At 44.0% G+C, this 115,343-nt stretch carries 103 protein-coding genes (1 of these 103 running past the window's edge); 65 read left to right on the top strand and 38 right to left on the bottom strand.

The window, feature by feature from the left end; genetic code table 11:
• The 3 genes in view from DDT91_RS11310 to DDT91_RS11300 are tightly spaced (at most 12 nt apart) and all read left to right on the top strand, a layout consistent with a single transcriptional unit that may run on beyond the window.
• Window positions 1-1,107: the final stretch of a BamA/TamA family outer membrane protein gene (locus DDT91_RS11310; RefSeq protein WP_255502088.1), read on the top strand. Its footprint begins 1,263 nt before the window's first position; only the last 1,107 of its 2,370 coding nucleotides appear in the window; the start codon falls outside the window, past its left edge; it ends in the stop codon at window positions 1,105-1,107.
• Between the two features lie 12 nt (window positions 1,108-1,119).
• Entirely contained in the window at window positions 1,120-2,031 is a 912-nt protein-coding gene (hemF, locus tag DDT91_RS11305; protein ID WP_187176292.1) for an oxygen-dependent coproporphyrinogen oxidase, read from the top strand.
• Window positions 2,028-2,603: a phosphatase PAP2 family protein gene (locus DDT91_RS11300; RefSeq protein WP_187176291.1), complete on the top strand. Its 576-nt coding sequence runs from the start codon at window positions 2,028-2,030 to the stop codon at window positions 2,601-2,603. The genes hemF and DDT91_RS11300 overlap by 4 nt, the downstream gene beginning before the upstream one ends.
• A 135-nt stretch (window positions 2,604-2,738) precedes the next feature.
• On the opposite strand, the gene DDT91_RS11295 is transcribed toward DDT91_RS11300, so the two are convergent.
• Window positions 2,739-4,142: a sugar porter family MFS transporter gene (locus DDT91_RS11295; protein ID WP_187176290.1), complete on the bottom strand. Its 1,404-nt coding sequence runs from the start codon at window positions 4,140-4,142 to the stop codon at window positions 2,739-2,741.
• 338 nt (window positions 4,143-4,480) lie between these two features.
• Between DDT91_RS11295 and DDT91_RS11290 the strand changes: the two genes are divergently transcribed.
• Together DDT91_RS11290 and DDT91_RS11285 are read left to right on the top strand one after the other, a co-directional pair.
• Window positions 4,481-6,040 carry an arylsulfatase gene (locus DDT91_RS11290; RefSeq protein WP_255502086.1) on the top strand — a complete coding sequence of 520 codons (1,560 nt, stop codon included), beginning with the start codon at window positions 4,481-4,483 and terminating at the stop codon, window positions 6,038-6,040.
• Window positions 6,041-6,214: 174 nt separating this feature from the next.
• Window positions 6,215-7,342 (top strand): AraC family transcriptional regulator, encoded by a 1,128-nt coding sequence (locus tag DDT91_RS11285; RefSeq protein ID WP_187176289.1) that lies wholly within the window; start codon window positions 6,215-6,217, stop codon window positions 7,340-7,342.
• 300 nt (window positions 7,343-7,642) lie between these two features.
• Here DDT91_RS11285 and DDT91_RS11280 read toward each other — a convergent pair whose 3' ends face one another.
• Window positions 7,643-9,355, bottom strand: a complete 1,713-nt coding sequence (locus DDT91_RS11280; protein ID WP_187176288.1) for an arylsulfatase — start codon at window positions 9,353-9,355, stop codon at window positions 7,643-7,645.
• Window positions 9,356-9,729: 374 nt separating this feature from the next.
• Between DDT91_RS11280 and DDT91_RS11275 the strand changes: the two genes are divergently transcribed.
• The 8 genes from DDT91_RS11275 to DDT91_RS11240 all read left to right on the top strand — a co-directional run bounded on the left by DDT91_RS11275 (window position 9,730) and on the right by DDT91_RS11240 (window position 16,032).
• Window positions 9,730-10,308 (top strand): TetR/AcrR family transcriptional regulator, encoded by a 579-nt coding sequence (locus DDT91_RS11275; protein ID WP_187176287.1) that lies wholly within the window; start codon window positions 9,730-9,732, stop codon window positions 10,306-10,308.
• Window positions 10,309-10,430: 122 nt separating this feature from the next.
• Window positions 10,431-11,267, top strand: coding sequence for a VOC family protein (locus DDT91_RS20815; RefSeq protein ID WP_187176286.1), 837 nt, complete (start codon window positions 10,431-10,433; stop codon window positions 11,265-11,267).
• A gap of 209 nt (window positions 11,268-11,476) precedes the next feature.
• Complete coding sequence (locus DDT91_RS11265; RefSeq protein ID WP_187176285.1) at window positions 11,477-12,133, top strand: acyloxyacyl hydrolase; 657 nt, start codon at window positions 11,477-11,479, stop codon at window positions 12,131-12,133.
• Window positions 12,134-12,287: 154 nt separating this feature from the next.
• Window positions 12,288-13,517, top strand: coding sequence for a BamA/TamA family outer membrane protein (locus DDT91_RS11260; protein WP_187176284.1), 1,230 nt, complete (start codon window positions 12,288-12,290; stop codon window positions 13,515-13,517).
• Window positions 13,518-13,654: 137 nt separating this feature from the next.
• A complete protein-coding gene (locus DDT91_RS11255) occupies window positions 13,655-14,125 on the top strand; it encodes a hypothetical protein (RefSeq protein WP_187176283.1) in 471 nt (156 codons plus the stop codon).
• Window positions 14,126-14,447: 322 nt separating this feature from the next.
• Window positions 14,448-14,648, top strand: coding sequence for a hypothetical protein (locus tag DDT91_RS11250; protein WP_187176282.1), 201 nt, complete (start codon window positions 14,448-14,450; stop codon window positions 14,646-14,648).
• A 72-nt stretch (window positions 14,649-14,720) separates the two neighbouring features.
• Window positions 14,721-15,272 carry a DUF4136 domain-containing protein gene (locus DDT91_RS11245; RefSeq protein ID WP_187176281.1) on the top strand — a complete coding sequence of 184 codons (552 nt, stop codon included), beginning with the start codon at window positions 14,721-14,723 and terminating at the stop codon, window positions 15,270-15,272.
• Window positions 15,273-15,381: 109 nt separating this feature from the next.
• Entirely contained in the window at window positions 15,382-16,032 is a 651-nt protein-coding gene (locus DDT91_RS11240) for a hypothetical protein (RefSeq protein ID WP_187176280.1), read from the top strand.
• Between the two features lie 53 nt (window positions 16,033-16,085).
• Here DDT91_RS11240 and DDT91_RS11235 read toward each other — a convergent pair whose 3' ends face one another.
• Complete coding sequence (locus DDT91_RS11235) at window positions 16,086-18,620, bottom strand: phosphoenolpyruvate carboxylase (RefSeq protein WP_187176279.1); 2,535 nt, start codon at window positions 18,618-18,620, stop codon at window positions 16,086-16,088.
• A 284-nt stretch (window positions 18,621-18,904) separates the two neighbouring features.
• Between DDT91_RS11235 and DDT91_RS11230 the strand changes: the two genes are divergently transcribed.
• On the top strand, window positions 18,905-20,053 hold the full coding sequence (locus tag DDT91_RS11230; protein WP_187176278.1) for a lactonase family protein: 1,149 nt from the start codon (window positions 18,905-18,907) through the stop codon (window positions 20,051-20,053).
• On the opposite strand, the gene DDT91_RS11225 is transcribed toward DDT91_RS11230, so the two are convergent.
• On the bottom strand, window positions 20,050-21,132 hold the full coding sequence (locus DDT91_RS11225; RefSeq protein WP_187176277.1) for an o-succinylbenzoate synthase: 1,083 nt from the start codon (window positions 21,130-21,132) through the stop codon (window positions 20,050-20,052). The genes DDT91_RS11230 and DDT91_RS11225 overlap by 4 nt on opposite strands.
• 63 nt (window positions 21,133-21,195) lie before the next feature.
• Here DDT91_RS11225 and DDT91_RS11220 point away from each other — a divergent pair, with 63 nt between their 5' ends.
• On the top strand, window positions 21,196-22,404 hold the full coding sequence (locus DDT91_RS11220; RefSeq protein ID WP_187176276.1) for an S-adenosylmethionine:tRNA ribosyltransferase-isomerase: 1,209 nt from the start codon (window positions 21,196-21,198) through the stop codon (window positions 22,402-22,404).
• Here DDT91_RS11220 and DDT91_RS11215 read toward each other — a convergent pair.
• Window positions 22,401-22,814, bottom strand: coding sequence for a LytTR family DNA-binding domain-containing protein (locus tag DDT91_RS11215; RefSeq protein WP_187176275.1), 414 nt, complete (start codon window positions 22,812-22,814; stop codon window positions 22,401-22,403). The two genes, DDT91_RS11220 and DDT91_RS11215, sit on opposite strands and share 4 nt — an antisense overlap.
• Before the next feature lie 134 nt (window positions 22,815-22,948).
• Here DDT91_RS11215 and DDT91_RS11210 point away from each other — a divergent pair, with 134 nt between their 5' ends.
• Entirely contained in the window at window positions 22,949-24,493 is a 1,545-nt protein-coding gene (locus DDT91_RS11210) for a hypothetical protein (RefSeq protein WP_187176274.1), read from the top strand.
• Here DDT91_RS11210 and pgi read toward each other — a convergent pair whose 3' ends face one another.
• The gene (gene pgi / locus DDT91_RS11205) at window positions 24,494-26,143 is read right to left on the bottom strand and encodes a glucose-6-phosphate isomerase (RefSeq protein ID WP_187176273.1); all 1,650 of its coding nucleotides are present in this window, start codon (window positions 26,141-26,143) and stop codon (window positions 24,494-24,496) included.
• Between the two features lie 377 nt (window positions 26,144-26,520).
• Between pgi and DDT91_RS11200 the strand changes: the two genes are divergently transcribed.
• Genes DDT91_RS11200 through DDT91_RS11190 form a run of 3 tightly spaced genes read left to right on the top strand, consistent with a single transcriptional unit; the run spans window position 26,521 to window position 28,632 of the window.
• Window positions 26,521-27,102: a hypothetical protein gene (locus tag DDT91_RS11200; RefSeq protein ID WP_187176272.1), complete on the top strand. Its 582-nt coding sequence runs from the start codon at window positions 26,521-26,523 to the stop codon at window positions 27,100-27,102.
• 27 nt (window positions 27,103-27,129) lie between these two features.
• Window positions 27,130-27,876, top strand: coding sequence for a hypothetical protein (locus tag DDT91_RS11195; RefSeq protein ID WP_187176271.1), 747 nt, complete (start codon window positions 27,130-27,132; stop codon window positions 27,874-27,876).
• A 21-nt stretch (window positions 27,877-27,897) separates the two neighbouring features.
• A complete protein-coding gene (locus DDT91_RS11190; RefSeq protein WP_187176270.1) occupies window positions 27,898-28,632 on the top strand; it encodes an energy transducer TonB in 735 nt (244 codons plus the stop codon).
• Window positions 28,633-28,703: 71 nt separating this feature from the next.
• Here DDT91_RS11190 and DDT91_RS11185 read toward each other — a convergent pair whose 3' ends face one another.
• The 4 genes from DDT91_RS11185 to DDT91_RS11170 are packed head-to-tail and all read right to left on the bottom strand — an operon-like array spanning window position 28,704 to window position 31,670.
• Window positions 28,704-29,684, bottom strand: coding sequence for an MlaD family protein (locus DDT91_RS11185; protein ID WP_187176269.1), 981 nt, complete (start codon window positions 29,682-29,684; stop codon window positions 28,704-28,706).
• On the bottom strand, window positions 29,681-30,439 hold the full coding sequence (locus DDT91_RS11180; protein WP_187176268.1) for an ABC transporter ATP-binding protein: 759 nt from the start codon (window positions 30,437-30,439) through the stop codon (window positions 29,681-29,683). Before DDT91_RS11180 ends, DDT91_RS11185 begins: the two co-directional genes overlap by 4 nt.
• 3 nt (window positions 30,440-30,442) lie before the next feature.
• Window positions 30,443-31,240, bottom strand: a complete 798-nt coding sequence (locus tag DDT91_RS11175) for an ABC transporter permease (RefSeq protein WP_187176267.1) — start codon at window positions 31,238-31,240, stop codon at window positions 30,443-30,445.
• A gap of 58 nt (window positions 31,241-31,298) precedes the next feature.
• The gene (locus DDT91_RS11170) at window positions 31,299-31,670 is read right to left on the bottom strand and encodes a response regulator (RefSeq protein ID WP_187176266.1); all 372 of its coding nucleotides are present in this window, start codon (window positions 31,668-31,670) and stop codon (window positions 31,299-31,301) included.
• Window positions 31,671-32,345: 675 nt separating this feature from the next.
• Between DDT91_RS11170 and DDT91_RS11165 the strand changes: the two genes are divergently transcribed.
• Complete coding sequence (locus DDT91_RS11165) at window positions 32,346-32,801, top strand: YciI family protein (RefSeq protein ID WP_187176265.1); 456 nt, start codon at window positions 32,346-32,348, stop codon at window positions 32,799-32,801.
• Window positions 32,802-32,856: 55 nt separating this feature from the next.
• Here the strand turns inward: DDT91_RS11165 and DDT91_RS11160 are convergent, their stop codons facing one another.
• Entirely contained in the window at window positions 32,857-35,691 is a 2,835-nt protein-coding gene (locus tag DDT91_RS11160) for a PD-(D/E)XK nuclease family protein (protein ID WP_187176264.1), read from the bottom strand.
• The gene (locus DDT91_RS11155) at window positions 35,688-38,927 is read right to left on the bottom strand and encodes an exodeoxyribonuclease V subunit beta (RefSeq protein ID WP_187176263.1); all 3,240 of its coding nucleotides are present in this window, start codon (window positions 38,925-38,927) and stop codon (window positions 35,688-35,690) included. The genes DDT91_RS11160 and DDT91_RS11155 overlap by 4 nt, the downstream gene beginning before the upstream one ends.
• A 156-nt stretch (window positions 38,928-39,083) precedes the next feature.
• Here DDT91_RS11155 and DDT91_RS11150 point away from each other — a divergent pair, with 156 nt between their 5' ends.
• From DDT91_RS11150 to DDT91_RS11140, 3 genes are all read left to right on the top strand, one after another.
• Entirely contained in the window at window positions 39,084-41,243 is a 2,160-nt protein-coding gene (locus DDT91_RS11150) for an alpha-glucuronidase family glycosyl hydrolase (RefSeq protein WP_187176262.1), read from the top strand.
• A 160-nt stretch (window positions 41,244-41,403) separates the two neighbouring features.
• A complete protein-coding gene (locus tag DDT91_RS11145) occupies window positions 41,404-41,676 on the top strand; it encodes a DUF6364 family protein (protein ID WP_111394311.1) in 273 nt (90 codons plus the stop codon).
• Window positions 41,660-42,073, top strand: coding sequence for a PIN domain-containing protein (locus tag DDT91_RS11140; protein WP_111394310.1), 414 nt, complete (start codon window positions 41,660-41,662; stop codon window positions 42,071-42,073). Before DDT91_RS11145 ends, DDT91_RS11140 begins: the two co-directional genes overlap by 17 nt.
• A gap of 136 nt (window positions 42,074-42,209) precedes the next feature.
• On the opposite strand, the gene DDT91_RS11135 is transcribed toward DDT91_RS11140, so the two are convergent.
• Window positions 42,210-45,155 (bottom strand): FAD-binding and (Fe-S)-binding domain-containing protein, encoded by a 2,946-nt coding sequence (locus DDT91_RS11135; protein WP_187176261.1) that lies wholly within the window; start codon window positions 45,153-45,155, stop codon window positions 42,210-42,212.
• Between the two features lie 322 nt (window positions 45,156-45,477).
• Here DDT91_RS11135 and DDT91_RS11130 point away from each other — a divergent pair, with 322 nt between their 5' ends.
• Window positions 45,478-46,248 carry a YdcF family protein gene (locus DDT91_RS11130; protein WP_187176260.1) on the top strand — a complete coding sequence of 257 codons (771 nt, stop codon included), beginning with the start codon at window positions 45,478-45,480 and terminating at the stop codon, window positions 46,246-46,248.
• Window positions 46,249-46,341: 93 nt separating this feature from the next.
• On the opposite strand, the gene DDT91_RS11125 is transcribed toward DDT91_RS11130, so the two are convergent.
• The 4 genes from DDT91_RS11125 to DDT91_RS11110 form a co-directional block, all read right to left on the bottom strand.
• Entirely contained in the window at window positions 46,342-47,643 is a 1,302-nt protein-coding gene (locus tag DDT91_RS11125; protein ID WP_187176259.1) for a type II toxin-antitoxin system HipA family toxin, read from the bottom strand.
• The gene (locus DDT91_RS11120; protein WP_187176258.1) at window positions 47,637-47,975 is read right to left on the bottom strand and encodes a helix-turn-helix domain-containing protein; all 339 of its coding nucleotides are present in this window, start codon (window positions 47,973-47,975) and stop codon (window positions 47,637-47,639) included. The genes DDT91_RS11125 and DDT91_RS11120 overlap by 7 nt, the downstream gene beginning before the upstream one ends.
• Before the next feature lie 307 nt (window positions 47,976-48,282).
• Window positions 48,283-52,143: an AAA domain-containing protein gene (locus DDT91_RS11115; RefSeq protein WP_187176257.1), complete on the bottom strand. Its 3,861-nt coding sequence runs from the start codon at window positions 52,141-52,143 to the stop codon at window positions 48,283-48,285.
• The gene (locus DDT91_RS11110) at window positions 52,144-52,956 is read right to left on the bottom strand and encodes an SDR family oxidoreductase (protein ID WP_187176256.1); all 813 of its coding nucleotides are present in this window, start codon (window positions 52,954-52,956) and stop codon (window positions 52,144-52,146) included.
• A 121-nt stretch (window positions 52,957-53,077) separates the two neighbouring features.
• Here DDT91_RS11110 and rlmD point away from each other — a divergent pair, with 121 nt between their 5' ends.
• Complete coding sequence (rlmD, locus tag DDT91_RS11105) at window positions 53,078-54,484, top strand: 23S rRNA (uracil(1939)-C(5))-methyltransferase RlmD (RefSeq protein WP_187176255.1); 1,407 nt, start codon at window positions 53,078-53,080, stop codon at window positions 54,482-54,484.
• Window positions 54,481-54,858: a hypothetical protein gene (locus DDT91_RS11100; protein WP_187176254.1), complete on the top strand. Its 378-nt coding sequence runs from the start codon at window positions 54,481-54,483 to the stop codon at window positions 54,856-54,858. Before rlmD ends, DDT91_RS11100 begins: the two co-directional genes overlap by 4 nt.
• Before the next feature lie 105 nt (window positions 54,859-54,963).
• Here DDT91_RS11100 and DDT91_RS11095 read toward each other — a convergent pair whose 3' ends face one another.
• A complete protein-coding gene (locus DDT91_RS11095; protein WP_187176253.1) occupies window positions 54,964-55,722 on the bottom strand; it encodes a DUF3575 domain-containing protein in 759 nt (252 codons plus the stop codon).
• A gap of 381 nt (window positions 55,723-56,103) precedes the next feature.
• On the opposite strand from DDT91_RS11095, the gene DDT91_RS11090 reads away from it, so the two are divergent.
• The gene (locus tag DDT91_RS11090; protein WP_187176252.1) at window positions 56,104-57,579 is read left to right on the top strand and encodes an ATP-binding cassette domain-containing protein; all 1,476 of its coding nucleotides are present in this window, start codon (window positions 56,104-56,106) and stop codon (window positions 57,577-57,579) included.
• Between the two features lie 79 nt (window positions 57,580-57,658).
• On the top strand, window positions 57,659-58,927 hold the full coding sequence (locus DDT91_RS11085) for an aminotransferase class V-fold PLP-dependent enzyme (protein WP_187176251.1): 1,269 nt from the start codon (window positions 57,659-57,661) through the stop codon (window positions 58,925-58,927).
• Here the strand turns inward: DDT91_RS11085 and DDT91_RS11080 are convergent.
• On the bottom strand, window positions 58,924-59,301 hold the full coding sequence (locus tag DDT91_RS11080) for an iron chaperone (protein ID WP_255502085.1): 378 nt from the start codon (window positions 59,299-59,301) through the stop codon (window positions 58,924-58,926). The two genes, DDT91_RS11085 and DDT91_RS11080, sit on opposite strands and share 4 nt — an antisense overlap.
• A gap of 264 nt (window positions 59,302-59,565) precedes the next feature.
• Between DDT91_RS11080 and DDT91_RS11075 the strand changes: the two genes are divergently transcribed.
• The 4 genes from DDT91_RS11075 (at window position 59,566) to DDT91_RS11060 (ending at window position 61,934) form a co-directional block, all read left to right on the top strand.
• The gene (locus DDT91_RS11075; protein WP_187176250.1) at window positions 59,566-60,186 is read left to right on the top strand and encodes a DUF4136 domain-containing protein; all 621 of its coding nucleotides are present in this window, start codon (window positions 59,566-59,568) and stop codon (window positions 60,184-60,186) included.
• A gap of 12 nt (window positions 60,187-60,198) precedes the next feature.
• Window positions 60,199-60,795 carry an OmpW family outer membrane protein gene (locus DDT91_RS11070; protein WP_187176249.1) on the top strand — a complete coding sequence of 199 codons (597 nt, stop codon included), beginning with the start codon at window positions 60,199-60,201 and terminating at the stop codon, window positions 60,793-60,795.
• A gap of 71 nt (window positions 60,796-60,866) precedes the next feature.
• Window positions 60,867-61,436: a DUF4136 domain-containing protein gene (locus DDT91_RS11065; RefSeq protein ID WP_187176248.1), complete on the top strand. Its 570-nt coding sequence runs from the start codon at window positions 60,867-60,869 to the stop codon at window positions 61,434-61,436.
• A gap of 159 nt (window positions 61,437-61,595) precedes the next feature.
• Window positions 61,596-61,934 carry a nucleotide pyrophosphohydrolase gene (locus DDT91_RS11060; RefSeq protein ID WP_187176247.1) on the top strand — a complete coding sequence of 113 codons (339 nt, stop codon included), beginning with the start codon at window positions 61,596-61,598 and terminating at the stop codon, window positions 61,932-61,934.
• A gap of 248 nt (window positions 61,935-62,182) precedes the next feature.
• Here the strand turns inward: DDT91_RS11060 and DDT91_RS11055 are convergent, their stop codons facing one another.
• From DDT91_RS11055 to DDT91_RS11040, 4 genes are all read right to left on the bottom strand, one after another.
• Entirely contained in the window at window positions 62,183-63,739 is a 1,557-nt protein-coding gene (locus DDT91_RS11055; RefSeq protein ID WP_187176246.1) for a M81 family metallopeptidase, read from the bottom strand.
• A gap of 109 nt (window positions 63,740-63,848) precedes the next feature.
• Window positions 63,849-64,556: a 2-phosphosulfolactate phosphatase gene (locus DDT91_RS11050; protein WP_187176245.1), complete on the bottom strand. Its 708-nt coding sequence runs from the start codon at window positions 64,554-64,556 to the stop codon at window positions 63,849-63,851.
• A complete protein-coding gene (gene gcvT, locus DDT91_RS11045) occupies window positions 64,556-65,650 on the bottom strand; it encodes a glycine cleavage system aminomethyltransferase GcvT (RefSeq protein ID WP_187176244.1) in 1,095 nt (364 codons plus the stop codon). The genes DDT91_RS11050 and gcvT overlap by 1 nt, the downstream gene beginning before the upstream one ends.
• Window positions 65,651-65,794: 144 nt before the next feature.
• The gene (locus DDT91_RS11040; RefSeq protein ID WP_187176243.1) at window positions 65,795-66,121 is read right to left on the bottom strand and encodes an iron-sulfur cluster assembly accessory protein; all 327 of its coding nucleotides are present in this window, start codon (window positions 66,119-66,121) and stop codon (window positions 65,795-65,797) included.
• Window positions 66,122-66,216: 95 nt separating this feature from the next.
• Between DDT91_RS11040 and mce the strand changes: the two genes are divergently transcribed.
• The 3 genes from mce to DDT91_RS11025 all read left to right on the top strand — a co-directional run bounded on the left by mce (window position 66,217) and on the right by DDT91_RS11025 (window position 69,257).
• Entirely contained in the window at window positions 66,217-66,618 is a 402-nt protein-coding gene (gene mce / locus DDT91_RS11035; RefSeq protein WP_187176242.1) for a methylmalonyl-CoA epimerase, read from the top strand.
• A 212-nt stretch (window positions 66,619-66,830) separates the two neighbouring features.
• On the top strand, window positions 66,831-67,859 hold the full coding sequence (thiL, locus tag DDT91_RS11030; protein WP_187176241.1) for a thiamine-phosphate kinase: 1,029 nt from the start codon (window positions 66,831-66,833) through the stop codon (window positions 67,857-67,859).
• Between the two features lie 507 nt (window positions 67,860-68,366).
• Window positions 68,367-69,257: a leishmanolysin-related zinc metalloendopeptidase gene (locus DDT91_RS11025; RefSeq protein WP_187176240.1), complete on the top strand. Its 891-nt coding sequence runs from the start codon at window positions 68,367-68,369 to the stop codon at window positions 69,255-69,257.
• A gap of 84 nt (window positions 69,258-69,341) precedes the next feature.
• Here the strand turns inward: DDT91_RS11025 and dtd are convergent, their stop codons facing one another.
• The 5 genes from dtd to DDT91_RS11000 all read right to left on the bottom strand — a co-directional run bounded on the left by dtd (window position 69,342) and on the right by DDT91_RS11000 (window position 72,217).
• Window positions 69,342-69,794, bottom strand: coding sequence for a D-aminoacyl-tRNA deacylase (dtd, locus tag DDT91_RS11020; protein WP_187176239.1), 453 nt, complete (start codon window positions 69,792-69,794; stop codon window positions 69,342-69,344).
• Window positions 69,791-70,510, bottom strand: a complete 720-nt coding sequence (locus tag DDT91_RS11015; protein ID WP_187176238.1) for an oxidoreductase — start codon at window positions 70,508-70,510, stop codon at window positions 69,791-69,793. Before DDT91_RS11015 ends, dtd begins: the two co-directional genes overlap by 4 nt.
• 101 nt (window positions 70,511-70,611) lie before the next feature.
• Window positions 70,612-71,235 (bottom strand): thioredoxin family protein, encoded by a 624-nt coding sequence (locus DDT91_RS11010; protein WP_187176237.1) that lies wholly within the window; start codon window positions 71,233-71,235, stop codon window positions 70,612-70,614.
• A 41-nt stretch (window positions 71,236-71,276) separates the two neighbouring features.
• Window positions 71,277-71,690, bottom strand: coding sequence for a YkvA family protein (locus DDT91_RS11005; protein WP_187176236.1), 414 nt, complete (start codon window positions 71,688-71,690; stop codon window positions 71,277-71,279).
• Between the two features lie 5 nt (window positions 71,691-71,695).
• On the bottom strand, window positions 71,696-72,217 hold the full coding sequence (locus DDT91_RS11000) for a hypothetical protein (protein WP_187176235.1): 522 nt from the start codon (window positions 72,215-72,217) through the stop codon (window positions 71,696-71,698).
• A 113-nt stretch (window positions 72,218-72,330) separates the two neighbouring features.
• Here DDT91_RS11000 and DDT91_RS10995 point away from each other — a divergent pair, with 113 nt between their 5' ends.
• From DDT91_RS10995 to DDT91_RS10985, 3 genes are all read left to right on the top strand, one after another.
• Window positions 72,331-72,645 (top strand): iron-sulfur cluster assembly accessory protein, encoded by a 315-nt coding sequence (locus DDT91_RS10995; RefSeq protein WP_187176234.1) that lies wholly within the window; start codon window positions 72,331-72,333, stop codon window positions 72,643-72,645.
• Between the two features lie 34 nt (window positions 72,646-72,679).
• Window positions 72,680-73,174: a DUF6265 family protein gene (locus tag DDT91_RS10990; RefSeq protein WP_187176233.1), complete on the top strand. Its 495-nt coding sequence runs from the start codon at window positions 72,680-72,682 to the stop codon at window positions 73,172-73,174.
• Between the two features lie 81 nt (window positions 73,175-73,255).
• Window positions 73,256-73,798, top strand: a complete 543-nt coding sequence (locus tag DDT91_RS10985; RefSeq protein WP_187176232.1) for a DUF4136 domain-containing protein — start codon at window positions 73,256-73,258, stop codon at window positions 73,796-73,798.
• A gap of 161 nt (window positions 73,799-73,959) precedes the next feature.
• Here the strand turns inward: DDT91_RS10985 and DDT91_RS10980 are convergent, their stop codons facing one another.
• Genes DDT91_RS10980 through DDT91_RS10965 form a run of 4 tightly spaced genes read right to left on the bottom strand, consistent with a single transcriptional unit; the run spans window position 73,960 to window position 76,680 of the window.
• A complete protein-coding gene (locus tag DDT91_RS10980; protein WP_187176231.1) occupies window positions 73,960-74,415 on the bottom strand; it encodes a DUF4268 domain-containing protein in 456 nt (151 codons plus the stop codon).
• A gap of 5 nt (window positions 74,416-74,420) precedes the next feature.
• Window positions 74,421-74,786, bottom strand: a complete 366-nt coding sequence (folB, locus tag DDT91_RS10975; RefSeq protein ID WP_187176230.1) for a dihydroneopterin aldolase — start codon at window positions 74,784-74,786, stop codon at window positions 74,421-74,423.
• A complete protein-coding gene (locus tag DDT91_RS10970) occupies window positions 74,786-75,763 on the bottom strand; it encodes a DivIVA domain-containing protein (RefSeq protein ID WP_187176229.1) in 978 nt (325 codons plus the stop codon). The genes folB and DDT91_RS10970 overlap by 1 nt, the downstream gene beginning before the upstream one ends.
• Entirely contained in the window at window positions 75,760-76,680 is a 921-nt protein-coding gene (locus DDT91_RS10965) for a WD40 repeat domain-containing protein (protein ID WP_187176228.1), read from the bottom strand. The genes DDT91_RS10970 and DDT91_RS10965 overlap by 4 nt, the downstream gene beginning before the upstream one ends.
• 36 nt (window positions 76,681-76,716) lie before the next feature.
• Between DDT91_RS10965 and DDT91_RS10960 the strand changes: the two genes are divergently transcribed.
• Both DDT91_RS10960 and DDT91_RS10955 read left to right on the top strand, forming a co-directional pair.
• Window positions 76,717-77,346 (top strand): 4'-phosphopantetheinyl transferase superfamily protein, encoded by a 630-nt coding sequence (locus DDT91_RS10960; RefSeq protein WP_187176227.1) that lies wholly within the window; start codon window positions 76,717-76,719, stop codon window positions 77,344-77,346.
• A gap of 12 nt (window positions 77,347-77,358) precedes the next feature.
• Window positions 77,359-77,937 (top strand): redoxin domain-containing protein, encoded by a 579-nt coding sequence (locus DDT91_RS10955; protein WP_187176226.1) that lies wholly within the window; start codon window positions 77,359-77,361, stop codon window positions 77,935-77,937.
• Here DDT91_RS10955 and DDT91_RS10950 read toward each other — a convergent pair.
• From DDT91_RS10950 to DDT91_RS10940, 3 genes are all read right to left on the bottom strand, one after another.
• Entirely contained in the window at window positions 77,931-78,776 is an 846-nt protein-coding gene (locus DDT91_RS10950) for a transglutaminase-like domain-containing protein (protein ID WP_187176225.1), read from the bottom strand. The genes DDT91_RS10955 and DDT91_RS10950 overlap by 7 nt on opposite strands.
• Before the next feature lie 34 nt (window positions 78,777-78,810).
• Window positions 78,811-80,427, bottom strand: a complete 1,617-nt coding sequence (locus DDT91_RS10945; RefSeq protein WP_187176224.1) for an acyl-CoA carboxylase subunit beta — start codon at window positions 80,425-80,427, stop codon at window positions 78,811-78,813.
• Window positions 80,428-80,564: 137 nt separating this feature from the next.
• Complete coding sequence (locus DDT91_RS10940) at window positions 80,565-81,260, bottom strand: N-acetylmuramoyl-L-alanine amidase (protein ID WP_370539315.1); 696 nt, start codon at window positions 81,258-81,260, stop codon at window positions 80,565-80,567.
• 103 nt (window positions 81,261-81,363) lie between these two features.
• On the opposite strand from DDT91_RS10940, the gene DDT91_RS10935 reads away from it, so the two are divergent.
• Window positions 81,364-84,156: a putative LPS assembly protein LptD gene (locus DDT91_RS10935; protein ID WP_187176222.1), complete on the top strand. Its 2,793-nt coding sequence runs from the start codon at window positions 81,364-81,366 to the stop codon at window positions 84,154-84,156.
• Here the strand turns inward: DDT91_RS10935 and DDT91_RS10930 are convergent.
• Complete coding sequence (locus DDT91_RS10930; protein ID WP_187176221.1) at window positions 84,153-85,367, bottom strand: arginine deiminase family protein; 1,215 nt, start codon at window positions 85,365-85,367, stop codon at window positions 84,153-84,155. The genes DDT91_RS10935 and DDT91_RS10930 overlap by 4 nt on opposite strands.
• A gap of 211 nt (window positions 85,368-85,578) precedes the next feature.
• Here DDT91_RS10930 and DDT91_RS10925 point away from each other — a divergent pair, with 211 nt between their 5' ends.
• Entirely contained in the window at window positions 85,579-86,328 is a 750-nt protein-coding gene (locus tag DDT91_RS10925) for a DUF4197 domain-containing protein (RefSeq protein ID WP_187176220.1), read from the top strand.
• Between the two features lie 283 nt (window positions 86,329-86,611).
• Here DDT91_RS10925 and lysS read toward each other — a convergent pair whose 3' ends face one another.
• Entirely contained in the window at window positions 86,612-88,318 is a 1,707-nt protein-coding gene (gene lysS, locus DDT91_RS10920; RefSeq protein ID WP_187176219.1) for a lysine--tRNA ligase, read from the bottom strand.
• Between the two features lie 165 nt (window positions 88,319-88,483).
• On the bottom strand, window positions 88,484-89,662 hold the full coding sequence (locus DDT91_RS10915) for a proline dehydrogenase family protein (RefSeq protein WP_187176218.1): 1,179 nt from the start codon (window positions 89,660-89,662) through the stop codon (window positions 88,484-88,486).
• 153 nt (window positions 89,663-89,815) lie between these two features.
• Here DDT91_RS10915 and DDT91_RS10910 point away from each other — a divergent pair, with 153 nt between their 5' ends.
• From DDT91_RS10910 to DDT91_RS10800, 23 genes are all read left to right on the top strand, one after another.
• Window positions 89,816-90,889: a bifunctional 3-deoxy-7-phosphoheptulonate synthase/chorismate mutase type II gene (locus DDT91_RS10910; protein ID WP_187176217.1), complete on the top strand. Its 1,074-nt coding sequence runs from the start codon at window positions 89,816-89,818 to the stop codon at window positions 90,887-90,889.
• 502 nt (window positions 90,890-91,391) lie between these two features.
• Window positions 91,392-92,489: a chorismate mutase gene (locus tag DDT91_RS10905; RefSeq protein WP_187176216.1), complete on the top strand. Its 1,098-nt coding sequence runs from the start codon at window positions 91,392-91,394 to the stop codon at window positions 92,487-92,489.
• Window positions 92,490-92,568: 79 nt separating this feature from the next.
• Entirely contained in the window at window positions 92,569-93,618 is a 1,050-nt protein-coding gene (gene aroB, locus DDT91_RS10900) for a 3-dehydroquinate synthase (protein WP_187176215.1), read from the top strand.
• A 12-nt stretch (window positions 93,619-93,630) separates the two neighbouring features.
• The gene (locus DDT91_RS10895; RefSeq protein ID WP_187176214.1) at window positions 93,631-94,863 is read left to right on the top strand and encodes a 3-phosphoshikimate 1-carboxyvinyltransferase; all 1,233 of its coding nucleotides are present in this window, start codon (window positions 93,631-93,633) and stop codon (window positions 94,861-94,863) included.
• The gene (locus tag DDT91_RS10890) at window positions 94,860-95,684 is read left to right on the top strand and encodes a prephenate dehydratase (protein WP_187176213.1); all 825 of its coding nucleotides are present in this window, start codon (window positions 94,860-94,862) and stop codon (window positions 95,682-95,684) included. Before DDT91_RS10895 ends, DDT91_RS10890 begins: the two co-directional genes overlap by 4 nt.
• On the top strand, window positions 95,681-96,829 hold the full coding sequence (locus DDT91_RS10885) for a pyridoxal phosphate-dependent aminotransferase (protein WP_187176212.1): 1,149 nt from the start codon (window positions 95,681-95,683) through the stop codon (window positions 96,827-96,829). The genes DDT91_RS10890 and DDT91_RS10885 overlap by 4 nt, the downstream gene beginning before the upstream one ends.
• Window positions 96,830-96,836: 7 nt before the next feature.
• Window positions 96,837-97,685 (top strand): prephenate dehydrogenase, encoded by an 849-nt coding sequence (locus DDT91_RS10880; RefSeq protein WP_187176211.1) that lies wholly within the window; start codon window positions 96,837-96,839, stop codon window positions 97,683-97,685.
• A gap of 320 nt (window positions 97,686-98,005) precedes the next feature.
• The gene (locus DDT91_RS10875; protein ID WP_187176210.1) at window positions 98,006-98,974 is read left to right on the top strand and encodes a kelch motif-containing protein; all 969 of its coding nucleotides are present in this window, start codon (window positions 98,006-98,008) and stop codon (window positions 98,972-98,974) included.
• A 72-nt stretch (window positions 98,975-99,046) separates the two neighbouring features.
• On the top strand, window positions 99,047-99,289 hold the full coding sequence (locus tag DDT91_RS10870; RefSeq protein WP_187176209.1) for a hypothetical protein: 243 nt from the start codon (window positions 99,047-99,049) through the stop codon (window positions 99,287-99,289).
• A complete protein-coding gene (locus DDT91_RS10865) occupies window positions 99,286-99,546 on the top strand; it encodes a PIN domain-containing protein (RefSeq protein ID WP_255502082.1) in 261 nt (86 codons plus the stop codon). The genes DDT91_RS10870 and DDT91_RS10865 overlap by 4 nt, the downstream gene beginning before the upstream one ends.
• A 217-nt stretch (window positions 99,547-99,763) precedes the next feature.
• Window positions 99,764-101,077, top strand: a complete 1,314-nt coding sequence (locus DDT91_RS10860; RefSeq protein ID WP_370539314.1) for an APC family permease — start codon at window positions 99,764-99,766, stop codon at window positions 101,075-101,077.
• Between the two features lie 301 nt (window positions 101,078-101,378).
• A complete protein-coding gene (locus DDT91_RS10855; protein ID WP_187176208.1) occupies window positions 101,379-102,245 on the top strand; it encodes a cation diffusion facilitator family transporter in 867 nt (288 codons plus the stop codon).
• Window positions 102,246-102,578: 333 nt separating this feature from the next.
• The gene (locus DDT91_RS10850) at window positions 102,579-103,718 is read left to right on the top strand and encodes an efflux RND transporter periplasmic adaptor subunit (protein ID WP_187176207.1); all 1,140 of its coding nucleotides are present in this window, start codon (window positions 102,579-102,581) and stop codon (window positions 103,716-103,718) included.
• A 34-nt stretch (window positions 103,719-103,752) separates the two neighbouring features.
• Entirely contained in the window at window positions 103,753-106,914 is a 3,162-nt protein-coding gene (locus tag DDT91_RS10845) for an efflux RND transporter permease subunit (RefSeq protein ID WP_187176206.1), read from the top strand.
• A 1-nt stretch (window position 106,915) separates the two neighbouring features.
• Window positions 106,916-108,301: an efflux transporter outer membrane subunit gene (locus tag DDT91_RS10840; protein ID WP_187176205.1), complete on the top strand. Its 1,386-nt coding sequence runs from the start codon at window positions 106,916-106,918 to the stop codon at window positions 108,299-108,301.
• A gap of 533 nt (window positions 108,302-108,834) precedes the next feature.
• The gene (locus DDT91_RS10835) at window positions 108,835-109,356 is read left to right on the top strand and encodes a hypothetical protein (protein ID WP_187176204.1); all 522 of its coding nucleotides are present in this window, start codon (window positions 108,835-108,837) and stop codon (window positions 109,354-109,356) included.
• A 160-nt stretch (window positions 109,357-109,516) separates the two neighbouring features.
• The gene (locus DDT91_RS10830; RefSeq protein WP_187176203.1) at window positions 109,517-110,257 is read left to right on the top strand and encodes a hypothetical protein; all 741 of its coding nucleotides are present in this window, start codon (window positions 109,517-109,519) and stop codon (window positions 110,255-110,257) included.
• Window positions 110,258-110,426: 169 nt separating this feature from the next.
• Window positions 110,427-111,026, top strand: coding sequence for a hypothetical protein (locus tag DDT91_RS10825; protein WP_187176202.1), 600 nt, complete (start codon window positions 110,427-110,429; stop codon window positions 111,024-111,026).
• Window positions 111,027-111,188: 162 nt separating this feature from the next.
• Window positions 111,189-111,485, top strand: a complete 297-nt coding sequence (locus DDT91_RS10820) for a hypothetical protein (RefSeq protein ID WP_187176201.1) — start codon at window positions 111,189-111,191, stop codon at window positions 111,483-111,485.
• A gap of 1 nt (window position 111,486) precedes the next feature.
• On the top strand, window positions 111,487-111,912 hold the full coding sequence (locus DDT91_RS10815; RefSeq protein WP_187176391.1) for a hypothetical protein: 426 nt from the start codon (window positions 111,487-111,489) through the stop codon (window positions 111,910-111,912).
• Between the two features lie 303 nt (window positions 111,913-112,215).
• The gene (locus DDT91_RS10810) at window positions 112,216-112,638 is read left to right on the top strand and encodes a hypothetical protein (protein ID WP_187176200.1); all 423 of its coding nucleotides are present in this window, start codon (window positions 112,216-112,218) and stop codon (window positions 112,636-112,638) included.
• A 241-nt stretch (window positions 112,639-112,879) separates the two neighbouring features.
• Entirely contained in the window at window positions 112,880-113,458 is a 579-nt protein-coding gene (locus DDT91_RS10805; protein WP_187176199.1) for a YdeI family protein, read from the top strand.
• Window positions 113,459-113,920: 462 nt separating this feature from the next.
• Window positions 113,921-114,346 (top strand): hypothetical protein, encoded by a 426-nt coding sequence (locus DDT91_RS10800; RefSeq protein WP_187176198.1) that lies wholly within the window; start codon window positions 113,921-113,923, stop codon window positions 114,344-114,346.
• Window positions 114,347-115,343 lie beyond the last annotated feature (997 nt).

Here is a 115,343-nt window from a genome sequence, read left to right as displayed (position 1 = left end):
TATCAAAGCAGTGAGGTAAATACTTCAGTATCTGTGATTTTCCCCAGATTCTTGCTTCCTTTTTCTCCTGGTTCTCTCCAGAGATATGGGAAATACAATCCTAACACCCGTGTCCAGTTTGGTTATCTTTTTACCAATCGCCCTGAATATAAAAGAAATGCTGTCAATGGTTTACTGGCATATACTTGGTCCACCCAAAACAACCGACAAACTTTTACCATCAATGCTGCTGACATCAGCTATATCCGTACCCCCTTTATTCAGGATGAATTTCTGACAATTCTGCAAGACCTTCAATCTGAGGGAAACAATCTGATCTGGTCTTTTTTGCCATCTTTCGTCAGTAGTTTTTCGGGACAAACCATCATTAATTTTAATAGGTATGGGGATTTCAATACCCGAAAAGCATCTTTATTGCGGCTTTTTGGAGAAAGTGGAGGGACAACCCTAAACTTTTTCGATGTCAGGAGTAATGACGAACCGGGGATAGAATATGCAAATTTTCAATGGCTCAAAGCACAAGCCGACTTTAGGAGATATTACCCCTTGAATGATAAACAGACTTTTGCCTATCGCCTGAATTTTGGCATTGCCCAACCTTATGGGGTCAGTGCTGGCATTTTGCCCTATGAAAAATACTTTTTTGCAGGGGGAGGCACCAGTATTCGTGCCTGGCAGGCAAGACGACTCGGACCGGGAAGCTCCATTCCTATCAGTGGAGAGGGTGGACAATACGATTACACCACCGAACAGCCGGCAGAAATGATCTTGGAGAGTATGCTGGAATACCGTCGGAAACTATTTGGTTACTTCGATATGGCATTGTTTATCGATGCCGGTAACTCTTGGATGATCGGGAGAGATGATGCCCGCCCCGGAGCGGATTTCAGATATGATCGGTTTTATAAGGAAATCGCCGTAGGCGCAGGTTGGGGGTTGCGAATGGACTTTGACTTCTTGGTGATTAGATTGGACCTTGCCACAAAGGCTATTGATCCTGCTATGCCAGAGGGAAGCAGGTGGGTACTTGACAATATCAGCTTTCAGCAGCCTTTTGGCAAAAAGGGACAAACCGTGTTTAACTTTGGGATTGGTTATCCCTTCTGAGGAATTAGCATAATGAGCAGAAAAACAAAAGAAGAAATAGCCTTGATCTACCAGGATATGCAGGATTATATCTGTAGGGGCTTGGAACAAGGTGATGGTCAGGGAAAATTCATGGAAGACGCTTGGGAAAGAGCTGGAGGCGGAGGTGGACGAACTCGTATTTTCCAAAATGGAGCCATTATTGAAAAGGGAGGTGTTGCGTTTTCGGCGGTACACGGACCCACACCGGAAAAAATTTTGGCCAAGTTAGGCCTAGAACAGGCTGACTTTTTTGCCACAGGGGTTTCGATTGTACTTCACCCTTTCAGTCCGATGGTCCCCATTATTCATATGAACATCCGGTATTTTGAAATGGAAAATGGTGTGCATTGGTTTGGAGGAGGAATTGATCTTACTCCACATTACATCGTGCCTGAGGATGCGACTTATTTTCACCAAAGGCTAAAAAAAACCTGCGATACCTTTGATTTGGATTATTATCCAAAATTTAAAATCTGGGCGGATGATTACTTCTATCTTAAACACCGAGATGAAACCCGGGGAATTGGAGGAATTTTTTACGATAGGCTAAGTGCCAAATCTGACACTCATTTTCAGGAAATCTTGGATTTCAGCCTTGCTTTGGGAAGACTTTTCCCGGAAATCTATACCCATTTCATGCAGAAAAACTCCAAGCTCCCCTTTGGACCAGAGCAAAAAGCTTGGCAAAACCTACGAAGAGGAAGATATGTGGAATTCAACCTGGTGTGGGATGCGGGAACCAAATTTGGGTTAGACACCAATGGAAGAACCGAAAGTATCCTTATGAGTATGCCACCCCATGCAGAATGGGAGTATATGCATCATCCTCAGCCTGGAAGTCCGGAGGAATTTACTCTGCAGCATCTTAAAAAAGGAATAGATTGGATATCTTACCAAGGATGATCGAAACCGTCAAAAAAATAGATGAGGAGCTGTTCCTTTGGTTAAACTCCTTTCATTCAGATTTTCTGGATCCGATAATTTTCCAAATGACCGAAACGGTCACTTGGATTCCTCTTTATCTCTTTTTGATCTACAAAATCTACCGCTACGACCCCAAAAACAGCTGGTGGGTTTTTGGAGGCGTAATGCTCACCATTCTGATTGCAGACCAAGTGACTTCCGGATTGATGAAACCCTTTTTCGAGAGATTAAGACCTTGCCACGATCCCCGATGGGAAGAAGTTATTCACAATTACGGTCGATGCGGCGGGCTTTATGGGTTTGTTTCCTCCCATGCAGCCAACACATTTGGACTGGCTGTATTTTTAAATCTTAAAATGAAAGGAAAGCTAAAAGGCCTTCCTTGGCTTTTTCTGTATGCTTTGGTAGTTAGCTACACGCGGATTTATCTCGGGGTTCATTATCCTTGGGATATTTTCCTGGGAGCGATCATGGGGACCCTTGCCGCTTGGGTTTCTTTGGTTTTCATTTCATTTGTCCAAAGAGAATTCGTCAAACAAATTTCAAAATAAGAAGGGTGAAAAGCCCCTTATCAAAATCTTTTTGGATTCTTTAAATGCCGATGATCGGTAATCCCATCTCAATTATTCATTCAATTGAAAAAACCAAGGGGCTATTTTTCACTAAATGGCGTCTTAAATCCCAGTTTACACCCCAAGTTCTTTTTCCAGTTCCTCCAGAGATTTTCCTTTGGTTTCCGGTAATACTTTCCAGATAACCAGAAATCCAAATGCACAAATAGCTCCATACAGCCAGAAATTATTGGCCCAACCCAGATTTTCCTTGATGGCGGGAAAAAAATAAGTCAGGGTGAAATTACCCACCCAATGCGCCAATGCACCCACCGAAATAGCGGCTCCTCTGACTCTCGTAGGGAAAATTTCGGCCAGGATCACCCAAAGCAGAGGGGCCAATGAAATGGAATAAAACATCACATTGGCCAAAACCAAGATCACGACCAAGGTACCTCCCTGATCAGCAAAAAAAGAATACCCAATCCCAGCATAAAGTAAGGTCATTGCTGCCAAGCAGAGAAGCAAGAGACTTTTTCTCCCATACCGATCTACAGTAGCCAAGGTGACAAATACCGATAGAACCATTACCCCTCCTACTACCACGATATTGAGCATCATTTGCTTGAGATTGTATCCCGCAGCCTGAAAAATATCTGCCGCATAGTAGATTACCACATTGATGCCAGACCATTGCTGGAGAAAGGCGAGAAAAATCCCGATACCCAAAAGTTTGAGTACATTTTTCTGAAATAAGTCTTTCAAATTGACTTGGCCCAAGTCCCCCTCTGACAGGGTGGAATGGGTCGCCTGAATACTGTCAAGAGCATATTTCTGGCCTCCTATTTTGGTCAAAATCCTTTTTGCCTCTTCGGTCTGATTGTTCTTGATCAACCAGCGGGTACTTTCGGGAACGAAAAACATTAAGGCAAAAAACAATCCTGCGGGTATCAATTCAGCTCCAAACATCCACCTCCAGCCCATTTGGCCATTCCAGCTTTGAGCGATCTCCTCAAATCCTGCCTGATCAGATAGTTGCGTATCCAACAAGGAAATCTGCCAATTGGCCACCTGAGCCAGCAATACCCCAAACATGATCAACAATTGGTTGATTGTTACCAACCTCCCTCTTTTCTCTGCGGGCGCCAATTCTGATATGTAGAGAGGAGATAGGTTCAATGCGATCCCCATGGCTACTCCTCCTACGATTCGGTAAAAATTGAACGCCCAAAAAGTCATCGCCAAGGCAGTTCCGATAGCAGAAACGGAAAACAAAAAGCCGGAAAAAATCAACAACCTTTTTCTCCCCAGTCGATCACTGATCAGAATACAAAGAGCAGCACCAATCATACAACCCACCAAAGCCGAACTGGTGCCCCAACCTTGGTCCTTCACGGAAGTCACCCCAAAGAAAGGTTCATAAAAAGGCTTTGCCCCTCCTATCACTACCCAATCATACCCAAATAAAAACCCGCCCAACGCAGCGGTAAGGCTAATCAGCCAGATATAAGTTTGGTTGTACGTATAGGGTTGAGCCATAGGTTATTTGGATTAAGGATGATTGAAGTCTAAAAAATACCGGAAAATATGAAAGTTCCTATCCTGTTGAATCTTTAAACCAGTTGCGAAGATTTATTATTAGGGTTTCTTATTATCAAAGCCTATTCAAAAGAACTCTCATTAAGCATAAAATTCCACTCATTAGAGTGCTCTGCCAATCAAGTTTGCAAAGTTTGGTTCTTATTTGGCAAATATGACTTAGCTAGCTTATCACCATCCTGAAGTACATTGCTTGTTTTTTTTACCTTTCCAACTTAGGCTGAAATTGTTTAGGCATTCAACATCAGCTCTTTGTCTCAAATTATCAATCCACATTTATGAAAAAAATCCTGCTATCTGCTGGACTAGTTCTGGCAATGGTTGCTTCAGGCTTTAGCCAACAAAAGAAACCAAACATTCTAGTCATCTGGGGAGATGACATCGGCACTTGGAATATCAGCCACAATAACCGGGGTATGATGGGTTATCGAACCCCCAATATTGACAGAATTGCAAGAGAAGGTATTGCTTTCACAGATTACTATGCCCAGCAATCCTGTACCGCAGGGCGTGCTGCCTTTATCAGCGGTTCGGTACCTGTAAGGTCCGGAATGACAAAGGTGGGACTTCCGGGAGCTAAAGAAGGATGGCAAAAAACCGATGTAACCATGGCTTCCATACTCAAAGCTCAGGGGTATGCTACCGGTCAGTTTGGCAAAAACCATCAGGGAGACCGGGACGAGCATTTACCTACCATGCATGGCTTTGACGAATTCATGGGAAGCTTGTATCACCTCAATGCAGAAGAGGAACCCGAAAACAGAGATTATCCAAAAGATCTTGTTTTGGCAGACGGAAGAACCTTTTATGAGACATTCAAACCGAGAGGAATACTACATACCAAATCAGACGGCAAAGGCGGGCAAACCATCGAAGAGCTTGGCCCCTTAACCAAAAAACGAATGGAAACTATCGATGACGAGACGGTGGAAGCCGCCAAAGAATTCATCAGACGTCACGTGAAAGAAGGTAAGCCTTTTTTTACCTGGTGGAACGGGACTCGAATGCACTTCCGTACTCATGTCAAAGAAGAACTTACAGGAATCTCTGGGCAGGATGAATACAGTGACGGAATGGTGGAGCATGACATGCACGTAGGTCAACTATTAGATTTACTAGACGAGCTTGGCATCGCTGACAATACAGTCGTAATGTACTCGACCGACAACGGCCCACATTACAACACATGGCCGGATGCAGGTACTACTCCTTTTAGATCTGAGAAAAACTCAAACTGGGAAGGTGCCTACAGGGTGCCTACGTTTGTCAGATGGCCAGGTAAGTTTCCCTCTGGAATTACTCTCAATGGGATCGTGTCTCATGAAGACTGGCTTCCCACTTTTGCAGCCATCGCAGGTGATGTCAATGTAAAAGAAAGATTGCTGAAAGGAACCACAATTAATGGCCGTAATTACAGAAACCACATAGATGGATACAACCAACTGGATTACCTGACCGGTAAAAGCGAAGAATCGCCTAGAAAGGAGTTTTGGTATGTAAATGACGATGGCCAGGTGGTAGCGGCCCGATACATGGACTGGAAAGTGGTCTTTTTGGAAAACCGTGGCGAGGCTTTTGGGGTATGGAGAGAACCTTTTGTAGAGTTAAGAGCTCCATTACTTTTCAATTTGAGAAGGGATCCATTTGAGAAAGCCCAACACAACTCTAATACGTACAATGATTGGTTTTTGGATCGGCCTTTTGTGATTGTTCCGATTCAGGGGCTTGCAGCTAAATTTTTGATAACCATGAAAGATTATCCCCCGTCACAGACAGCAGGTTCCTTCAATTTGAGCAAAATTGAAGAAATGCTCAAGAACTCCGGTGGAAGCCGTTGAAATCCAAAAATTGACTGAGCAATTCTCAAGAATTGCTCAGTCTTTTCTCCAATTATTTTCTTTTTTCGAAGTCCTCTATTGGCCGCTTAAAAAGTTTGGTAGATTTAAAGGATATTTTTAGGCACGATGGAATTGGTACTTGGTTGGAAAGACCTCATTTATTTAGGCTCAAACTTGATCGGATTTTTAATTGGAATCCTTTTGGTTTTCTATGGTTTCCAAAAGCAAAAAGCCAACATTTTGATAGGACTTTCTTTTCTATTTTTAACCTATGCCGTATTTCTGGCCTTTTTGATCGATTCCGGATATCATATCCAACTCCCCCATCTCTACCGGACTGGAAATATTGCTGCCTTGTTATTTGCCCCGTTGGCCTTTTTGTATATCCGGCAAGTAGTAGAAAACCGCAAAATTTCGATCCGCGATTTTTATCATTTCCTTCCGGCCCTGGTGTATCTGGCGGATTTTTCCCCTGTCCTTTTTCTGACTTCAGTTGAGGAAAAAAGACAGTTGATTCAATCTGAAATCGAGGACCCCGTAGTTTTTGTGTATTTCAATCAAAGCCGGTTCTTCCCTTCCAATTTTTACACCCTGGCCCGGACTTTTTTGATTTTCATTTATTGGTTCTTCTCCATCCGAATTCTTTACCAGTACGGCAAAAGGTACGCAGATTTGAGTCAGACTTTTGGGAAGGAATGGGTCACCTGGATGAAAATCTACGTCTATTCCGAACTGATTTTATTTTTGCCCTTTGTCATTTTGGCCCGATTTGTTGATTTATCTGTAGGGTATGATCTGATTCATCTGACGGGCGCCATTGTTATTTTGAGCAGCGGGATTGCCATCTTTTTTTTTCCAAAAGTTTTGTATGGGATCAATGAATTTGAGTTCATTCTAGCCACTCAAAAAGAAAAAACAAAACCAGAAATATCAGATGTGCTTAATTCGGAAAAAGAGCTTCATATTCAAGAGCAATTGAATCTGATTCTTGCCAAAGAGAAAAAGCATCTTCAAAAAGGATATTCTATAAACGACCTGGCAAAAGATACTCAGATTCCTGCCTACTTACTTACCCTTTTTATCAACCGAATCCTTCAAACCAATTTTTCGGATCTCATTAATCAACATCGAATCGAAGAATGCTGCTTTTTGATGGATTCAGGAAAATTAAAACACTTGACTTTGGAAGGGTTGGCAGATGTCTGCGGATTCAGCAACCGCAATTCCTTTTCTGGAGCATTCAAAAAATTTAAAGGCATGACGCCTTCTCAATATCAAAAATCCCGAAGTTCACTCACCTAAAAAAGTGAATCTTGCAAGTTTACTTTCTTAAGAGGTAAGCTTTACTAGTTTTGCTTGATTTCAAGATCTGAATGAAATTCCGACTACAGGATCTTAGTCAAATTCTTTCATTGAGACCGTTTTCTTATTCAGTATCTGAATTTGTGGAATAAGGGTTTTTATTCGATAGAACCTTTTCTTACAATTCACAAAAAAGCCGGATTTTCTTTCCGGCCTTTGGGGTAATTCAACAACTCCGCTCTCAATTTGGAAACTTCCATCCAATTCATTTTCAAGTTGCGATACTTCGAACGCAATAACTCAATGTGCCTTTGGCACCGAATAATTGACGCGATACAGAGAATCATAATGCCCCTTATGGTCATGGACAGCATTATTTTTTGCATAGTCCATCCAAGCTTTAATCAGTTCGTCTTTTACCTCGGGAAACTGTCCAGAAAGATCTGTCGATTCCATGGGATCCTTTTCCAGGTCATAAAGTTCCCAAGCCCCTGACCCCATTGGCTGTGGAAGTCTCAGGATTTTCCAGTTTCCTTTAATAAATGCTCTCATTTCAAAAAGTTCCCAGCCGTGCCCATTGCTTGGGGTCATAGCCCCAGGATTACCGTTTAAGAGTGGAAGAATAGATCGCCCGATGTGAGGATGAATCACATTTCCATTATACTCTGAAGGATAAGTCGAACCGGTAAGTTCCAGTAAAGTGGGCATAATGTCGGTCACATGGACAAAGGTCTTGTCCCATTGTCCTGCCTGCTTCATTTGACCTGGCATTTTGATGATCAAAGGAACCTTAATTCCGCCCTCGGAAGTGAAACTTTTGAAGTATCGGAAAGGAGAAGAAGATGCCTGTGCCCATCCGGACCCCATCTCCACGTAAGAGCCTTTTTTGCCCCGGTTTTCCAAAGAATTGTCAAAGCTGCCTGGATATTTTCCGTCCTCGTTGCCTGGATAAGATCTGGCATTGGCTCCATTCGCACCATTGTCGGACATGAAGACGACTAAGGTATTATCATACATTCCATTTTCTTTGAGGTAGGCAAACACCCTTCCGATACTGGTGTCGAGATAGTCCAGCATACCTGCATAAACTTCCATATCTCTTGCATACTCCTCCTTTTGCTCAGCGCTGAGCGATTCCCATCTAGGAACAAATGGGCTACTTGGGGAGCCCTTCAAGTCTTTGGGTAACATTCCCAAAGACTTGAGGTTTTCCATTCTTTGTACCCAAAGGGAATCCCAACCCATGTCAAATTTCCCCTTGTATTTTTGAATGTATTCGTCAGGAGCATGTAGCGGGTCGTGGACTGCGGTGTAAGAAAGGTATGCAAAGAAAGGTTTTTGATCTGCTTTGTGCTTGGAAATGAAGCTAAGAAGCGAATCCGTGTAGGAAGTAGTGGAATAAAAATTCGGTGCAGGTTCTACTGCTACCCCATTTCTGGTATACTCCATATGCTGAAGCAGAGAAAGGGCCTTTTTATCATTCCAATGACTGCCACCGCCAGTGCCCAAGATAAAGGTTTCTTCAAATCCCCTGTCAAAAGGATCCATGCCTTTGCCCTCACCCAAATGCCACTTTCCTGTCATGTAGGTATGATAGCCATTGCCTCGTAGAATTTCAGGAATGGTGACTACTTCCTTGCTGAGGTGTCCGGAATAGCCGGGAAGACGTAGTGCCTTAAGCACCGGATAGTCCATTTCGCTCATGATACCCAATCCTGCCACATGATTATCCGTTCCCGTAAGAAGAGAGGCTCGAGTTGGGGAACAAGTCGGTTGCACATAAAAGTTGGAGAAAGAAATTCCTTCTTTTGCTAGTCCGGTCAAAAAAGGAGTTTCGATATTTCCCCCAAAGGAGGCTATATCGCTAAACCCCATATCATCTGCAACAATGATCAGTATATTAGGTTTTTTTGAGTCAGAGTTTTGATCCTGAGTAGCTTCCTGTTTGCATCCAAAAAGGGCTAAAATCAATCCCATAACAAAACAGGAAAGAACAAATGATCTATTTTTCATAATTAACAATTAATAAAACCAAAGTAGACCAAAGTTAGATTAATGGATTCAGTTAATGATTTCATAAAAATTCTAATTAATGGAAATTAAACTGAGTCGTCTAATTCATTAAAAAAGCCAAGTTCGGATTTGGAGAAGGGGACTAAAATGTTATGTATCATAAACATTTGATTTTCAGTAGTTATCCCTCTCAAAATCCATTGGAATTTTAATAAAATGACAAGAGTGAAATTTACTTTTTGATCGCCATTACCAAGATCCTTGAATTAGTTTTATCATTTTTAGATGCTGATTCACGAATATTGCTTCATCTCGAAGAGGCCTGAAAAAGTCAGGAGATTAACTTCAAAAAAATCGAAGAAAGCACTAGACCAATGACTAAACAGATTCACCTACATCCACCAAAATCCAAAAAATCCAAGCAAAAATGGATTGACACGGGATATGAATTGTTTTGCAAAGAAGGTCATGAAGGTATTCAAATCGAACGATTGTCACGGATAACAGGCCTTAACAAATCGGGATTTTATCATTACTTCGGAGACTTTGACGGCTATTATCAAGCTTTGATGAGGGAACACATCCACAAAATAGATCAGATCTCAGAAACTCTACCTAAGCTTAAATCCTATGATCCGGAATTTCTAAACTTAATCATAGAAAATAAATGGGCGTTTTTCTTCCATATCCAATTGGTAAAAAACAGACACATCAAGTTGTTTTTGGAAACACATCAGATCGTAAACAGCAAAATCGACACGAATGCCAGACTTCTTTTTGGCAAAGAACTTAGACTAAATGAAGAAGCCACTGCTAAGTATCATGATATGGTGCGAGATGTGTTTTTTACCCGGGCAGATTTGAAGAATCTCAATTATGAATTTCTCCATTCCTTATTTATAGAAGTAAAAACTATTGCCCAGCTGATCCATAAAGCAGGTGAAAAAAGTTGAAACAGAAGGCAACTAGTACAATCCGCTGAATATCAACCGCCAGAAAAGAGCTGTAAGGAAATTCCGCCATTGGAAACCTCTCGAAAGCTTTTAAATTTAACTGCATACAAACCTTTTTTTCCGTGAAACCTTCTATCTATCCCTGCCTTTGGTTTGACCTTCAGGCCTCCGAAGCTGCTCAATTTTATTGCTCAATATTCAAGGATTCAAAAATCCTGGAGAACACACCGCTGATCACTCGATTTGAACTCAACGGAACTTTGTTTATGGGATTGAACGGAGGGCCAAAGTACCACGTCAATTCAGCCATTTCTTACTTTGTCTATTGTGGCAGTGAAGAGGAGATTCAGTGTATGTATGATGCCCTGTCGGATGGAGGAAGTATTTTAATGCCCCTAGCCCACTACGATTGGTCTCCGAAATATGCTTGGGTAGTTGACCGATTTGGGGTCAATTGGCAGCTGGATGTGGATGACATCCGATCAAATCAAAAGGTGGTGCCATGTCTTCTTTTTGTAAATGAAAAAAGAAACGAAGTAAAGAATGCGATCCTGCATTACACAGGCATTTTCAAAAATTCAAAAATCCTGATGGAAGCCCCTTATCCACTGGAGGCAGGTTTGCCGGAAGGCACCTTGCTCTTCGCTCAGGTCAAACTTGGAGAATATCTCCTTAACGCAATGAGCAGTACCCTACCCCATGACTTTGATTTTTCTCCGGGGAATTCCCTAGTTGTGGAATGTGAAACCCAAGAAGAAATAGACCACTTTTGGGCCAACTTAGGCTCCAATGGTCAGTATTATCAATGTGGTTGGCTTTCGGATCAGTTTGGCGTTTCTTGGCAGATTTTACCCACGATACTGAGTAAGCTGATGACTGATCCAGTAAGAAGCCGGAAAGTCATAGAGACATTCCAAAACATACAAAAGTTTGACATTAAGGCATTATTGGAGGCCTAAAGCGCAAAAATTATTCATGTCCCTCTCTATTTCTTTACCTCGGAGGATTGGGTTTCTGATTTATTCTGAAAATTTTTCAACTCGTTTAGTCCAACTGACTTTTATCATGAATTGAAGAAAATGTCTACATCATATTTGTTGCGGTGTTGGAGTTTTTTTGGAAGAACTTTTCAAAAGCTGACTAAACACAACCTTCAAACCCTCCATTTATGAAAAAAATTACGCTGATTCTGTGTTTGGCTCTAATGGCCAGCACCTCATTTTCTCAGGAGCTTCGACTGAATACCTATGCGGGGTACGTATTCGATGACAAGGTAGACAACTACTATTCAAGCAATTCCTATTTCGAAGGCAAAATTTTGGGTGGTTTTCGATGGGGAGCAGGTTTGGAATACCAGCTTCCCGGTACCACCAAAGCGTTTGAACTACAATACCTAAACCAAAACACCACAGCACCTATCCGATATCTTGATTCAGGAATTGGGGGAGGCCAAATTCAGGAGGCTGATTTTGATCTTACCGCAAACTGGATCATGCTCAATGGCACCAACTACTTCCCTGTAAATGAAAAGGTGGAACCATTCTTCGGTTTTGGTATTGGCATGGTGATCTTTGACGTTACTAATCCAAAAAATGGAAACAATGACGGAGGTACAAAATTCGCTTGGGGACTTAGAGGAGGTTCCAATTTTTGGGTTACTGAACAAGTCGGAATAAAAATCCAAGCCTCTCTCCTATCAGCAGTACAAGGAGCGGGTGGTGGAATTTATTTTGGAACAGGCGGAACAGGGGCCGGAATTTCCACCTATTCTACCATGTACCAGTTTGGATTTGATGGAGGTCTTGTATTCAGGTTTCCGCAATAAATCCATTTAGGGGAGGGAGAAATAAATATTTTCTCCCTCCTAAATTACGTCCGGACATTTTTTTAGGGGTTTGGTGTTTTTTCTACCTGGGATTCACCCTTTAAAGTTAGATTAGGTTGATTTAGAACTTTCACCACCAACCATTTCTCTAGATATGAAGACCTTATGCTTTATTCTTGGAGTCCTTTGGGCAATCTCTTTGAAAGCTTATGCTCAAACGGATTCGATGGAATATTCCCCGAACAAAATCTACCATTTTAGCTTTGTACCTCTTCCAGCGGTAGCTTCCAACCCTGCCAATGGATGGATGTTTGGTTTTGCCCCCTCGGCCTCTTGGTACATGGGTAACCCAGCCACTACCAAAATGTCCAATTTGGTGGGTAATCTTCTATATACAACCAAGAAGCAGTGGATATTCAGTTCGAGACACAACATTTACCTATCCGATAACAGTGCTATTCTCATAGGCGATTGGAGATACTTTCTTACCTCCCAGCCTACCTTTGGGCTCGGCAGTTCTACTCCCAATGAAACCTCCGAAAATCCTAACCAACCTGGGGTCTATTGGGGAGAACAACAAATGGACTTTACTTTAATTCGTTTTTATGAGGCAGTCTTAAAGCGAATCGGAGATTCAAAGTTTTACTTGGGCTTGGGCTATCACCTGGACATCCATACCAAAATCAAAAATTTCATTACAGAGGAAGCAGATCCACTTTTGCAATTTTCTCATGATGACTACAATCTTTCAAAAGGCTTTAATACCGATCGGTACGTCCTTTCTGGAGTCTCGCTGAATGCGGTCATGGAAAACAGGGATGTGGCTGTGGCTCCCTATGAAAGGAATTTTGCATGGGTTCAATACAAAATCAACCCCTCTTTTCTTGGATCTGACCAATCTTCCAGCACCCTTCTATTAGACTATCGGCATTATTTTAACCTAAATCCTCAGCGAAAAAGGAATCTTATCGGAGTTTGGGGTCTTGGAAATTTCCTGATTTCAGGTGAATTGCCCTATATGAATCTTCCTTCTTTGGGATGGGACATGTTTGGAAGAGGTGGCCGTGCGTATGCCCAAGGCCGATTTAGAGGAGCCAACCTAATCTATGGAGAGGCGGAATGGAGATTTCCACTTCAGCGGGATAAGGATACTTTTGGTGGGACCATTTTCGTCAACGGAACCACAGTAAGCGGTGGAAAGCCGAATGAAATGCTTGGAGGAATGAGCTCTCCTGAGAAGCTATTTGATAAAATAAACCCTGGATATGGCGTTGGATTAAGGGTAATGATCAATAAGGAAAAACGTACAACTATTGCAGCAGATTACGCAATAGGGCAAAAAGGAAATTCCGGATTTTACCTTAACATAAACGAGACATTTTAAACTGAATAGTCCAGCAAATTAAGGAAGCAAAGTTGACTTTTATCATGAATTAATTCTGAACAAAACTCCAGATTTACTTAAGATTTATTTTGGTAATGAATCTTTTTAAAACCTATCATTTCAAACTTCTTAAAATCATGAAAAAATTATTACTATCCGCATTTGTCCTTTTTACTATGGGCTTTGGAAGTTCTTTTGCCCAAACAGTGGATGAAGAAATTAAGCTCATTCAAGAGGCTTTTGGTAAAGACAAAAAAGCGCTGGTTGAGGCTTATATGAACCTGTCTCCGGAGAAAGCAGCGACTTTTTGGCCAGTCTATGAAGCTTTTGAAACTGAAAGAAAGGCTATTGGCAAGGAGCGAATTCTGATCATCAATGAATACATAGAGAAATTCACCCACATCGGAGATGCTGAAGCAGAAAATCTTGCTGTAAGATCCTTGAAAAATGATGCAGCCCTGAACAAGCTCTACAGCTCCTATTTCTCAAAGTTCAAAAAGGCAACTTCTGCGGTTGACGCGGCCAAATTCATCCAAATTGAATTTTACATTACGAATACCATTAGAAATGCAATTCAACAAGGATTGCCATTTATTGGAGAAATTTAAGTTTAGCAGACCCGATTTATGGGTAATCAACTAAAAATAGCGAAGGTCCTTTTTTGGGTATCAGTGTTTTTTGCCTGTGACCCAGTAGGACCTTCGTGTGTTGAAGAACCTAATGTATTCTTTGCCAACTACGACAAAGCCAATTCTTTGGCTAGTAAAGCCACTTTTACACTTCCGGATAAAGTGGTAATGGTTCCAGTTGAAAATAGTCCTGGAAATGCAAATGATGCGGAATATCTTCCATCCCAACTTGCTAACCCGACTTTAGCAACACTGAGAAGCAATAGACGAGGGATAGGATATACAGAAGTTACCCAATCTGATGAGGCCTTACTTCTCTTTGGGTATAGGTACCCTAGCCAGTCAAAAAGGAATCGATATGGGTATGTCTGAGTCTAATGAAACTCTCTGGCATTTTGGATTCAGGGTTGGAGGCAACTATTATGGAGCCCTCGAAGGTGGCGGACTGGAAGGTCAGTCTAATCTTGGTTTCAATTTCGGATTAGTCATTCTGAATAATTAAAAAAGACTCATCTCGAAAAAGAAATTTCTCTGGGATTACACAGAAAATTAAAGTTTGAAAAACTGATCAGCAATGAAAAAAAACTTGATGATTCTGTCATTTCTGTTGGCGTTCTTGAGTTCATGTGCGCCAACTCGGGTCGTTGTTGAACAAAACAAATACGAAGATTTTAAACTGAGTAATTATTCCACATTTGACTTTGCGCAGATTGATACCCCGAATGATTCTTTAGTCCCCTATCAACAGATTGTTGATTTGCTGAAAGAAAAAATCACTGTCTCTATGGAATCACGAGGACTGAAGCGGGTAAGTACTGATCCAAGCTTAAAAATCAATTTGGGATTGGTGGTAACCAACAAAGTCCAACAACGCCACAATAATGTGAGCTCGGATCCCTATACTTATTCAGGACAGAGGAGTTATTACTGGGAAGTCAGAGAGCTTCCCGTAAACTCTTACCGGGAAGGAAGCTTGACTGTACATTTTATTGCGAGTCCTAGCAATGTACTCGTTTGGGCAGGGATGATCTCTGAGGTGGTCCCCAAAAAAGAGGAGGAAAAACTAGCTGCTATCCAAGATGCAGTTGACCAGGTTTTTAAGTACCTAGATCTAAATAACAAATAACATAAACTTCTGAACATATGAAATTGAACATGCCACCAAATCCTAAAACTAGATGTAGGTGAACCATGCCAGATTCCATGCAACGACTAAAAACCAAAATTTTAAACACATGAAAAAGTTATCATTCTTTGCCAGCTTTGCAATTCTTTTTGCCCTGGCTTCTTGCTCTCCCAGCACCAAAATAATCGGATCCTGGACCAGTCCAGAAAAGCCTGCCAGCGCTTATCAAAAAATCCTGGTAGTAGGCCTTAGCAGCAATCTGGTAAACAGACAGGCATTCGAAGAAGAACTGGTTGCCACATTGATCGAAGACGGTGTTCAGTCTACCAGCAGCTTGACCATTATTCCTGTAGGTTCAGCGGCCACAGAAGTCGGAATGACCAAAGCACTTGAAACTGTTCGTAGTACAGGCCATGATGCAATCCTTACCGTTGCCCTTTTGGACCAAACTTCTGAAACCCGCTATGTACAGGGTACCACTACCTATGCTCCGATGGGATACGGCGGATATTACGGAAGATTTGGAGGATACTATGGATACTACGGGGCCATGACTTATGATCCGGGATACTATACCACAGATAAAATGTATTATGTGGAAGTCAACTTATATGATTCAAAAACTGAAGGATTGGTATGGTCTTCACAATCTGAAACGACCAATCCCAGCAATCTGGAATCGTTTTCTCATACTTTTGCAGGTGTCGTAGTTGACCGGATGATTAAAGATGGGATCATCTCAGTGCCTGCTAAGAAGTAATGAAAAATCCGTAAAAGTTAAAAATCCCCGAATTCATAGAATTCGGGGATTTTTTATGCTGCATTTCTCATGGCATTGATGATTCCAAACATCGTTCTGAGAATGAGTTTGTCCAATAAATCCGATGAAGCCCCTTTTTCCAAGCCACTCTGAATGGCATATTGCTGAATAGTAATCAATGGTAGGACTATACGTTCTCTGATTTCAATGGAAGCCTTGGAAATGGGGTTATCTTCCAGAAGTTCATTCATCCCCGAGACCTTTTTTAGCGATTCCACAGACCTGAGAAACTCAGCGTAAAGCAACTTCCAAAACTCCCCATATTCAGGGTTATTCTTAAGATAAGCTGAGGCGGGATAAAAACATTTGTTCAGTGACTGCATGGAATTACTCAGAAGAGTTCTGAAAAAAAGACTCTCCTGATAGAGTTTTTTCAATTCATCCAGCTTACCCTGCTGCTCCAATTTTTCAATGGCTGACCCGACCCCATAAAATCCGGGAATATTTTGCTTCATCTGAGCCCAAGAGCCAACGAAAGGAATGGCCCGAAGATCTTCGAATTTCAATCCCGAGGCCCCACCACGCTTTAGCGGCCTGGATCCAATATTGGTCATTCCGAAAAACTTCAGCGGAGCCACATGCTCCAAGTAAGGCACAAATTTGGGATGGCCTTTCAACTCTTTGTAAGCTTGGTATCCTGCATCCGCCAAAGCCTGTATCAACTCCCGCTGCGAATCGTTGAGGTTTTTCTCAGCATCCGGATAAAGGTGATTTTCGAGCCCTGCACTCAGCAACTGCTCGAAATTGTAGGTACTGGAAACGATTTTTCCATAATTGGAAGAGATCGTCTGGCCTTGAATCGTCACCTGAATTTCAGAATTCTCCACTTTTTCACCCAAGGATGCATAGAAATTATGAAGATTTCCTCCTCCTCTGGCCACAGGTCCTCCCCTACCATCAAAGAACACCACTTGGATTCCATATGCTCTGGAAACCTTGGTCAACTCCTCTTTTGCCATCAAGATCGACCAGTTGGCTTTCAGATAACCTCCATCCTTGGTTCCATCAGAAAATCCAAGCATGATATTTTGCTTCATGCCCCTATTCTCCAAATGAAGTCTGTACTCCGGTATCTGATAGAGCTTGTCTATTATTCCCGGTGCATTGGCAAGGTCATCTATGGTCTCAAAAAGCGGCACCACATCCAGCGGAAGCTTTCCAGACTCCACCGCAAACGTCAACTTGGCCATTTGGTAAACTTCCAAAATATGAAGTACCGACTGACAATTAGAAATGATATATCGATGAAGGCCGTCTTCTCCATTGGTTTTTTGGACCACCTTAACTGAGCTCATGGATTGAAGCATTTCCCGATGAAATGGCTCCTCGAAGTGCTCTAAAGCCGGAAGCCCTTTTGTCTTCAACACTTTGGATATCAATTCATCCTCGGTTCCGGTAAACTCTTTTCCCTGAATGCTAAACACCTCTTCCCAAAACGCATCGTGCTTTCTGCTGTCCTGTCGTAGATCCATATGAGCGAAGTGAAACCCGAAAATCTTAACCTTGAGGATAAACTGATCCAAAAGATTGAGGAAAAGACCATCATGGTACGTAACCAAAGCTTCACGCGCCTCAAATAAAATGGCCAAAAGGTCCTCTTTAGAAGCGTAAACTTCCTTGTTTTCAAATAAAGTATAATAAATCCCACGCTCCGCCTTGGCGATCAGATCCTCTACCTTTTTGAATGTCAATCTCTTTTTGAGCTTGCGAAGATCCCGATAGTAGCAGCGCATGAGCCATTTCTTCAATCGGTCAGCTACTTGAAGGGTCGTCTCATGGGTCACGAACGGATTGCCATCCCGGTCTCCTCCCGGCCAAAAACCCACTTTCAAAATACCGGGATTTTCCCAAGAGTGTAGTGGCTGCCCAAGACCATTCAGCAAGCGGATAATGATATCGGGTATGGCATGATAAAATACATTTTCCAGATACCAAATCAGACTGACCGCTTCATCAAAGGGCGTAGGTTTCTCCCGATTGATAAAACCGGTTTTCCCCAATTGCTGTAGAAGCAGATTGATGGCTTCCAAGTCGTTGTTTCGAATAGCACTCTCCAGATCGGTGATGATCCCCAACACGTTGCCTGGATAAAACTGGGTGGGGTGGGCTGTCAATGTAAGTCGGACTGAAAAGTTTTTCAGCTTTTCGATCAAAGCTTCTTTTTTCTTGTCGTTTTCGACCCTACTGATCAAGGCCTTGATAGACCCTTTTCCTGAAATATCGTTGATTTTTTCATAGGCAGCATCCTCGATCGAGTCAAACAATACCACCTGACGCTCCACATATTGGATCATTTGAAAAAGAAAATCAAACTTCTCTTTGTCCGATTGACCAGGCATCATTTCCTCAAAGAAACCATCGATGATTTCTTTGGGCGTTTTGCCTGACTGATATCCTTGCTCACAGGCCCTACCCAAAAAGGGCAAAAGCGTACCCGTGACGTAGATGTCATCAAAAGGAAGATCTAAAAACAGGCTGTTGTAGATGGTAAATCGCTTTGCAACCTGGGTATCGTAAATCTGATGCATTAGGGTCTAGGGTTTGATAGGCAAGGCAAATTAGCGATTTTTCTATTTTTAGGAAGCATTTTTGAATTATTAGTAAAATATTCGATTTGATTATTTAATATTTTCAGCAAAATCTTCCTTTTCAAGAAAAAATGAAAATGAACAGAAACCTGATTTTTTCCTACTTTCACCTTGAAAAATCAAAAAGGATCTCTTTTCAAGGAAAAAGAACGATTTATTCTGATTTACCCTTACAGAGATCAAGTTTTTGGTTGATGATTTCATTTGAAGAAAAAATGATGTTAATGAAACTAGCCCCCATAATATTAATAGGACTTTCGTTGTTTGCCTGCAACTCGTCTCAACCCAAAACTGAAAACATCCAGATGCCTGCATCGCCAAAAAGTTACCAATTCCTGGTAGGAACTTACACAGATTCAGCGCACCACGGCATCAATCATTTGTATTTTTCACCGGATGAAAACCTGATGACAGTAGAAACCATCGCCGGGGGCATTGCCAATCCCTCCTTTGTCCTTGCGAGTAAAGACGGGAAAAAAGTCTTCTCTCTGGAAGAAGAAGCAGGAATCCAAGGAGGTAAAGTCCTTTCTTTTGCCCGCAATCCACAAAGCAATGAATTGACCCTTATCGATCAGGATGATTCTCAGGGAGACCATCCCTGCCATATATCTCTCTCACCGAATGAGGATTTTCTCATTTTGGGCAATTATACGGGGGGGAGTCTTACAGTTTTCAAAGTTAGTTCTGAAGGCCAGGTAGATTTTGTTCAAAAGATTCAGCACACCGGAAAAAGCATCAACAAAGCCAGACAAGAAGCCCCTCATGTACACTCCACCACTTTTGATCCTGAAGGAAAGCGGGTTTTAGTAGCTGACTTGGGTACTGATAAAATCTATGTGTATGACTTCAATCCAGACAATCCCTCACCCCTAAGTCTAGCTGGAGAATTCCCCGTCACTCCGGGAGACGGGCCTCGTCATTTGGCTTTTTCGGCAGACGGGAAAGAAGTCCTGGTAGTAGAAGAAATGAGTGCGGTCTTGGATGTATTTAGGTATGAAAATGGAGTCCTCAATGCCAAGCAGCGACTAAGCCTCCTCGATGAAGGGTTTGATGGTACAGTGGGTGCTGCAGAAATACGCATTTCTCCTGACGGAAAGCATATCTATATATCCAACAGAGGCGAAGCAAACACGCTTTCCGTTTTTGCCAAGAAACCAAATGGAGAATACGTTCGCGTACAAAACATCCCTTCCGGAGGAATTATGCCGAGAAACTTCAACCTAACTGATGATGGGAAATACCTACTATCTGCTCACCAAGCCAGTAATGACATCGTGATTTTCGAAAGGGATTCTATCTCAGGAACTCTCAGCCTCACTCCTTGGAAAGCTACGGTTCACAAGCCCGTATACCTGCACCGATTGCCAGATTAATCGGGATTCTCCCAAGGTACACTAGGGTTGTAGTGTATTTTTCCGGAATGTACTTCCAACGGAGACTCCAGGTTGTTATGGTAAAGTTTTCCAGTGCCCAAGCCCTGAGGAATGCTAGGATGTAGGGAAGATGCCAATTGGGAAATGGCATTCAATCCGATATTGCTTTCCAAGGCAGAAGTCATCCACCAGCCAATTCCTCTTTCTTCAGCCAGACGGATCCACTCTTTGGTCTCTAAAATTCCTCCTACCAGGGTTGGTTTCAAAATAATATGCTGTGGCTGGATTGTATCCAACAGCTGTTCTTTTTCCTGCACACCAATCAATTCCTCATCCAAGGCTATCGGCAAAGGTGTAGCCTGACAAAGATCTTTCATAGCATTCCACTGACCGGCAGGAATGGGTTGCTCAATGCTGTGAAGTGATAATTCAGACAATCGTCGGAGCTTTTCCAACGCATTGGCAGAAGAAAAAGCCCCATTAGCATCTACCCGGAGCACCATTTCCTCTGGAGAAAATCTTTCTCTGATATACTTCAAAAGCCCGATTTCCTGCTCAAAATCAATCGCTCCGATTTTCATTTTGATGCAGTCAAAGCCTTCTGCCAGCTTTTGGTCTATTTGCTTCAGCATAAACTCCCGATCTCCCATCCAGATCAGTCCATTAATTGGAATCGGAAGTTGGTGATCAAAGAAATCATTGTTTAAAATCTTCTTAATTCCTCCATTCATCAAATCCAGTAGCGCAGTTTCCAAACCAAATCGAATGGAAGGCAAAGAAAATGGAACCAGGAATCGAACTTTTTCAAGAATTTCCTCTTCATTTAAAGGCCATTCCTGCCTTCCCGCCCACAGCAGAATCTCACTCAGCTTTGTTTCAAAGTCTGGCCCAAAATCAGGGCTTAATCCCACCAAGGGAGCAGCCTCTCCCCAACCTTCGATTTCGGGTCGGTCAGACAGCCTGGCTTTGATCCAAAACACCTCGCGGGTTTTCAACACTCCCCGGGAAGTCCCGGCATCAAACCTGAAAATCAGGTTTCTTTTAGTATAAGAAAATTTAATGGTAGAGCTTGTGTGCATTTCTGAGTAACCGGAATTGGAATAAAAGGGTTGTCTATATTTGCAGCCGAATCAGCCTATCGCATGGAAATTCCAAAGATTGACCTAAAAGACTTCGAATATACACTACCCGAAGAGCGAATCGCCAAGTTTCCCTTGGAAAAGCGGGATTCCTCCCAACTCCTCCATTACAAAGAGGGAGAAATCCAGCATCATCACTTCTATGACCTCCCTAATCTTTTGCCAAGTGACACGCTATTGGTGTACAACAATACCAAGGTGATTCCAGCGAGACTGATATTTCAGCGAGAAACTGGGGCAAGAATAGAAGTTTTTCTGCTTCAGCCTGTAGCTCCAACCACAGTTATACCCGAAATCATGCTGGCCAAGCATCCGGTTACTTGGGAAACCATGATCGGTAATGCCAAAAAATGGAAAAACGGCGAGGTGCTTCAGGGGAGAATTGAAGTGAAAGGAAAAGAAGTAGTCCTTTCCGCCAAAATAGTGGATAGGGAAAAGAAACAGGTAGAATTTTCCTGGGGAGATACCGACGTCGCGTTCGTGGATTTGGTGGAAGCCAGTGGCGAAGTACCCTTGCCTCCTTACCTCAACCGAAAGCCTGTAGAAGAGGACAAATCCCGGTATCAAACTGTCTATTCCAAAAAGGAAGGGGCGGTAGCTGCTCCCACCGCCGGCCTACACTTTACAGAAGAGGTATTCGAAAACCTTCGAAAAAAAGGAATTCAGGAATCGGAAGTCACGCTCCATGTGAGTGCGGGTACCTTTCAGCCGATCAAGGTGAAAAATATCCTCGAGCATCCTATGCACAGCGAGCAGATGGAAATCAAACGGGAGGCAGTGGAAAAACTACTTGCCCATGCTGGGAAAATCGTGGCTGTTGGCACCACTTCCGTGCGCACACTTGAAAGTTTATTTTGGTACGGAGTAAAATTGATTGAGGAAAAAGGAAGTGATTTTCAAATCGAAAAGTTATTTCCTTATGATTCAAGACCGGTTATCCCTTCCAGGAAGGAGGCTTTGGAAGCCATTCTCTTAGAGATGAACAAAAAATCAACCGATACGATCATGGGAACCACGGAAATATTCCTATTCCCAGGGTATAAATTCCAGTTGGTGGATGGCTTAATCACCAATTTTCATCAGCCCGGCTCTACCTTGATTCTATTGATTTCAGCGATTTTGGGCGGTGAATGGAAAAAAGTCTATCAAGAAGCTTTGGCTAAAGATTACAGGTTCCTCAGCTATGGAGACAGTAGTCTACTTTGGATTTAATCTCCCAAATTACCCACTTTCTGAATTCCGGAGATCAATTGGTGATAGTAGGTTCGACCGACTGGAACTAGATCGTTTCCAACCTTCACTTCTTTGGGATTGATGGACTGAATTTCGGAAATCTGAACGATGTAGCTTTTGTGTATCCGGATGAATTGATCCTGTGGCAAAACTGTCTCAAATTCCTTTAAAATATTTCTTACAGAAAACACTGTTTTTTTGGTGATAAGAGTGGTGTAATTTCCGTCACCCTTTAGCCAAAGAATATCTTCAAACTTCACTTTGACAAGATTTCCTTCATGTCTTACAAAGACGGCATCCTTCACCAATAATTTAGATTCAAGGTTGTGAAGTTTCTTTTCACCATTACCATTACCATTCCTCTTTATACCTTCTAACAGTTCTTTCATACCCAGGAATATTTTGTTAATCCAACTTGGAGGGAGGCGATATTGTTTACAATTCACTTCCTAAAAAGAATATTATTTTCAAAGCCTTTGATGTAAGGTAAACTTTGTGGTTTTTCGGAGTGTATTTGCTTAATATGACCGCACGACTTTTCTTTTTCGCTTTACTCCTACTTATACTTTCCTGCAAGGAGGATGAAAAACCGAACGAAAATACAGCTCGGGTCTCCATCACAGGTTTAGAATTGATTTCGGCTGAGGTACCGGACGCAAGAATACTTGCCTCCACTACCTGGATCCATCCTTATCCGACCGAATTAAGACTTGTTTTCAAAGAGAGCCAAACCGGGAAGTCCTTCGATCTCAGCATCAATCCAAATGATTTTAATACCCCGTTTCAAATCGATTTACCCTTTGGCAACTATACTTATGAAGGTAAAAGTGTAGTTTCCGGCACCAGTTTGGCAGTTCTTCCGATCACGGTAAAAGGAAATATCCAACTTTCCACCTCAAGTACGAATCTGCTTTTACAAGGATATTCTGACTTTGGTTTGGTGACAATTTCGAAAAGAAATCTAAGCTCAAGTCCCATTTTGAGAGGAACACAACCTTCTCCCCTTTTTGAAAAATCAGGGTTCTATTACGCCTACTTGAAAGGGAGTGGACTAGCAAAAGTCGATTTGAGTTTCAGCTCTGGAAAAAAGCTACGTTTACCGGTTAATCATCTGGCTTTCAACCACAATCAAGTTCAATTCCGAACCTTAGGAGATTCTGACCCGGATATTTTTCTTCCCAAGGATTTTCCTTTAGAGCAGAGAAATTTCATACTTTCCCCTCAGGGCTACCCCACCGAATTGGTGGCTTATTCCAGAGTTGACCTTCCTTCAAGCCAACGCGAAACATCAGGTTTGGCCTGGATTCAGGGTAGACTTTTTTCAATCAATGACGGAGGCAATGCCCCAGAAATCTATGAACTGAATCCACAAAACGGGACTTTGATTCGTACGATCCGGGTGGAAGGTGTGAGCAATGTGGATTGGGAAGATCTGGCCACCAGCCCAACACACTTATTCATCGGTGATTTTGGAAACAATAATGGCAACAGGACGGATCTCAGAGTATTAAAAATCCCCGTCAACTTATTACTAAACCAAACCTCCGTTTCTCCTGAAATCATTGAATTCACTTTTTCGGATCAAGTTCAATTCAGTAACTCTCCCAATTCCCACAATTTTGACTGCGAGGCAATGGCCTATGGAAACGGTAAAATTCAGCTCTTTTCCAAAAATTGGCAGGATTCACGTACGAAGCACTATACCCTTTCTGAAAATCCCGGAAAACAAGTGGCCACCTTAATTGGAGATTTTGATGTAGAAGGGTTGGTCACCGGTGCAGATATCAGCTTGGATGGAAAAAGTCTTGTTTTGCTGGGTTACGAGAACAACGGTATTTTTTCGCGCTCGTTCGTTTGGACTTTCACTTCCTTCAACGGATCGAATCTTCAAAGTGGAGAAGCTTTTCGATTTTTCATCGGAAGTCCCGCCAACCTTGGGCAAACGGAAGGCATTGTCTTCATGAAAAGCCCGGAAACAAAAATTTCGGGAGAAGCCATCAGCCTAGGTGGCACAAGCATTCCCCCGAAATTAGTTGAATTGGATCTAAACGGGATCTTTACCCCTTGATTAGCCTTTTCTCATGGCTTTGTAAGTATTGATCAGCCCATTGGTCGAGCTGTCGTGGGATTCGATTTCTTCCTCTCCGGCGAGTTCGGGAAGGATGCCATTAGCCAGCACTTTTCCCAGTTCTACCCCCCACTGGTCGAAACTGAAAATATTCCAAACCACGCCCTGCACAAAAATCTTGTGCTCATACATGGCAATCAGTTGTCCTAAGGTATAAGGAGTGATTTTCTTCACCAATATGGAGTTGGTTGGGCGGTTTCCTTCAAATACCCGATGCGGAGCGATTTTTTCAATTTCTTCGTCTGACTTTCCTGATTTTCTCATCTCAGCTTTTACCTCCTCCAAGGACTTACCCTTCATGAGCGCTTCTGTCTGAGCAAAGAAATTGGAAAGTAACTTCTGATGGTGATCCCCGATGGGATTGTGAGAAATGGCCGGAGCAATAAAGTCACATGGGATCAAGTGCGTACCCTGGTGGATCAATTGGTAAAAGGCATGCTGTCCGTTTGTTCCCGGTTCGCCCCAGATGATTGGTCCTGTAGTATAGGTAACCGTCTCCCCGTTTCGGGTTACATATTTACCGTTGCTTTCCATATTTCCTTGCTGGAAATAGGCTGCAAACCGATGCAGGTACTGGTCGTAAGGCAAAATAGCCTCCGAAGTCGCACCAAGAAAATTGGTATTCCAAATCCCGATCATAGCCAAGATCATGGGAATATTCCGATCAAAAGAGGTATGACGAAAATGCTCATCCATGGAATACGCACCGGAAAGAAGCTTTTCAAAATTGTCAAACCCAATGACGCAGGCAATAGGAAGGCCGATAGCGGACCACAGTGAATATCTTCCTCCTACCCAATCCCAAAAGGCAAACATGTTGGCTGTATCAATTCCGAAGGCCGAAACAGCCTTGGCATTGGTGGAGAGAGCCACGAAATGTTTGGCCACCGCGGATTCATCCTTTGCTTTTTCCAAGAACCAAGATCTAGCCGTATGGGCATTGGTCATGGTTTCTTGAGTGGTGAAGGTTTTGGAAGCAATAAAGAAAAGCGTTGTCTCAGGATCAAGCTTTTTTAAAGTTTCGGCGATGTGGGTCCCGTCTACATTGGAAACAAAGAATATCTCCAAGTTGGGATTTTGGTAAGGCTTCAGTGCTTCGGTCACCATTACAGGGCCGAGATCCGAACCTCCTATCCCAATATTGACCAGAGATTTGATGGGCTTTCCGGTGTATCCGAGCCAGGTTCCCCCATGGATTTGATTGGCAAAGGCCTTCATTTGGGCTAGGACAGCATTGACATCCGGCATCACATCTTTACCGTCGACATATACCGGGTGACTCTTTCTGTTTCTAAGAGCGGTATGAAGGACAGCCCTGTTTTCTGTTTGGTTGATCGCTCCTCCTGAAAACATTTCCTCCATGGCCTCATGAACACCGGTTTCCCTTGCCAGATCCATCAGTGCTGCCAGGATTCCGTCTGAAATCCGGTTTTTGGAGTAGTCTACCAATATATCTTCAAAGCGGATGCTGAACTGTTCGAATCGGCCGGGATAGTTGAAATGGGAGGCAATCGTGTGATTTTTATGCTTTTCCCGCAATTCCAAAAGTCTGGCCCAAGCGGGTGTTTGGGTCGGGTTAATTGTATTCATGTGAAATAGGTAAGGTTTGGGCAAAATTAAGATTTATCCCGGGCTTTGATACTTCAAATGCAGGAATTGAATAGAGTATTGAGTGGATCCATTGAAAACCTATACTAAATAATTCTTGCAATACTCTTCCCTGTCCGCTATATTACAAATCAATTAGTTGATTTACCTTGATTCGAGTTTGTTTTTATCTTCTTCTAGTTTTTACCATTGGGAGTGGTTCATTTACCTCATCAGGGCAGTCTGTCCAACCAATACCTCTCAATCAGCATAATTTTGAAATCCCGGAAGAGGACTCCGTAAATAAGGTATTTTACAAATTGGTTTCTTTCACAGCGGATTCGACAAAAATTGAGCGGATTTTCAATTTGGACAATCAGGTGATCCAAATTATACGAACTTCCCCTAAGGAAGGTGACTATCAGGAACAGACCTTGGAAAAGTTTGATAGCAATGGTCAATTGAAGTCTAAAACCACCGCCAACCTGGCGAATAGCAAGTTAATCAAGAGTTATTTCAAAAATGGGGAACAAGTGGCTCAGGTGATGTATCGGGGAGAACACAAATACACGATCTTTCGAACCGGATATGAAAGCCCAAGACAAACTCTGGAAAATGATTTTGAACCAAGGCCTAATGAAAAAAAGAACGACTTCGACTTCTTTCTGGGAGAGCGTACCAAATTTTCGAGTAATGAATGGCCAAGCATTCCCCACCATGGGGTCATTGGAGTGCTTGTGGACGAAGCAGGAACGGTAAAGGAGGTGGTTTGGACAAACCCACCAGAAGCAGAAAAGTGGGTGGCAGATAAATTTCTGAAAGCGATCCGAGCTTGGAAAAAGGGATTTCTTCCGGCGATGGACGAGTTTGGAAATCCGGTAGAGGAATGGGCCTATTTTCATTTTAGAGCAGGAGGAAGGCTAGAAAATGCACAAATGATCCTCAAGCTCAATATACCCTAATCCTCGAACCTTTTAAAAATCAGCTTTATGAACTTCAAAACGATTTTTATCCTGTTTTTTCTCATTTTTCAAGGGAAGGAAAATATCCTGGAAGCCCAGCAACAGGTAATCCGACTCAACCGACATTATTATGAAATCGCTCCGGAAGATTCGGTCAATCACACCTTCAACAAATTGATCTCCTATACCACTGACTCAACAAAAATCCAGCGAATCTTCACTCTGAACAATAAAATCAACCGAATTATCCGTACAGCAAAACCCAAAGTGGATTTTCAGGAACAAATCACCGAACAATACAATCCAGCGGGGAATATTCAGTGGAAGAAAACCCTGAATCTGGTAAACGGGAAATTTCTGACCACTTACTTTTTTGATCAACAGCAGGTCGGTCAGGTGCTTTTTGAAGGTGGAAACAATTACTTCATCTTAAAGTCCGGAGAGGAAGAACCCACCCTGACTTACGTAAACGAATTTGAGCCTCAACTCCTAAACAACAAGGAAGACTGGCTAAACTATGTGATGAATCACTTTAATTTCAAACCTTCCGAATTACCCAAAGAGCGACAAACGATCATTGCAGCCCTATTTGTAGATGATCAGGGAAAAGTCTCACAAGTCGATTGGGCTAATCCATTGGAAGCAGATAAAAAATATGCTGACCGATTTCTGGAATTGGTTAAAAATTGGAATTGGCAGTTCCTTCCGGCAGAGGATGCTTTTGGAAATACGGAAGGGAAATGGATCACGATCCCGTTCAACATAGGAAACTAAACTAATTTAAACTTACCCACCATGAAAAATCTCTTTATCCTGATTTCTATCTTGTTTTTTGCTTTTGGCGCTCAAGCCCAAAAAACCACTCCACTTAACCGGCACTTTTATGAAATCTCAAAAAAAGATTTGGACAATAAGGTTTATACCATGACTGAATCAAAGACTCCCTCGGGAGACCTGTTTTATCTGATATTTGATGACCAAAACAGACGGATCCGACAAATCAAAGTCAGCTACAATGCTGAGGAAAAATTTAATCAGGAAGTCACCGATACCTACGATACGCTGGGCAATCTGATCAGTCAAACGCTTCTCAACTTGGACAATAAAAAATCCCTGACCCTATATTTTGACCAAGGCGTCAAAAAAGGCCAAGTCATCAAGCATGATTACAAACACTTTGAGATTTGGAGAGCGAATAAGGAAGAAACTTACGAGCTCCACTATGATGACTTTATGCCCGGATATGAATTGGAGGCTTGGGTTGATTTTTTAGCAAAAAACCTAACCTACCCCCTCGCACCGAGAAGAGCCGGAATTTCTGGAACTGTTTTCCTGGCCCTGTTGATTTCGGAGACTGGGGAGCTTTTGGAATATGAGGTAGCCAATGAAGCCACGATGGACAAAAATCTAGTCAAAGAAGGACTGAGAATGGTCGAGAAGTTTAAGGGCTCCTACATACCAGCTTTAGATCATCAAGGTCGGCCTGTGAAGGCTTGGCTTTATTTGCCCATCCGTTTTAGTCTTGGATGACCCCTCTGCCAAATCAAAAAAGCCAAAGCTGAAAAATTCAACTTTGGCTTTTTTGATGGTGAGGTTTGGGATTAATTTCCGCCTGCCTTTTCTTCCGCTTTCGCTTTTCGCTTGAAGCCCTTATTGAAAGGCCAGGTATACTCCAGTGCCTCCATGCCTTTATTCAGATTGTAAGTTGCCGAATCGGTATTTTCCAAGGTGCTTTTCAGCGATTTGGCAAATTCCGGATCATTCAAAAGCATTCCCAAAGAATTATCTGATGAATTGAGTTTATCCGTAATGGTCTGGAGCTCCTTGGTCAAAGTCTCCGTATTGGCACTGGTTGATTTGAGGTTTTCCATAGTTGCTTTCAAATCCGGAACGATGGTCTGATCGGTGACCAGATCGTTAAGCATATTCCCCTTCTGATTCAGTTTGGCAGTGAAGGTATTCAGGTCAGCAATCATTTTGTTGCTGTTGGTCGAGGCTCTTTCCAGGTTTGCCAGAATAGACCTGAAGTTCTTAGCCAAGGTAGAATCCGTCATTACGGCTCCCACGATGCCTTCACCGGCCGCGAGTTTGCCTGTGAGTAGTTTTAGATCGTTGGTGATATCTACCAGGTTTTGATTGTTTTCCTGTAGAGTTTCCATCATTTTGTCCGTGTCCAAAGGCATGACTGCTTCCAGTCTGTCCCCCTCCTCAACCGGTGGATAATCCGTACTGCCACCATAGATCACGATAATTTTGTTACCGATCAATCCGTCTGAACTGATCGTAGCTTTTGAGTTTTTCCGGATAAATTCAGAGACAGATTTTTCCACGTTCATTTCCACTTCAACTTGAGAGTCTCCATAGAAATTGATTTTGCGAACAGTTCCGATTTTCACACCGGAAAACCAGATGTTATTACCCGTTTGCAAACCTCCGATATCATCAAATACTGCTTTAAGATGAACTGCTTTTACAAATTTTTTCTGTTGCCCGCCTAGGGTCAGAATGCCTGTAACCAAAATCGCTATCCCTAAGAAGACAAAAATGCCTACTAAGACAGATCGTTTATTTTCTCCTCTCATGAGTTGATAAAATTATAATCGTAAAATGACTTGATTCGCTCGTCGACCGCATGAGGGAACACTTCCTCAAACGTTCCCATTGCTTTAAATTTTCCGTCCAAAAGAACGGCCATTCGGTCACCTGTTTGCTTGGCACAGGCCAAGTCATGGGTAATCACAATGGATGTTGTCTTGTACCTATCTCTGACTTCATGGATAAGATTATTAATATCAACACAGGTAATGGGATCCAATCCTGCAGTGGGTTCATCATAAAGCATGATTTCAGGATTAAGAATCAGCGTTCTCGCAACCCCGATCCGTTTCTTTTGACCTCCAGACAATTCTGAGGGCATCTGATTAATAGTCTGCGGAAGTCCAACGGCATCTAGCAATTCCTCAATTCGCATGGTAACCTCTTTTTTGGTGAGGTTTTTCACATTTCTGACCAAAGGAAATTCCATATTTTCCCTGACCGTCATCGAGTCATAAAGTGCAGAATTCTGAAAGGAGAATCCTATTTTGAGTCTGAGAGCATTAAGGTCTTTGGTTGAAAGTGAGGATACTTCCTTTCCCAAAACTTGCATACTGCCACTGTCTTGTTTCAATAGCCCAACCATGATTTTGATCAATACGGACTTTCCTGTGCCTGAACGGCCCAAGACCACCAGATTCTCTTCCCTGTGAAGATCAAGATCCACGCCTTGCAATACATCCAAATCTCCAAAAGATTTGTAAAGATTTCTGATGACAACTACTTTTTCCCGATTATCCATAGCTTACATCCCCCTGATTGCATTGACGATCTGAAGAGCCAACAGCTCCTCGATAAAGATCAAAAACATGGAAATTACAACGGCGGAGTTGGCCGCACGTCCTACACCCTCGGTTCCTTTGGATGAATGGTAACCCTTATAACAGCCCACAATCCCGATTGTGAATCCGAAAACAAGGGACTTGATCACAGATGAAAATACATCCAAAAACGTAATGGCATCAAAAACCTGAACGAAGAAAGTGGAAAGACTGACCAATTCCTTACTGTTGACATTGATGAAAGAACCTACCAAGGCAACAAAATCAGTATACATGACCAAAATCGGAATCATGAAAGTGGTCGCTAAAACCCGAGTAACCACCAGAAACTTAAACGGATTGGTAGCAGAGACTTCCATGGCATCGATTTGCTCGGTTACCTTCATGGATCCGATTTCCGCACCAATGCTTGAGCCAACTTTGCCGGCAGCTATCAAAGCAGTCACCAAAGGTCCCATCGCACGTACAATAGCGATAGCAATTAATGCAGGTAACCAGGAAGTCGCACCAAACTCGGATAAAGAAGGACGAGATTGATTGGTAAAAACAATCCCTACTATAAAACCAGTCAATGAAATAAGAGGCAAGGATTCCACCCCAATTCGATAACATTGGTGAATAACCTCTTTGAATTCGTAGGGGGGCAGAAACACTTCCTGGAAAAAGCGTCGAACAAAGTTCCAGGCGTCTGCCAGTCCCGTAAAAAACTTATCAATTTTTTTCGAAATAAGGGGCTTTCTATCGTCTGCTTCTCCAGCCATAATTTAAATCAGATGTTCGAAAATAAGGATTTTTCTCGAATGGGTTTGGGAAAATGACTCAAGGTGAAAGGATTTGAAGAAGATCGGTTTCTGAAAGGGGTTTCTCAAAAAAACCAGAAATTCTTGGATCCCCTTCTGCTCTGATTCGATCCGATGCCATTATCGATCCGGTCACTATGTAAAGCTTTCCCTTGAAACCAATATTTTCAAGTTCTTGGACAAAATCCCAACCATCCATCATGTCTAGATTCAGGTCAGTGATGATGATATCTACCGGATTACTTTTCAAGCTATCAATGACACTTTCTGCAGATTCAAAAAAATGAATTTGCACGTCAACAAATAAGAGTTGAATTTTTTTCCGAATGAGCAGGTGTTGGATTTTGTCGTCATCCACTACGATAATTTGCTTTTGCGAAAAGTTACTCATTGGTAAAAATCGGTTTTCACCTCAGGTAAAGATTAGATATGGAATTGCCCAAAATAACGAAAGAAAAATGAAAGCCGGATTTTGTTTGACTAAAATTAGGAAAATGAAAATTCCATTCTCCTGAACCATTTTCCAAGAGAAAAAAGAAAATTAGTCTTATCTAATTTTTTTAGACAATACAAATTAAGGTATACTGAAATCATATTTAAAATATTATTTATCAATAGATTATTATCATTAAATAAAAGTATCACTTTCAAAAAAAACACCATAAAAAAAGCATCTAGCCGCTCCCTATTCCCCTTCATAATTCAAGCAAAGAAGGACTCGAATCAGGTTCATTTTGTTGATAGATTAAACCTATCATGGAAAGATCTGCATTCAATCCTGCGATTTTTAAAATGAAAAATTTTGAAAAAGACTTCTCAAAAATTACCGCAATGAGGTGAAACTCCTTTTGTCCTTTCTTTTTGATTGGAAATCAAATGGGTTTTTTAAAGCAATCAAAGACCTTAATTTTCCTTGACAAATGAGTGATACAATTACAAAAATCTTTCTTGCATCAATTTATCAATCCTTCATTTTCCCAGCTGAAAAATGATCTATCCATCGGCTTCAGATTACTTCATCAAATCTGAAAGGGATATGCTACCTTTAGGAAAACCCTACCCTTCTATGAAAAAGATCTTATTATTCCTTGGTCTGATTTTTACGGCTTCTTGGGCAGCCCAAGCCCAAAGCCAATACGACGAAGCCCTAGCCAAAAAATTAGGAGCAGATAATATCGGAATGAAAAAATACGTCATGGCTTTCCTCCTTAGAGGTGACCGAGTGGCAGAATATACCCCAGAACAACGGCAGGAAATCCAAGCCGGTCACATGGCTAACATTGGAAAAATGGCAGAGATGGGAAAACTGGTATTGGCCGGACCTTTCTTCGGAAATGATGACCTCCGCGGCATTTACATTTTCGATGTGCAAAGCATTGACGAAGCCAAAGCCCTCACCGAAACTGACCCAGCCATTCAAGCCGGTGTACTAAAAATGGACCTGAAAGAGTGGTATGGTTCTGCCGCGCTCATGATGGTAAATGAGATTCATGGGAAGATCGCTAAAGGAAGTGTTCAGTGATCAGTCTTCAGTCGCAGTCTGTCTGAACACTGGAAGCTGACCACTGGTAACTGACTCACCTCCCACAGATCTCCTTGTACGCACAGAAGGTGCACTTTTTTTCGTCCTCCGTCTGGTCAAAAGGAACCTCTGGGTTGAAGATCTCAGCCAATAATCCGCTTAATCCGCTTTCAAACTCGGCGGCAAAATCCCGGTAATCAGAATTTTCCTCCTTGTCCATGACCAAAAATGGACTGAACTGTGGATTGTAGATCTCCTTGATATTGAAAATTCCCGGTTTCAAAGGAAGCTGATTAGCTCGGTGCTCGTATTGATAGAAGTAAGCATAGAGCAAGGTTTGCATGGCCGCCTTGTTTCGCTTGTCATCTTCCCGATCAAAAAGTGAAGCAATCGAACTCACCTTTTTATTGTCCTTCCCGGTTTTGTAGTCCAGCAATCGCACGACGCCGTCTTTGATGTCCATGCGGTCAATTACGCCTTTCAGCGCGATTTCTACCTTGCCCTGAGCAGTTTCCACGGGAATTCCAGCCTGGTATTCTTTCTCCAAACCAATCACCCGGAAAGGGCCATTCTTCTGATCGTAACTCAGGATTTCTTTCACATACTTGATAAAAACCTCCCGGGCGATCACCAACTGCCCGCTTATCTCAAACTCCTCTCCTGCTTCCTTTTTGTAAAACTTGCGAATGGCCTTATCTACTGCTTCGGGCACCTGAGGTAGCAAGCGATCAATGGTATGAGAATCGATATCCCGATGGGACTTGCCCTCTTCTACTTCATAAAGAAATTCCAAGGCACTGTGCAAAAGCGTCCCAAACGTCATCGGATCGATCTCCGATACCACTTCCTCCTTTTCCTTCAAACCCGCCACATAGCGGAAATAGAATCTTAAACGACAATCCAAATACATGGAAAGCGCGGAAGCGGAAAAGCTTTTGGCATACGAATCTCCCTCCTTTTTCACATAGCTGGCAAGCCGCTGCAAAATCTCTGGCGACTTTTTCAGGGTGATCTCCTTACCGGGAGTCAATTGCACGGGAATCATCACGGTCTCAGGTTTGGCGACATGAAGCTCTGCCTGCATCTGCTGCACAAATCGGCTTACCTCGTTCGCTTTTCCCTGATCAGCTGCTGTCGTGTAAATCAGGTGAACCTCTTCAGCCCGATGCAAGAGACGGTAAAAGGTATAGGCATAAATCGCGTCATTCTGCTCCTGAACCGGCAAACCAAAAGCACGGCGAAGGTTAAACGGAATCATGGAATTGATGCCTCCTCCTGGAGGAAAGCTGCCCTCATTCACATCACAAATGATCACACGGCGGAAGTCCAAGTTTCTCGATTCCAACACACCCATGATCTGCAAGCCTTGCAAGGGCTCCCCCTCGAATGGCAATTTCAACTCCCTGAAAATCTGCCGAAACAACTTCAGCACAAAGTCCATCTTCAATCCCTTGTCCTGATTAGTTCGGAAAACTTCCTTCAATCGATTCAGCTGTTTGAAAGCTTGATACAAATAGCTGCGCTGAATGACATCTTCTTTCAGTTCCTGCGCGAGGTATTGGATGATTTCTCCCAAATAATCAAAAAGATCCTGTGGCTCGACCTTTCGGAAGACCAGTTGAAACAGGGTGCCTTCTTTAGCTAAAGCTTCTACTGGCACATCCAAGAGATTATCCAGCTTGATCTTTTCTGAGATTTCCTTGGCAAATTCCGAATCCGAGGCTTTCAGGTAAGAAAATGAAAGCAAGTCAATCACCGGTTTGTGGTAAAAGAACACCTTGCTATTTTTCCACTTCGCATAACGCTGCAAGTCCAAAACTGCATCCAAAAAGGCATAGATTGGCGCATTTCGGATGGGGTAACCCATGGTCACGTTGAGTTTGGAAATCGTCTCAGGAAGCGTATGAAGTACCGGAAAAAGCAATTGCTCATCGGGTAGGATAATCACTGTTTCTTCCAAGGCTTCCTCTTTCCCAACTTTTTCCAAAAGCTTCCCGACCAAGTTGGCTTGATTGGTTTTCAGCGGAATGGCATGCGTATGGATTACTGCGGCTTTTTGACTGATTTCAGCAGGGATTTCCTCCGGGAAAGTCTTTCCCAACACGGGATCTTTTTGGTAATCTCTGAAAAACAAACCTGCTTCCTGAAGTCGATCATCCAAGTAATAGGCATCCACATCCCAGAAAACTGCTGCGCCAAACTCCTTCACAAAATGCTTGATCAGCTTTTCCTCGGTCAGGGTAAAGGCATTAAAACCCACAAATACCACGTGCTTCTCAGGCTTTGTGATAAGGTCTGTATTTTCTGCCACCTGTCTGTACAATTGACCGGAATAGGCTAAACCCGCAGTTCGAAGCCTAGCCTGAAATCCCTCATAGAGCTGGGCCAAAATCTGCCAAAATCTCAGGAATCGCTCTTGCTCGGATGCATTCTGCCGCTCAAAAGCCTTCCAAAACTGTGAAATCAACTCTTTTTGCTCCTCAGAGAGGTAACTTAAATCAGATTCAAATTCTTTGATTTCGGCCAGATTGGTATAAACGGTCTTCGCAGGAGCCAAAAACTGATCGAGGTCGTTGAAGTCTTTCAGGATCAATTCACCCCAGAAATAAAAGCGATCAAAGTCCTCCGGCTCGGTTTGAATCTGACGGTACAGCTCATACAATTCAAAGATCAAAGTCAGCTCATCCGCAGGTGTGTTCCCCGCCAATCGGTAAAACAGTTGCTCGATCGTGATCACCTCCGGCATCCAAACCGGCTCATCGATCAACTCTCCCATGTATCGGGTGAAAAACAAACCCGCACGTCGATTGGGAAGGACGATAGTGATTTCCTTCAGGTCTCGACCTGATTCCAGGATCTTTTGGGCCGTTTCTTTCAAAAATGGGTTCATACTTCCAAAATTTCAGTGGGTTCGAGATAGCACAGATAGCCTTTGACCGGGAGTTGACTCAGTTTGGCAACCAAGCCCATGTATTCTTTCACTTGCTGGAGGTGGGTTTCCCGCTTTTCTCCGGTTTTAAAATCGATGACCAAGGCTTGATCTTTTCCGATCAGGATTCGGTCAGGACGCTTTTGCGCTCCTCCGGGAAGCAAAATTCCCTGTTCGGAAAGCGACTGGTAGGCAGGACCAAACCAATCCTGAATCTGATCCAAGGCAAACAGCATTTCCAATTGCACTTTGACTTCCTCAGCCGTGGCCTCATCCCACCGCCCTTCGAAAGTAAACTCACGAAGCAATCGCAAGGCGTCCTCCAAGCTTTGGGAATCAGCCAAAAGCTCATGAATAATCACACCCAGCTTTCTCTGATTTCTGGCCTGCAGACCGTCCTCGGAAAAGTCCCAGGCATAATTCCGAGTTTTGAGCTTTTCCTTCCAGTCCAAAATCTCCCATCGCAAACCCAAAGGTGGTTTCGGCTTTTGATCTTTCGGAGGAATTTTTCTCCCCCACTCTCCCCAATCAAAGGTCATCATTTCAGAATTCCAACCCTGATCAGATGGATCAGGGATATGAAAACCAGTGGAAAAGAGCGTGTAAAGTACATTTCCGGTTTGGTTGAGCTTAACCCCTTCTTTACTTCTCGTAAAATCCGAAAAGCCCCAAATCACTTCTTCCGCACGGGTAAATGCCACATAAAGCATATTAAGCGAGTCGAGGTAAGCAAGTCGAACTTCATCCTCATAGTATTCGGAGAAATGGGAGTTTTTGAGTACGCTTTGATGCGTGAGTGGAACAACGGTTTCCAGATTTCCCAACTGATACGGCGCCCAGATCACGGGAGCTTGCTGTCCGCTTGATACAATTCTCCAGTCCAAAAACGGCATAATCACCACTTTGTACTGCAAGCCCTTAGACTTGTGAATCGTCAGGATCCGCATCGCATCGTGGTCCTCTGGGATTTTCACCGTTCGCTTGCCCTTATTGAGCTCCCACCAATCAAGGAATCCCATCAGATCGGCTCGATTCTTTTTCACAAAATCAAACACCGCCTCCTTGAATCCGGAGACATACGCCAAGTCCTGCTGCTTTTCGGTCAAACCCAAAAAGGAAAGCCCCTCCTCCATCAACTCAACCAGAGGAAGCTGAAGTAGGCTGCTTTCTATGGAAAACAGTTGCTTTTCTTTTTCTCTTAAGGATTCGGGAAGACTATGATGGTAAAACAGCGAGTGGCTCAGTTCGATCTCATGAAGCAAAGCGTAATAGTGCCAAAGCGTCTTCAAGGCAACCTTGTCAGATGGATTATTCAAATAGGTCAAAAAGGCCAAGAGGCATTTGACCGCAATAGATTTGTCGATAAATAGGGATTCCTCTGAAAGCACATCAAAGCGATAACCCGAATCGGGATTTTCCCGATGGTAATTCATCAGATAATCGGCGATTTCAGCTCCCTGAGCATTTTTCCGCACCAAAAAAGCAATATCGCTTAATCCATAGCCCTGATCCTGAAGCTGCATCACCAAGCCGGGCAGTTTTGCCAAAACGGTTTCTTCCGATTCATCTTCCTCTGTTTCCTCATCCTCGGACGAACTTCTAGAGTTGCTTTTTTCGGTAAACTCCAGGTGAATTTTTCCCTGAAACTCGAGATCCTTTTTCTTCTGAGGCACCTTCTGAGCCACTTCTAAAAATGCATCATTGAGGAGATTTTGGGCATCGACTGCGAAATAGTCCTGCATGCCGGACTGCATCAAGGCAGGCAACTGCTCAAAAAGCGCATTATTGAACTCGATGATCCCCGGTAGGCTTCGGAAGTTGGTATCCAAGTTTTTCACATCGATCAAATCCTCCCGAATCTGCCGCTGCACTTCATTCAAAAGGAGTTCTAATTTTCCTCCTCGCCAGCGATAGATGGATTGCTTTACATCGCCCACGAGCAGGTTGGTATTTCCGGAGGCTAGGGAGTTTTCAAGCAAAGGTCGAAAGCTGGACCACTGAAAATCTGAAGTGTCCTGAAACTCATCGATCAGAAAGTGGCGGTATTGATTACCTATTTTTTCATAGATAAAAGGCGCCTCATTGCCTTCGGTGATTTGCTTGAGAAAGTCGTTGACATCCGAAATCAGCAAAATACTTTCTTCATCTTTCAGGTCCCGAAGCTCCAAAATCAAGTCTCGGAAGACCCCGAAAGCGTTCAGATTACGCTGCAAGGCTGAAAGCGTGTTCCAGTGAAGGACTTTTTCTGGCCATGAAAAAAGTATAGAACTCAAGCCTGCTTCAACTGCCGAAATAATGTTGGGTGCATTTTTCGCTCCCTTGGAAAACCAATTGTTGGAATCCGGCAAATCCCGAAGCATGACTTCCGTGAGTTCAGGAAAAGGGAATTTCGGGTCGCCCAATCGGGAAAATCGCAAAGCAAAACTTCTCGATCCTCCTTTAAAATCCGTCCACTCCAAGCCAAACTGAGCCCGAATCGACTCAGCTTTTGCATTCATTTCTTCTGCCTCAGCGATCAGTTTTCGACGCTCAACATGCAGTTGCTTTCGGAATTCTCCTAAAAAACCTTCCTGGGCCACACTTTCCTGAAAGAGTGATCGAAAGGCCTTAAATCGCTCCTGAAAAATCTCCCGGCCCAAACCTTTGATGCCGTTTCGGATATCCCAGGTTTTTCCCTCCTCGATCTGTTCCTCGGCATAGCCGATCAGCCATGCTCTCAAGTTTTTATCCTGAGCCACCTTCTCCACAATTCGATCCACCAATCGCTCCAAGACTGCATCGGTATCCAGCTCCAAGTCAAACTTGGCCTGCAGGTCCATTTCCCTCGCAAAGGATCGAATCACTTTCTGGAAAAAAGAGTCAATCGTACTGACCGAAAAATACCCATAACCATGAAGAATGCTCAAAAGCGTCTCTCGGGCCCTGCTTTGAAGTTGCTTTTCATCCAACTTTAGATGTTTCATCAACTCCTCATCCAAAAATTCCCCCTGCTTCACCCCATGACTCAGACGCTCAAGGACTTCCAAAATCCGCTCCTTCATTTCCGCTGTGGCCTTATTGGTGAAGGTCACAGCCAGAATCTGCTTAAAGCCTGACCTTGGATTTTGCAGGGCCAACTTGAGGTATTCCAAAGTAAGCGTGTAAGTCTTACCCGAGCCTGCTGAGGATTTGTAGATGATGAAAGGTTTCTGGTTCATGTGTCAAAAAGTAACAGGTCGAAGATAGGAAAGCAGGACCTTTTTCCTACAGCCAAAAAATCACTTTGACGATTATTGTCAGGAATCGACTGCGTAAAACCAATTGGAATTCCATGGCTTTTTGGCCATTTTCAAACTCCCGAAACCAATAAACCCATGAAGAAATACCTGATTCTAGTGCTGCTGCTGATTTTTTCGTTGCCCAATTTCGCCAAGGATGGCTACGAACTTTGGCTCGACTACCGACCGATCGAAAATTCAATTATGCGCTCGGAAGCAGATCGACTTTTCTCAGGCATCTTTTTTTTCGGGAAAAATCCCACCTACGAGGCCATCCAAAAAGAGCTTCAACTCGCTGCTCCCAAAATGACCGGAAAAGCGCCAGTTTTCTCCACCGAGCGACTGAACCAAACCCAGGTTTGGCTGGGAACGCGGGAGGAATTGGCTCAGGTTTTTGGGCTTCAGGATCAGGTGACCATCCGAAATCTGGGGGAAGATGGTTACTGGATGGGGCCGGTTATTTTTCAGGGAAAAACTTACTTCACGATCGTTGGGAATCGACCTGTAGGAGTCCTTTATGGAGTTTTTGACTGGCTCAAAAGCCTACAAAGCGGAAGTTTTGACTTGAATAAAGTAAAAATGGAAAGCCCGAAAATCCAGCTTCGCATGCTTAACCATTGGGATAATCTGGACCGAACGGTAGAGCGAGGCTATGCAGGTTTCTCGATTTGGGACTGGCACCGGCTGCCTGGATATATCGATCCGAGATATATCGACTATGCCCGCGCCAATGCGAGTATCGGCATCAATGCGGTCTCATTGACCAATGTAAACGCCAATGCAAGGATTTTGACCACGGACTTTATGAAAAAGGCCAAAGTGCTGGCCGATATCTTCCGACCCTACGGCATCAAAGTTTTTCTAACGGCCCGTTTCTCCGCTCCTATAGAAATCGGAGGACTCAAAACCGCCGATCCGCTCGATCCGGAGGTGATTGCTTTTTGGAAAAAGAAGACCAACGAAATGTATCAGCACATTCCCGACTTTGGGGGATACCTCGTCAAGGCAAATTCCGAAGGACAACCCGGGCCGCATGAATACCAGCGAACGCATGCAGAAGGTGCCAATATGCTTGCCGATGCTTTGGCCCTGCATGGCGGAGTGCTGATCTGGAGGGCTTTTGTCTATTCTCACGAAATCGACGAAGACAGGCACAAGCAAGCCAATCTAGAATTTGTGCCTTTGGATGGAAAATTTCGTGAGAATGTGATCATTCAGGTCAAAAATGGCGCGATTGATTTCCAGCCAAGAGAGCCTTTCCACCCACTTTTTGGGGCAGTGAAACAAACCAATCTGGGAGTTGAGTTTCAAATCACTCAAGAATACCTCGGTCAGGCTACCCAGCTTGTCTTCCTTTCTCCAATGTGGAAGGAAGTGCTGGAGAGTAAAACCTACCGCCCTAGCTCCGAAGCCACCGTTGCGGGAATTGTGGACGGTTCGGACTCCGGTCAAAAGCTCACCCTCATGGCCGGCGTGTCCAATATCGGCACGGACCGCAATTGGACCGGGCATCTCTTTGGCCAAGCCAACTGGTATGCTTTTGGGCGGTTGGCTTGGGATCCATACTTGAGTTCGGAGCAGATCGCTGAGGAATGGGCCAAGCTAACCTTTGGTCAAAATCCCGAAAATCTGGTCAAAATCAAGGAAATCATGCTCAATTCCCACGAAGCAGCTGTCAACTACATGACTCCGCTTGGCTTGCATCACATCATGGGATGGGATCATCACTACGGACCAGGACCTTGGGTGACTGGTGGAAGAGCGGATTGGACAGCGCTTTATTATCACCGTGCCGATAGTTTGGGAATTGGTTTTGACCGCACTGCCACAGGAAGCAAAGCTTTGGAACAATACGCGCCAGAGATCATCCAGGCTTGGTCTGACTCGGAACAGATTCCTGAGAAATACCTGCTTTGGTTTCATCATCTGCCTTGGGACTACACCATGAAATCCGGAAAAACACTTTGGGAGGAAATCGGGCTTCACTACGATCAAGGCGTAAAAAGTGCCAGAACTATGAAAGCTACTTGGGAAAGCCTCAATGGTGCGATCGATCCAGAGCAATTTTCCCATGTGAGTCAACTTCTTGGAATCCAAGTCCAAGAAGCCGAATGGTGGAGAAATGCCTGTCTGCTGTATTTTCAGTCTATTTCCAACAGACCATTTCCAAGCGAAATCGAACAGCCCGAGGGAGATTTGGAGTATTACAAAAGCCTGAGATTTCCCACCGCGCCTGGGATTCGGCCGAGGTGGTAAAAGAAAAAATCCTGCTTCCAGAGAAGCAGGATAAAAGAATCTGAGGTAGTGTATTTCAGCTGAAGGCTGTATGTCTATCGAATTTCCACCGTATTTCTGATTTTAGAATGATATCATTTCCAGTCATTTATACGTACATTAGGGCATTCATACGCATACGATGAAAAAGAAGCTCAACATCACCATCGAGGAAAAGCTGCTGGAAAAAATCAAAGCCTACGCCGAGTCCAAAGACCGAAGCGTGTCGGATTTGGTGCAGGAGCATTTTGAGACCCTTCTAAAGCCGCGTCCGCCTTTGCCCAATGGGATGACGTTGGTGGAGTACATGAAGTCACTGCCGAAATCCAAGGTCGAATTTCCTGAAGGAATAGATTGGAAAGAGGAGTACTACCGTGCCAAAGCCAAAAAATGGGGCTATGAAGATCTTCTTTGATGTAAATGTGATCTTGGATTTCTTTCTGGAAAGAAGCCCCGACCAAGATCGATTAAATGAATTTTTCCTAAAACTTGAAGAGAGAAAGATTCATGGCTTTATCTCGATTTCAGTGCTCCAAACTTGCTGTTATTACCTCGAGCTTGCAAAAGGTTTGGAAGTGACTAAAGAAATTGCAGGTGTAATTGCTAAAAGATTTGACTTTTTGGAAGGCTCAAAATATGAGGTACTTAGTGCCATTGAATCTGATTTTGATGACTTAGAGGATGCTATTCACTACTTTATCGCTATCAATTCTGAAATGGAAGGAATTGTAACAAATGATCAGAAATTTTTAAGGCACTCCAAGCCTCAACTTCCAATTTTGACACCCATTCAGTTTTTGGAAAGGCTTTAGAAAAAAAATCCTGCTTCTGGAGAAGCAGGATAACAAAATCTGAGGTGTGTATTTCAGCCGAAGGCTGTATTTCTATTGAATTTCGACCGTATTTCTACGCTAATTTTTATTTAAAACCTTCGAGGTATTGAAAACCTCAAAGGTTAAGTGCTTCCCAAAGTATCTCCACGGGATGCTTCGCTTTTCGACCAGTCCCATCGGCAATTTGATGACGGCAAGAAGTACCCGGCGCAGCGATGACTGTATCTGCTTCGGCTTTTCTTACCGCCGGAAACAGCACCAACTCCCCTACTTGCTGAGACAATTCAAAATGCTCTACCTCATAACCAAAGCTACCCGCCATCCCGCAGCAACCACTTGGGATCGTTTCAACCGTGTAGTTAGCGGGAAGCGAAAGTATTTTTTGCGTCCAAGTCAACGAAGAAAGCGCCTTTTGATGGCAATGCCCATGCAGCTTGATCTTTTGGGTTTTGGAGGTGAATGACTCCGGTTTGATGTTTCCTGCCGCCAATTCCTGACCCAGAAACTCGTCGATCAGCTTGACATGAAACTTGAGTTTCTTTGCCGCAGGCACCAAATCCGGACTGACAATCCGCGGATATTCATCCCGAAAACTCAAAATAGCCGATGGTTCTAATCCAATCAACGGGGTATTGCCATCGATCAATTTCTCAAAAGTTCGGACGTTTGATTCCGCATGTTTTTTGGCTTTCTTCAACAATCCTTTTGAAAGCGCGGACCTTCCGCTTTCCTCATGATCAACCACTTTGACTTCGTAACCGAGTTTCTTCAATAGAGAAATTGCCTTGATACCGATTTGGGTATCGTTATGGTTGGTGAATTCATCAACGAAAAAGTACACCGATTTGATCATTTTTGCAGGTCCGGGCAAAGACGCGTAGTTCTTTTTGTACCACTTTCTCAGACTGATCGGGCTGATTGCAGGTAAATTACGAGTCGGAGCTACTCCCAAAATCGACTTCATTAATCCTCCTGTAAATGAATTGCTTAGGAAAAAATTGGCGATTCCGGGCACCTTGGCTCCCAATTCATTTAACTCATTGATATAGGCAAAAGCCTTGGAGCGAAGTGGAACTCCATTCGTTTTTTGGTATTGATAAAGAAATTCCGCTTTCATGCTGGCCATGTCTACTCCGGAAGGACACTCTGCCGTACAGCCTTTACAACTCAGACAAAGATCCAAGGCTTCTTTGATCTCAGGATGGTCGAAGGCATTCTCCTTTTTATCCAAAGTCAAGAACTCACGAAGGGTGTTTGCTCTACCTCGAACGGTATCACGTTCGTTGCGAGTTGCCATAAAGCTCGGACACATGGTCCCGCCCGAACCTGGGAGCTTGCGGCAGTCACCCGAACCGTTACATTTCTCCGCCAATCGAAGAATGCCTCCATCGGCAGAGTAATCAAATACCGTCTCATGCTCCGGAGTGACCATTCCCGGCTCATAGCGCAGGAACTTATTCATCGGGGCGGCATCTACGATTTTGCCGGGATTGAAGATGTTTTTTGGGTCCCAGGTGTATTTGATTCGGCGGAAAAGCTCATAGTTCTTTTCCCCCACCATCAAGGGAATAAAAGCCGCTCGCACTCGTCCATCTCCATGTTCGCCGGAAAGCGATCCCTGATACTTCTTCACCAACTTGGCCGAAGCCAACGAAATCTGGTAGAATTCCTCCACATCCTCGGCCTTTTTCAAATCCAAAATCGGACGCATGTGGATCTCTCCTGCACCTGCGTGGGCATAGTGAACCGGATTTTGGTTGAATCCTTTCAGAATCTCATCCAACTCATCAATGTAATCTGCCAAATCCTCGATATCCACGGCGGTATCTTCAATACAAGCCACCGCTTTTGGATCGCCGGGAATGTTTCCCAAAAGTCCCAAACCAGCTGCACGAAGCGCCCAAGCAGACGCCACTCGGGCAGGCTCAATGATCGGGTAGGCATAGCCATAGCCACCTGCCTTCAAATCAGCGACAAGCGCCTCCCCTTTGGCCATGGCCTCTTCCAGCGTTTTTCCCCGAAACTCGATCATCAAAATCGCCTTAGGATCTCCCTCGACGAAGTAGCGGTTTTTGGAGTATTCGATACTTTCCTTGGTACAGTCCAAGATGATTTTATCCATCAGTTCCACCGCAGTCGCAGGATGCTTCATTGCAACCTGAGCGGATTTCATGCTTTCGTGTATGCTTTCAAAATGGGCTGCCACCACAATCTCCACTGGATCTGGAAGCGGATCGAGACTGATTTTAATTTCGGTGGTAAAGGCCAAAGTTCCCTCCGAACCCGCCAACAACTTACAGAAGTTGAATTTATCCTTTCCTTCAAAAAGTTCGGCCTTTAGCAATTCATCCACCGCATAGCCAGTATTGCGTCGGTGGATGGACTTTTTAGGAAATTGGGCTTGGATTTCCTCCCTGATTTCAGGGTTATTGAGTTCGTCGAAAATCTGCCTGTAAATCGTTCCTTCGAGGTCTTTTTGTCCACACTTCCGGTCAAAATCGTCTTGGGAGATCTCTCCAAAAACCACCTTTTTCCCGTCACTGAGAATGGTATTCAGAGAAATCACCTTATCACGAGTCACTCCGTAGACGATGGAAGTTGTCCCGGAAGAATTATTCCCAACCATCCCTCCGATCATCGCCCGGTTGGCAGTGGAAGTGATCGGACTGAAAAATAGACCATGCGGCTTGAGGTAACGGTTCAGCTCATCTCGAACCACACCTGGCTGCACGCGAACCCAGCGCTCTTCTTTATTGAATTCCAGGATTTGAGTGAAATGCTTGGAAACGTCAACCACAATGCCGTTTCCCACGCATTGTCCGGCGAGGGAAGTGCCCGCGGTCCTGGGAATCAGGGAAGTGCCGTGCTCGGTGGCGAAGTGAATCAATTTTTGGATATCCGACTCTGACTTAGGAAAAGCGACTGCCAAGGGCATCTCCCGATAGACAGATGCATCGGTGGCGTACAGGGTCCGGGTGAGTCGGTCAAACTGCAAACTGCCCTCCAATTGGGTGGCCAGTTTTTCTAAATGAGGTACTAGGTTAGGTTGGTCTGAAAGCATGGTCAAAAATAGCTTTCTGGCTAGATTAAAGAAAAAAAATATCAAGGTTCAATAATCCAGGACCAAAATGATCCTAAAATGAGGTAAAAACAAAATACCCTCCTCCTAAGACTCCAAAAACTCCCGTGAAAAATAATCGAATATCGCCAGGATTAACTTTTTCTTTGTTCGAGTAAACTCCCTCCCGATATTGAATAACAATAAGTAATATTCCTACAATGAAAAAGAGAATCCCAATACTAAAACGATAAACATCCATTTATTTTTGAAAACAGAATCAGATGCTTAAAACTAATATTCATTAAAGAAAATCCAAATCCCCATGTTCTTTTACCTATCCCAGTTTTTGAGTTTTTTGGCCATGCCACTGACGATTGTGATGATATTGATCCTCAGCGGAGCTGTTTTTTTCCGGAGAAAGTGGAGTAAAAAGTTGCTGTGGGCAGGTGTTGGACTTCTACTCTTTTTCACCAATCCATTTCTTTCCAATTTGGCTTTATTGGCTTGGGAGCCTGATTTCAAGTCTTTCGAAGAAATAGAAAATCACGAAATCGGCATTGTCCTCACCGGAGTTACCAACCTAAGCAAAACTGCCTATGACCGCACCTTTTTCAACAAAGGAGCAGACCGGATTACCCATGCACTACAACTTTATCGTATGGGCAAAATCAAAAAAATTCTGATCACCGGTGGACAAGGCCTCAACCCAGTCAATCCTCAATCCGAAGCCGAAGTATTAAAGCGATTTTTACTGATGACTGGAGTGCCGGAGTCGGACATACTCATCGAGGATCAGAGTAAAAACACGGCTCAAAACGCTCAGTTTACCCGTGATTTTTTGGAGAAAAACGGAATCTCCACTTCTCAGGAATTTGTGCTGATCACCTCCGCTTTTCATATGACCCGAGCCAAAGGCTGCTTTGATAAAGTGGGGCTGAATACAGTGACTTTTCCCGTGGATTATTATTCCCACGAAGTCAAATACGATATTCCTGCCTTGATTTTCCCCGATGCGGATTCCATTTCCTATTGGCACAAGCTGGTCAAAGAATGGATCGGGATTACGATATATAGCTTAGTGGGGTATATCTAGATATCTTGAGATCTCCAGGTTCTTGAAAGTTTACAAATCGATCCAAAAATTTCACTTGCGTAAAACCCGCAACGGGATTTACGCAATAAATGCCTAAACCAAAAGCGTAGCCTGAATCGAATCCCTAAGCTTGGGCTCCACCTGGACTTCTTCCGCAAATTCATTCCATCGTTTTACCGCTTTTCTGACCCGATCGATCTTCTCCTCCGGCTTTTTGATATTCATCTTCCGGGCAACTTCCAGAAAATCATTGTCAGAGATTCCTTCTCGTTTTCCATTCACCTGAAGGGATTGACTGCTGACCCACAAGCTTCCCGGTCGATAGGCATGGCAAATATCATATGCAGGTGAAAGAGTCCACTTTCCGCTCTGATCCATCAGGAAAGCAAAGTTTTTGGTATGATCGTCACAATTGCGCGCAAGCACATTGAAGACCATTCTGATGAACATCTGTTCCGCTTCTGGATACGACAGTCTCAGCATCCGCATCGTCTCAAACACTTGTTCGTAGCTATACACTCCCACTTGATTGAAATCAAAATGACGCATTCCGCAGAGACTTTGCATGTGGATTTTGTCACCGGCATCCGTACGGTCAAAGCGCTTGGTCATAAAGTGCGCCCGGCCATTTTCCTCCAAAATCCGGGATTCATTCATCTCAATTCCTGCCTCAAGTGCCATCAGATAATAGGCCATTTCCACCCGACCATAACCCACCGATGCACCAAACTGACTGTCCATGACCCCGTCAAACTTGATCAGCCAATACGAAAAACCTGCAGGAGCTTTGACCTGACCGCTTTTTACTTCTCCGGTTTCGGGGTTAAAAGCGATCACTGCCTTAGCCCGAGCACCACCCGCGGAAGTTCCGATTTTCAGGATATCGGCCAAGGCAGATTCTTCTTCCTTAGATAGATCGGTTTGGAAGCTTTCCCGGGTATTGAGGATTTTATTGGCAATCGCTACCAAACTGTCCAGCTCCAAAGTGCTTGAAGTGCCGATCTCGGAACGGAGCGAAGGCTTGATCTCGAGCGCTCCCACTCCACGCTTCCCGATAAAACAAAGTAACTCCACAGGGTTCAGACTATCCGTGGGACGACCGTTCTGCACCAGCCAAGTATTGATCAATTGATTGCCGTATTTATCGGGAAGCATATCGGCTAAAAGTCCCGGAAGGCCTTTGAACGTATCAAAAGCATCATTGCGACCCCGGCGAATCTCTGGAAAGGTGTACAATCGCTTCCCCAGTCTCAACGGCATGGTGACAGGCGCTATATCCCAACCCGAGCGCAGGAAGGCCTGATCAAACTCAAAGCTTGCCAGCTGCTGTGCCTCATCCCACAGGATCGCTCCAGCCAGCCGATCCCAAAGCCAAACTTCCGCTGCTACTACCATTCTGAAGGACGATCTTCTTCAGCTGCGATATCCGAATGCCTCACCCGCTGCCGCTGGTATTTCTTTTGAAGCTTGATGTATTCGAGCGGGCTGATCTGCTGACGAATCTCAAACGCCTCCAACAACTGCAGCTCGTCCAAAACACGAAGCGCCTGAATCAAGGTCAGCAAATGGACCTTTTCTCCGCGCTCCAGCAGACTGAGTGTAGATCGGCTCATGCCCGCCTCCGTGGCCATCTCGTCCTGAGTCTTATTGAGAGCCATACGCTTCTTTTTGATGAAGTCCCCTATCATCCGGAGAATGGCCATATCTGATAGTTGTGCGATATCCATGACTTAAATATCATTCATTAAATCCAAATTTACAATTTAATGAATGAAAAATCAATCAAAAATAAGAATCAAGATGCTAGACACAAGAATCAAGACTTTCCAATATCCACCATTAATTAATGATTTATCATTCACTATGTTTAAAAAATTCACTTATTGAATTAAATATCATTCAATAAGAATAGGTTTTAACAAATAAAATAGAACCTTATTACTTACAGAACCAAAAGTCTGGCATCTTATGTCGTCCCTCAAGTATCGTCACTCTTGTCTCTCGCTTTTTGCCTCTTGTCTCTAAACCTCGACACTAAAATCTTCTGCTCCACTTCCACTCCCAATTCCAGCCTTTCTCCTCCAGCAAAATCGGATGATAGGCCATCGCAGCCTTTGCCGTGGGCGTATCAAAAAATCGCTGATCATCAGTCAAAATCGCAATTTGATTCCCTTCTCGGTCGGTTCGGATCAAATCCATCACCGCGGAAGGAATTTCTTTTGAAAAGCCAATATCTGACTTCAAAAGCTGATTTTTCAAACTCCAGTCCAGCTCGAAACCAGGCACTTTCACTTCGGGAGGAGGGATTTTCCGGTCTTTACTTTGCACTTTCACCCAAGCCAAAAACTCTCTCAGCAAAGCCAAACCCGGATTGGCAAGCTGACCTGGGCGGAAGTCCTCCGGCTCGATGGAGGAGATGACATGAAGCACTTTTCTTGCCCGCGTGATAGCCACATTCAGCCGGTTTTCAGCACCCGACTTGCTCAAGAGACCAAAATTCGTCACCAGCTTTCCCTCCCGATTGGGCGCATAGCCCAAAGACAAAATCACCTGATCGAATTCATCTCCCTGCACATTTTCGATATTGCGGACTTTGATCGAAGCATCTTGAAAGCCAGCTTTCCATAATTCTTCCCGAATCAACTCCATCTGAAAATAATTGCCTGTCACTATACCGATGGAATCCTCAGGAGCTTCTTTTAGAATGCGCTGAACCCGATTCAAGACCGCATCAGCTTCCATCCGGTTGATCTGATTTTCCCAGTTTCCTTCGACTTTTTCCCAGGAAAAAGGAGTTTTCCCAGCCTTGACAGTGGCATAATCCGGCAAAGTTTCCAGCCGATTTCCATAAAAATGGGAATTGGAAAAGTGAATCAAACCCGGATCAGCAGATCTGTAATGTCCTCTCAACTGGAGATTCTCAAAAAAATGAGCTGCCAACTCCAGCAGCGATTCGGCTTCGTATTCCATGCCCTCTTCCTCACTTTCCCATTTCACCTGGTAAAAATCCGAAGGCCGAAGCTGTTTCGAGTCCCCTGCCACAACCACCTGCTTTCCTCTGAGCATCGCAGGCAAACCCCGCTCCACAGGACATTGCGAAGCCTCATCGAAAATCACCAAATCAAACACTTGATCCGTCGGAAAAACCGCTGAGACCGTCTCCGGACTGCCCAACCAGCATGGAAGAACCCGAAAAACCTCTTCGCCTAATTCGGCAATCAGCTTACGGATGGGCCATTTTTGGCGCTTTTTGCTCACTTGATGAAGCAAATCCCGATAGGTCAGCCGATTGCCCAAGCGGTTGTATTCCAAATGCTCGGCTACTTGCTCACGAAGGCGAAGCAAGGCCAAATACCTGGCATTTTTTCGCTTTTCGAGGATGGCATTTTTGAGCTCGTCCATTTCATGGCGGAGACGCAGGGAACCCATTTCACACATGACCGGATGCTGCCGCTCGATCTCCCCGATCCATGCCAGTCTCCAACCATTCCAAAAAGCTTCAATAAGTTGATCCAGATTCAATTCGAAAAAATCCTCTACTAACCTTTCACCCAATTCCCGAAATTTCCATTCCTCCAAAAACTGATCAAATCCCTTCAGTTCGCCAAAAACGGAAGGCCAATTGAGTGGATTTTCTGGAAAAACGGCTTCCAAACCCTTTTCCATCAAATCCAAAAACTGCGCTTCACTTAACCAAAGTCGATAGGCAACCAGATGGGAGGACAAGTCTTCAGACCAAATTCTAATTTGATCCATTGCAGCCCCAAACTCCGAATAGGAAAGCTTTTTCCAGTCCAATAATTCCTGAATTTCCGGAACTGCCTCCCAATGCGCTTTCCAAGTTAAAAGCTGGTCCACCTCAATTAAATCTTCGGCAAATTGCCCGCTAATATTGATAAAGGAAGAAGCTGGTAATCCCTCCAATTCTGCCTGAAGCCGAAGTTTTGACTGACATTCCAGCTGAAAATCAAGCAGATTTTGGGTATTGAATGCCACTCCATTTTGGCTCAAGGCCTGAAAAGTCAGGGGAAATTTGGTTTTGGAAAATTTGGCCTGAAGCTTCCCAAAAAAGCTTTGCGATAGCGGAATCAATGCATCCAATTCCTTGCTCAATCCAAGCAAATCCGAACCCAATTCAAACTTCCAGCCTTGGGATGTTTCGATAGCCTGAATCAGAAACTTTCGGATCTTGGTAAGTGCTTTTTGCTCCTTGGGCTGAAAAATGAATGCGAGGTCTTTTTCTGGCTTGGATAGGTTTGAGAGCGAAAATTGAAGCCTTTTAACTTTTTCCAAATAAACCCGATCAGACCAAATTGCTTTGAAAAACGGTCTTCCTTTTTCACCGAAAAGGAATTGGGGAAGCTCCTTTCGATGATTTTCCAAATCAATTAAAGACGCAGAAATCTGACCAAAATCCGAAGGCTGAACCCCAGAAAATGAAACTCGCTTTTTCCAAAAGCTTCCCGCAAACCTGTTCTGATACCCTGAAAAAATCCTTAAATCCTGTTCAATTCCTTTTGCTTGCTCAACATCCAACTGGATCAATTTGGGGTTGGAGAAAGCACGTCGATTCAAATCCGCTTGGAGATAAAGGGCTTTGACTGGAATTCCTGCCGGCTTTTCATCGAAGAGAGCTGTTCGCAGTTCCTCAAACTTTCCGGAAAGTCTGGAAATAGTCTTGGAAAGTTGACTCAGTTCCCGCTCTAATTGGATCGCATCTATTCCCCGGTTTTGACTTTGGTACTCCTCGACCGATTCGATCTGGCTTTTGATTTTTTCAAAAAGGTTTTTCTGATCTGCGCGAAAATCATGAACCAAGCCCAAAAATTGACCAAAACCCGCTTTCTCCAATCGCTCAAATACCACATCCAAGGCAGCACGCTTTTGGGAAACCACCAATACCTTATTGCCACGGGCGATATAATCCGAAACCAGATTGGCGATCAATTGAGACTTGCCCGTACCGGGAGGCCCTTGGATCACCAAGCTTTTTCCTTGACGAACTTTGATCAGCGCACTTTCCTGAGAAGCATCAAGGGGAAAAACGGGAAACAGGTTTTCCTCTCGAATCTGTTTTTCACTTTTCTCGGAAAGGAAAAGATGCTGAAACAGATCCTCCAAGGAACTCTCAGAATGGTCTTGAATCAATTGCTCATAATCAGAAAACAAAAAACTCCCCTTTTGGGCAAATTGGCCTAAAACAGCGTATGGCTTTAGAATGATTTTTCCCTCAGAAAATCGCTCCTGATCGAGTGAAATCTGGGAATTGGGAAACGATAGAATCTGATCCTCCAGCAGATTGGATTGAACCTGAATGGCGAAATATTCGGGAATCAGTTTAGCCAAGACAGTCCGAAACTCAAGCGCATCTTTTGGTAGATTTTCCAGGAGTTCATCGGAAAAAGATTCAGGAAAATTTTGTCCAGTGGAATGTCTCCAAGCCAGTATAAAAGCCGGATTCCACTGCCAATTCTCCTCAGAAACCAAGATCCAAACCCCATTTTCATTGAGGAGTTGAACCGGTTTCAAGAGCATGGGACTACGAATCAGCTGCCCGTTAATAACCTTTCCTTCGGCAAATAGCCATGCCAGATACAGACTTTGCTCACCGGTTTCTTCCTGAGTCAATTGAACCCGAAAAGCCATTCGAGCAAGTGCTTTGGACACTTGGTTGGCATCGCCAGACCTCGGATCAAGATCGGGGGAAAGCGGGATTTTCTTTTTTCCCTCCATCCCTTTTCGAAGAATTTCAAAGGCAGGTTCTCCGGTCAAAAAATCAAACTCTCGCACATCCAACATCCCAGTTCCTTCCAATTTCGACAAATACAAAGACCTGTTTTTGGTGGACAGGTCGGTAAGCCGATTCAGGTAGGTTTGGAAGATGGGTTCGGGCATTTATTTAAAAGGCGAGTCTTTTTCTTTGGCCATCTGATTATAGACAATTCCGTCGAGAATTCCCGGCATCCACTTATTCAGAAAGACAGCCAATTTGCCCTGAGAAGTCAATACAATATCTCGCTTCCTTTTCAGGGTGGCTTTCAAAATATGTTCTGCTACCTCCTCAGAAGTCATCATCTTGGACTCGTCACGTGGAGATTCGCCTTGAGATGAACCGTCAGCCGTGAGTGCGGTATTCCGGATATTAGAGGAGGTAAAACCAGGTGCAACCACCAATACATGAACTCCCTTTTTCATGACTTCGGTTCGAAGGGACTCGAAAAATCCGTTCATCGCATATTTGCTCGCTGTGTAAGCTGTTCGGGCAGGCGTGCCCCGATAGCCATTGATGGAGGAAATGCCAATGATGGAACCTTTGGATTCCAAAATCGCAGGAAGGCAAAACTTGGTGGCATAGACCGTTCCCCAAAAATTGGTATCCATGACTTTGCGAAAAACCTCCAAATCCAAGTCCTGAAACAACGCCCGCATGGAAATCCCGGCATTGTTGATCAGAATATCGATCCGACCGTAATGAGCAAGTGTTTCGGCTGCCATACGTTGGTTATCCGCTTCCGAACCTGCATCAGCGAGAATGGAAAGTACTTCGATGTTTTTTGACCGGAGTTTAAGAGTGGTTTGCTCCAGCTTTTGAGGATTACGTCCGGTGATAGCAATTTTGGCACCTTCCCGACCAAATACCTCGGCACAAGCCTCGCCAATTCCAGAGGTAGCACCGGTGATGATGACGACTTTGTCTTTGAAAATCATGGGTAAAATTTGGGGGTAAAGATAAAGATTAAGAAGGAATGGAAAATTCAATGGAGTAAAGACCTTCGAGGTTTTAAAAACCTCAAAGGTCTTCTGCCCCATTTTCCCTAATTTTGCGCCCATGTCGAGAAAAATGAAAAACAAGGTCATCACCAACCTGCTGATTGAGCGCATCGCCTCCGAAGGGAAATGCGTCGGACATCATGAAGGCAAGGTGGTGTTTGTCTCCAATGTAGCACCGGGAGATGTGGTGGATGTGCGGATTACCAAAGGGAAAAGCTCCTTTATGGAGGGCGAAGCCATCCGATTCCATGAATACTCCAAAGACCGGATCGAGCCTTTTTGCTCCCATTTTGGCACCTGCGGAGGCTGCAAATGGCAGCACATCAACTATGACCTGCAGAAAACCTACAAGCGACAGCAAGTGTTGGATCAGTTTCAGCGGATCGCCAAAGTCCCTATTCCTGAAGTAGCTCCAATCTTGGGCTCTGAAAAAACCCAATACTACCGCAACAAGCTCGACTTTACCTTTTCCAATTCCCGCTGGTTGACCCGGGAAGAAATCAACTCCGGTCAGGAGTTTGAGCGAAATGCTTTGGGATTCCATATTCCCAAGATGTTTGACAAAATCATCGACATCGAGCATTGCTACCTGCAAGGCGGAATTTCCAATGAGGTGCGAAATGCACTTCGGGAATTAGCCCGAAGCAATAACCTCAGCTTTTACGATATCCGAAATCAGGTTGGCCTGCTTCGTAACCTGATCATCCGAACCACCAGCACCAACCAAACCATGGTGATTGTTCAGTTCGGAGAAAATGACCCTGAGTCAATTAAGCTCGTATTGGAGTTTTTGAAAGGTCGTTTTCCCGAAATCACCTCCTTACTTTACGTCATCAACACCAAGGGAAACGAAACCTTCCATGACTTGGAGTTAATCACTTTTGCAGGACTTGCTTACATCGAGGAAGAAATGGAAGGATTGAAGTTCCGCATCGGTCCAAAGTCTTTCTATCAAACCAACTCCGAACAGGCTTATGAACTCTACAAAGTGGCTCGGGATTTTGCCCAGTTGAAAGGCGATGAAGTGGTCTATGACCTCTACACCGGCACAGGCACAATTGCCAACTTTGTAGCCAAGCAAGCTAAGCAGGTAATCGGGGTAGAATACGTCCAGGCAGCCATCGAAGATGCCAAACTCAACTCCCAAATCAACGGTATCGAAAACACGCTTTTCTATGCAGGAGACATGAAGGATATTTTGAACGATGAGTTCATTGCCAATCATGCTAAACCGGACGTGATCATCACCGATCCACCTCGAGCAGGCATGGATGAAAAAGTGGTTCAAATGCTACTGAGACTTGAGGCTCCGACCATCGTCTACGTATCCTGCAACCCTGCCACACAAGCAAGAGATTTGGCACTTTTGGGAGAAAAATACCGAGTGGAAAAAGTCCAGCCTGTGGACATGTTTCCACAAACCTACCATGTCGAAAATGTCGTACGATTAACTCTCAATTCATGATCTCAGATTTCAACGATCCAGAACTCAGCGGCAAGTATCTTGGCACGATCACGAGTGACTTTGTCAAGATCTGTGATGTGCTCAAAGAGGCCTCTTATCAGGTACGCTCCAGGGGATTCTCGGACTATCCGATTTTCCCGATTTCGAAAGACATGCAGCCCATCGGAAAGATCTTTATCGGCAAGGCGGAAAAGAATCTCGACTGGAATTATTTCATCACTTACGTGGATGAATTTGTACAGCGCAAACTGATCGCTGAGGAGGCTTTTGAAGAGTTTAAAAAGGCCTACAAAGATCCGGACGAGTTCTGCTGTCTCTTCGTTATGGATGGGGCATTTACCAGTTTTGTGTACATCCCATATCCAAATGATTGACAAAAATAAGGCTTTATCTACACTTGAGATAAAGCCTTATTTTTTACTGACAATCAATTGTATAATATATAATAATTCAAGTATCTAAAAAGATAATTTGAGTACTTACTTTTTCAGCTTTTTATACTTTCCAAACCTATATCCAACCAAAACCTGGTATTTGTACCCTAAAGCCCAAGTATCCAAATCCCCTGAAGATTCCAATTCTTGCTCGTCGAGGACATCATCCAGCATAGGAAATTTTTCAATCAAAGCCCTGAGAATTTCATTTTCAACATTGTCTGCATCAAACTCAAAATCACCACTGAGCTGAGTTTTGAAATTATATCTGGAATAGGACGGACCAATTAATACCAAATCAAGGCTCCATCTATCATTAAATATAAACTGGTATCCTAGCTGGGCTCCTACACTCAAAATATTCAGCCTGGATTTTAGGTTTGCCTCCTCAGGAACATCCGTTCCTGAATAAATAATTTTCCGGTCTGATTTAAATCCCAGCGCGGTTATATAGGGACCTACATACAATCCTCTGGGTGTAGCAAATTTGTTTTCCTTCTTTAGATAAAATCGGTACTCTCCTCCAAACTTAAACCCACTCCTGGCATCCTCCCGCTTACCTTCTACGTTTTCTCCAAGATTGATAATTGAAGGAAACTCCTGAATGCCTGCCGTGAAAACAAAACTTTGGTTTTGTTTTACCAGTCGTTCATAGGAAAGATTGAAACTATTCGAATAAATCAAATTACCGGTCAAATCAAGCTTGATCGTATTTTTCCTTTGGGCTACCAATGCACTATCCTGGGCAAAGGCGATGCCTGTCATCAGCATAGTAAATAACAATGAAATCAGATACGTTTTCATAAGGTTAGATGAAAGACCCATTATGTCTGAGGGTTTTCAATATGAATTTCAACCATTATTACCGAGAACAAAACAACTCCTATCATTCATTTAGATGATAAAAATCAGATTCTCATCAATTTGACTTCATTTATTTAAACAGTTTCCGATTTAGCATATCTGGTCAAAAAATATCTTAATCCCCATTGTGGAAAGAATTCACCCTGCATGGAGTAATGAGGATTTCAGTGTCTTATGGTGGTCTTAATGAAGCAAAATTCAATAACCAGTCCCACTTTTTTCCGGGGTGCACTGACGTTGAGATCGGTTTTCTTTTTGGGGGCATTTTTCATTCTATAGACAAAAAAGGTATTTTAGACCAATACCACAATCCCCATACACTTGGAATCAAAGACTCTTCTCGAAATCGAAAATGCCCAAGTTAATTACTTGGGAAAAGCCACATTTGACCAGCTTAACTTCAATTGGAAAGAAGGTCAACAGTGGGCTATAACAGGTGATTCAGGTCGGGAATTAACCGCTTTTTTGGAAACCTTGAGAGGCAGTACTCACTTACCCAAAGGAAGAGTTTTAAGGCCTTTTGCAACCGACTACATCTCCCAAAAAACAGAGGAAGGGAGCGTTCATAGCTTTCGGGATCTGATCGCTTATGTCTCTCAACAGTACCGATTCCGCAATAAATCCAACCTCCAAAACTTCTATTTTCAGCAACGTTTCAATAGTTCAGAAGCAGATGAGGCAGCCACTGTCAGGGAATATCTTGAGGAAAATTCCACGACTATTTCTGGACCTTGGACACTCGAAAAAGTAGCCGGTTTGCTTCGACTAACTCCCCTTTTGGATTCATCGATTTTGAAACTTTCCAATGGGGAAACAAGACGTTTGGCCTTGGCTTTGGGACTGCTTAGACAGCCCAAAATCTACCTCATGGATCAGCCCATGACAGGCCTCGATCAGGAAAGTAGGGCGGCCTTTGGAGACTTTCTTGAGGCTATTATTTCGGAAGGAATTCATGTCCTCATTACCACCTCTTTGGCTGAAATTCCAGAGGGAATAACCCACATAGGAATGCTAAAATCCGAAGGAAAAATTCAGGTTTGGGATAGGGAAAATTACACTTTGAACAAAAGTCAATTCACGGATTTACCTTGGAAAATTGAACCTCTCAAAGAGCTTTTAACGGGATTTCCTGAAGCAGAAAATGAGGTAATTCGCCTCGATAATGTGAGCATCCGATATGGGGAAAGGACAATTCTTGACCGCCTCAACTGGCAGGTAAATGCAGGTGAACGGTGGCAACTGAAAGGAAAAAACGGCTCCGGAAAATCGACTTTAATCAGCCTCTTGATTGGAGAAAATCCCCAAGCCTATTCCCAGAATTTCTGGCTTTTTAATCGGAAGCGAGGAACAGGGGAAAGCATTTGGGATGTAAAACGACCCATTGGATTTGTAGCACCTGAACTGGTTCGCTTTTTCCCAATCAATCAAACCGTGCGAAAAGTGATTCTTTCCGGTTTTTTTGATACCATGGGTTTGTTCAAAAAAACCACTGCTGAACAAGAGTCAAAAGCTGATCAATGGCTTCAGCTTTTTCAATTGGAGACTTTTGCCAACCAACCCATACAACGGGTTCCTTTGGAGCAACAGCGCTGGACCTTGCTTGCAAGAGCCCTGATCAAAGCACCCAAGTTGTTGATTTTGGACGAAGCCTCTCAAGGAATGGATGAACGACAGCGGGTGATTTTTCGGGAAACGGTTCAGAAAATCCTCGAGCTCACCCCGATTACACTCATCTATGTAAGTCACTATCAGGAGGATATTCCGGAGAAAGTGGATAAGATTTTTAATCTAAGTTGAGTCACCCAGGCTTTAATTTTGACAAGCGGGATAGTATTAAAAATTTGCTTTCTTATTTTTCTAAAATCGACTCGCAACTATGAACAGTAGAAGATCCTTTATTCAGCAGCTTGGTTTGGGAATGGCCCTACCGGCAATTTCCGGCTTTGATTTTCCTTCAAGGTCCATCTCTACTTTTCCATCCTCCGACCTTCAGGGAGAAGATTTTTGGACTGAACTGAGGAGTCAATTTCCCCTGACCACAGATCGGGTCTATCTGAATAATGGCACCTTTGGCCCTGCTCCTTTTTCTGTTCTCCAAGCCATGGAAGCGAGCAATCTGCAGATTAATACCTCGGGAGAATATGGCAATTCCGATCAGGAACGGGTAAAACTGGCTGAATTTTTTCGAATTAAACCTACCGAGTTTTCCATCACCCACAACACCACGGAAGGAATCAACATCATGGCTTGGGGTGTGCCTATGAAGTCCGGGGATGAAGTGATTCTGACCACGCACGAACATGCAGGAAATGCCCTTCCTTGGCTCAACCGGGCTAAATTGGATGGCATCGTACTTCGAACCTTTGAACCCAAATCCACTCAAGCAGAAAACCTGACTGAAATTCAAAAACTAATTAATCCACGAACCAAGGTGATAGCCATTCCCCATGTCACCTGCACCACAGGCTTGGTTTTTCCCATCAAAGAAATCTGTGAAATAGCCAGGAAAAAGGGGATTTTGACCGCAATCGATGGAGCGCATGGTGCAGGAACCTTTGATCTGGATCTCTATGACTTGGGCTGTGATTTCTATGCGGGGTGCTTTCATAAGTGGATGCTTGGGCCGAGCGGCACGGCTTTTCTCTTCATAAGAGAAGAATCTTTAGAAAAGCTTAAAGCTGTCATGATCGGAGGACACTCAGACATCGGTTGGGATATGACGGCAAACCCTCCTGAATTCAAGGGATATGTCCCATCAGCCCGCCGGTTTGACTATGGAACCCAAAGTAAATCCCTTGCAGTCGGTATGGTAGCTGCCGCTGACTTTCACAACCAAATCGGGAAGCAACAAGTACAATCAAGAGTAAAGGAACTCAATCAATATCTTTTTGATGGGCTTGTTAAACTTGGTTCAAAAATAGAAATCCTGACGCCATTGGAGGAGGAATCACGTATTTCAATTGTCTCATTTAGAACAAAAAACATGGACTTCAATGCCTGCGGAGCTGAATTGGGAAAGGCTGGCTTCCGAATCCGTTTGGTTCATGAAGGAAAGGTAAATGCCGTCAGGGTATCCACACACGTATATAACTCCAAGGCGGAATTGGATGCTTTTTTGAAAGAGTTAGGTCGAATATTGGCTTAGCGCTTCTTTTTCAATGTGGCTCTAAACTTCGCCTCCTCGGCCCTAAACTGAGCAATCTGAGCGATCAGATCGAGAGGTAATTCCCGATCGTATGGAAACTGGATCGCACCTTTGGAGGTCACATACTCGGCCAATTCTTTTTTGAATTCCTCTACGCCTGAGTTAGTTGGATAATAGCCCAAATGACTTTTTGCGGCAGCATAGTAGACCAAGACCTCGGTAGTTTTGAAGGCCGGCATATGGTAGCTGATTACCTCTTTTGCATCTGGTATAGCTTCTCTCAATACCTTTCTAATTAATTCAAGTTGCTCTCTTTGCGGTCCTGAAAACCAACTTAAATACTCTTCTACGGTTTCTGGCTTGGCATTCATCATCGTCTCGTTTTCCGAATTAGGTGAGAAAGGTATTTAAAAACAAACAACAATCAACGATATCGTCTAAAACCCAAAAGTCAAAAATTTGGATTTTATCATCTGATTATCAATTGGTTGAAACAAATATTTAATAAGAATAGAAAAGTTGTTCAAATGCATTCTGACCATTGATATGATTTTAGTCAGGCAATTGGACCTACTCACTTCATACTTTTACCCCGGACAAAAACCAAAAACCATTATTTAAAACAAAACTTATCAACAATGAAAATCTTATTTTCTAGGTTACTGTTGGGTGTAGCAGCAGGCCTGACTTTGTGGGGTTGTTATCCCGATGGAATGGATTATTATGAGGACACGGATGTAGTTTTTACCCAGCATGATGTCGAATTTGATTTTAATTCCAGACAGACCTATTCCTTACCGGATAAAATTGTCATCGATGTAAAAATCGACAATGGGGACACCACTTGGGTGTACATGAAGGATTCTTTTGCAAAACCCATTCTTCAATCTATCGAAACCAACCTTTCCAACTATGGGTGGACAAAAGTAACCCTCAGCCAAAAGCCAAACGTAGTGGTCACCCCTGCTGCTACTAAAAATACAACTGTATTTTACAGTTATTGGTATGACTGGTGGTACGGAGGATGGTATCCAGGATGGGGGTGGTATTATCCACCGTATTATTCGGTTTCTGCCTATACTACCGGAACTGTAATTATTACTATGAGTGATCCTAATGTAAATAATGCGGTTGGCAAATCGGAAATAGCCTGGTTGATGGTGGGAAATGGTCTGGCATCAGGTGCGGGTGACGTATCCCGTGTGACGAGAGCCATCGATCAAGCATTTACTCAATCCCCTTATTTGAAAACCAATTAATTCTTCTCTGAGATGAAAAAGTTATTGATTATATCCGCATTTCTGGTGATGGCTTTCATAGGTAATTCTTTTGCCCAAAGCTATACCACTGTTTCCTATTCCATGGGATTGGCCACCGGTGATCTGGGAGACTATACCTCCAATTTCAGTGGCAGAGGGTTTACCTTAGACTATCGTAAAATGGTTCAACCTAATTTAGGAGTTGGGTTTTACACCGGATGGAATGTTTTCTACGAAGAGAAACCTTACGACACCTACACCATTGACAATAGATCTCTTTCAGGAAAGCAGTATCGCTATGTAAATAGCCTTCCTCTCATGGTTGCTGCTGATTATTTCTTAAAACCTGGAGAAGATTTGAATCCCTACCTTGGGTTGGGAGTGGGAACCATTTATACTGAAAGAGCCACAGACTTTGGAATTTATAGGTTTACTCAAGATGCTTGGAGTTTTGCCTTTACCCCTCAGGTCGGATTTATGTACTCTGTTAACAGGTACGCTGGTCTTAACCTTGCTCTCAAATACAATATGGGTTTGGCTTCAGGTGATTTTGATGCCACACAATCCTACTTATCCATTAACATTGGGTATGTGTTTATGGGCAATTAATTGAATTAAACTATAAATTGAACAGAGGTTGATCACTGATCATCCTCTGTTTTTTTATTCCTCTACCTAATATGAAAAATATTATCCTTTCGATTTCTGTAGCATTTATTACCTGGATCTCATGCTCCTGTTCGACCATGATCCATACGTATTCATATAAGCCCAAAGGAGTGGATTTAAAACAATATAAAACCTATGCCTGGGTAAATTTGGATCACTTCGTGGATGAAAATAAACAGGGTCAAAAACTTTATGCGCGCTACATTCTAGATCTGGCCAATGAAGAACTGCTGAAAAAAGGTTTCGTATTGGACGTGGAAAATCCGGATGCAGTATTTCAATTTGACACACAAATAGAAAACAGAGTTTCCTACAACCAATCCCCTACTGTCAGCGTTGGAATAGGCTTTGGTGGACCAGGATACTATGTCGGAGGAGCAGTACCGGTCTCAGGAGGCCAAATCACCCAGCAAAATTACCAAGAGGGAATTCTGACTATAGAAATGTACGAACCCAAAACAGGAAAATTAATTTGGAAAGGATGGGCAGAAGAGGAACTTGGTTTTGAAACCAATCTTGAAGAAGACTTGAAAAAGGCAGTCAGCTTTATATTCATGAAGCTACCCGTAAAACATAAATGATCGTTTAAAAAATAAATAGCTGAAGATTTTAGCCCATGTTAGATTAGTTTATTCTCAGTCCGATTTCACTCTATTCAAACTTTTCTCAAAATGGGGAAGTCTGTATAATTTTTGTTTCCCTACACATTTTCTACTTTCAACTTTTGCAAGACTAAAGAAATGAAAAAGGAAATTACACTATCACAAGCCCAAGAACTCGTGGATCAATGGATCAAAACCGTTGGCGTACGTTATTTCAACGAACTCACCAATATGACCATTCTCATGGAGGAGGTCGGTGAACTAGCCCGAATAATGTCGCGAACCTACGGAGAACAGTCCTTCAAAGAATCAGACAAAGGGAAAGACCTCGGAGATGAAATGGCCGATGTACTGTGGGTGTTGATTTGCCTGGCCAATCAAACCGGAGTTGATTTGACCAAAGCTTTGGAAAAAAACTTTGAGAAAAAGAACATCCGGGATCTGGATCGGCATAAGAATAATGAGAAGCTAAGATGACCGAAGTCAAATGTCCGATGACCGATGATTCGACAAGCTCACCGAAAGTGTTGGATTTTGGAAGAAACCTTTTAGGTTTTCAAAACCTCGAAGGTTTGAACCAAGCATCAGAATTCTGATAAATGAAACAAACACAACATATTTCAGAAAATAAAAATCTGTGAAAATCTATGACTTTTTCTGCGGGAAATACTCCAAATAGATCAGAAAAAAAAGCCTAGAAACGTGTGATCTCAGGCTTTCATTTTTCAATCTTTAAAATCACTTGAACTCGGTATCCATCGCATACTTAAATCAGGTTCGGGCATATCTTTATCCAAGGGAAACATCGGTCGCTTGATCCGCTTATAGCCCAGTCTTTCCAAATCCTGATCTACTCCTCCCGGGGTCAAGGCCATAATCCAATCTCCACGGAGGTCATAAAGTTCGGGCACCAAGTAACCGATCTTCACCACCAAGACATCTGTTTTAGCAGGATCAAGTCCCAGTTCGGTAAAATCCTTCACGTAATGGTAAGGTTTCCGCTTTTCGGTCACGATGATCTTCAGCGAACCCACTTGCACGACTACCTCCGTCTTGGCATCTTGGTCTCCTTCTTTGATAGCCAAGACTTTTCCTTTCAGCAGCACAGGAGGAGCAAAACGGTTATCCACCATTGCACCGGCGAGACCTTCTACCCTATTTCCGATTCCCGCAGTTTTTGCTTTCGCTACCAAATCCGGTCCAGGGATCGAAGCATAAATCAACTCAGGGCCTGTTTCGGATTTGAATTCAGGCCTTTTCAGAAGTTCGGTCAGCGTCCAAGTCACGTCACCCGCACCACCGGCAGTAGGATTGTCACCCATGTCCGAGATCACAAAAGGCCTCTTCCCGCTTTTCAGCGCCATTTCCACGCTTTCATCCAAATAGGCCACAGGGGCTACAAATTCAAATTGATTTCTGACATCCCAGAAGCTTTTTGCGAGGTATTCGGCACTCTCTTTCACCTGCTTTTCATCATCTCCTGTGACCATCACCACGGCATGATTTCGGGGTTCGTCAGCCCAGGCATAGCCAATCCAGATCGCTGCATCGATCACACCTTCTTTTTTGGTTTCCGGATCCACTTTAGCATACAGTCCCTTTCCCGGTTCGATACGGGTACTGGTCTTTTCACCGGGAAGCAAAATCGGCACAGGAATCCAAGCCTTGTATTTCGGCTTGCCTTTTCCACTTTCGATTCGATCCAAAAGATTGACCAAAGCCCGCTTTTTGGATTCGATCGCATCTTCATGAGGAGCCATTCGATAGCAGGTAATCAGGTCAGAATGTCCTGCCAGCCGCTCTGATACGTTCCCATGCAAATCCATGGACGTGGAAATGATCGTCTCAGGACCGACCACTTCCCGAATTCGAGCAATCATATCTCCCTCAGGATCATCCAAACCGACCACACTCATCGCGCCGTGGATGTCGAGAAACAGACCATCGTAAGGCAGGTTTTGCTTGAGCATGTCCAGCGTTTTACCCAATAGTGATTCATACGCCTCCTTGCTCACTATCCCTCCGGGAATCGCATGGCCTCGAAGGGTCGGAAACCACTGTGCGCGGGCAAGGGTAGAGGAATCTTTTTCCATAAATGGATAATAGGTAAATACCTCCTCTCCCACTCTAGATTTGAATGCTGCTTCCTCGGTCACAGCCGGTGAAAAAGTACTCGACTCGATCGCAATTCCTGCAATCGCGATACGGGGAAGTGGTTTTTCTTTTTCAGAACAGGAGAAAAGAGCTAAGAAAAGAAGAGCGAAAACGTATAGATTTTTCATGAAAGAGGGATTTCCTGTTGAAATACGGGAAAAAATGGCGGAGGCCAAAATTCATTTTCAAAGTCTGGCTAAGGGAAAATGAATAGGAATTGAAAAATTACTGTTGATATCAAATCCGAACCAAGTAACCCCGATCATCCACTTTTATCACTTCTTGGTACAAATCCAAGGTCAGACAAAAATCGATATCTGATTCGATTCCGTGATTTTGAAGTCGTTTGGCATGAGAAGCCTTGGAAAGGTAACTTTTCAACTGATGTCCTTCCCGCTCAAAAAGTGACTTCATTGCCAAAGCACCGTCTTCATCTGCTTGATGTGTGGATTCTAAGGATTTGACCAAAGCGCCAGCATAAAGTGAATCTTCCAGATTAAATCGTCCTTTCCATCCCGCACAGTGAACCAAAACGTCCAATCTCTGTGCTTGGATGTAAGAGACTGTTGCCTGAAGGTTGGGAAAAGCTCCGATGAGAATCTCCGCTGCTCCTTTGGATTTTTCGATGGCTTGGGTCCCGTTGGTTGTAGTCATAGCTAACCTCCTGCCTTCGTATCCTCCAGAAAGGTAAGCAACGGGTGAGTTTCCCATTTCGAATCCTGGCGCGGTCAACCCGTTTCTTTCACCACCGATCAAGAAGCCCTCCGCCTGCATGGCGCGACAAGCCTCCAAATCTGCAAAAGGAAGGATCTCTGTGACTCCACTTGCCAAGGCGGCAACCATTGTGGATGTGGCCCGAAAAATATCGACCACAACCACAATTTTGCCTTCTACTTCATGGAGATGAATTAGTTCGGGACTGAAGCAGACTTCGATGGAATTCATTAGGCTTTCAAAAGCGGAAGTTTTTCGACTTGAGCTTTCAGGTTTTTGTTACGGATTTGGATGAAAATCTCGGTTCCGGGCTTGCTGAATTCGGTTTTCACATATCCCAAACCGATTCCCACGCCCATGCTTGGAGATTGCGTACCGGAAGTCACCTCACCGATGACCTCGCCGGCTGCATCCACAATTGGATAATGGCCTCTCGGAATGCCTCGCTCCTGCATGATGAATCCAACCAATTTTCGGGAAACGCCTTCTTCTTTGTGCTTTTTGATCGCTTCGGAATTGGTAAAGTCCTTGGTGAATTTGGTAATCCAACCCAAACCCGCTTCGATCGGAGAAGTGGTGTCTGTGATGTCATTGCCATACAAGCAATAGCCCATTTCCAATCTCAAGGTATCTCTGGCGCCCAATCCAATAGGCTTGATGTCAAAGTCTTTCCCGGCTTCAAAAATGGCCTTCCATACGTGCTCAGCATCTGCATTTTTCACATAAATCTCAAATCCACCCGCACCGGTATAGCCTGTACCGGAGATGATCACATCCTGTACGCCTGCAAAATCACCAACGGTGAAATGATAGAATTTCACTTCTGAAAGATTCACTGAGGTAAGGGACTGCACCGCTTCAATTGCCTTTGGACCTTGCACAGCAAACAAACAATACTCATCGGAAGCATTGGTCAACTTAGCCGCCATGGTATTGAATTTATTTACCCAAGCCCAGTCTTTGTCGATGTTGGAAGCATTGACAACGAGCATGTACTTTTCGTCAGAAAACTTATACACGATCAGGTCATCCACGATGCCCCCTGTCTCATTGGGAAAGCAGGAATATTGCGCCTGACCTACCACTAATTTGGACGCGTCATTGGAGGTCACTTTTTGGATCAGTTCCAAGGCATGTGGACCTTCTACAAAAAATTCACCCATGTGGGACACGTCAAACACTCCTACTCCATTTCGCACGCAGAGATGCTCCTCATTGTCCGAACTGTAACGAACGGGCATATTGAAACCTGCGAAAGGAACCATTTTGCCACCAAGGGCAATATGAAGGTCATTTAAGGGAATGTATTTGACTGTAGTATCCATATTTGGGTCGTTTTTTTAACGTGGGCAAAGGTAAGGATTGGGGGCGATTTAGGCGCTGTGAAAACTGATTTTATCTAATGTATTACAACAAAAAAGCAGCCTTTTGGGGCTGCTTTCTGATAGAGTTTGTAAAATGGAATGGAATTAAACCGAGAAGCTTTCCCCGCATCCGCAGGTTCGGCTTGCATTTGGGTTGACAAACTGGAATCCCTTGCCATTGAGACCATCTGAAAATTCCAAGGTCGTGCCGGCAAGGTAAAGCAGGCTTTTTCTGTCCACCAGGATTTTGACTCCCTTGTCTTCGAAGACATGGTCTGTCTCCGCTAAGGTGGCATCAAATCCCAAATCGTACATCAAGCCGGAACAGCCTCCTCCTTTCACAGAAACCCGGATGTTTTCATTTTCAGCCCGGCCCTCCTCTTTCTTCAGTTCGAGAATTCTCTCTTTGGCTTTGTCAGAAACGGTGATCATATCTTTTATAACTTTACTTATTGATATTGCTTTCGAATGTGGGGAAAACATACCCCTTTGAAAAAAGATTCAACCCAAATATATAAAATTACCACATGAGGAAAATCGAACATCTCGGAATTGCCGTCAAAGACCTGGAAAAATCAAACGAACTCTTCCAAAAACTCCTTGGAAAAGAGCACTTTAAAACAGAGATCGTCGAAGGTGAAGGCGTAGAAACCAGTTTTTTTCAGGTCGGAGAAACGAAGATAGAATTGCTTCAAGCCACCCGTCCCGACAGCCCAATTGCAAAGTATTTGGAGAAAAAGTCAGAGGGAATCCATCACATCGCTTTTGATGTGGAAGACATCCATTCAGAAGTGGCCCGACTCAAAGTCGAGGGATTTGAAATCCTGAATGAAATCCCAAAAGAAGGTGCCGACAATAAATTAGTGGTATTTTTGCACCCGCGCAGCACGAATGGAGTGTTGGTGGAGTTATGCCAGGAAAAGAAGTGATCAGTGGTCAGTCACAGTTGGCAAGAAGTCAGAAAGCTGAATTCGGAAGTCTGAAAAAAGTAACCAGTGGTCAGTCGCAGTTGGAAGGAAGTCAGAAAGCTAAATTCAGAAGTCTGAAATAATTAAGAAACCCAATCTGCGAAAATCAGTGTCTTTTTCTGTGAAAATCTGCGGAAATAAAAAGCATATTAATTCGAAAATTGTAAATCCAAATGTCAACTAAGAGAACAGAAATCAGTGAGTTGGGTGAGTTTGGCCTGATTGACCATATCAATACCAGAGTACAACTTAAAAACTCCTCTACGCTGAAAGGCATAGGAGATGACGCCGCTGTTATCGACGCAGGGGATCACGTGAAAGTGGTTTCCACCGATTTGCTTTTAGAAGGCGTGCATTTTGATCTGGCCTATGCCCCACTTCCACATGTAGGTTTCAAAGCCGTGGCTGTCAACGTCTCTGACATCGCGGCCATGAATGCCATTCCCAAGCAAATCACCGTAAGCATTGCTCTTTCTAATCGATTCTCTGTTGAAGCGGTAGATGCGCTTTACGAAGGGATCAACGCGGCCTGTGAGCACTATGGAGTGGATTTGGTCGGTGGCGATACTACTGCATCCCGAAGCGGATTGGTCATTTCAATCACCGCCATCGGCGAAGCCAAGAAAGAGCAACTCAGCTACCGCTCCGGTGCAAAAGTGAATGACATCCTTTGCGTGACCGGAGATTTGGGAGCGGCATTGGTTGGTTTACAGATTTTGGAGAGAGAAAAGCAAGTCTACCTTTCCAATCCCGACATGAAACCTGAACTGGAGAAGTATACCGTGGTGACCGGTCGCCAACTTCGTCCCGATGCACGGATGGACATCATCCATGAACTCAGAGAACTCGGAGTAGTTCCTACCTCCATGATGGATATTTCTGATGGATTGGCCTCTGAAATTTTCCATATCTGCAAAGCCTCTGGCGTTGGAGCAACGATCTATGAGGATAAACTACCAATCGATAAGCAGACTTTTGACACTGCGGTAGAACTGAATATGGACCCGATTACCTGCGTGCTCAATGGAGGAGAAGATTACGAATTGCTTTTCACTATCGATCAAAAGGACTTTGCGAAGCTGGAAAAACACCCAGACATCCACTTTATCGGCCACATGACTAAGCCCGAAGAAGGAAAATACCTGGTAACCAAAAGCGGAACTGCGGTACAGCTAAAGGCTCAGGGCTGGAAGCATTTCTGAAGAAACAAGATTTTAGAAGCAAGAAACAAGACAAAAGCCGGATAGAAATATTCGGCTTCTTTATTGTTGCCTTATTGCCAACAATCAGACTATAAAAAACCGAAATACTAACTATTTATATTGTTTAACGTTTACACATTTTTTTTCATTAATAGGTAATTCATACCACTAATTAAAATGTTTGTCAACTTAATTTTTAAATTAAAACTAATTCTAATACATTGGAAAGTTGCTGATACCGCTTCAACTCAGTAACCAAACATTAACTAATCCAAAATAACAATGAGAGAATTAAAATCTAACCAAAAACCAAAAGCCAAATTTCACGGGGAACCCCACCAAATTGTAGTTAATTCTTCCCAGAAGGGGAACTCCTTATCGAAGCTTTTTGCAGGAGGAATCATTGCGAGCTCACTTTTTTTTGCAGCATGCTCTGATCTTCCTACAGAAACTACAAATCAAGATTTCCCCACTCAGACCTCAAATCAAGGTGCAATACTATCCTTGGTGAAGGGGCAATCAGAACCAATAGTCATCAACGCCAATATATCTTCCAAGGATGAGCAAGGAGAAAATTTTCGTGCCACAACAGCTCCTGGCGAGGATCGGGGAAGATTCAATATCACGCTGAAATTTATTACCCCCGTCACAGAACGTCAGAATGAGGTATTTACCTCTGCAGCTGCTAGATGGGAAAGAATCATCATCGGGGATATCCCTTCGATCACAGGAACTTTGCCTTCTGCTTTTCAGGGATTCCCTCCGGTGGTACAAAATGGCACTATCGATGACTTGATTATTGAAGTGGCCATTGCGCCAATCGATGGTCCAGGTAGAATACTAGGACAGGCAGGACCGAGATTTCTTAGAACCACTGGCGGACTACCTGTTTCAGGAGTTATGTTCTTTGATGTGGCTGACTTGGATTTCCTTGAAGAGTTGGACCTTTTTGAAGATGTAATCGTGCATGAAATGGGACACGTACTTGGAGTAGGCACCATCTGGAACAGCTCAGGAAGAACCCTCCGAGAAGGACCTGCCAGCAATCCATTCTTCAATGGTAAGGCTGCCAATGTACACTGGAACTCATTCGGTGGAACAGGGCTTCTTCCTATTGAAAATGTTGGTGGACCAGGAACTGCCGGAGGCCACTGGAGAGAATCCATTTTGAGAAACGAATTGATGACAGGCTTCCTGAATCTTGGTTCCAATCCACTCAGCCGCATCACTGCTGCCTCCATGAATGATTTGGGCTACAGAGCTGCTGTGGTAGGCGAACGATATGAACTTCCTCTTCTAAACGCAAGAGTGGAAGGTCATGAAGGCGAAGGAATCAACATTGGCGAAATGGAACTTCTCCTCGAACCGATCGGGTACGTAGTAACCGAAAATGAATAATTAAATGAAAGGTTGAAGCGGAACCTTTAAAAAATGTAATCCCCGATCTATTTGACATGGATCGGGGATTTTTCTTTGGCATTTTCATACTTTATTTTTCGTGTCCATCACGATTGTCACCGGACCGTCATTGATCAGGCTTACTTTCATATCCGCTCCGAATTCACCGGTTCCGATAGATTTTCCAAGTTCAGATTCCAATGCTGAAATCATCTTTTCGTATAATGGAATCGCCACATCCGGTTTGGCTGCTTTAATGTAGGAAGGACGATTACCTTTTTTGGTACTTGCATGTAGCGTGAACTGAGAAATCAACAATATTTCTCCGTCTACATCGAGGAGGCTCCTATTCATGACTTCATTTTCATCCGGAAATATGCGGAGGTTGACGATTTTTTTGGATAGCCAGTCAATATCTTCCTGACCGTCTGCATCCTCGATTCCCAATAGAACCATCAGACCAAGGCCAATTTCCGCTTTGATTTTTCCTTCGATTTTTACCGAGGATTCACTGACACGCTGGATAACTGCTATCATTTGCTGAGGTCTTGCATTTGTCCTGATGTGATAATTTCAACCGATCGGGAATGAGAAGAAAGGGCTGTTTTCACCATAGATTTAGCAACTTGGTGATCATAAATCGGACGGATGTTTTTTGCCAGCCTGAGCCAAACCAAAGGCTTCATAAAGACGGTAGCCACTTGTTCGCCAAAGCGGAATTCATTTCTGTGGCCCAGTAAAAGCGATGGACGAAACAAGCCCAAATAACCGAATTGAAAAGCTTTCAGATCCTCTTCTGTTTCTCCTTTGACTTTATTGTAAAAGACTGAGGAAGTAGCATCCGCTCCTATAGCAGAAACATAAAGGAATTTAGATGCTCCGATTTTCTTTGCCCAAGCTGCAAACCCGATCACCAAATCATGGTCAATTGCATAAAACTTTTCCTTTGAACCAGCGACTTTGATAGTGGTACCCAAACTGGAAAAAGCATGGATTTCTGCTTTTTTCTCTTTGATCGCTTCGAGCAGATCAGTGTACTCACCGCCCAATGATTCGGATCTAATTTTCCCCTCCCAGTCCCAGGAGGAAAGCTTGAAAAGATCTCCGTCAATTTGGATCAGCTTATTGTGTTTGAGAGCGAGCTTCCTTCTGCCCACGCTGAGGATAAAATCATACTGGGCACTTTTCATCAGCTGATGAAGCAGTTGCATACCCACCAGACCAGATGTACCTGACAATAAGGCTATTTTCATATGTTTATTATTCCTTTTTAGCGGTCAAACCTGCTTTGGCAGGGAGGTGGAAAGCCATGAGGAATCATTCCTCTAAGTGAGAATTAATTCTCATGGGCATTTCATGAAATAACAGTCGATTGAATCAATGGTAAAAGCTCCGATTCCAGCTCTTGGTTTTTGTTTCGGGCATACCAAAGATGCAAAGTTTCTGAAAACTCTTTATAGCTTTTCCCTTTGGAGTCTCTTTTATACTCCAAGACTAACTCATGGGCAGAAGCGGGTCTTGGCCCCCATGTAAACAATTCGCAAGTTAAATCTGCTGTCATTGCTACCATTTTGGGGATCGAGCGAGTTCCGTGGGTAAGGTAATCATCCATGACCTCAGGATGCTCATCACGTAGGATAAACCGCAGCTGAATTCGAGAGGAGAGATCTGCAAGCTTGACGATGTATGGAATATTTTGTGCAGCATCCCCACACCAAGCTTCAGTAATCACCAGCCAGATTTGATCTTCGGTGATCGCTTCCACTGCATCTCGCATAGTATCAGACACTTTTGCAGTCTTATCCCATCGTGCCATTCGTTGCACATTCATTCGGGTATAGTCCAAGTATGCTTCTGAGTGATTACTTCCTGTTGTTTTGTTTTCCAAAAGAAGCTTGTCGATAAGTTCTCGGTAGGCTCCATAAGTCATGGCATGATTGATCAGATCGAGAGTAATCGATCCCAAATGTGGCTGCATAAAACAAATGTTGGTTTGATTGTAATGCCAAACAGGGAAACCTAGTCTTGGGTTCGCTCCCAATTTAAAAACTGCTCCACTTCATCCTTTACCTTGGCATACACTGCCAATACCACAGAAAGGTCATCAGCAAAACCAAACACCCCCAAAAAGTCCGGAATAAAATCCACCGGAGAAAGGAAGTATACCAAAGCCAACACAATCAGTCCCAAGGTGCTGAAGGCAATTTTGTGCTCTCCTCGGAAGTGAGCCTTGATCATCCGGATAAAAATCTGAATGGGTTGAATGAATTTTTGAACTTTCGGATTACTGGCAACTTTGGAAAGCTTGGCCACTACATTTTGAACCAGCTCAATGAGCTTCTGCTCTTGTCGGATAATGACCTCTACCTGCCTTCCAAACAAGGCTTTTGCTTTTTCCACTATTCCCGGCTTAGATTCTGAGTAGGAGTTCATGCGACTTAGAAGTAAAGTTGGATTTCAGATTTCACTTGCTTCAACGCGAAATTGATCGCATCATTTTTTCGATCCAAAGACTGTGCGAAAATGGCCTTAGCCAATTCCATTCCTGAGGCATCTCCATCCAAAGACTGTCTGCTCAGGTTGATGATCGTCGTAACTTCTTCTACCGCCCTGCGTACGGCTTCCCAGGTCTCTTCAGAGAAATACACCTGCTGGCTGAGGTTGTGATTAAACTCTTCTCTGACTTCAGAAAGCAACATCGGATGTAGTTCAGCAGCGGTGAACTGGGAAGGATTGGATCTTCTCACCAGATTATTTGGGGTGATTCGCTCGAGCAGGAGGCAAAGCCTTTCAGCAGCCTGAAGTCTGACAGGAAGAATGACTTGGGAATTTTGAGTCTTCAGTTCGACCAGCATTTTTTCCCGATCCTTAGACAGAAAGGAAATAACTACGAGATACATGCCATACAAGACAGCACCTGCAGGAAGGATGATTTTAAGAAGATCTAGAAGGTAGTCCATGTGTTGAAGTTTCTGTTCGAATATCCGTAATTCTACCTTGTCAAAAAACCGGCCGAACGCATATTTTTGCCAGGATTTATGAACCAAAGCCTTCCAAATTTGCTTTTTAACGCATGCTGATTCCCATTCAAATCACCCCAAAGGCAGAAGCCGAGATAAAGGACATCATGGCTAACAAGAACATCCCTGCCGACTATTTCCTGCGTGTAGGAGTGAAGGGCGGAGGTTGCGGCGGCATGTCTTACGCTCTTGGATTCGACAAAGCCAAGCCTGAGGATCAGCAGTTTGAGATCCATGGCATTCCGGTTTTGATCGAGAAAAAGCACTACATGTTTTTGATGGGAATGCAGATTGATTTCTTTGAGGGAGACGAAGCAAGGGGCTTTACTTTTGTCAATCCGGATATTCCCAAGCGCCACGATCAATGATTTTTTGTACCTTCTGGTCTTAAATCAAAAGAACATGAAGGCGCTGTTTACCTTTTTACTTTTTCTGACATTTAGTCATTTTTCTATAGGGCAGGTTAGACAACTCGCCCCGGAACAAAATCCCGGAAAAGCATCCATTGAAGACTTTGATTGGCTGGTTGGCTACTGGTCCGGTACAGGTCTTGGAGGGGACTGTGAGGAAGTCTGGATGCCTGCGGTAGATGGGCATATGATCGGCACATTTCGGTTTTGGGAAAATGGAAAGCTGGTATTTTCCGAATTCATGAATTTGGTTGAGGATGGAGAAAGCGTCTCCATGAAACTGAAACACTTCGGGTCCGACCTGATGGGCTGGGAGGAAAAAGAAGAATGGACGACTTTTGAACTGATCGAATTGGGAGAAAAAAAAGCATACCTCAACGGCATGACGATCGAGCGAAAAGGTGATCAGTTAATTTTTCAGGTGAATATTTCCGAAGGAGGAGAGCCTAAAATCGAGACCTTTACCTACAGCAAAAAATCACTTTAACCGATTGATTTTTAAGTTTTTTTAAACTAAACCCCTAAACTTATCGTGAACTGTATCAATTCACAACCAATCTTTAAGACCATGAAAAATCTTTTTGTTCTCTTCCTCGCTGTCTTTGCCCTGGCTTCCTGCAAAGTCGCAGACTTGGTCACTGCTGATGGCAGAAAAAAAACCATTGATCCATTGACTTATGACCAAGTAATCAAGTCTGCTGAACTAGCCAATAAGAAGACTTTTAAAGTCATCGAACAGGCAAACGCAACAAAAGACATTGTTCAGTTGAATCGGATGTTTGAGAAAAAACTGGTTGAAAATGGATTCTCTTTAGCCGAAGAAAATCCTCAATTGTTGGTTCAGAGTGTAATCGCCTCCGTAGATTTTGAAAATGAGGTTTTGAGACATAGTGTTTCCAGTAGCCCAGGTGGTTATTTTGGCTCATCACCATCATTCCAACCTGTCCAAAAAACTGGGCAATATGGAAAAGTGATCTTCCTGATCCAGGATGCAAAAACCAACGAAGTCCTATGGATGGGAACCGGCACAGGAATCTTGACTGCCAATGAAGTATTGAATACCAAGGAAATCAAAACTGCTTTGGATCGATTGATCGCAGGATTGAAATAAGGCATTTCAAAAATTCTTCAATTTCTAAAATCAGGACTAGTCCTGCGTCTCCTAACGCGGGACTTATTTTTTCCGGAAATGCTGCTTTCGGAAAAGCAGTCTAACCTAATCAATCTGCATCTGGATACTGCGACTGATCACTGATCACTTCCCGGTGACCCCTACTCCTCAAACCCCGGCTTCACATTGTCCCAAAACTCATCCAGCGCGATGATTCTGGGCTTGAGAAAGGAAATGATCTTTGGCCAATCAGCCTGCTCCATCACATTGACTCCAGGAAGCACTTTTTCGATTTTGGAAACGGTCTGCCCCATTTCATTTTTAGCATGAAGTTTCCAGTCCCACTCCTCCCCCAAACTGGCTTTGAGCAAGTTCTTCAGTTCTTTGAACTGATCAAAAAACAGTTCCTGCAACTCGACATCCGGATGCCCCAATTCAATTCCGATGGAAGCAAACTCCCGCTCTGCCTTCATGCGGAAATATACATCCTTGATTCCTGTCCGGTAGTTTGGCCAATTGATTTTCCGTCCTTGGGCATTGGGAACGGGCTTCATGTATTGCCCAAAAGCAATCCAGAAGTCAGTCCGGATTTTGGAAAGTTCTGCTCGGGAATACATTCACTTTAGGCAAAATCCTCCGGATAGCAAACCGTCACCGCCGAGTACTGCACGATTCCTCCGAGTGCTGGGTGATGTTTCCTTAGGGTGAGCTTGACGCTTTTCACCTTGGGATACGCCTGAAGGATATCGCCCACGATCAAATGACCCAAATGCTCCAGCAACTTCACTTTGACATCCATTCTAGCCTTGATCAGTTTGTACAACTTGGCGTAATCGACCGTGTCTTTCAAACTGTCGTGAAGCATGGCCTCCTTGAAGTCAGTCTCCAACTCCAGATCCAGCGTAAAGCGATTTCCAAGAATAGACTCTTCCGGGTAGACGCCATGATAGGCGTGAAATTCTATTCCCTCCAGCGCGACTTTGCCCATCAGTCAAATTGATCAAAAAAGGATCCTGAGGATTTTTTTGGGTCTTCCTGTGCTGGTTCCTCCCGCAAAGGCTCAGTTTCAGCTTTTGGAGTTTCCGGAACCTCCTCCGCTATTTCATGTTCCTCCTCTAGGACATGCTGCTCAACGGCCATCGGCAAGGGTTCTTCCTCCTGAACATGTTCTTCTTCGATGGGCAATTCGCCCATATCTTCCAGATCATGTTGAAGCGCCTCGATGGTCTCTTGTGTTTCATCATCGAGATGCGCTGTGGTCATGTCTTCTTCAAACTGGTTTTCGGGCTCATCTTCGGTATGAGCAACTGCATTGGGAACAGTCGCAGCAAGAGTTGCTACATTGGCAACAGTGAAATGGCTCGAACGACTGAGCTCATCTACTGCTCTTTGGTAAGCCTTGGCATCGATTCGGAAAAAATGGGCATCAGAAAGCTCTATCTGATTCAGGGCATCCTGAGACAGTCTTTTCAGGCTTTTTACCAAAGCCTCCCTTTGCTCCAAAAGACCGTCATAGCTTCTCACCAGGCTTTGCATACTTTCCCTGATCTCCTTGATGGTTTCTTTTGCTTTGACTTCAGCGGCAGAAGTTATGATTCGCGCCTGCTCATCTGCTTGTCTCATCACCTGTTCGGCATACTGCTGAGCCTGCTTGGTGGTGCTTTCGGCTATTTGATTGGCCTCATGAACGATTTGATCGGCCGCTTCTGTGGCTTCCGTGATGATGCTTGCCCCTGTGTCCTCTGCCGTTTTTAGCGTACGAAAAAGTGAATCTTCCACATCTTTTAGTCGCTTGGCCTCCGCCTCCACTTGCTGCAATCGGCTTCTCAATTCCAGATTTTCCTGGTTGATCTGCTCCATGGCCACACTCATTTCCTCCAGAAAATCGGTGACCTGTTTTTTCTCAAATCCTCTGAATGAGGTTTCGAATGCTTTTTGACGGATGGCGGTTGGGGAAATTTTCATACAATATCAAATTCAATTTGCCAGATAGAAATTGTGCGGTCATCAGAAACCGATACAATATTCTGAGAATAGGTACTCCAAAGGACCTTGTTGATCGAAGTACCATGACCTGCATTTCGGGCTTTATCTATGACTTTCAAAAGCTTTCGATTTTCCACATCCCAAATTTTGATGGACTTGTCCATGGAGCAGGTGACAAGGTACTTCCCGTCCTCTTTGTAAGATAAATAATTAATGGCATACATGTGCGCCACAATGTTTTCCTCCAAGGAATAATTGATGGAATTCCAAAATTTCAGGTGCGCATCCCTAGCTCCGGAGATCAGAATTGTCTCATCAGGCGAATATCCCAATGCAAAAACAGAATTAGTGTGCCCGGATAGGTTGGCAATAGGTTGATGCCCATTGGTAAGGTCGAGAATTTTGATAGAATGATCGCTCAAACCCAAGGCCAATTGCCTTTTTATAGGAGCTACAGCAATGACCCGAATACTTTTTGAACTGAGTTTGATGTGTTTTTTGATCGAACGCTCTGTCATGTCCACCACGATCAATACTCCGTCACCTGTCCCTACAAAGAGTTCATTTCCGAAAATCTTGAGATCAAAAATCGCTTGATCAGTCACCTTCAGGCTCCAAATTTCCTTGTTTTCGTTCAGGTCAATGACATGAATTCCTTCAAAATTGTGTCCAATGACCAATAAATTTCTCTCTCGGTCCACTTCCAATGCATAGACTGAATGAGGCAGTTTTGCAATCAATTTTCCATCCTTGGGACGGTCCAAATCCCACTCGACAACCATACCATCCCCCGCTCCAGTATAAAAAAATCGGGGATCGCTCCCCTCTGTCAGTGCATAAATGCAGTCATTGTGCCCAGTCAGTGTATGTAATTTATTTACTTGGATTTTTGACATATATTGGAAGATCACTCAGCTGAGCCATGTTGGCCTATGCAAACAAAAATAGAAAAAATTGACGCTTCCTCGGCCTTAGCCATAAAGATTATCGAAGACCAAGAATTTGAGGATTTAGAATTCTTAAGTTTCCGCGAAAAACTTTCCTTAGCCAACATTTCTCATCCTGAGAAAAAGCGGGAATGGGCAACAGCCAGATTGGCGATCCACGATGCCTTGTTGCAACTACAGATCCCGTATCCCGGTTTTTTCAAAGATGAACATGGGAAATCTCAATCCATGAACGGTCATGGCTATGTGTCGCTGACTCATACTGTGGGATATGCAGGAGCTATTTTTCACAGAGAGCAGCCCGTGGGTATTGATATGGATTTGATTCGAGAAAAAATCCTATCCATAGGTTTTCGGTTTTTGGATAAAATAGAGCTCGATTTCCTTCAGAAAGACCCCGCTCACTACACTATGGCTTGGTCTGCCAAGGAATCTATCTTCAAATGCCAAGGAAAAAGGGGCGTTTCATTTAGAGAGAATATTTTACTCGATCCTTTTAATCCTGAAGATCAGGTGATCAAAGGTCGAATAAGAGGCACGGACTACACAGATCATCATTACACGGTAGAAGTCCGTAGATTAGACAATGTGATACTGACCTATACTATTTGGTAACAAGTGAAAAAAATGAAAAAACTGTTTTTTGCTTCACTCTTGGCTTTGGGGATGATAGGAACTTCCTATTGCCAATCTTACAATCAACTTTCTGCCACTGATGCGGTGACGGGAAAAGTATTGGAGTTGGGAAATATGGTGGGAGCAAAAGGAATGGTCTTGATCTTCCATAGTCTAAACTGCCCCTTTGCAAAAATGTATGAGGGCCGGATCAAAGCTCTTAGGACAAATTTTCAGAACCAGGGAATAGCATTTGCCTTAGTCAACCCAGAAGCGTCAAACAGCGAGGCAGATCAAATTCCGCTTCGGGCTTACATCGATGAAAGCGGGTTAAACATGTCTTATTTGATTGACTCTGGCCAAATTTGGACAAAACTTTTCCAGACTACCAAAATCCCGGAAGTCATTGTTCTGGTACAGGGAGCAAAGGGATTGGAAATAAAGTATCGAGGGGCGATAGACAACAATCCTCAAGCAGAAACTGCCGTCACTGAAAGACACCTGGAAAGAGCATTAAATCAGATTCTGAAGGGAGACATGCCTATGGCCTACCAAGTAAGGCCTGTAGGATGCAATATCCGCACTTATTGATTTTCCAGAATAGAAATCAATTCGCGAACTTCTTCCACTTTGTTGGCTTCTCCCAATTTTTCAAAGGCATTTCCGAGATTTCTGAGAGACCTCAGAATAATAGCCAAATGGGAACAAGGCTCAAAAAACTCTTCTTTCGGTTCTATTTTCAAATGCTCCAGATAATTGAAAATATCCTGACGACTGAAAATCAATCCCTTATTGAACGCATTGATATAGAAAGTCAAATCAGCGGTTTTGTAAGTAAGCACAAATAGGTTGGGCAGATTGACCCCATAGATGGGAAGCCCCAATTTTTTGGCTACCAACATATAAATTGCACATAGGCTGATTGGATTTCCTTTTTTTGTATCCAGCACGGTCGATAGCATACTATTTCCAGGTGAGTGGAAATTTTTGGTATTTGCTGAAAATCGAAGCGTATTGAACAGCACATTGTTGATAATTCTCACCTGATCATAAGGCTGAAGATCATTTTTGAATGCAGTCCAGACTTCAAAATAAATCTGATGCATCTCGGCATTCAACTTGGCAAAATCCAAATCCGGATACTGATAGGTGTTGATGATCCAGAGGCCCGTGAGTAAGTCACGGTCCTCTGTATTTTTCCAATCGGCCAGTCTTTTTTTCAGCAGTGCAAATTGGAGCTCATGGACGAGCTCTTCAATTTCCTTTTGAAGCTCGGGGTTAAAACTGTTTTCCCATTTTTGTTCCAAAAAAGGAATAATCTCGGCTCCAATTGAAATGATCTTATCCCGAACATGAGATTTCACCTCCCAATCCGGATCATCCAGAAGAGAAACCAAAGCGTCCAATTGAGCGGGACTAAATTCATCCATAGTCTTTCGGTCTTCCAATTAAGTTAATCAAAGATCAGGTCTGAATCACACCTACATTGAATCTTTCTGTAATCGGAGCATGATTAGCCGCTTCTATTCCCATGCTGATTACTTTCCTGGTCTCTCTTGGGTCTATGACCCCGTCTACCCAAAGGCGAGCTGCCGCATAATATGGACTCAGTTCTTCATTGTATTTGGCAATGATTTCATCCAAAAGTTGTTTCTCTTCCTCTGTAGAAATCTCTTTTCCGCTTTTTTTCAAAGAGGCTACTTTGATCTGAAGCAAAGTTTTGGCTGCCGAAGCACCGGACATCACAGCCATTTGGGCTGTAGGCCAAGAATAGATCAATCGTGGATCGTAGGCTTTTCCACACATGGCATAATTGCCGGCTCCATAGGAATTGCCTACTATGATGGTGAATTTAGGCACGACAGAATTGGCCATAGCATTGACCATTTTTGCGCCGTCTTTGATAATGCCTCCATGTTCAGCTTTCGAACCGACCATAAATCCACTGACATCCTGAAGGAATACCAAAGGAATCTTCCTCTGATTGCAGTTCATGATAAATCTGGCAGCTTTGTCTGCGGAGTCTGAATAGATCACTCCGCCCATTTGCATTTCGCCTTTGGCGGTTTTGACAATTTTGCGCTGATTGGCAATGATTCCCACCACCCAGCCATCGATCCGGGCCGTACCGCAGATCAGTGTCTTTCCATAATCCTTTTTATATTCTTCTAAGGAACCCGCATCTATCAAGCCTTCGATTACCTGATGCATATCGTAAGGCTTGGCCCGATCTACGGGGAAAATTTCTAAAAGCTTCTCTCCTGATAAAGAAGGATTTTTCGCTTCAATCCGGTCGAATCCAGCTTTGGGATTCTCTCCGAGGGTTGCGAAAATCTTTCGGATCGCATCCAGACATTCTTGGTCATTTTCATATTTATTGTCCGTGACTCCGGAAATCTCACAATGCGTAGTAGCTCCTCCCAGAGTTTCGTTATCCACGTTTTCTCCAATGGCTGCTTTGACCAGGTATGATCCTGCCAAAAAGATAGAACCTGTCTTATCTACAATCAAAGCCTCATCAGACATGATCGGAAGGTAGGCCCCTCCTGCCACACAACTGCCCATAATGGCCGCAACTTGAACGATGCCCATGGCAGACATTTTGGCGTTATTGCGGAATTGTCGCCCAAAATGCTCCTTATCCGGGAAAATCTCGTTCTGCATCGGTAGGAAAACACCGGCACTATCCACCAGATATATGATCGGAAGCCGGTTTTCCATAGCTACTTCCTGTGCACGGAGGTTCTTTTTGGCAGTCATAGGAAACCACGCTCCTGCCTTTACTGTGGCGTCATTGGCCACGATAACGCACATCCTTCCACTCACATAGCCTATCCCGGTCACCACTCCCGCAGAAGGACAGCCTCCCTCCTCCTCATACATGCCATCAGCGGTAAAAGCCCCGATTTCTAAAAACTCTGATTCTTTATCTATCAGGTAATCGATCCGCTCTCTTGCAGTCAATTTACCTTTTTCGTGCTCAGAGGCTATTCGTTTGGGGCCACCCCCGAGCTTCACTTGATCTAATTTACTCTGGAGTATTTCCAGATATTTCTCAAATGAGGGATTAGTTTTTTCCATGAGAAAATGAGTCAATTATTTGGGTTTATAGGGAATTAAACCCCCAAATGGGAGCCTAAGTTTGCCAGCGAAGATACAGAAAAGCCCTTTTCTTTCTGGAAAAGGGCTTAAAGCGTTTAATCTCAGGGAAAAAGAATTCAATTCCGCTCGATCTCATTCTTGTAATCTCTGATCGATCGGTAAATCGCCGACGCCATGTATTCCTGCCCTTCCTTGCTGATTAGAAAGCGCTCTTCTTCCGAATTGGAAAGGAAGCCTAATTCTACCAGGACGCTGGGCATAGATGGAGTCCAAAGCACATAAAATGGACCTTGCTTTACTCCACGGCTTTTTCTTCCCACTTTATCTCTGAACTGAGTTTCGATATGATCTGCCAAAGTAATGCTATTTCCGATATAGGCTTTTTGCATCAGGTTAAACATCATATAGGATTCCGGAGAGGTCGGGTCAAAACCCTCATATTCTTCCTGATAGTTTTCTTCCAGGAAGATTACCGAGTTTTCTTTTTTAACAATGTCAAAATTGGCTTCAAAATGTTTGGTCCCCATCACAAAGGTCTCCGTGCCATAGGCTGATTTATTGGGTGCGGAATTGGAATGGATGGACACAAAGAGGTCGGCTTTATTAATATTCGCGATATTTGGTCTTTGCTTAAGGGTAGGAAAACTATCGTCTTTTCGGGTGTAAATCACTTCCACATCCGGCATATTTTCCTTGATGTATTTGCCTACCAAAAGGGTTACGGCAAGATTAATGTCTTTTTCTTTAGCTCTTGAACCGATATTTCCCGGGTCACTGCCGCCGTGACCTGCATCCAAAACAATTTTTTTCATCCGAAATTTTGGCATCATCGTTTCATTCGGGATAAAACCGCCAAAGAAAAAAGGTATTGCAATAAGAAAACTTAAGAGATTTTTTTTGTTATTGAACCGTTCCATGAGGGCAATCGAATTAACTTTACGCGAAATTTCAATCAAATTAAACAAAGCGCAAGCAACAGTGTCGGGTTTCAGAATCCTTTTTTTGATCATACTAGGGCTTTGGACTTTTTCCCAAACTGCGGAAGCGCAGCGACCTACTCAGCCGAGACGAGAAAGACAATTAGTAGCTCCTGACACGCTCACACCTCCTGCAAGAAACCTTCCCGCTGCTGACACCTTGCTGTCCAAGCAAGATTCTTTGGTCAGGCTGGATTCGGCAAATATTATGCCTAGAAGCGATATTCAGACCGAGATTCTTTATTTCGCCGAGGATAGCATTATCACAGATTTTGCAGAAAACAAAGTTTATCTCTATAAAAAAGCCTGGTTTGAATATGGACAGATGCGATTGGACGCCGACCGTATTGTCATCGACTGGAAAAATTCAGAACTATACGCGTACGGCGTGACCGACAGCACGGGAAACATCTCGGGAAACCCCTTTTTCAAGGATGGAAATTCGGTGTATGAAATCCGAAAAGAAATGCGGTACAATTTCAAAACCCAAAAAGCCATCATCAAAGATGTGGTCACCGAACAGCAGGATGGAGTTTTACGGGGTACGACTATCAAAAAAACATCAGACGGGAGTATTTACCTGGATCATGGGTATTATACTACATGTAAGCTTACCGAACCCCACTGGCATATTTCCTCAACCAAAATCAAATCCATCTCTGGAAAGCAGGTTGTTTCGGGACCTTTCAACTTGTATTTCAATGGTATCCCCACACCATTGGGACTGCCTTTTGGATTGATACCGGATACCCCAGAAGAAAAAGCCTCAGGCATAATATTTCCTTCCTACAGCAAAGAACAAGTCAGAGGTCTGAGCTTGAGAGATATTGGTTATTATTTTGCCTTCAACGATTTCATCCATTTGAGATTGACCGGAGACATCTATTCCAAGGGCGGATGGGGAATCAAGTCTCAAGCCATGTATACCAAAAGATATCGATATTCGGGAGGCTTCAATGTGGACTTCCAAAAATTCATAAGTCCCGAGACCGAACTCAACCCGGTGGATTACAACACATTCAGAGTTCAATGGAATCATACCCCTGTGACAAGAGGTACGAGCAGATTTTCCGCATCTGTCAATGCAGGTTCCACCAGCTACTTCAACAATGTGATCAACCCGAATAATTTCTCCAACAATGTCACTTCTGACTTAAACTCGAACGTCTCATTTTCAAAGACTTTTACCGGAACACCTTTTTCCTTATCTGCCAACTTGAGACATTCACAGAGTGTTCAAACCGGTGAGGTAAGAATGGATCTCCCAACGATTGGAGTGAATATGAACCGACAGAGTCCATTCAGAAATGTTAAATTTGAGCCTCTGAAAACGCTTAATGTCGCCTGGAACTTCAATCTTCAAAACTCAATTTCTAACAGGATCCAACAACAGATAGGGGTCAACAATCCCGAACTTGGCTCGGGTCCTACCACCATACCATTTACTTTGGACAATTTCGGGTTATTGCTGAAAAACGGAAACAATGGTGCCAGAAACACCATCCCCCTCAGTTCCAATTTTACACTTTTCAACTATTTCACGGGCACAGCCTCTGCCAACTATACCGAATTATGGTACTTGCAGCAGTATAATTATTACTACAATCCCACCACAAAACGAGTGGACAGGATCACTCAGGATGGATTCAACAGAGTAGGATTTTACAACACCTCCTTTGCCATGAACACCAACTTTTATGGGTTCTATAATTTCAAAGGAAACGGAAAACTCCAGACCATCCGACATCACATTGCTCCGACCTTTTCTTTCAACTTCAACCCGGATTTTTCAGATCCATCCTACGGATACTACCAAGAGGTGCAGATTGATGAAACAGGCCGAACCCAGCGTTATTCCAGACATCAGGGTTTGGTATTTGGAGATGCACCCCGCGGAGAGTCCAGAGCGTTAAGCATCGGAATCCGCAACGTGGTGGAAGCCAAAATCAAGACTCAAACAGACAGTACCGAAGGAGAAACTAAAAAAATCCCTCTTCTGGAATCTTTGAACATCAATTCGTCCTTCAACTTCGCCGCTGATTCGTTCAAATTAGCCCCATTTCAAGTTTCTGCCAGAACTAGCTTCTTCGATCGAAAATTGTCTGTCAACCTAAGCAGCTCCATAGATCCCTATGCGGTTCAATCCACCATGCAAAGTAACGGAACGACCTCGTACCGGCGTATCAATGACTATGCATGGAATAATGGTCAGGGAATCGGGGTGATCCGAAATGCTTCACTCAATCTGAATGCATCTCTGAATCCTCAAAGCGGTCAAAATCCCGGGCAAGTCAGGGACGAACTTACCCAGGACTTTCTCAGACGTGGAGGCGTGATGAATGAGTTTGTGGAAAATGAAATCAATCGAATCGTCTCAGATCCCAGCCAATATATAGACTGGAATATTCCTTGGAACCTAACCATGGGATACAATCTTGCCTATTCCAGACAGGTAAATAATTCAACCAATATCACTCAGGCTATGAACTTGAGCGGTGATGTGTCTCTTTCCGAAAAATGGAAAATCAACTTCAATACGGGGTATAACTTCGAGCAAAAAGAAATTACCCAAACCATGATTGGAATCGCAAGAGATCTGCACTGTTGGCAAATGAATGTGAATTGGATTCCTTTCGGAAGGTTTACTTCTTACAACATCGATATCAGGGTAAAATCCAGTATCCTGCAGGACTTGAAAGTGTCCAGAAGAAGATCCTTCTTTGACTTCTAAACCCTCGCCCTACTCAAGGGCATTGTCATACATCTTGGCCCTCCCAAGCCACGGGAAAGTTCCGAACTTGGTATTTCCAACACTTCCACCCCCAAATTTCTCAGGGCACGGTTGGTGTGAATATTTCGGTTGTATGAAATCACTCGTCGAGGACCTACGGCAAAAACATTGGCCCCGTCAAACCACTGCTCGCGCTGAGAATAATCCGAATTTCCGTCCCCGGTGGAAAGTACTTCCAGGTGTGGAATCTCTCGACCTAAGACTGTCAACAAAGACTCTTTCAACACCTCTCGCTTAATATTCACCCGATCGCCATTGATTTCTTTTAAAGTGTAAAGAGAAGTTTGTAGCACGGCATTCATGGCATCAGGATAAGCTAAGACGAGATTTTCATCCAAGACCGTAAAAACCGTGTCCAAATGCATGTATTGGCGCTTTTTGGGCAGGTGAACTTCATATACCCGCTTCACGGTACCCTCTCCCAGAAGTGCCTTGGCTGCGTGGTAAATTGCCTTCTCATCAGTTCGTTCGGAATTCCCAATTGCGACAGCCTCATGGGAAAGAATAATCACATCTCCGCCTTCGATACTCGGTGGATTATCATGGCCATTCACGGGATAAAGTGTTTTGACATGATCCTTGAAATCAGGATGATTTTCAAAAACGGTCCTCAACAAATTGGCTTCCCGCTGCCTTCCTTCCATTTTCATGGATGAAAAAATGATTCCTCCGGGAGTCAAAGCCATCGGATCACGCTGAAAGTACAGATTGGGGCAGGGAGCTATTGCAAAGGCAGAATCCATAAGTTCCCCGGCATTCAGTGTAGGAATTTTGCGCTTGAGCTCATGGATTTTCAATCCTGCGGTCAAAATCGTAGCACATTCCGCGGTGGAATATCGCTCTAAAATCTCCTCTGCAATATGCGATAAACCTGATCGCTTGAGCGATTCCTGAACCAAATGAAGCAGTACGTTTTGGTCATAAAGCACACGAATCAACAATTCCCTTAACTGATAGACTTGCGCTCCGGTAGTTTCTTTGATCAGATTGGAAAAAGTGTCATGCTCCTTCTGCAAAGCCTCCAAATAAGGAACATCTTCAAAAAGTAAGTAATCCTTATTATAAGGTGTCAATCGGTCTATCTCTTTACCCGGTCTATGCATCAGAACCGCACGTAGGGTACCGAACTCAGAATTGATTCGAAGATTCATGTTTCTTTATTTTCAAAAATTTACAGCAATAATTTCCAATTTATAAACTATACCGCAAAATCATTATTCAATCAGTATTTTAAATAGCCTTTACTTGCAATGAATGGAGGCCATGGAAAAAATCAATTGAAAGTAAATGACCTAGTTACCTGGAAACAAGAAACCTCAACCCAAAAATCAAGGTTTAAAACAGAAATCATCCATTCAACTCATGATCAATTCTTCCAGATATTCTGCAATTACCCTTTTCCTAGTTTTAGTTTTCGTCTTTACTTCCTGCCAATCAAGCGCTCAAATCGGCAAATTTTTAGAAAAAGCCAATCAAATCACAGGTAATAATCCCACCACTGCGGAAATCACTTCGGGTCTAAAAGAAGCTCTAGAAAAAGGCACAGGAATCAGTACCGATCGGCTTTCCCTGGAAAATGGCTATTTGGGCAACTTGGATGTCAAAATCCTATTCCCAGAAGAAGCCCGACAGGTAGAGCGAACCCTTCGAAATATCGGTTTGGGCAATCTTTGCGACCAAGTGATCACCAGTCTCAACCGTGCTGCTGAAGATGCTGCCAATGAAGCGAAACCCATCTTCACCGATGCGATCAAGCAGATGAGTTTCCAAGATGTGCAGCAGATTCTCTTAGGTGAAAACAATGCCGCTACCCAATATTTCCAGCGGACAACCACCAATTCCCTCTCTGAAAAATTCTCTCCTATCATCGACAACAGTCTAGAAAAAGTCGAAGCCACCAAATATTGGGATGATGTCATGACCCGATACAATAAAGTCCCTCTGGTAAAACCAGTCAATACCAACTTAACCGCTTATGTGACCGAGAAAGCCATTCATGGTCTATTCGTAGAAATCGCCAAGGAAGAGCTTAAAATCCGGCAAAATGTAAACGCCCGAACAAGCCCGCTACTCCAGAAGGTCTTTGGGTATGCGGAAAGGGAGAAGAAGTGATCAGTGGGCAGTCTCAGTAGGCAGTTTTTGAAAGTCAGAAGGTTGAAGTCAGAAATCTGAAAAAGTAAGTGGTCGCAGCTGCCAGACTCAAAAGTAAGAAAGCTAAAGTGAGAAGGCTGAAAGGGTGAAAAAAGCAGTGAGTGTCCCCACTCACCGCGGCTTTTTGAAATCTGTCAAAATCTGTGAGTTTTTCTGTGAAAATCAGCGGGAGACCCCCAGATAAAAAAAAAGAAAAGCTGGATTTTGGTCCAGCTTTCTTTGGTATAAGATATTTGATGGGGTTTTAACCTACCAAATCTACTGTCAGGCTCTCCCCTTCCTTGGTCACTTTCACCAATCCTTTTTGAGAAAGTCCTTTCATGGACACATCCCATTTTTTGCCGCTAAGTCCGGATTGGGCTTTGAGGTCAGGCAAGGAAGCTGGATGGTTTTTGCCCAGCAAATCCATGATCACTTTTTCCTCCTCAGTGAGTTCAACCGCCTTTTTCTCAGGTCTCATTTGTGGGAAAAACAGCACTTCCTGAATCGTAGAATTATCCGTCAACAGCATGGTCAATCGGTCAATTCCGATTCCCAAACCTGCTGTCGGAGGCATACCGTACTCCAAAGCCCGAAGGAAATCTTCATCCATGGCCATCGCTTCATCATCCCCACGGGCAGCGAGTTTCAGCTGCTCTTCGAATCGCTCACGCTGATCAATCGGATCGTTGAGCTCGGAATAGGCGTTTGCGATTTCTTTTCCATTAACAAAAAGCTCAAATCGCTCCACCAGTCCGGCTTTGCTGCGATGCTTTTTCGCCAAAGGCGTCATCTCGATCGGATAATCGGTGATGTAGGTTGGTTGCACCAAATTGGCTTCTACTTTGGCACCGAAGATCTCATCGATCAGCTTGCCCTTGCCCATGGATGCATCTACTTCGATACCAAGTTCCGCACATACTTTTCTCAATCCCTCCTCATCCATTTCACTTACATCCACCCCGGCGTATTCCTTGATGGAATCAAACATGGTCAATCGTCGATAAGGTCCTGCGAAGTCGATCACTTTTCCACCTACCGTCACTTTGGTATCCTCATGAATGGAAAGGGTCACTTTTTCGAGTAATTGCTCCACCATTTCCATCATCCAGATGTAGTCCTTGTAGGCCACATAGATTTCCATGGAGGTAAATTCGGGATTGTGAGTTCGGTCCATGCCCTCGTTTCGGAACATTTTCCCAAACTCATACACTCCGTCAAAACCACCCACAATCAATCGCTTAAGGTAAAGCTCGTTGGCAATCCTCAGGTAAAGCGGCATATCCAAGGTATTGTGATGGGTCATGAATGGTCGCGCAGCCGCACCGCCATGGACTGCTTGAAGAATGGGCGTCTCCACTTCCAACCAACCCCGATCATCAAAATACCTACGCATGTTGGAGATGATTCTTGAGCGGGTGATGAAGGTCTTCTTGAACTCCGGATTGACCGTCAAGTCCACATAGCGCTGACGATAGCGCTGCTCAGGATCGGTAAAACCATCGTAAACATTCCCTTCTTCGTCTCTTTTCACGATAGGAAGTGGCTTCACCGCTTTGGAAAGGACTTTCAGCTCAGTCACATGAAGCGAAATCTCTCCGGTTTGAGTGGTAAAAATATATCCCTTCAAACCGATAAAATCCCCGATTCCAAGAAGCTTTTTGAATACCGTATTATAAAGGGTGGTGTCCTCTCCAGAACAAATGTCATCCCGACGAACATAAAACTGAAGACGGCCGGTAGAATCCTGAATTTCTCCAAAAGAGGCCGAACCCATGATTCTGCGGCTCATCAATCGACCCGCGATGGAAATATCTTTGTAGTCAGTCTTGTTGTTTTCGTAGTTTCTATGGATGTCTTCCGCAGTGACATTGATGGGAAAAGACTCTGCCGGATACGGATTGATACCCAATGCATAGAGTTCTTCCCTGTCTTTTCTGCGTTCTAGTTCCTGTTCGCTAAGAAGTTGCATTTATATAGATTTGATATTGTTGTCCGATGTCTGATGACCGATGTCCGATGATTTCAAAGAAATCAAAGGACTCTTCATCGTTTACTATTCACTTTTTACTACTTACTGAACACTGACCTCTGCTTATTTATCACTGACCACTGCTTACTGATCACTAACCTCTGCTCACTTCCCACTTCTCCTCCTTTTCATCTCCCGCTTCACCAGCTCAAATTCCCGGCTGCTTTGTCCGGCTATTGAGGTGTTTTCGGCAGCACGGCGGGTGAGGTAAGGCATTACTTTTTCCACTGGTCCGTAGGGCACGTATTTCACTACATGGTAACCTGCCTTGGCCAGATTGAAGGAAATCACATCACTCATCCCGTAGAGCTGAGAGAAATAAACCCGATCTGATTTGGGTTCTATACCATGCAGATTCATCAGTTCAGTCAGCTGAAGGCTGCTTTTTTCATTATGCGTCGCACAAACGAGATAAACTCCATTTTCGACACTGTATTTGATCGCCGCATCATAGTCTCGGTCCGTGGCCGCTTTGTTGGGTTGAATTGGATCCACATAACCCATTTCCTGAGCTCTTTCACGCTCTTTTTCCATGTAGGCTCCACGTACGGGTTTTACTCCAAAGAGATATCCCTTTTCCAAAGCCACTTGATGGGCCTTTTTCAATCTTTCCAAGGAATCGTGCCGATACATCTGATAAGTATTGTACACCACACAGCGCTCACGATTGTATTTTTCCATGGCTTCATACGCCAAGTCGTCGATCACATTTTGGAACCAAGACTCTTCGGCATCCACCAAAATTTTCAAACCCAAGTCATGAGCCGCTTTGCAAAGTCTGTCCACTCGGCCTTTTAGTTTGGAGAAAGCAAGCTCCTCAGCGGCACTTAGCTTCTCTCCCGCTTGGATTTTTTCCATGATATGGTAATCTCCCAACCCAGTGGTCTTAAATACCCCGAAAGGCATGTAATCCGTCTTGGCAGATTCGACCATGGTCTGATAAATTTCCTCATAAGTCTGATCGAAAGACTCTTCGTCTCCTTTGCCCTCCACCGACAAATCCAATATGGAATGAACTCCAAAAGAAGCCAAATGCTTGCATGCTTGGATACTCTCCTCGATAGTTTCTCCTCCACAGAAGTGTCCAAACATGGTTTTTTTCATGATACCCTTGACCGGTAACTTGAGTTTGAAGGCCAAATTGGCCAAGCCAATACCGAGATCAGAGATCAGATTGTTGTTAAGCGTAGCGAAAATCAAGTACATTTTCCGGAGTTCCGCATCACTTTTGGAAGCAAAGGCCACTTCCAGATTCTCAAAAGAAATATTGGGTTTGACGGGCATATCGCTCATTTAAGGCTGCAAAGATATCAAAAAAACCTCAGGCACTTTGGCTTTGTTCGGAATTTGCCCGAGTGAACCACAGGAAAAATCAGATTTTTTATTCCAAAGAAACTTTGGTCAGAGTAAGGTAGTTTTGCATCCATGAACCCAAGTATGACGAACCTCTTCCCTTTTCCGGAATTTAATTCCAAAAAGACTCCACGGGTCATTGCAGGCCCATGCAGTGTAGAAACTCCCGAACAATTGGACACCACGGTAGAAAACTTGGTGAAAGTCGGAATCAGAATGATTCGAGGTGGCGTATGGAAGCCTAGAACCAGGCCCAATGGATTTGAGGGAATTGGCTCCTTGGCCTTGCCTTGGATTCAGGAAGTGAAGAAAAAGCACGGGGTTCGCTTTGCTATCGAGGTAGCTACCGGCAACCATGTAGAAGAAGCATTGAAAGCAGGTATCGACGTGCTATGGATCGGTGCCAGGTCTACGGTAAATCCTTTTACCGTACAGGAAATTGCCGAAAGCCTCAAAGGAGTGGATATTCCGGTGATGATCAAAAATCCCGTCAATCCGGATTTGGGACTCTGGCTAGGAGCTTTTGAAAGATTGGAAAGTGTGGGTTTGACCAGATTGGGAGCTATTCATCGCGGTTTTTCCAACTATCGGGACACGACGCACCGCAATTCACCGATGTGGCAAATCCCAATCGAATTCAGAACCATTCGACCAGAAATCCCCATGATCAACGATCCAAGTCATATCTCCGGCAGGAGGGACTTGGTTGCATCCATTGCCCAGAAAGCTCTTGACCTAAACTTTGACGGCTTGATGATCGAATCGCATTTTCAGCCAGATGCAGCTTGGACCGATGCAGCCCAGCAACTTACCCCTGAGGTACTCGGCGAGCTAATCGGAAAACTCAAAACCAGAAAGGTACACTTCGAGGCTCCAGAAACCCTCCACCAACTCGAAGAGATCCGTCAACAAATCGATGAAGCGGACAGGGAAATTCTTGAAGCATTTGCCCGAAGAATGCATTTGGTAGAAAAAATCGGAGCCTACAAAAAACTGAACAATGTAGCGGCTTTTCAGCGGGAACGCTGGCAGGAAGTATTTCAATCCCGACCGGAATGGGGTAAAAAACTGGGTTTAAATTCAGAAACTGTAGAAGAAATCTATCGAATCATCCATCAAGAATCAATTCGCCGGCAGACGGAGATATTGGATCAATGAGAGGCTAAAGGCGAGAAACAAGATGCTAGACATAAGACACAAGTATCAAAACTCAGGTAGCTTTTCCAAAAGTCTAAACTTTGGAAAAGCTTTTAAACCAAACCTTACCGAATATCCTTACAGTTTGAATTCAGTCGATACAAAAATTTTTAATAAGTCAATTTTCAAAATTTTGTATCGATTTAATAAAATAAATCAATACATCATTACAAAATCACCTTCCAAAACCCAGTCAATTGAAATATTCGTAAACTTTAAGCTCTTTCAATCAAAACTCTTCAAAGAATTCTTCAAAAAATAATTTTGGATTTAAAAAATCCCCTCCTACATTTACGGCATGTTAATCACAGCAGCGATCTATTTTACCTTCTTTTACTTTTACTTTCGAAGCCAAAATCGAATCGGAGCTGTGTATTGTCTAGCCAAAAACTAAAAGAAAATAAAAACACAAAAGCCCGGTTCGAAAGAGTCGGGCTTTTTTCATTTAAAATGCTCAAGCCGTATGAAGCCGCACAAACAAATTAAAGACTGGGGATTGGGATTGACCACTCCGCTGATCATCGCAGGACCTTGCTCTGCAGAAACTCCCGAGCAAATCGAGCAGATCTGCAAGGAAATGAAAGAAGAAAACATGGTTCCTCAGCTCTTCCGCGCCGGTATCTGGAAACCAAGAACCCGACCCGGTTCGTTCGAAGGAGTAGGTGAAGAAGGCCTCAAGTGGATGGAGATTGTACGTCACCACCTGAGTATCCCCATCACGACAGAGGTGGGAAATGCCGCTCATGTGGAAATTGCACTGAAATATAAGGTAGACGTACTTTGGATCGGTGCACGAACGACCGTAAATCCCTTTGCCGTACAGGAAATAGCTGAGGCCCTCCGTGGTGTGGACGTGCCTGTGATGGTCAAAAACCCCATGAACCCGGATTTGGAACTTTGGATGGGGGCTTTGGAAAGAATGTATGCAGTAGGCATCGATAAGCTCGCTGCGATTCACCGCGGATTCTCTGACGCATACGACAAACGCTACAGAAACAAGCCCAACTGGTCCATGCCGATTCACCTCAAGCGAGAATGGACCGGAATGGAAGTGATCAATGACCCTTCTCATATTGTAGGTCGAAGAGACGGTCTCCTCGAAGTAGCCCAAAGCGCGATGAACTTCGGTTTGGACGGCTTGATGATCGAAACTCACCATGACCCTGATAAGGCTTGGTCCGATGCCAAGCAGCAGGTCACACCTCATCGCCTGAAGGAAATGATTGACTCCATCGACTTCAAACAGCCCTTGGAAAACATGAAGCCGGACGAAAGACTTCAGGACCTTCGCCGTGCGGTAGATCATTTGGACGATCAGTTGTTGGATATCCTTCAGGAAAGATTTGCCGTAATCGACCAGATCGGTGCACACAAAAGAGAACATCACCTGACGGTATTTCAATCAGACCGATGGAAAGAAGTAATGGAATCCCGTACGCAAAAAGGAATCAAAAAGAACCTCAGCGAGAAATTCATGAAAGAATTGCTATACTGTATTCATGAAGAATCCGTAAAGCGTCAGGAAAAACAACTCCGTGAAGCCGAACCTATTAAAAAATAAATCTGCTCTCAAACTCAGGAAGGCCGTCCCTTTTGGGACCGCTTTCCTAACTTAGTCCTCTCACCAAATCGGTCAACCCGTGGAATCCGTCATTTTCTCAGCTGATATCAAGAAATCTCTTTCGGAGATTTTATCTGAACTCTCCTTTTCCAGACTGGTGGTTCTAACTGATTTGAATACCCAAAGACATTGTTTGCCTATCCTTCAGGAAATTCTACCTGAAAACGCTGTTTTCATCTCTGTTTCCGCCGGAGAAATCCACAAAAACCTGGACACCTGCTCCTTGATATGGAGTAGAATGACTGAAGAAGCACTGGACCGAAAAGCCCTGATGATCAATCTTGGCGGTGGAGTCATCGGAGATATGGGAGGCTTCTGCGCCAGCATCTACAAAAGAGGCATCCGATTCATCAATTGCCCCACAACCCTGCTTTCCCAAGTGGATGCCAGTGTAGGAGGGAAATTAGGTATTGATTTCAAAGGACTAAAAAACCATCTCGGGGTATTCAATGAACCCAAAACGGTCATTATCGCACCGGAATTCCTAAAGACTTTGCCTCAAGCCGAACTACGATCCGGCTATGCAGAAATCATCAAACATGGTCTCATCCGGGATAAGGCCTATTTCCAAAAACTTCAAGCTCAAAATTGGGAAAGCCAAGATTGGGAAAGTCTGATCCGCCATTCGGTCGGGATCAAAAAAGCAGTCGTGGAAGCAGACCCAAAAGAAAACGGACTTCGGAAAATTCTCAACTTCGGCCATACTATAGGGCACGCCTTCGAATCCTTTTTTCTCGACACCCAGAATCACCTTCTCCACGGGGAAGCCATCGCTTTGGGGATGATCGCTGAGGGATTTCTCTCCTTCGAAAAAGTAGGGTTCAGCTTTGAAGAATTCGAGGAATTGAGTCAATTCCTACTTCAGGTTTATGGAAAAGTTGACTTTTCCCTGCATGAACTTGACCCAATTCTCGATCTTTGTACTCAAGACAAGAAAAACGAGGGCTCCGTAATCCTTTTTTCCCTTCTCGAATCCATCGGCAACTGCACCTACAACATTCCAGTGACTCGGGAAGAAATCAAACACGCCATTCAGTATTACCACCAAATCCAAGCGGCTCAGGCCTAGACTAGTCCAACCATGCAACTCCTTCGCCTTGCTCAAAAAAGCGAATTCGATACCATACGAATACCTCTTCCTTCTTCCAAAAGCGAGTCCAATCGGGCCTTGGTCATCGATGCCCTGACTTTAGGAAAAAACGAAATCACCAATCTTGCCGAAGCACGTGACACGCAAACCATGATTCGCTTGTTGGAAAAAAGTCCGCCGGTTTTTGACGTTCTCGATGCAGGCACGACCATGCGTTTTTTGACTGCTTATACGACTGTGACCAATCAGAAAAAGGTCATGACCGGCACAGCCCGCATGTGTGAGCGTCCCATCGGGATCTTGGTAGATGCACTTCGGGCCATCGGAGCGGATATTCATTACCTCAACAACGAAGGCTACCCTCCTCTCGCCATTCACGGACTACCTAAGCAGACTACTGACAAAGTCAAAATCCGAGGTGACGTATCCAGCCAATACATCTCTGCCATGCTGATGATCGCACCGATTTTACCTCTGGGACTGGAAATTGAACTCGAAGGAAAAGTCGGAAGCCGAACCTACATCGAGATGACCTTGGAATTGATGGCTCAATTCGGAATCAGCTACACTTGGGAAGGAAATAAAATCCAGGTCCCTCACCAATCGTATACCCCTACCCGATTTGCGGTGGAAAGCGACTGGTCTGGCGCAAGTTATTGGTTCAGCCTCTTGGCCTGTGCGGATTCGGGAGAGCTTTTTTTAGAAGGATTAAAACAAAACAGCCTACAAGGTGACTCCGCCATTGTAGAGATCATGGATCACTTGGGTGTAAAATCCAGCTTCCAAAACGGTGGTGTGCTTCTCCAAAAACAAGCCGTAAAAGGCTTGAAAAACTGGGATTTCACCCATTGCCCTGACCTTGCTCAAACCGTTGCGGTGACCTGCGCGATCTTGGGACAAAACGCCATTTTCACTGGATTGGAAAGTCTAAGAATCAAAGAAACCGACCGGATCTACGCCTTGCAGCAGGAATTGGCCAAGTTTAACGCCGAGCTGAAGGAAATCGAACCGGAAGTATTCCAGGTCATTCCTTCTGTGACTATGCCTCGTCAGGTTCAGATTCATACCTATGACGACCATCGCATGGCCATGGCCTTTATGCCGCTTTTGACCAAAACGGAAGTCATCATCGAGGAACCTGATGTGGTCAATAAATCTTATCCGAGCTTTTGGAAGCATGTGGCGCTGACCGGTGTGGAATCACAAATCCTGAGCGAAGCATGAGCCTGAAAATCGCCATACAGGGAGTTCCGGGCTCTTTTCACCATCAGGTAGCTTTGAAAAACTTTGGCCTGGATTCCGAGATTTTAGCATTCAACACCTTCGAACCTGTAGCCAAATCAGTCGCTCAGGGTCAGGCTGATTTTGGGGTGATGGCCATCGAAAACTCCATCGCAGGTGCCATTTTGCCCAATTACGACCTGATCGACCGGTATGAGCTCTTTATCCGGGACGAATATTACCTGCCGATTGCCCACCAACTGATGGCCTTGCCGGGACAACAAATTGAGGAAATCCGAGAAGTTCGATCCCATCCCATGGCTTTGCTTCAATGCAAAGCTTTTTTGGCGAAATATCCCCATATCCAGCAGTTTGACGATGTGGATACTGCCTCGGTGGCCAAAAGGATATCTGAAGAAAAACTTTCAGGAATCGCAGCCATCGCAAGCGAAATCGCAGCGGAAATTTATGGCTTGGAAATTTTGGCACGAGACATTCAAACGGTGAAAGACAACTTCACCCGATTTATCATTTTACAGAAGGAAAAGGTCCAAACCAAGATTCTTCCAAATAAAGCATCCTTCAAAATCACGATCCGAAATGAAGCCGGGGGTTTGGCCAAATTGCTCACCATGCTGGCGGAGAAAGGCCTGAACCTAAGCAAAATCCAATCGATCCCGGTCATGGAAAAACCGTGGGAATACGCCTTTTTTATCGATGCGGAATTTGGAGATTACAATCAGTTTAGAGAAGCCATGAACTTGGTGGTCAAGAATTTTGGAGACTTAAAAATATTCGGAGAATACAGCAGCAGAAAAGGATGAAGGGATTTGCAAACAGAATCAACAGCGTCGAGGAGTATTACTTTTCGGCCAAACTCCGGGAAGTCAACCAACTTATTGCTGATGGCAAACCCGTGATCAATTTGGGGATCGGTTCGCCCGACCTCGCTCCCGATCGCAGCGTGATTGAAGCACTCAAAAACACGGCTGAAAACGGTCAGGCACACGGCTATCAAAGCTATCAGGGCATTCCCGAATTGCGGATTGCAATGGCCTCATTCTATCACCGCGAATTTGGAGTCGAGCTTGTTCCCAACAAGGAAATCCTTCCACTAATGGGCTCCAAAGAAGGGATCATGCACATCAGCATGGCCTTTCTAAATCCTGGAGATCAAGTCCTCATTCCCAATCCTGGCTATCCGACCTATACCTCGGTGACTCGATTGCTGGAAGCCGAACCGATATTCTATACTTTGGATTTGGAAAAAAAGGGAAGACCTAATCTGGAAAAACTGGCGCAAAATGATCTCTCCAAGGTCAAGCTCATGTGGATCAATTATCCCCACATGCCGACAGGAGCTTCGGGTTCAGTGGAAATCCTTACCGAATTGGTAGCTTTTGCACAAAAGCATGACATCATCCTGGTCAATGACAATCCCTACAGCCACATTCTGAATCCTCAGCCTTTGAGTATTTTGAGCATTCCTGGAGGGAAAGAGGTCGCTTTGGAGCTGAACTCCCTGAGCAAAACCTTCAATATGCCCGGATGGCGAGTGGGGATGCTGTGTGGTAGAGAAGACTATGTCGAAGCCGTGCTGAAAGTCAAGTCCAACATGGATTCGGGCATGTTTCTGGGCCTTCAAAAAGGCGCCATCGCAGCCCTTTCTTTAGGCAAAAACTGGTTTGCCGACCAAAACGAAATCTACACCAACCGCCGGAAGCTCGTCTGGAAACTTGCCGATCACCTCGGACTCAGCTACGATACCAAAGGCACCGGACTCTTTGTCTGGTGTAAAGTAAGCGGAGAAAAATCTCCTGAAGAGCTAGTCGATTGGCTGCTTTACGAAAAAAACATCTTCATCACTCCCGGAAAAATCTTCGGCACAGCAGGAAACGACTACGTGCGTTTCTCTCTCTGCATGCCCGAATTCAAAATCCTGGAGGCTATCAACCGTATCAAACCTTAACCTTGCTATGCGAAAAATACACATCATCGGACTCGGACTTTTGGGTGGTTCCTTTGGACTGGGAGCACGTCAAAAATTCCCAGAAATCAGCATCACCGGCCACGACTCCAACCCTCAAAACTTGAAAGATGCCTTGACTTTGGGCATTATCACCGAAGCTAAAGAAACTCCGGACGCAGACACCGACTTGGTAATTTTGGCTACGCCTGCAGATACCTTGGGAGATCTTTTGCTCCAGACTTTGGATCAGGTAGGCGAAAACACCCTGATTTTTGATGTGGGTTCGACCAAGGCCAAGCTCTGCGCCTTGATGGCTGGCCATCCCAAAAGAAGACAGTACTTGGCCGCCCACCCGATTGCGGGAACGGAATATTCCGGTCCGAAAGCGGCTTTTGCAGACCTGCTTGACCGCAAAGTGATGATCATCTGCGAACTCGAAAAGACAGATCTTCACCTGAAAGAAAAAGCCTATAAGCTCTTTGATGCGCTCAACCTGAAGTTACGTTTCATGGATCCGGAGGAGCATGACCGTCATTTGGCATTCGTGTCTCATCTTTCCCATGCTTCTTCGTTTATGCTGGGTCAGACCGTCTTGCAAAAAATGAAGGACGACAAAAACATCTTCGATATGGCGGGTTCGGGTTTTGCATCTACCGTGCGACTGGCAAAGTCAAGCCCGGCGATGTGGGCACCGATCTTTGTCGAAAACAAGGAAAATGTACTGGCTGCCTTGGATGGCTATATCCAAAATCTGACCGATTTCAGAAACAAAATCGCCGCGGACGACACGAAGGGATTGTATGATGAAATGGCGGAGATCAATAAAATTCGGGATATTTTGGATTTGAATAGATGATTTGAAATTCGAAGTTTGAAATTTGAAACCACGGAGCGATTCGTGGTTTACTTTTTTGACCTTTTAAAGTTCCCACAGATTTTCACGGATCGTGTCACAGATTTGCACAGACGCTTTTTTTAGCTTTCATACTTATTGATAAAAATCTATCTGTTGACTTGCGCTGAAAAATCCACTGATAGCTGCATACTTGAATAAGCATGTGCTTATCGATGAATTCGATCATAATATCAGTGAAAATCTGTGAATTCATCTGTGGAAATCTGTGAGAAACAAATCTTATTAATCGCCTATCTTAGCTGAACCCAAAAGTAAAACCTATGAAGACCAAATTCATTTTCCTCTTTTGCCTGCTGTCCTCGAGCCTTTTCGCTCAGGAATCCTGGACGACCATCACTCCAAAAACCGAAGCCACTCCGCGCCATGAAAACTCCTTTGTGGAATGCGGTGGCAAGCTCTATTCCCTCGGTGGCCGTGGGGAAAGACCGGTGGAGGAATATGATCCCAAAACCAATACCTGGACCAAATTGGCCGATGCCCCGATGGAAATCCACCATTTCCAAGCCATCAGCTACCAAGGTGAAATCTGGGTGGTCGGCGCTTTGACTGGAAAATATCCCCATGAAACACCTATCCCCAACATTCTGATCTTTAATCCCAAAACGAAATCTTGGCGTAATGGCCCTGCACTTCCCGAAGGACGAATGAGAGGATCCGCAGGTGTTTTTGTTCGGAACAGCAAAATCTACATGGTCTGCGGAATCCAGGATGGACATTATGACGGATTTGTCTCTTGGTTTGACGAACTCGATCCGAAAACCGGAAAATGGACCTCTCTTACCGATGCGCCCCGTGCCCGCGACCATGTCAGCGCTGCGATGGTTGGAGATCGATTGTATCTAGCCGGAGGAAGAACTTCCAACGCAAAAAACAATCGGGTCATTGACACCACGATCAAAGAAGTGGATTACTACGACTTCAAAACCAAGACTTGGCATACCATCGAAAACGGCCTCCCTACCGAACGTGCAGGAAACTCCAATCTGGGCATCGGCCCTTATTTGGTCGTGCTAAATGGAGAAAGCGGCGTGCAGACACCCGCCCATGCCGAAGTAGAAGTCCTCGACACCCGCACCCATACCTGGAGCAAATTGCCTAATCTCAATCAAGGTAGACATGGCACTGGGGCAGCATTTTTAGACGGAAAAATCTGGGTTCAGGCAGGTTCAGCCAACCGTGGGGGAGGCCCTGAGATCAGTACCATGGAGGTGCTGGAGTGGAGAAAATAATACCGCAATCAGCTTAAATCCGCTTCTTGCGAGAGAGAATTCGTATATTTTCAAAAGTTAAAAGCTTTAGACATGGCAACCCTAACTGTCAATCACAAAATTTTAGAAAAGTATTTAAGCCTTTTGGAAGGACTTGACAAGTCTTCAAAGAAAATGATAATTGAAAAACTAAGTAAATCTCTTGAAGATAAAGCTGTTAAAACAGATTTGGAATCCTTATTTGGTGCTTGGGAAGACGAAAAAAGCTCAGACGAAATCATCAAAGAAATTAGAGATTCAAGAGTAGAAAAATCAGAAAAACTAAGTTTTGAATGAAATACCTTTTAGACACGAATATTTGTGTTCACTTTTTAAGAGGAAATTTTGGATTGATAAACAAATTCAGGCAAATCGGCATTGAAAATTGCGCTATTTCTGAGATAACATTTGCAGAATTAGTATTTGGAGCTGAGAACAGTTCAAACCCTGAAAAAAATCTTGAGCTGATTGAGGCATTTACAAACCAATTGATCATTCTACCGATTTTCAATGCAATTCACCTTTATGCAAAAGAAAAAGCGCGTTTAAGATGAAAAGGCCTAATGATCAGTGATTTTGATTTGCTAATTGGGTGCACGGCAATAGAAAAAGGCATGACCATGGTTACGGAAAACCAAAAAGAATTTGAAAGAATCACGAATATCAAAATCGAAAATTGGGTAGTAAGATAACCCTGAATTAACCAATTAGACTGCCAAAAAATTAATTTGGTCTTCTCAAATCAAAACCCTTAAAAATTCTTTTCCCTTAGTGACCAAACAGCCAAATTCCAATCCCTCTTTCGAAGAAAAATTACCCCGAAACCTTGGCCTATGGGGCATTTGGATGTTGGTGGTCAATGGCTTGATTGGTGCGGGGATTTTTGGTTTGCCAAGTGGGGCAGCAGCTTTAGCAGGAGAATACAGCGTGTTGGTTTACGCTTTCTGTGCCTTGCTGATTCTTCCTGTGATTTTATGTTTTGCGGAGTTGGGAAGCTACTTCCGGGGCACGGGCGGACCGATTCGGTATGGCACCTTGGCTTTTGGGCCATTTGTGGGATTTCAGGGTGGTTGGCTGTATTACCTGGCCCGATTGATTTCCTTTTCCGCCAATACGGTTTTGCTTACAGACTCTATCGCCTATTTCATCGCCGGAGCGGGTGAAGGAACGGGCCGCTTGATCTCTTTGGCCCTGATCTGCATCGGCTTGAGTGTGATCAACGTCTTGGGTTCGGTCGAGTCCATTCGATCGATGACACTTTTTACAGTTATCAAATTTGCTGTTTTGATTCTCCTGCCAGTTGGAGGATTTATCCTGCTTGGCCCTTCGGTAATTCCTGATTTTGACTCTCCCCTGCCTCCCGTTTCGGATTTGGGAGCGGCGGCTTTGCTCTTGATTTATGCCTTTGTGGGATTTGAAGGCGCAGTAGTGCCAGCAGGCGAAGCCAAACGCCCGGAGCGGGATATGCCTTTAGGTTTATTGCTTGGTTTGGCGGTGGTAGCGGTGCTGTACATGCTCATTCAGGTGGTCTCTCAGGCTGCGGTGCCAACGATCGCCGAGTCCAAAACTCCGCTGTTGGAGGTATCCGCCACACTTTTTGGAAGCCCCGGTGCGGTGATTTTGATGATTGGGGTGGCCGCTTCAGTGATTGCCAATCTGATCAGTTCCATGTTTTCCGCCACTCGGGTGACCTATGCCCTTTCCTTGGAAAAGTCCCTTCCTCGATGGTTTGGGGAAGTTCATCCGAAGTTTCTCACTCCCGCCAACTCGGTCATTTTCTTTGGTTTGGCGGCATTTTTCCTTTCGGCTTTTGGATCGTTTACCGCCTTGGCCGCAATGACCGTCCTTTCCAGACTTTTTCTATTTATCATGAGTTGCGCGGCGATCCCTAAGCTCAGGCCACAGTTTCGTGGGGAAGGCAGATTCATTTTGAAAGGAGGCTACCTGATTCCCGTTTTGGGGATTATGGCCTGTCTTTGGCTAATGATGCAGGTAAGCGAGCGCTCGATCTGGATGACTGCGATTTTTGTGGGAATTGGAACGGGCTTGTATTGGGTGGGGAAAAAGCAGAAAGCAGAAGTTTGAAGTCTTAATTCAGAAGTCTGAAAAAAGGTTCGCAGTTCGATGTTCAGAGTTCAACCCAACTTCGCTATTCGACATTCGGTGTTCGGTGTTCATAATTAAAAAATTCCCATCTTCTTTCATTTAAAGAAATATCAATCGCTGAATGATGAAGATTCCTTTCCCTCACCATCTCGTAAATCGTCATTCGTAGCTCGTAAATCCCCGACCTGATTGAAGAACCCAAACCTTCCAGGTTTTAAAAACCTCAAAGGTCAGTGAGCTGCTTTCAGCTTTCTAACTTCATTATTCCTACTTTTACCCTATGTCCTCTCCTAACCTCGCCATACGAACGGTCATTTTCAGCATGCTGGGAAACGCCGCTTTGGCAGTAATCAAGTTTCTGGGCGGAATTTTCGGGAATTCGTATGCATTGATTGCGGACGGAATCGAGTCCACGGTGGACATTTTCTCTTCCTTGTTGGTCTTGCTGGGTCTTCGCTATGCGGCGCGGCCTGCCGATGAAAACCATCCCTACGGACACGGAAAAGCAGAACCTCTAATCACTTTTGCCGTGGTGGTGTTTCTGGTAATTTCTGCTTTTACCATCGCCTGGCAAGCGATCCAAAACATCCAAACTCCCCATGCTTTGCCTGAATCCTGGACCCTTTGGGTCTTGGCAGGGATTATTTTATGGAAAGAAATCAGCTTCCAAGTCGTCCTCAGACGAAGTAAGAAACTCGGCAGTTCCTCCCTGAAAGCCGAAGCTTGGCACCATCGGTCGGATGCGATTACCTCGTTGGCTGCTTTTTTTGGAATTTCAATCGCGCTATTCGGAGGTGAGGGATTTGAAGTAGCCGATGATTATGCAGCACTTTTGGCCTGTGCTTTTATCCTATACAACTGTTATGGAATTTTTCGACCTGCGCTGAGTGAGGTAATGGATGAAAACAACCATGATGACTTGGTCAATGAAATCCGCAAAGTCGCCCTTACCGTACCCGGAGTGAGTGATACCGAAAAATGCTTTATCCGAAAAGCCGGCATGAAGTATCATGTGGACCTCCATGCTCAAGTCAAAGGAAACCTGACCGTGATGGAAGGTCATCAGATTGCTCATCTCCTCAAAGACACACTCAGAAAGGAAATTCCACAGTTAGGACATGTTCTGATCCATATTGAACCAGCATAACTGAAAAACGACAGCGTCCAGAGAAGGATCGGGCGGAATTTCCAACTGCTCAACTATTTTTTACAGATACTAATTAACTGATTTACAAAAACTTTCAATATCCGTTTCTAGGGATTTTTGGAATTTTTCCCGATAATGGGATTCAATCAAATAAAGACCTGATTTTTCTCAGCTTTTTTTTTGGATTATTTGCCAACTTTTGAATTAAAGCTTCTAAATCCATACACTTTCATTTAAATGACAAAAGCTTATTCTGCTTTTGAGATAAAAACAAACATCTATTCTTCTAAAATTTGCCTCAAACGAAATTTTCCCAGCCAAATTCTAATACCTATGAAGTTATTACAAAAAATAAAAAACCTTTTTGCGGGGTGTATATTGATTATTCCCCTCCTTTCATCATGTAAAAAAGTTGAAGTCGTCGAGCTTCCACCTGTACAGGTGAATGTAGTCAAGGCGGTTCAGAGTGACGTACCACTTTACGAAGAATTTGTCGCACAAGTATATGGCAAATCCGATGTCGACATCCGGGCACGGGTAGAAGGCTGGGTCACTTCGGTAAACTTCAAAGAAGGATCTGTGGTCAAAAAAGGGGATTTACTCTACGTCATCGATGACATCGAATACAAAAACCGGGTAGACCGACAGGCCAGCGAAGTGACCCGAGCACAGACCGAATTGGTGCGAGCAGAAAACGAATTGGGCAGAGTTCGTCCCCTTACAGAGATGAATGCTTTGAGTAAGAAGGATTTGGACAACGCCATCGCTCAATACGAAGCCGCAAAAGCCAATGTAGCCGCCGTCAAATCCACACTCGACAATGCTAAAATAGAATTGGGCTACACCAGGGTTACTGCCCCATTCGACGGAATCATCGGTATTTCCAATGTGCGGGCCGGAGATTATGTAAGCAGAGTTGGAGGAACATCCGTGCTCACCACCATCTCGAGCGTAGATGGGGTTAGAGTTCGTTTCCAGATCAGTGAAAGAGAATACCTGAGGATCGCGCAACTCAGTGCAGAAGAACTTGCAGGAGCCAAAAAGCAAGTAGAATTGATCCTGGCAGACGGATCCATTTACGCTGAAAAAGGCGAGATCGATTTTGCCAATAGAGAAATTGATCCCAAAACCGGAACACTGACCATAGAGGCATCCTTTCCAAATCCTACCGGTCTATTGAGACCAGGACTGTTTGTAAAAACCAGGGTACTGCTCAAAACAGCAACTGGGGCGGTCCTGATCCCTCAGCGATCTGTCTTTCAGCTCCAAAACTTAAACCAGGTATTCACAGTCACAGATTCAAGCACATTGAAAGCAACTACCGTCCAAGCCGGAGAAAAAGTCGGCGATGCCTGGATCATCACAAGCGGGTTGAAAGCCGGTGACCGGGTAGCCATCGTAGGCACTGCGGGTCTCACAGCCAATACCAAAGTGGAGGTAGTCGAACAGGCCTGGACGCCTAAAGGCAACTAATCTGAATATTTTCCAAAATTTTCTCTGAAGCTATATGAGTGAGTTTTTCATACGAAGGCCCATCGTCGCCATGGTGATCTCGATCCTGATGATCATCATGGGTCTGATTACCCTGGGCGGAATTCCGATTTCCAAGTACCCGGACATCACGCCTCCAATGGTACAGGTGACCACCAATTTCACCGGTGCCAACGCCGTCAACGTGGAACAAGCCGTGGCTACCCCAATCGAACAGCAAGTGAACGGGGTAGAAGAAATGCTCTACATGAAATCAGTAAATGCCGCTGATGGATCGCTGACCCTTCAGGTATCCTTTGAGGTAGGTACTGACTTGGACAATGCCAACATGCTGACCCAAAACCGGGTGTCTCAGGCCAATGCCAAGATGCCGGTGGAGGTCAAAAACTTCGGGGTGACTACCAAGAAATCCCTGGTTTTCCCCCTGATGCTGGTGTCCCTGTCCTCACCCAACCAAACCTACGACGCCTCTTTTTTAAATAATTACGCGAATATCAACATCGTCGATCAGCTTAAGCGGGTCAAGGGTGTGGGTGACGTAGTGCTGTTTGGTGGTGCAGATTATTCCATGCGGATTTGGCTGGATCCAGATCAGCTGACCAAGCTAAACCTGACTGTCAATGATGTATCCAATGCAGTCAGAAAGCAAAATGCCATTTCCCCGGGTGGTAAATTTGGCGCTCCTCCCTCCCCTTCCGGAGTGGAATATACCTATACCGTCACGCTACAGGAGCGCTTGGTGACCGAAGAAGAGTTTGGAAATATCATCGTCAAATCTGATGAAAAAGGATCCATCGTCCGACTCAAGGACATTGCCCGAGTGGAATTGGGACTTGACAATTACAATTCATCTAGCCGACTGAATTCCAAATCCGCCGCCACCATCGTGGTCTATCAGATGCCTGGCTCCAATGCATTGGAAGTTGCCGATCTGGTACAAACGACCGTAGCCGACCTTCAAAAATACTTTCCGGAAGATTTGAAATATGACATTTCATTGAATACTACCCGGGCCATCTCCGTAGGTATTGAAGAAATCGTGCATACGCTCTTTGAGGCCGTAGTGCTGGTGATCATCGTGGTGTTCCTCTTCCTTCAGGACTGGAGAGCTACCTTGATCCCTTTGCTGACCGTTCCGGTTTCTCTGATCGGTACCTTCATCATCTTCCCGATGCTCGGATTCTCGGTCAACGTACTTTCGCTGCTGGGGCTAGTCCTCGCCATAGGTCTGGTTGTCGATGATGCCATCGTGGTAGTGGAAGCGGTCATGCACAACATCGAGCACGGCATGAAGCCGAAAGAAGCCACCCAAAAGGCCATGAAAGAAGTGGGCGGACCGGTAGTCGCGATCGCCTTGATTTTGGCAGCGGTATTCGTGCCTGTAGCTTTTGCCGGAGGGATCACAGGACGGCTTTATCAGCAGTTTGCGATCACGATTGCCATCTCGGTTTTGTTCTCTGCCTTCAATGCCTTGACCCTCAGCCCAGCGCTTTCGGCCATCATTCTCAAGCCGAAAAAAGAATCCAAAGGTCTGCTCCAGCGCTTTTTCAATGCCTTCAACCGAGGTTTTGACAAGTTTACCCTAGGCTATACCGGAGTGGCAGGAGCCGTGGCCAAAAAGTCCATCCGATCCCTGATCATCATCGGTTTTGTAGTAGGAGGAATTGTCCTGCTCAACGGAGGAATACCCGGAGGCTTTGTGCCTGAGGAAGACGAGGGCTATTTCATGGTCAATATTCAACTTCCCGATGCTGCTTCTCTTGAGCGCTCAGATGAGGTAGCTAAAAAAGTGGAAGCAATTCTCGGGCAACATGAGGAAATCGAATTTTCGACCATGGTATTGGGCTACAGCTTGCTGACTCAATCTTACTCCACCAACAACGCCTTCGTGTTTGTCTCGCTCAAACCTTGGGAAGAGCGCACCAAAACCGCCAAACAGTTGATTTTAGAAACCAACATGGCGTTCCGAGGTACAGTGACCGAGGCCTCTACGATTGCCTTTGGTCCTCCTCCGATCGAAGGTTTGGGAACCTCCGCAGGTTTTACCCTTCAGCTTCAGGACCGCTCCGGCAATTCTCCCCAATACCTGGACGAGCAGGCTCAGCACTTTATCACTGAGGCTAGAAAGCGGCCGGAAATCGGCAGCATTTTCACCTTGTTCCGATCCAATGTACCTCAGAAAAAGATCCTGATCGACTACGACAAAGTCGAAAAACTGGGAATTGACCTGAGCGAGGTGACCAGCACCATTTCCACCTATCTGGGAAGTGCCTATGTCAATGACTTCAACCGATTTGGAAGACAGTACAAGGTCTTTGTGCAGGCCGAAGGAAAAAACCGACTCGAGCCCGACGATCTCGCCAAATATTACGTGCGAAGCAAAGCAGGAGAAATCATTCCGCTGAGCACCATCACCACGGTAGAAGACGCCACCGGACCGACCTACACCAACCGATTCAACATGTACCGCGCAGCAGAAATCTCAGGAGCTCCTAAGGAAGGATACAGCTCGGCGGATGCCCTTCGTGCCTTGGAAGAAGTGGCCGCAGGGATGCCCAAGGAAATCGGCTATTCCTGGAGTAACATGTCCTATCAGGAAAAAGCTGCCGAAGGAACCGGAGGCACCATGTTCCTCATGGCCTTGGTCTTTGTGTTTCTGATCTTGGCCGCCCAGTACGAAAGCTGGACCCTCCCCTTTTCCGTCTTGCTTGGAGTACCGGCCGCGGTGTTTGGGGCCTTCCTCGGACTGTGGCTGGGAGGACTCTGGAGCGTCAGCTATGTCAACAACGTCTTTGCTCAGATCGGATTGGTGATGCTGATCGGTTTGACGGCGAAAAACGCCATCCTGATCGTGGAATTTGCCAAGATGCTCCACGAAGAGCAGGGCAAATCTCTCTACGAAGCCGCATTGGAATCTGCCAAACTCCGGCTCCGTCCCATCCTGATGACCTCCTTCGCGTTTATGCTCGGGGTAGTTCCTTTGCTGACTGCATCGGGCGCCGGAGCCGAGGCCCGAAAAGTTATGGGTATGGCCGTATTTAGCGGCACCTTGATTGCCACCATCATCGGGGTCATCGTCGTTCCTGGACTGTATGTATTGATAGAAAGTTTGGTGAAAAAGAAGAAACCTTCCGCTCCTGCCTCACCTGCTGTTTCACCTTCAGAACCAACCCACTGAGATGAGAAAGTTAATCCTACCAATCGTCATTTTGTTGGTTCTTTCCGGCTGTGCCGTTGGACCCAAGTACACAAGACCCGAAGCTGTGGCGACTAAAACTCCATCAGGATACACCTTTGGGCTAAATGCGGCAGACTCCATCACCAACCTGGATTGGTGGGAAGTCTATCAGGATCCCCAACTGCAATCCCTGATCCGATATGCCCTGGATTCCAACCTAAACTTGCTGACCGCAGTGGCAAGAGTGGAAGAAGCGCAGGCCATTTTGGGCTTCAATAAAGCAAACTTAGGCCCCGCCTTTGGGGTAGCTGCCGGTGCCAGAGCCTCCGACTTCAGACAACGCGCTTCAGAAGCCGGAGTTGGCTTCAACACCAACTCCTATTCTGTCCTAGGCAATGTATCCTGGGAGCTTGATATATGGGGAAAAATCAGGCATGCCAACCGGGCTGCCTATGCAGAACTTTTGGCCACCGAAGAAAAACGCAAATCCATCTACATCAGTCTGGTAGCGCAGATTGCTGAGTTGTATTTCAATCTGAGAGGATTGGACGAACGCCTCCAAATCACCCAGCGCACCTATGAAACCCGACTGGAATACCTGAGAATCATCAACCTTAGGTTTGAAAAAGGAGAAGTTTCCGAACTGGACAAGCTTCAGGCCGAACAAATCGCCGCCGATGCCAAAGCTCAGATGTATGCCTTGGAAAGGGCCATTATCTACACCGAAAATGCGATCAATATCCTTTCCGGAAAACCTTACTCGCCAATCGTCAGAGGCTTGGACAACAACCAACAGCTTCTTCCCCTGGAGATACCGACAGGGATTCCCTCAGAATTACTTACCAGAAGGCCCGATATCGCTGGTGCCGAGCAGCTTTTGATGGCCCAAACCGAGCGAATCGGCGTGGCTATCGCGATGAGATTCCCCAGCCTAAGCCTCACCGGATTTTTTGGAGTGGCCAGTCCTGACTTGTCCAACCTGTTTGTTCCCAATGCGATGCTAGGCTCCATCACGGGGCAATTGGCTGCACCGGTGTTTCAGTTTGGACAGAATAAAAGAAGAGTGGAAGCCGAGCGTGCCAAAGCAAAACAATTTGCCTATCAGTACGAGCAAACCGTCATTGAAGCCTTCGCCGAAGTCGAAAATTCCCTGGCGGAGATCCGCACCTATACGAATGAATTTGAGGCCAGAAAACAGCAAGTAGCTGCCACCGAAAAGTCCTTGATGCTTTCCAAAGCGCTCTATGACAACGGCTACACGTCTTTCCTACAAGTATTGGATGCAGAAAGGAATTTGTATTACTCTGAATATGAAAAATCCCTCGCGCTGGAGAATCAGTTGATCTCTTCAGTGAGGCTGTATAAGGCGCTTGGAGGGGGATGGTGAGGAATGACGGATGACCGATGTCGGATGACAGATGCTGGATGGTTGATCCCAAATATTGGATGACGGAAGACCGAAGGGGGTTGCCCTAATTCGGATTTCGGCAGACCAGAGTCGAGAGAACGAATTGAGAAAAGAGCCGGGAGTGAAATCCCACAGCCCAAATAAGTGTCTTCACTTACTTGAATGATTCAAAAAATGGTTCCGGATAGTGGAGACACTAACCGGGGCGAAGAAAAGAGAACGGAGCCGAGGGAGAAATCCTTCGGCTTTTTTTGTGCACACTCCTCCCATAAATCTAAACTTTTATAAGGATAGTTTGGACAGTCAGCCATCTGCGCTTATCTTGAAATAGATTTTTAGGGAGAGCCGAACCGGCATTTTTTGGAAGACCCATTCCGAAAACCAAAGACCTTGGAAATCTGAAAAAACGGATTTAATTCAGAAATACCCGAAACCAGTTTCGCCATGTATCCAAATAAGCATGCCTTACGAAACTGGTTTCGCAAACACAAACGTTACCTGTAATGCAAAAAATGAAAACACTAGTACTTACTATATTATTTTTTTTATTGAATGCTCAAGAAGGTTATTCTTGTTCCTGTGGGGGCAAGTATGACTCTAAGTACTTTAAAGAGCAAATTGAAAGAGCAGATTTTGTTTTTGTTGGTAAAGCAATAAAAAACGTTGGAGTTCACACTCAAAGAAACAACCAACTAGACGAGGAAGGAATAGGCTACAATGTACTTTTTAAGGTTGATTCAGTGATAAAAGGAAAATTAAAATCTCAAGAAGTTATAATTGACCAATGGAACGATGGAAGCTGTGCTCATACACTTAAATTAGGTAGGAAATATATAGTTTTTGGTATTGATTATAAAATGCATTGGAATTACAAAGAAACAATTGAGGAAGAGACAAAATTAAAAAAGGAGGGATATGAAGAATTAACCCAGTTTGATTACTACACTTTAAAAGAAGATAGGTATAATATAGTGAATACAAATTATTGCTCATCATTTATAAAAAGAAAATCAATCCTGAAATCTTTAAAATAAAGCAATACAGGTAACATCACCTTGGATACAGCGGGCGGTTCAGAGTAACTTGAAAGTTTAGTATCTTTAAGAAGTTTGGAGTAGGCCGGAAATGAGCGGCTCCGAAAGCCCGCCGTCTCCAAGCTGAATCCCGTTAGCAAGCATATTAAAACACCGCACGATGAAACGAAAGATTTTGATAATAGCGATTTTATTTTTGGGATTTTTGAAAACAACATTCTCTCAAGAGTTCAATAAGAATATTGACAAGGATTCCTTATTTACGGTAATATTAAAGGATATTCCAGAAGAAAAGCGTAATGAGTTTAAGAAGATTTATGAAGAAGGAAATGAAGAGTCTAAGGAATTTCTACTTTTTATGTTTTCAATGCCAAGAAGTAGCAAGAAAGAACTTGTTGACAATTATGAAAACAAGTCTAAAGAAATCACTATACTTAAAAATGAATACTCAAAACTTGTTCCTGACAGCTTAATTGTATCTATTGAATTCAACCCTGAAAATAAAATAGTTAACACAACCGAAAGTATTGATTTAAAGATTTATCGCAAGAATCCCAATGGACGGAGCACAGTTATAGCCCAAGAATGGAATTTAGATAGAGAATCTGAAAAGCTAGCTGAAATGCTACTGACAATTGGATGGAATAAAAACAGCTTAAATAAAATAAAAGAATTATTGGACTCAGCTAATTGTGTTTCAATAGAAAATGGAAGAACTGTGACAATCGGCTTTGCAAGAAGTGGGATGGGAAAATATTTTTATAAAGTCTTTGACAAAAACCTAACTGACAATGAAATAGAAGAATATAATGATGGGTGTACTTACATTTATCACAAGGACAACATAGTTTTGGAATATGGTGGCGGTGCTGTGGGTCCTCAATGTTTTCCAGACGAATGAAAAAATACGCTTGCTAACAGCACCTACCCAAAAGTGGCGGTTCAGTGGTTAAATCAAGCTTTGTGCTTCTATCAAAGATTCTGCTTGGTTGGACAGTAAAGTGCTTCGAAATCGCCACCTTCGGGTAGCTGCAAAACGTTGTAGGGCATTTTAAAAGACACAGTAGACAATGGCCTCAAGAGAAATGTATAATGCGACAGCTCATTTGAGTTCCCTGATAACTTGGGACAGGGATTGGATACATTTCGGGACTGAAAATGAAATTAAATTAGGTTTGTTAGAGAAACTAATTGAAGAACATTTAAGCGGAAATGATTTATTGTTTATTCATGGAAGGACAACTTCTAGGCAAATAAAAAAAGAAGAGATAATTAAAACAATAAGGCCATTTCTTGGAACAGACGACTTTCAACTTTGGACTGTGAGAATGGATAAAGTAATTCGTTTTAATAAAATTGGCGTTCTTCACCTTGGACAGAGAATTAAAAAAGATTTAGAGAAATCAACTGATACAGCAGTATTCACAACAAAGTTTGTCCTTGAAGACAACAAGGTAGTAACTTATGTGACACATGAAATTGAAGATGGAGCATGGCAATTTTTTAGCGATGACGAGTTTGAGGAATTTGAGAGCGTTGCAAGAATTATTGGACTAAATGAGATTATGGACAAGGACCCAACTTTAAAGCAGTTGGTAGACATGGAACCTGGACACATAGCAACGAGAAAACACAAAGAGGACAAGTGGACAATTAAAAAAAAGGAGTAAAAACGCCCTACAACATCACCTAAGAGCAAGCGGGCGGAAACGCTAAATTGAAAGTGATTACCTTTCATTAACCTTGGTCGTGGCGGACAGTGCTTCGGGTTTTAATGCCCGCCTGCTCTTAGCCTTGGCCGTTATAGGGCATTTTAAGACGACACACAGACAATGAGCTTGAAAGGACAAACAGTTAGAATAATAGTAAGTGAACCTTGGGATTGGGAAGAAAATCTTTTTGGGACTATTTTATCTGACCGTGGCGGTGATAAGTTATTGGTTAAGTTAACTAAACCTATAAAAGGAAACAAATTGACAAGCGACTTAATAGAACTTAAACCAAGATATGAAAAGGAAACATTTAAACCGCTTGGTCAATATTATTCTGTGACTGTCGGTGGTGCATTAGTAAAAGAAGAGAATGATGAATTTGACTACATAATTATTGGCAGTGTGACACTTGATTAAAATGACAATACTTGAACTACATACTAAATTGAAGAACGTTGGAATTAATGATGACCAATACTTTCTTCACGGACTTTATGGTTCAGCGGACGACAATGAAAAATTATCCTTGACGATAAAGAAAGGAAAGTTTACAGTTGAATATGAAACCTATTTCAAAGAGCGTGGCGAAAAGCATTCTGTAAGAACTTTTTATTCAGAAGAAGAAGCTTGCGAGTACATTTATAAAAAGCTAACTAACGAACAGACATATAGTCGCATTCAAAATATTGAAGGACTTTCAGGAATGACAGTGAATGAAAGACTTTATGTAAGTGGACTAATGGACGAGTTTGACAAAGTAAAAAACACAAATAAAAGTAGAGCAAAAGAAATATTAAGATGGTTGAGAGTGGACGAACCTTCAATTGATTTGATTGTAAAATGACCACTGAAGAAAGAAAAACGCCCTATAACAGCCGTTTTGCAAAAGCGGGGGTTTCGTGCTTCTATGACAGTGAAGTGCAAAATTCAAGCTTTGTGCATCTAATGAAGTTTAGTGCTGAAAATCCCTGCCTGCGTATAGCTGAGAACCGTTACAAATATTGAAAATATATTTTTCAGGACATGCAGTAGTTTAGACTTTGATAATTGCAATTTCAAAACAGTTTCCTAAAAATTACTTAAAACTATGAAAATGGATATTGCTAATTGATGGACTTACTTACTTAGGAACAAATAAATTAGACTTATGCTTAAACTTGGCGGATACCTGAATATTCTATTTGCAATCTTACATATTGTTGGATTGTTTTGGGCTGAAAAAATGTTTGAAGTTGTTGGTATAGCAGAGGGAATGGCTCTTGCTAAACAAGACATACATCCTCTGTATCCTTATTTTATTACAATTGTAGTAGGAGTTTTATTTTATATAATGGGCCTGTATGGTCTTTCGGCTGATAACAAGTATAAAAAACTACCATTATTAAAACCAATAGTATTTTGTATTGGAGGAATTTATTTGTTACGCGGAATAGGTGAACTGATTTTTGATATAGGATGGCAAAAAGCAAGTCCATTATTAGAAAACACCTACTCACTAATAGCGATTTTCGTTGGACTTTTATATTTAGTAGGAGGACTGAAAAAATGGAAAATAAAACAGGCAAAATAATAAACAACGACCCGCTAACATCGGTTTTTCGTTATGGATACTGATGCGCTTTATATGAACAGCAGTACTAATAATCCGCCACTACGCCAAACCGAAAAACGTTTTTTGGACAATTCTAAAATAGACAAAATCAGGTTTTGATTGTGACTATTACCACTGAGAAGATATTACACCGAAGAAGGACAAAACAGTAGGTAAAGTGGACTGGTTATCCAGAAAAAACCTCCGAAACTACTCTCACATGATCCAAACCGACAATTTTCAGAAAGTGGAAGTCACTTCAGCCACGGAACTTAGGTCTTGGCTGGAGCTACATCATCAGCAAGAGGAATCGGTCTGGTTGGTTACTTATTTGAAAGCAGTTCCCGAAAAGTACCTCTCCACTGGTGAGGTATTGGACGAATTGATCTGTTTTGGCTGGATCGATGGCATCCGTAGAAAGCTGGATGAGCGCAGGACGATGCAGCTGATTTCCCCTCGCAGAGTGCAGCATTGGGCCAAAAGCTATAAAGATCGTGCGGCCAAAATGATCGAGGAGGGGAAAATGCAGGAGGCCGGGTTTCTCGCGATGGAGCGCTCCAAGGAGGCTGGTTTATGGGATTTTATGGAAGAAGTGAATCGTTTGAAAGTCCCTCAGGACCTTCAGGAAGGTTTAGACCAAATTCCCGGAGCGAGTGAATTTTTTCATGGCATCAATGACTCGAGCAAGCGCTTTGTCCTCCGCTGGCTTAAACTCGCCAAAACCGAAAAGACCCGAAGGGCTAGAATCCAGCAACTCGCCGAGCTTTCGGGAAGAGGGGAAAAGTTGAAAGGGAGTTGAGGATTCTCAACAGGAAGGAAGAGAGAAATTGAGCCTTCCTGCCCAGGTGAGTGCCTGCCTATCGCAGACGGGCATTATCCGATTTAAAAAAATCTCTTCTCCGTTTCGCTGGCGAACCAAAATCTCACTCCAAACCAAAATTTTTGCGCCAGCGATGAAATTCTTGGCTTATCTTTTAATCCAGGGGTTGAAATCCATAGCTATAACGAAACGCTCCTTTGGAGCTAAATATGCAACACCTGAAATTTTTTGAAATTTGGCCATTTCCCACTTCCATTTCGGTTGCTATCCAGAGATTGAAAAATTCTGCCTAATCCAAAAAACTTGAGTTCTTGAGGATCTTTCTTTAGTCTAACAAGTACAAAGCGGTTCCAAAAACTAAGAATCGATGTAACCCTTTAATTTGCCAAAACGTTGACTGTAGGTAATACTAGAAACCCGTTTAACTTTTAGCTTGAAAAAATGGAAACAAAATCAAATTGCAACTGGCTTTTTAAAGCATCAATTGTATTCCTGTTGGGATGGACATTGAGTTCAGAATCCTTGGCGCAACAAGCAAATTCTGATGGCCTCAAAGAATTCAAGATCACCATTGAACAAACGGACAATGGCATCAAAATGCAAAGTCATGAAGGCAGTGCATGGATTGATTTAGGTTTTAATCTATCCAATAACAAACCGCAGGCAATCGACGAGTATGGGATGACCAACTTGGATCACGTATCTTCTCATAAAGACAGTCAACTTTCAGACTACCTATTCACCATTACCAAAACCAAAAACGGAATCACCTTAAAGGGTATCGAAGGGACAGCTTGGAAAGAGCTCAGTTTTCCGCTTCCAAAAAACGGTAAACAATCCATTGACCAATTTGGGATGACTGAATAAAGGGCATTGGTGGGAATTATGCTGCTCTGCCTCGGTTAGTGCCTGACAATCGCAGACAGGCACTAATCGGAGCCAAGGGGTCTCGAAGAATTTTTATATACCGCTAGTCCCTTCTCCGTTTCGCTGGCGATCCGAGATCTCGTTCCAAACCAAAACCCTGCGACAGCGATGAAATTCTCGGCTTATCTTTTAATCCAGGGGTTGAAACCCCTGGCAATAACAAAACGCTCCTTTGGAGCTGGTTCAGAGTTCGAATCATTAGACAGAGTCCAAACTCAGTGTCTTCTACAGTTACCACTAAACCTACCTTTGATAGGCGCGGTGGGTTGCCGCAGCCGCGAGGCGTGGGTTGGCTTTGTGGGGGGAAGCTTAGCTGCGGCTTGACTTTTTGGTCCTTTTTTGTCAAGAAAAAAGGACTTAAAAAACAAAACAGGGATGATGAGAAATTAATCAGGTTGAAAATCAAGTAAATCTCACCAAATCTCTTCTCCGTTTCGCTGGCGATCCGAGATCTCGTTCCAAACCAAAATTCGTACGCCAGCGATGGGGTTCTTGGCTTATCTTTTAATCCAGGGGTTGAAACCCCTGGCAATAACCAAACGCTCCTTTGGAGCTTGCAGCACTAAAGCAATCGAAATCAACAACCTGTTAATCAAAACAATAAATTGCCTGACAATCGCAGACAGGCACTAATCGGAGCCAAGGGGTCTCGAAGAATTTTTATACACCGCTAGTCCCTTCTCCGTTTCGCTGGCGATCCGAGTTCTCGTTCCAAACCAAAATTCGTACGCCAGCGATGGGGGTCTTGGCTTATCTTTTAATCCAGGGGTTGAAACCCCTGGCAATAACCAAACGCTCCTTGGGAGCTGGCACTAAACCAATCGAGATCGACAACCTGTTACTCCAGCCAATGGATTACCTGACAATCGCAGACAGGCACTAATCGGAGCCAAGGAGTCTAGAATAATATATATACACCGCTAGTCCCTTCTCCTTT

This window comes from Algoriphagus sp. AK58 (assembly GCF_014324365.1).
Lineage (GTDB): Bacteria > Bacteroidota > Bacteroidia > Cytophagales > Cyclobacteriaceae > Algoriphagus.
The sequence above is the reverse complement of the archived record's forward strand: the minus strand, read 5'-3'. Positions and strand labels throughout refer to the sequence as shown.

Coding starts and splice junctions, on each gene's coding strand:
- hemF (WP_187176292.1), top strand. CDS start 1,120: ATGAGCAGAAAAACAAAAGAAGAAATAGCCTTGATCTACCAGGATATG.
- DDT91_RS11300 (WP_187176291.1), top strand. CDS start 2,028: ATGATCGAAACCGTCAAAAAAATAGATGAGGAGCTGTTCCTTTGGTTA.
- DDT91_RS11295 (WP_187176290.1), bottom strand. CDS start 4,142: ATGGCTCAACCCTATACGTACAACCAAACTTATATCTGGCTGATTAGC.
- DDT91_RS11290 (WP_255502086.1), top strand. CDS start 4,481: ATGAAAAAAATCCTGCTATCTGCTGGACTAGTTCTGGCAATGGTTGCT.
- DDT91_RS11280 (WP_187176288.1), bottom strand. CDS start 9,355: ATGAAAAATAGATCATTTGTTCTTTCCTGTTTTGTTATGGGATTGATT.
- DDT91_RS11275 (WP_187176287.1), top strand. CDS start 9,730: ATGACTAAACAGATTCACCTACATCCACCAAAATCCAAAAAATCCAAG.
- DDT91_RS11265 (WP_187176285.1), top strand. CDS start 11,477: ATGAAAAAAATTACGCTGATTCTGTGTTTGGCTCTAATGGCCAGCACC.
- DDT91_RS11260 (WP_187176284.1), top strand. CDS start 12,288: ATGAAGACCTTATGCTTTATTCTTGGAGTCCTTTGGGCAATCTCTTTG.
- DDT91_RS11255 (WP_187176283.1), top strand. CDS start 13,655: ATGAAAAAATTATTACTATCCGCATTTGTCCTTTTTACTATGGGCTTT.
- DDT91_RS11250 (WP_187176282.1), top strand. CDS start 14,448: ATGAGGCCTTACTTCTCTTTGGGTATAGGTACCCTAGCCAGTCAAAAA.
- DDT91_RS11245 (WP_187176281.1), top strand. CDS start 14,721: ATGAAAAAAAACTTGATGATTCTGTCATTTCTGTTGGCGTTCTTGAGT.
- DDT91_RS11240 (WP_187176280.1), top strand. CDS start 15,382: ATGAAAAAGTTATCATTCTTTGCCAGCTTTGCAATTCTTTTTGCCCTG.
- DDT91_RS11235 (WP_187176279.1), bottom strand. CDS start 18,620: ATGCATCAGATTTACGATACCCAGGTTGCAAAGCGATTTACCATCTAC.
- DDT91_RS11230 (WP_187176278.1), top strand. CDS start 18,905: ATGAAACTAGCCCCCATAATATTAATAGGACTTTCGTTGTTTGCCTGC.
- DDT91_RS11225 (WP_187176277.1), bottom strand. CDS start 21,132: ATGCACACAAGCTCTACCATTAAATTTTCTTATACTAAAAGAAACCTG.
- DDT91_RS11220 (WP_187176276.1), top strand. CDS start 21,196: ATGGAAATTCCAAAGATTGACCTAAAAGACTTCGAATATACACTACCC.
- DDT91_RS11215 (WP_187176275.1), bottom strand. CDS start 22,814: ATGAAAGAACTGTTAGAAGGTATAAAGAGGAATGGTAATGGTAATGGT.
- DDT91_RS11210 (WP_187176274.1), top strand. CDS start 22,949: ATGACCGCACGACTTTTCTTTTTCGCTTTACTCCTACTTATACTTTCC.
- pgi (WP_187176273.1), bottom strand. CDS start 26,143: ATGAATACAATTAACCCGACCCAAACACCCGCTTGGGCCAGACTTTTG.
- DDT91_RS11195 (WP_187176271.1), top strand. CDS start 27,130: ATGAACTTCAAAACGATTTTTATCCTGTTTTTTCTCATTTTTCAAGGG.
- DDT91_RS11190 (WP_187176270.1), top strand. CDS start 27,898: ATGAAAAATCTCTTTATCCTGATTTCTATCTTGTTTTTTGCTTTTGGC.
- DDT91_RS11185 (WP_187176269.1), bottom strand. CDS start 29,684: ATGAGAGGAGAAAATAAACGATCTGTCTTAGTAGGCATTTTTGTCTTC.
- DDT91_RS11180 (WP_187176268.1), bottom strand. CDS start 30,439: ATGGATAATCGGGAAAAAGTAGTTGTCATCAGAAATCTTTACAAATCT.
- DDT91_RS11175 (WP_187176267.1), bottom strand. CDS start 31,240: ATGGCTGGAGAAGCAGACGATAGAAAGCCCCTTATTTCGAAAAAAATT.
- DDT91_RS11170 (WP_187176266.1), bottom strand. CDS start 31,670: ATGAGTAACTTTTCGCAAAAGCAAATTATCGTAGTGGATGACGACAAA.
- DDT91_RS11165 (WP_187176265.1), top strand. CDS start 32,346: ATGAAAAAGATCTTATTATTCCTTGGTCTGATTTTTACGGCTTCTTGG.
- DDT91_RS11160 (WP_187176264.1), bottom strand. CDS start 35,691: ATGAACCCATTTTTGAAAGAAACGGCCCAAAAGATCCTGGAATCAGGT.
- DDT91_RS11155 (WP_187176263.1), bottom strand. CDS start 38,927: ATGAACCAGAAACCTTTCATCATCTACAAATCCTCAGCAGGCTCGGGT.
- DDT91_RS11150 (WP_187176262.1), top strand. CDS start 39,084: ATGAAGAAATACCTGATTCTAGTGCTGCTGCTGATTTTTTCGTTGCCC.
- DDT91_RS11145 (WP_111394311.1), top strand. CDS start 41,404: ATGAAAAAGAAGCTCAACATCACCATCGAGGAAAAGCTGCTGGAAAAA.
- DDT91_RS11140 (WP_111394310.1), top strand. CDS start 41,660: ATGAAGATCTTCTTTGATGTAAATGTGATCTTGGATTTCTTTCTGGAA.
- DDT91_RS11135 (WP_187176261.1), bottom strand. CDS start 45,155: ATGCTTTCAGACCAACCTAACCTAGTACCTCATTTAGAAAAACTGGCC.
- DDT91_RS11130 (WP_187176260.1), top strand. CDS start 45,478: ATGTTCTTTTACCTATCCCAGTTTTTGAGTTTTTTGGCCATGCCACTG.
- DDT91_RS11125 (WP_187176259.1), bottom strand. CDS start 47,643: ATGGTAGTAGCAGCGGAAGTTTGGCTTTGGGATCGGCTGGCTGGAGCG.
- DDT91_RS11120 (WP_187176258.1), bottom strand. CDS start 47,975: ATGGATATCGCACAACTATCAGATATGGCCATTCTCCGGATGATAGGG.
- DDT91_RS11115 (WP_187176257.1), bottom strand. CDS start 52,143: ATGCCCGAACCCATCTTCCAAACCTACCTGAATCGGCTTACCGACCTG.
- DDT91_RS11110 (WP_187176256.1), bottom strand. CDS start 52,956: ATGATTTTCAAAGACAAAGTCGTCATCATCACCGGTGCTACCTCTGGA.
- rlmD (WP_187176255.1), top strand. CDS start 53,078: ATGTCGAGAAAAATGAAAAACAAGGTCATCACCAACCTGCTGATTGAG.
- DDT91_RS11100 (WP_187176254.1), top strand. CDS start 54,481: ATGATCTCAGATTTCAACGATCCAGAACTCAGCGGCAAGTATCTTGGC.
- DDT91_RS11095 (WP_187176253.1), bottom strand. CDS start 55,722: ATGAAAACGTATCTGATTTCATTGTTATTTACTATGCTGATGACAGGC.
- DDT91_RS11085 (WP_187176251.1), top strand. CDS start 57,659: ATGAACAGTAGAAGATCCTTTATTCAGCAGCTTGGTTTGGGAATGGCC.
- DDT91_RS11080 (WP_255502085.1), bottom strand. CDS start 59,301: ATGATGAATGCCAAGCCAGAAACCGTAGAAGAGTATTTAAGTTGGTTT.
- DDT91_RS11075 (WP_187176250.1), top strand. CDS start 59,566: ATGAAAATCTTATTTTCTAGGTTACTGTTGGGTGTAGCAGCAGGCCTG.
- DDT91_RS11070 (WP_187176249.1), top strand. CDS start 60,199: ATGAAAAAGTTATTGATTATATCCGCATTTCTGGTGATGGCTTTCATA.
- DDT91_RS11065 (WP_187176248.1), top strand. CDS start 60,867: ATGAAAAATATTATCCTTTCGATTTCTGTAGCATTTATTACCTGGATC.
- DDT91_RS11060 (WP_187176247.1), top strand. CDS start 61,596: ATGAAAAAGGAAATTACACTATCACAAGCCCAAGAACTCGTGGATCAA.
- DDT91_RS11055 (WP_187176246.1), bottom strand. CDS start 63,739: ATGAAAAATCTATACGTTTTCGCTCTTCTTTTCTTAGCTCTTTTCTCC.
- DDT91_RS11050 (WP_187176245.1), bottom strand. CDS start 64,556: ATGAATTCCATCGAAGTCTGCTTCAGTCCCGAACTAATTCATCTCCAT.
- gcvT (WP_187176244.1), bottom strand. CDS start 65,650: ATGGATACTACAGTCAAATACATTCCCTTAAATGACCTTCATATTGCC.
- DDT91_RS11040 (WP_187176243.1), bottom strand. CDS start 66,121: ATGATCACCGTTTCTGACAAAGCCAAAGAGAGAATTCTCGAACTGAAG.
- mce (WP_187176242.1), top strand. CDS start 66,217: ATGAGGAAAATCGAACATCTCGGAATTGCCGTCAAAGACCTGGAAAAA.
- thiL (WP_187176241.1), top strand. CDS start 66,831: ATGTCAACTAAGAGAACAGAAATCAGTGAGTTGGGTGAGTTTGGCCTG.
- dtd (WP_187176239.1), bottom strand. CDS start 69,794: ATGATAGCAGTTATCCAGCGTGTCAGTGAATCCTCGGTAAAAATCGAA.
- DDT91_RS11015 (WP_187176238.1), bottom strand. CDS start 70,510: ATGAAAATAGCCTTATTGTCAGGTACATCTGGTCTGGTGGGTATGCAA.
- DDT91_RS11010 (WP_187176237.1), bottom strand. CDS start 71,235: ATGCAGCCACATTTGGGATCGATTACTCTCGATCTGATCAATCATGCC.
- DDT91_RS11005 (WP_187176236.1), bottom strand. CDS start 71,690: ATGAACTCCTACTCAGAATCTAAGCCGGGAATAGTGGAAAAAGCAAAA.
- DDT91_RS11000 (WP_187176235.1), bottom strand. CDS start 72,217: ATGGACTACCTTCTAGATCTTCTTAAAATCATCCTTCCTGCAGGTGCT.
- DDT91_RS10995 (WP_187176234.1), top strand. CDS start 72,331: ATGCTGATTCCCATTCAAATCACCCCAAAGGCAGAAGCCGAGATAAAG.
- DDT91_RS10990 (WP_187176233.1), top strand. CDS start 72,680: ATGAAGGCGCTGTTTACCTTTTTACTTTTTCTGACATTTAGTCATTTT.
- DDT91_RS10985 (WP_187176232.1), top strand. CDS start 73,256: ATGAAAAATCTTTTTGTTCTCTTCCTCGCTGTCTTTGCCCTGGCTTCC.
- DDT91_RS10980 (WP_187176231.1), bottom strand. CDS start 74,415: ATGTATTCCCGAGCAGAACTTTCCAAAATCCGGACTGACTTCTGGATT.
- folB (WP_187176230.1), bottom strand. CDS start 74,786: ATGGGCAAAGTCGCGCTGGAGGGAATAGAATTTCACGCCTATCATGGC.
- DDT91_RS10970 (WP_187176229.1), bottom strand. CDS start 75,763: ATGAAAATTTCCCCAACCGCCATCCGTCAAAAAGCATTCGAAACCTCA.
- DDT91_RS10965 (WP_187176228.1), bottom strand. CDS start 76,680: ATGTCAAAAATCCAAGTAAATAAATTACATACACTGACTGGGCACAAT.
- DDT91_RS10960 (WP_187176227.1), top strand. CDS start 76,717: ATGCAAACAAAAATAGAAAAAATTGACGCTTCCTCGGCCTTAGCCATA.
- DDT91_RS10955 (WP_187176226.1), top strand. CDS start 77,359: ATGAAAAAACTGTTTTTTGCTTCACTCTTGGCTTTGGGGATGATAGGA.
- DDT91_RS10950 (WP_187176225.1), bottom strand. CDS start 78,776: ATGGATGAATTTAGTCCCGCTCAATTGGACGCTTTGGTTTCTCTTCTG.
- DDT91_RS10945 (WP_187176224.1), bottom strand. CDS start 80,427: ATGGAAAAAACTAATCCCTCATTTGAGAAATATCTGGAAATACTCCAG.
- DDT91_RS10940 (WP_370539315.1), bottom strand. CDS start 81,260: ATGAAAAAAATTGTTTTGGATGCAGGTCACGGCGGCAGTGACCCGGGA.
- DDT91_RS10935 (WP_187176222.1), top strand. CDS start 81,364: ATGAGGGCAATCGAATTAACTTTACGCGAAATTTCAATCAAATTAAAC.
- DDT91_RS10930 (WP_187176221.1), bottom strand. CDS start 85,367: ATGAATCTTCGAATCAATTCTGAGTTCGGTACCCTACGTGCGGTTCTG.
- DDT91_RS10925 (WP_187176220.1), top strand. CDS start 85,579: ATGATCAATTCTTCCAGATATTCTGCAATTACCCTTTTCCTAGTTTTA.
- lysS (WP_187176219.1), bottom strand. CDS start 88,318: ATGCAACTTCTTAGCGAACAGGAACTAGAACGCAGAAAAGACAGGGAA.
- DDT91_RS10915 (WP_187176218.1), bottom strand. CDS start 89,662: ATGCCCGTCAAACCCAATATTTCTTTTGAGAATCTGGAAGTGGCCTTT.
- DDT91_RS10910 (WP_187176217.1), top strand. CDS start 89,816: ATGACGAACCTCTTCCCTTTTCCGGAATTTAATTCCAAAAAGACTCCA.
- DDT91_RS10905 (WP_187176216.1), top strand. CDS start 91,392: ATGAAGCCGCACAAACAAATTAAAGACTGGGGATTGGGATTGACCACT.
- DDT91_RS10895 (WP_187176214.1), top strand. CDS start 93,631: ATGCAACTCCTTCGCCTTGCTCAAAAAAGCGAATTCGATACCATACGA.
- DDT91_RS10890 (WP_187176213.1), top strand. CDS start 94,860: ATGAGCCTGAAAATCGCCATACAGGGAGTTCCGGGCTCTTTTCACCAT.
- DDT91_RS10885 (WP_187176212.1), top strand. CDS start 95,681: ATGAAGGGATTTGCAAACAGAATCAACAGCGTCGAGGAGTATTACTTT.
- DDT91_RS10880 (WP_187176211.1), top strand. CDS start 96,837: ATGCGAAAAATACACATCATCGGACTCGGACTTTTGGGTGGTTCCTTT.
- DDT91_RS10875 (WP_187176210.1), top strand. CDS start 98,006: ATGAAGACCAAATTCATTTTCCTCTTTTGCCTGCTGTCCTCGAGCCTT.
- DDT91_RS10870 (WP_187176209.1), top strand. CDS start 99,047: ATGGCAACCCTAACTGTCAATCACAAAATTTTAGAAAAGTATTTAAGC.
- DDT91_RS10865 (WP_255502082.1), top strand. CDS start 99,286: ATGAAATACCTTTTAGACACGAATATTTGTGTTCACTTTTTAAGAGGA.
- DDT91_RS10855 (WP_187176208.1), top strand. CDS start 101,379: ATGTCCTCTCCTAACCTCGCCATACGAACGGTCATTTTCAGCATGCTG.
- DDT91_RS10850 (WP_187176207.1), top strand. CDS start 102,579: ATGAAGTTATTACAAAAAATAAAAAACCTTTTTGCGGGGTGTATATTG.
- DDT91_RS10845 (WP_187176206.1), top strand. CDS start 103,753: ATGAGTGAGTTTTTCATACGAAGGCCCATCGTCGCCATGGTGATCTCG.
- DDT91_RS10840 (WP_187176205.1), top strand. CDS start 106,916: ATGAGAAAGTTAATCCTACCAATCGTCATTTTGTTGGTTCTTTCCGGC.
- DDT91_RS10835 (WP_187176204.1), top strand. CDS start 108,835: ATGAAAACACTAGTACTTACTATATTATTTTTTTTATTGAATGCTCAA.
- DDT91_RS10830 (WP_187176203.1), top strand. CDS start 109,517: ATGAAACGAAAGATTTTGATAATAGCGATTTTATTTTTGGGATTTTTG.
- DDT91_RS10825 (WP_187176202.1), top strand. CDS start 110,427: ATGGCCTCAAGAGAAATGTATAATGCGACAGCTCATTTGAGTTCCCTG.
- DDT91_RS10820 (WP_187176201.1), top strand. CDS start 111,189: ATGAGCTTGAAAGGACAAACAGTTAGAATAATAGTAAGTGAACCTTGG.
- DDT91_RS10815 (WP_187176391.1), top strand. CDS start 111,487: ATGACAATACTTGAACTACATACTAAATTGAAGAACGTTGGAATTAAT.
- DDT91_RS10810 (WP_187176200.1), top strand. CDS start 112,216: ATGCTTAAACTTGGCGGATACCTGAATATTCTATTTGCAATCTTACAT.
- DDT91_RS10805 (WP_187176199.1), top strand. CDS start 112,880: ATGATCCAAACCGACAATTTTCAGAAAGTGGAAGTCACTTCAGCCACG.
- DDT91_RS10800 (WP_187176198.1), top strand. CDS start 113,921: ATGGAAACAAAATCAAATTGCAACTGGCTTTTTAAAGCATCAATTGTA.